This is a genomic window from Terriglobales bacterium, from assembly GCA_035567895.1.
GTDB lineage: Bacteria > Acidobacteriota > Terriglobia > Terriglobales > Acidobacteriaceae > Gp1-AA112.
Genome location: DATMPC010000013.1, coordinates 115,343 through 203,094 on the forward strand (window position 1 = coordinate 115,343; position 87,752 = coordinate 203,094).

At 55.8% G+C, this 87,752-nt stretch carries 82 protein-coding genes and 1 tRNA gene (1 of these 83 cut by a window edge); 49 read left to right on the plus strand and 34 right to left on the minus strand.

What is annotated here, in order from left to right; all coding sequences use genetic code 11:
- The 4 genes from VNX88_04355 to VNX88_04370 all read right to left on the minus strand — a co-directional run.
- Positions 1-210, minus strand: the 5' portion of a protein-coding gene (locus VNX88_04355; GenBank protein ID HWY67872.1) for an ATP-dependent DNA helicase RecG. It extends 2,310 nt beyond the left edge of the window; only the first 210 of its 2,520 coding nucleotides appear in the window; it begins with the start codon at positions 208-210; the stop codon falls past the left edge of the window.
- Between the two features lie 303 nt (positions 211-513).
- On the minus strand, positions 514-1,035 hold the full coding sequence (locus VNX88_04360) for a protein-disulfide reductase DsbD domain-containing protein (GenBank protein ID HWY67873.1): 522 nt from the start codon (positions 1,033-1,035) through the stop codon (positions 514-516).
- Between the two features lie 86 nt (positions 1,036-1,121).
- Positions 1,122-1,724 (minus strand): TlpA disulfide reductase family protein, encoded by a 603-nt coding sequence (locus VNX88_04365; GenBank protein HWY67874.1) that lies wholly within the window; start codon positions 1,722-1,724, stop codon positions 1,122-1,124.
- A 39-nt stretch (positions 1,725-1,763) separates the two neighbouring features.
- Entirely contained in the window at positions 1,764-2,489 is a 726-nt protein-coding gene (locus VNX88_04370; GenBank protein ID HWY67875.1) for a cytochrome c biogenesis protein CcdA, read from the minus strand.
- 176 nt (positions 2,490-2,665) lie between these two features.
- Here VNX88_04370 and VNX88_04375 point away from each other — a divergent pair, with 176 nt between their 5' ends.
- The gene (locus VNX88_04375) at positions 2,666-3,931 is read left to right on the plus strand and encodes an MFS transporter (protein HWY67876.1); all 1,266 of its coding nucleotides are present in this window, start codon (positions 2,666-2,668) and stop codon (positions 3,929-3,931) included.
- A gap of 109 nt (positions 3,932-4,040) precedes the next feature.
- Here the strand turns inward: VNX88_04375 and VNX88_04380 are convergent, their stop codons facing one another.
- On the minus strand, positions 4,041-4,532 hold the full coding sequence (locus tag VNX88_04380) for a hypothetical protein (GenBank protein ID HWY67877.1): 492 nt from the start codon (positions 4,530-4,532) through the stop codon (positions 4,041-4,043).
- A 269-nt stretch (positions 4,533-4,801) separates the two neighbouring features.
- Between VNX88_04380 and VNX88_04385 the strand changes: the two genes are divergently transcribed.
- On the plus strand, positions 4,802-5,947 hold the full coding sequence (locus VNX88_04385) for a glycosyltransferase (protein HWY67878.1): 1,146 nt from the start codon (positions 4,802-4,804) through the stop codon (positions 5,945-5,947).
- A 66-nt stretch (positions 5,948-6,013) separates the two neighbouring features.
- Here the strand turns inward: VNX88_04385 and VNX88_04390 are convergent, their stop codons facing one another.
- Positions 6,014-6,859: a fumarylacetoacetate hydrolase family protein gene (locus VNX88_04390; protein HWY67879.1), complete on the minus strand. Its 846-nt coding sequence runs from the start codon at positions 6,857-6,859 to the stop codon at positions 6,014-6,016.
- A 334-nt stretch (positions 6,860-7,193) separates the two neighbouring features.
- Positions 7,194-8,279: a fibronectin type III domain-containing protein gene (locus VNX88_04395; GenBank protein ID HWY67880.1), complete on the minus strand. Its 1,086-nt coding sequence runs from the start codon at positions 8,277-8,279 to the stop codon at positions 7,194-7,196.
- A gap of 140 nt (positions 8,280-8,419) precedes the next feature.
- On the opposite strand from VNX88_04395, the gene VNX88_04400 reads away from it, so the two are divergent.
- From VNX88_04400 to VNX88_04440, 9 genes are all read left to right on the plus strand, one after another.
- Positions 8,420-9,535: an aromatic ring-hydroxylating dioxygenase subunit alpha gene (locus tag VNX88_04400; GenBank protein HWY67881.1), complete on the plus strand. Its 1,116-nt coding sequence runs from the start codon at positions 8,420-8,422 to the stop codon at positions 9,533-9,535.
- 382 nt (positions 9,536-9,917) lie between these two features.
- Positions 9,918-11,990: a transketolase gene (gene tkt / locus VNX88_04405; GenBank protein ID HWY67882.1), complete on the plus strand. Its 2,073-nt coding sequence runs from the start codon at positions 9,918-9,920 to the stop codon at positions 11,988-11,990.
- 411 nt (positions 11,991-12,401) lie between these two features.
- The gene (locus VNX88_04410) at positions 12,402-15,284 is read left to right on the plus strand and encodes a bifunctional transaldolase/phosoglucose isomerase (GenBank protein HWY67883.1); all 2,883 of its coding nucleotides are present in this window, start codon (positions 12,402-12,404) and stop codon (positions 15,282-15,284) included.
- Positions 15,285-15,703: 419 nt separating this feature from the next.
- Entirely contained in the window at positions 15,704-16,738 is a 1,035-nt protein-coding gene (gnd, locus tag VNX88_04415) for a decarboxylating 6-phosphogluconate dehydrogenase (GenBank protein HWY67884.1), read from the plus strand.
- A 593-nt stretch (positions 16,739-17,331) separates the two neighbouring features.
- Positions 17,332-18,861, plus strand: a complete 1,530-nt coding sequence (zwf, locus tag VNX88_04420) for a glucose-6-phosphate dehydrogenase (protein HWY67885.1) — start codon at positions 17,332-17,334, stop codon at positions 18,859-18,861.
- A gap of 249 nt (positions 18,862-19,110) precedes the next feature.
- The gene (glk, locus tag VNX88_04425; protein ID HWY67886.1) at positions 19,111-20,133 is read left to right on the plus strand and encodes a glucokinase; all 1,023 of its coding nucleotides are present in this window, start codon (positions 19,111-19,113) and stop codon (positions 20,131-20,133) included.
- 262 nt (positions 20,134-20,395) lie between these two features.
- Positions 20,396-21,157: a 6-phosphogluconolactonase gene (gene pgl / locus VNX88_04430; protein ID HWY67887.1), complete on the plus strand. Its 762-nt coding sequence runs from the start codon at positions 20,396-20,398 to the stop codon at positions 21,155-21,157.
- Positions 21,158-21,500: 343 nt separating this feature from the next.
- Complete coding sequence (locus tag VNX88_04435) at positions 21,501-24,209, plus strand: hypothetical protein (protein HWY67888.1); 2,709 nt, start codon at positions 21,501-21,503, stop codon at positions 24,207-24,209.
- Positions 24,210-24,289: 80 nt separating this feature from the next.
- On the plus strand, positions 24,290-24,904 hold the full coding sequence (locus VNX88_04440) for a YceI family protein (GenBank protein ID HWY67889.1): 615 nt from the start codon (positions 24,290-24,292) through the stop codon (positions 24,902-24,904).
- A 126-nt stretch (positions 24,905-25,030) separates the two neighbouring features.
- Here VNX88_04440 and VNX88_04445 read toward each other — a convergent pair whose 3' ends face one another.
- The 4 genes from VNX88_04445 to VNX88_04460 all read right to left on the minus strand — a co-directional run bounded on the left by VNX88_04445 (position 25,031) and on the right by VNX88_04460 (position 28,901).
- Entirely contained in the window at positions 25,031-26,317 is a 1,287-nt protein-coding gene (locus VNX88_04445) for a Xaa-Pro peptidase family protein (protein HWY67890.1), read from the minus strand.
- 154 nt (positions 26,318-26,471) lie between these two features.
- Complete coding sequence (locus tag VNX88_04450) at positions 26,472-27,347, minus strand: glycine betaine ABC transporter substrate-binding protein (GenBank protein ID HWY67891.1); 876 nt, start codon at positions 27,345-27,347, stop codon at positions 26,472-26,474.
- A gap of 164 nt (positions 27,348-27,511) precedes the next feature.
- Positions 27,512-28,144, minus strand: a complete 633-nt coding sequence (locus VNX88_04455; GenBank protein ID HWY67892.1) for an ABC transporter permease — start codon at positions 28,142-28,144, stop codon at positions 27,512-27,514.
- Position 28,145: 1 nt separating this feature from the next.
- The gene (locus VNX88_04460; GenBank protein ID HWY67893.1) at positions 28,146-28,901 is read right to left on the minus strand and encodes an ATP-binding cassette domain-containing protein; all 756 of its coding nucleotides are present in this window, start codon (positions 28,899-28,901) and stop codon (positions 28,146-28,148) included.
- Between the two features lie 172 nt (positions 28,902-29,073).
- Between VNX88_04460 and VNX88_04465 the strand changes: the two genes are divergently transcribed.
- Both VNX88_04465 and VNX88_04470 read left to right on the plus strand, forming a co-directional pair.
- Positions 29,074-29,322 (plus strand): hypothetical protein, encoded by a 249-nt coding sequence (locus VNX88_04465; GenBank protein ID HWY67894.1) that lies wholly within the window; start codon positions 29,074-29,076, stop codon positions 29,320-29,322.
- 521 nt (positions 29,323-29,843) lie between these two features.
- On the plus strand, positions 29,844-31,169 hold the full coding sequence (locus tag VNX88_04470) for a hypothetical protein (GenBank protein ID HWY67895.1): 1,326 nt from the start codon (positions 29,844-29,846) through the stop codon (positions 31,167-31,169).
- A gap of 83 nt (positions 31,170-31,252) precedes the next feature.
- On the opposite strand, the gene VNX88_04475 is transcribed toward VNX88_04470, so the two are convergent.
- The 3 genes from VNX88_04475 to VNX88_04485 form a co-directional block, all read right to left on the minus strand.
- Complete coding sequence (locus VNX88_04475; GenBank protein ID HWY67896.1) at positions 31,253-31,429, minus strand: hypothetical protein; 177 nt, start codon at positions 31,427-31,429, stop codon at positions 31,253-31,255.
- A 2-nt stretch (positions 31,430-31,431) separates the two neighbouring features.
- Positions 31,432-31,848, minus strand: coding sequence for a DUF6677 family protein (locus VNX88_04480; GenBank protein ID HWY67897.1), 417 nt, complete (start codon positions 31,846-31,848; stop codon positions 31,432-31,434).
- A 274-nt stretch (positions 31,849-32,122) separates the two neighbouring features.
- Positions 32,123-32,869 (minus strand): NAD-dependent deacylase, encoded by a 747-nt coding sequence (locus VNX88_04485; protein HWY67898.1) that lies wholly within the window; start codon positions 32,867-32,869, stop codon positions 32,123-32,125.
- Positions 32,870-32,961: 92 nt separating this feature from the next.
- On the opposite strand from VNX88_04485, the gene VNX88_04490 reads away from it, so the two are divergent.
- From VNX88_04490 to VNX88_04500, 3 genes are all read left to right on the plus strand, one after another.
- Positions 32,962-34,446, plus strand: coding sequence for a sigma-54 dependent transcriptional regulator (locus VNX88_04490; GenBank protein HWY67899.1), 1,485 nt, complete (start codon positions 32,962-32,964; stop codon positions 34,444-34,446).
- A gap of 303 nt (positions 34,447-34,749) precedes the next feature.
- Positions 34,750-35,013, plus strand: a complete 264-nt coding sequence (locus VNX88_04495; GenBank protein ID HWY67900.1) for a hypothetical protein — start codon at positions 34,750-34,752, stop codon at positions 35,011-35,013.
- A 31-nt stretch (positions 35,014-35,044) separates the two neighbouring features.
- Positions 35,045-35,236: a hypothetical protein gene (locus VNX88_04500; GenBank protein ID HWY67901.1), complete on the plus strand. Its 192-nt coding sequence runs from the start codon at positions 35,045-35,047 to the stop codon at positions 35,234-35,236.
- A 171-nt stretch (positions 35,237-35,407) separates the two neighbouring features.
- Here VNX88_04500 and VNX88_04505 read toward each other — a convergent pair whose 3' ends face one another.
- Positions 35,408-35,794 carry a hypothetical protein gene (locus tag VNX88_04505; GenBank protein ID HWY67902.1) on the minus strand — a complete coding sequence of 129 codons (387 nt, stop codon included), beginning with the start codon at positions 35,792-35,794 and terminating at the stop codon, positions 35,408-35,410.
- Positions 35,795-35,979: 185 nt separating this feature from the next.
- Here VNX88_04505 and VNX88_04510 point away from each other — a divergent pair, with 185 nt between their 5' ends.
- Both VNX88_04510 and VNX88_04515 read left to right on the plus strand, forming a co-directional pair.
- Entirely contained in the window at positions 35,980-37,212 is a 1,233-nt protein-coding gene (locus VNX88_04510; GenBank protein HWY67903.1) for a DEAD/DEAH box helicase, read from the plus strand.
- Between the two features lie 87 nt (positions 37,213-37,299).
- Positions 37,300-37,491 (plus strand): hypothetical protein, encoded by a 192-nt coding sequence (locus VNX88_04515; protein ID HWY67904.1) that lies wholly within the window; start codon positions 37,300-37,302, stop codon positions 37,489-37,491.
- 155 nt (positions 37,492-37,646) lie between these two features.
- Here the strand turns inward: VNX88_04515 and bamA are convergent, their stop codons facing one another.
- Together bamA and VNX88_04525 are read right to left on the minus strand one after the other, a co-directional pair.
- On the minus strand, positions 37,647-40,406 hold the full coding sequence (gene bamA / locus VNX88_04520) for an outer membrane protein assembly factor BamA (GenBank protein HWY67905.1): 2,760 nt from the start codon (positions 40,404-40,406) through the stop codon (positions 37,647-37,649).
- A gap of 218 nt (positions 40,407-40,624) precedes the next feature.
- Positions 40,625-41,701: a hypothetical protein gene (locus tag VNX88_04525; GenBank protein HWY67906.1), complete on the minus strand. Its 1,077-nt coding sequence runs from the start codon at positions 41,699-41,701 to the stop codon at positions 40,625-40,627.
- 431 nt (positions 41,702-42,132) lie between these two features.
- Here VNX88_04525 and VNX88_04530 point away from each other — a divergent pair, with 431 nt between their 5' ends.
- The 8 genes from VNX88_04530 to iscX all read left to right on the plus strand — a co-directional run bounded on the left by VNX88_04530 (position 42,133) and on the right by iscX (position 48,752).
- Positions 42,133-42,600 carry an Rrf2 family transcriptional regulator gene (locus VNX88_04530; GenBank protein HWY67907.1) on the plus strand — a complete coding sequence of 156 codons (468 nt, stop codon included), beginning with the start codon at positions 42,133-42,135 and terminating at the stop codon, positions 42,598-42,600.
- A 33-nt stretch (positions 42,601-42,633) separates the two neighbouring features.
- Positions 42,634-43,905, plus strand: coding sequence for an IscS subfamily cysteine desulfurase (locus tag VNX88_04535; protein HWY67908.1), 1,272 nt, complete (start codon positions 42,634-42,636; stop codon positions 43,903-43,905).
- Positions 43,906-43,991: 86 nt separating this feature from the next.
- Positions 43,992-44,411 (plus strand): Fe-S cluster assembly scaffold IscU, encoded by a 420-nt coding sequence (iscU, locus tag VNX88_04540; GenBank protein ID HWY67909.1) that lies wholly within the window; start codon positions 43,992-43,994, stop codon positions 44,409-44,411.
- 123 nt (positions 44,412-44,534) lie between these two features.
- Positions 44,535-44,924: an iron-sulfur cluster assembly accessory protein gene (locus VNX88_04545; GenBank protein ID HWY67910.1), complete on the plus strand. Its 390-nt coding sequence runs from the start codon at positions 44,535-44,537 to the stop codon at positions 44,922-44,924.
- A gap of 166 nt (positions 44,925-45,090) precedes the next feature.
- Positions 45,091-45,834, plus strand: a complete 744-nt coding sequence (hscB, locus tag VNX88_04550; GenBank protein HWY67911.1) for a Fe-S protein assembly co-chaperone HscB — start codon at positions 45,091-45,093, stop codon at positions 45,832-45,834.
- A 201-nt stretch (positions 45,835-46,035) separates the two neighbouring features.
- A complete protein-coding gene (hscA, locus tag VNX88_04555) occupies positions 46,036-47,958 on the plus strand; it encodes a Fe-S protein assembly chaperone HscA (protein HWY67912.1) in 1,923 nt (640 codons plus the stop codon).
- A gap of 17 nt (positions 47,959-47,975) precedes the next feature.
- Entirely contained in the window at positions 47,976-48,407 is a 432-nt protein-coding gene (locus VNX88_04560) for a 2Fe-2S iron-sulfur cluster-binding protein (GenBank protein ID HWY67913.1), read from the plus strand.
- 129 nt (positions 48,408-48,536) lie between these two features.
- A complete protein-coding gene (iscX, locus tag VNX88_04565; GenBank protein HWY67914.1) occupies positions 48,537-48,752 on the plus strand; it encodes a Fe-S cluster assembly protein IscX in 216 nt (71 codons plus the stop codon).
- A 191-nt stretch (positions 48,753-48,943) separates the two neighbouring features.
- Here the strand turns inward: iscX and VNX88_04570 are convergent, their stop codons facing one another.
- Both VNX88_04570 and mltG read right to left on the minus strand, forming a co-directional pair.
- Positions 48,944-49,834, minus strand: a complete 891-nt coding sequence (locus VNX88_04570; GenBank protein HWY67915.1) for a DUF4292 domain-containing protein — start codon at positions 49,832-49,834, stop codon at positions 48,944-48,946.
- 315 nt (positions 49,835-50,149) lie between these two features.
- Entirely contained in the window at positions 50,150-51,130 is a 981-nt protein-coding gene (gene mltG / locus VNX88_04575) for an endolytic transglycosylase MltG (GenBank protein ID HWY67916.1), read from the minus strand.
- 244 nt (positions 51,131-51,374) lie between these two features.
- Here mltG and VNX88_04580 point away from each other — a divergent pair, with 244 nt between their 5' ends.
- Positions 51,375-53,828: a non-lysosomal glucosylceramidase gene (locus tag VNX88_04580; protein ID HWY67917.1), complete on the plus strand. Its 2,454-nt coding sequence runs from the start codon at positions 51,375-51,377 to the stop codon at positions 53,826-53,828.
- Positions 53,829-54,045: 217 nt separating this feature from the next.
- Entirely contained in the window at positions 54,046-55,398 is a 1,353-nt protein-coding gene (locus VNX88_04585; GenBank protein HWY67918.1) for a cation:proton antiporter, read from the plus strand.
- Positions 55,399-55,743: 345 nt separating this feature from the next.
- Here VNX88_04585 and VNX88_04590 read toward each other — a convergent pair whose 3' ends face one another.
- On the minus strand, positions 55,744-56,535 hold the full coding sequence (locus tag VNX88_04590) for an enoyl-CoA hydratase/isomerase family protein (protein HWY67919.1): 792 nt from the start codon (positions 56,533-56,535) through the stop codon (positions 55,744-55,746).
- A gap of 180 nt (positions 56,536-56,715) precedes the next feature.
- Here VNX88_04590 and VNX88_04595 point away from each other — a divergent pair, with 180 nt between their 5' ends.
- Positions 56,716-57,108, plus strand: a complete 393-nt coding sequence (locus tag VNX88_04595) for a response regulator (protein ID HWY67920.1) — start codon at positions 56,716-56,718, stop codon at positions 57,106-57,108.
- Between the two features lie 255 nt (positions 57,109-57,363).
- Here the strand turns inward: VNX88_04595 and VNX88_04600 are convergent, their stop codons facing one another.
- From VNX88_04600 to ribH, 6 genes are all read right to left on the minus strand, one after another.
- Entirely contained in the window at positions 57,364-57,681 is a 318-nt protein-coding gene (locus VNX88_04600) for an STAS domain-containing protein (protein ID HWY67921.1), read from the minus strand.
- A gap of 165 nt (positions 57,682-57,846) precedes the next feature.
- Positions 57,847-58,509, minus strand: coding sequence for a response regulator transcription factor (locus VNX88_04605; protein HWY67922.1), 663 nt, complete (start codon positions 58,507-58,509; stop codon positions 57,847-57,849).
- A gap of 86 nt (positions 58,510-58,595) precedes the next feature.
- Positions 58,596-58,910, minus strand: coding sequence for a PilZ domain-containing protein (locus VNX88_04610; protein ID HWY67923.1), 315 nt, complete (start codon positions 58,908-58,910; stop codon positions 58,596-58,598).
- 156 nt (positions 58,911-59,066) lie between these two features.
- Positions 59,067-61,556 (minus strand): glycoside hydrolase family 3 C-terminal domain-containing protein, encoded by a 2,490-nt coding sequence (locus VNX88_04615; GenBank protein ID HWY67924.1) that lies wholly within the window; start codon positions 61,554-61,556, stop codon positions 59,067-59,069.
- 429 nt (positions 61,557-61,985) lie between these two features.
- Positions 61,986-62,411, minus strand: coding sequence for a transcription antitermination factor NusB (nusB, locus tag VNX88_04620; GenBank protein HWY67925.1), 426 nt, complete (start codon positions 62,409-62,411; stop codon positions 61,986-61,988).
- Positions 62,401-63,249 (minus strand): 6,7-dimethyl-8-ribityllumazine synthase, encoded by an 849-nt coding sequence (gene ribH, locus VNX88_04625; GenBank protein HWY67926.1) that lies wholly within the window; start codon positions 63,247-63,249, stop codon positions 62,401-62,403. The genes nusB and ribH overlap by 11 nt, the downstream gene beginning before the upstream one ends.
- Before the next feature lie 202 nt (positions 63,250-63,451).
- Here ribH and VNX88_04630 point away from each other — a divergent pair, with 202 nt between their 5' ends.
- The 4 genes from VNX88_04630 (at position 63,452) to VNX88_04645 (ending at position 68,024) form a co-directional block, all read left to right on the plus strand.
- Entirely contained in the window at positions 63,452-63,682 is a 231-nt protein-coding gene (locus tag VNX88_04630; protein ID HWY67927.1) for a hypothetical protein, read from the plus strand.
- Positions 63,683-63,983: 301 nt separating this feature from the next.
- Complete coding sequence (locus VNX88_04635) at positions 63,984-65,471, plus strand: diguanylate cyclase (GenBank protein HWY67928.1); 1,488 nt, start codon at positions 63,984-63,986, stop codon at positions 65,469-65,471.
- Between the two features lie 371 nt (positions 65,472-65,842).
- On the plus strand, positions 65,843-66,745 hold the full coding sequence (locus VNX88_04640; GenBank protein HWY67929.1) for an ATP-binding cassette domain-containing protein: 903 nt from the start codon (positions 65,843-65,845) through the stop codon (positions 66,743-66,745).
- The gene (locus tag VNX88_04645; GenBank protein HWY67930.1) at positions 66,738-68,024 is read left to right on the plus strand and encodes an ABC transporter permease; all 1,287 of its coding nucleotides are present in this window, start codon (positions 66,738-66,740) and stop codon (positions 68,022-68,024) included. The genes VNX88_04640 and VNX88_04645 overlap by 8 nt, the downstream gene beginning before the upstream one ends.
- Positions 68,025-68,155: 131 nt before the next feature.
- Here the strand turns inward: VNX88_04645 and VNX88_04650 are convergent, their stop codons facing one another.
- Positions 68,156-68,437, minus strand: a complete 282-nt coding sequence (locus VNX88_04650) for a hypothetical protein (GenBank protein HWY67931.1) — start codon at positions 68,435-68,437, stop codon at positions 68,156-68,158.
- A gap of 522 nt (positions 68,438-68,959) precedes the next feature.
- Positions 68,960-69,235 (minus strand): cupin domain-containing protein, encoded by a 276-nt coding sequence (locus tag VNX88_04655; GenBank protein HWY67932.1) that lies wholly within the window; start codon positions 69,233-69,235, stop codon positions 68,960-68,962.
- 131 nt (positions 69,236-69,366) lie between these two features.
- Between VNX88_04655 and VNX88_04660 the strand changes: the two genes are divergently transcribed.
- From VNX88_04660 to VNX88_04700, 9 genes are all read left to right on the plus strand, one after another.
- On the plus strand, positions 69,367-71,211 hold the full coding sequence (locus VNX88_04660) for a DUF255 domain-containing protein (GenBank protein HWY67933.1): 1,845 nt from the start codon (positions 69,367-69,369) through the stop codon (positions 71,209-71,211).
- 101 nt (positions 71,212-71,312) lie between these two features.
- Positions 71,313-71,867, plus strand: a complete 555-nt coding sequence (locus VNX88_04665) for a cytochrome c (protein ID HWY67934.1) — start codon at positions 71,313-71,315, stop codon at positions 71,865-71,867.
- Positions 71,868-72,301: 434 nt separating this feature from the next.
- The gene (locus VNX88_04670; protein ID HWY67935.1) at positions 72,302-72,592 is read left to right on the plus strand and encodes a hypothetical protein; all 291 of its coding nucleotides are present in this window, start codon (positions 72,302-72,304) and stop codon (positions 72,590-72,592) included.
- Positions 72,593-72,664: 72 nt separating this feature from the next.
- Positions 72,665-73,522: a DUF692 domain-containing protein gene (locus tag VNX88_04675; protein HWY67936.1), complete on the plus strand. Its 858-nt coding sequence runs from the start codon at positions 72,665-72,667 to the stop codon at positions 73,520-73,522.
- Positions 73,519-74,415 (plus strand): DNA-binding domain-containing protein, encoded by an 897-nt coding sequence (locus VNX88_04680; GenBank protein HWY67937.1) that lies wholly within the window; start codon positions 73,519-73,521, stop codon positions 74,413-74,415. Before VNX88_04675 ends, VNX88_04680 begins: the two co-directional genes overlap by 4 nt.
- Positions 74,416-74,681: 266 nt before the next feature.
- Positions 74,682-75,194 (plus strand): DoxX family protein, encoded by a 513-nt coding sequence (locus VNX88_04685; protein ID HWY67938.1) that lies wholly within the window; start codon positions 74,682-74,684, stop codon positions 75,192-75,194.
- Between the two features lie 56 nt (positions 75,195-75,250).
- On the plus strand, positions 75,251-76,216 hold the full coding sequence (locus tag VNX88_04690; GenBank protein ID HWY67939.1) for a hypothetical protein: 966 nt from the start codon (positions 75,251-75,253) through the stop codon (positions 76,214-76,216).
- Between the two features lie 63 nt (positions 76,217-76,279).
- Positions 76,280-76,963, plus strand: coding sequence for a YdeI/OmpD-associated family protein (locus VNX88_04695; protein ID HWY67940.1), 684 nt, complete (start codon positions 76,280-76,282; stop codon positions 76,961-76,963).
- A 112-nt stretch (positions 76,964-77,075) separates the two neighbouring features.
- On the plus strand, positions 77,076-77,450 hold the full coding sequence (locus VNX88_04700; GenBank protein HWY67941.1) for a response regulator: 375 nt from the start codon (positions 77,076-77,078) through the stop codon (positions 77,448-77,450).
- Here VNX88_04700 and VNX88_04705 read toward each other — a convergent pair.
- The 4 genes from VNX88_04705 to VNX88_04720 form a co-directional block, all read right to left on the minus strand.
- Positions 77,451-77,540: transfer RNA gene (locus tag VNX88_04705), tRNA-Ser, on the minus strand.
- Between the two features lie 62 nt (positions 77,541-77,602).
- Positions 77,603-78,727: an aminotransferase class I/II-fold pyridoxal phosphate-dependent enzyme gene (locus VNX88_04710; GenBank protein HWY67942.1), complete on the minus strand. Its 1,125-nt coding sequence runs from the start codon at positions 78,725-78,727 to the stop codon at positions 77,603-77,605.
- 270 nt (positions 78,728-78,997) lie between these two features.
- Positions 78,998-80,029 carry a response regulator gene (locus VNX88_04715; GenBank protein HWY67943.1) on the minus strand — a complete coding sequence of 344 codons (1,032 nt, stop codon included), beginning with the start codon at positions 80,027-80,029 and terminating at the stop codon, positions 78,998-79,000.
- A 235-nt stretch (positions 80,030-80,264) separates the two neighbouring features.
- The gene (locus VNX88_04720) at positions 80,265-80,708 is read right to left on the minus strand and encodes a hypothetical protein (protein ID HWY67944.1); all 444 of its coding nucleotides are present in this window, start codon (positions 80,706-80,708) and stop codon (positions 80,265-80,267) included.
- A gap of 537 nt (positions 80,709-81,245) precedes the next feature.
- On the opposite strand from VNX88_04720, the gene VNX88_04725 reads away from it, so the two are divergent.
- Together VNX88_04725 and VNX88_04730 are read left to right on the plus strand one after the other, a co-directional pair.
- Positions 81,246-81,905: a hypothetical protein gene (locus VNX88_04725; protein HWY67945.1), complete on the plus strand. Its 660-nt coding sequence runs from the start codon at positions 81,246-81,248 to the stop codon at positions 81,903-81,905.
- 54 nt (positions 81,906-81,959) lie between these two features.
- Positions 81,960-82,988, plus strand: a complete 1,029-nt coding sequence (locus VNX88_04730) for an LLM class flavin-dependent oxidoreductase (GenBank protein ID HWY67946.1) — start codon at positions 81,960-81,962, stop codon at positions 82,986-82,988.
- A 177-nt stretch (positions 82,989-83,165) separates the two neighbouring features.
- Here VNX88_04730 and VNX88_04735 read toward each other — a convergent pair whose 3' ends face one another.
- Positions 83,166-83,867, minus strand: a complete 702-nt coding sequence (locus tag VNX88_04735) for a DUF4386 domain-containing protein (GenBank protein HWY67947.1) — start codon at positions 83,865-83,867, stop codon at positions 83,166-83,168.
- Positions 83,868-84,171: 304 nt separating this feature from the next.
- Here VNX88_04735 and VNX88_04740 point away from each other — a divergent pair, with 304 nt between their 5' ends.
- The 5 genes from VNX88_04740 (at position 84,172) to VNX88_04760 (ending at position 86,364) form a co-directional block, all read left to right on the plus strand.
- Positions 84,172-84,567, plus strand: coding sequence for a hypothetical protein (locus VNX88_04740; GenBank protein HWY67948.1), 396 nt, complete (start codon positions 84,172-84,174; stop codon positions 84,565-84,567).
- A gap of 3 nt (positions 84,568-84,570) precedes the next feature.
- Positions 84,571-84,978, plus strand: coding sequence for a hypothetical protein (locus VNX88_04745; GenBank protein ID HWY67949.1), 408 nt, complete (start codon positions 84,571-84,573; stop codon positions 84,976-84,978).
- A 160-nt stretch (positions 84,979-85,138) separates the two neighbouring features.
- Positions 85,139-85,465 carry a DUF6804 family protein gene (locus tag VNX88_04750; GenBank protein ID HWY67950.1) on the plus strand — a complete coding sequence of 109 codons (327 nt, stop codon included), beginning with the start codon at positions 85,139-85,141 and terminating at the stop codon, positions 85,463-85,465.
- Positions 85,466-85,500: 35 nt separating this feature from the next.
- Positions 85,501-86,001: a hypothetical protein gene (locus tag VNX88_04755; GenBank protein ID HWY67951.1), complete on the plus strand. Its 501-nt coding sequence runs from the start codon at positions 85,501-85,503 to the stop codon at positions 85,999-86,001.
- A 57-nt stretch (positions 86,002-86,058) separates the two neighbouring features.
- Positions 86,059-86,364, plus strand: a complete 306-nt coding sequence (locus VNX88_04760) for a hypothetical protein (protein HWY67952.1) — start codon at positions 86,059-86,061, stop codon at positions 86,362-86,364.
- A gap of 111 nt (positions 86,365-86,475) precedes the next feature.
- On the opposite strand, the gene VNX88_04765 is transcribed toward VNX88_04760, so the two are convergent.
- A complete protein-coding gene (locus VNX88_04765) occupies positions 86,476-87,435 on the minus strand; it encodes a zinc-binding alcohol dehydrogenase family protein (protein ID HWY67953.1) in 960 nt (319 codons plus the stop codon).
- Positions 87,436-87,752: the final 317 nt, after the last annotated feature.

Genomic DNA, 87,752 nt, shown 5'->3' on the forward strand with positions numbered 1-87,752 from the left:
GAGATGCGAATTGCGCACTTCCCCAATCAGCGTGGCAGACTCACCGACGCGCAGCTCTGAGATCGCACGCGGGTTGGCTCGGTCCTCATAGCGGAACGGCAAGTAGTAGAGCAGGTCCTCAGCAGTAGAGATCCCCTTTTCGCCAAGGATGGACGCGGCACGGGGACCAATGCCTTTCACGTTTTGGACGGGGGTGTGGAGTTCAAGCATGAAGGACAGAACATTTAATCATGGAGAGCCAGAAGGATCGGGTGATCGGGCCATCGGGTGATCGGGTGAAGTAAGAACGGCTGAGCATTGGCCCTCCACGTACTGTCATTCCGAAACGCCTGGTCTTGGCGCGAGGAATCTGCTGTTTGGCGTCATTGCAGAAGCAGATCCCTCACTTCCTTCGGGATGACAGTAAAGGGGGAACGTTTCGGGGAAGAATTGGCTCGAACAAACCGCATCGAGGACCAAGGAGCGTCAGGCGGGTTGTACTTCACCCGATGACCCGACCACCCGATGGACCGATTACCTTATGTGCGGACTTTGCGGCGTTGTGCCATGAGCTCGTTTGGTCTGGTTCACGACCTGCACGTCGAACTCCACGGGAATGCTCTTAGGAGGGAAGCAGGCGTTGTCGCTGCATGCCTGGTATCTCAACTGGCCGTGAACCGTAAAGTTGCCTGTGCTGGCGTTCTTGGTGGCGCTCATCTTTGCTTTTACGGCGAAATCGTCTGAGTAGACGTTCAACTTCTCACTAGGATCGAAAGGGAAGCTTAAGTCTTTTCCCGGAGGATAGGTGATACTTCCGGCCGCCAAGTCAGTAGGGGGCTCAAGCTTGAGTGTCGTAGGGATCAAGAGTTCCGATTTGGGTTGATTTGAATTGACGTGAAAGCCTTCCTTGACTTTGAAACGCAGCTCTACGTCAGCGGGCTTGCCCGGAGTAACCGTCACGGGCGATGCACCCTCGAAGGTGACATAGACGCGCGGCGCATCGGCAGCGAAGAGTGGCGCAGCAAGCAATGTAAGTACGAGGCAGACTCTCTTCACGCGATTGACTCCCTGATGCTGGATGCTCGGGTTACCGATGACAGCGCCTTAGACTATCCAACCCCGATTTGCGAGTCCAGGCGGCGCTACGATGTCGCCTTCCCGCGGCTACTCGCCGTTTCCGCTTCCGACTTCCCCTCAGCGAGTGATTTCTTGATGTTGTCTTCAATCTCGCTGCGGCTTACGAGTCCCAACGCTGAATCAATGATTTTGCCGCTGCGATCGATGTAGTACGTGGCGGGAAGGCCGACGGCGCCATAAGCATCACCAACGGCATCCTGTCCTTGCAGGATCGTGTAGTTCACGCCCATTTCCTTGGCGAACTTTTCGATCTTGTCTTTTCCGGAATCGTCGAGCGCAACTCCGACTATTTCGAATCCTTGTGGCCCGTATTGTTTTTGCAATTCCACCAGCCAAGGCATCTCTACCTTGCAGGGGCCACAGAATGTCGCCCAAAAGTTAAGGAGCACAGCCTTGCCACGGAAATCGGAGAGCTTTACCTGCTTGCCTTGAAGGTCCTGGAGAGTGAAATCGGGGGCTTGCTTGCCTTTGGCCTCGGCGGATGAGATCGGCTCAGGGTTACCGATCATTGGCGAGACCTTTGGTCTGCTTGAATTTCTTACCCCGGCAAAGATCATTACGGCGACCACAAGTGCGATAACCACGACGGCAGCAGCGTTACGTTTCACTACGAGATACCCCCAAACAAAATCATCTCAGTTTCATTTTCATAATGCAAAACGGTTTAGGAAGCCCAGGTAACCAGCAAGAGCCCCAAAGTGGCGAGTCACGAACAACGTTCCGACAACGATGAGAAGCACTCCACTGGCGACTTCCACGGCATGGAGATGCCGGCGAAAACGATTGTAAAAAGCCAGGAAGCGCTCGATTCCGAGCGACGTGAGCAGGAACGGAACAGCCAATCCCAGGGAGTAGATCGCCAGAAGCAGGATCCCTTTTGACACCGTTCTCTGTGATGCGGCGATAGTGAGGATGGCAGCCAGAATCGGTCCGATGCACGGAGTCCAGCCAAAGGCGAAGGCAAAGCCGACCAGGAATGATCCCCATGCGCTCTTGCCAGTACCTACACTGTGCATCCGCTTGTCTGCATAGAGTGCGCTGATCTTCAAAATGCCGGTCAGGTGCAGGCCGAAGATGATGATGATCGCGCCGGCGATCTGGCCCATTAACCCTTTGTATTCGCGCAGCACACGTCCGACGGAAGTGGCTGCAGCGCCGAGCATGACAAATACCAGCGTGAACCCCAAGACGAATGTCAGGGAGTTCATCATGACGGCGCGCATGCGGCCAGCGTTGTGCTCCGTCTGCAGCTGATCCACGGAAGCTCCGGAAATGAGCGAAATATACCCCGGGACGAGTGGGAGGACGCATGGAGAGAGAAACGAGGCAAGTCCCGCAACGAAAGCTGCTAATGCCAATGGGAGACTTTGCATAGACGCAATTCTACAAGACTGGAATCCGGGAATAGTTCATTCTTGGGCTGTGATTTGGATTCCACAAACCCAGAAAAGGCTACACGAGAATAACGCAGTCCTGCGAGGTTTGGACTGAAAAATTGCGGGTCGAATTGTACCCATTATGGGAAATTTCCGACTCCAGGAGGGCCAAAGTGTCTGCTACTGCCTCTAGTACCCTTGCACCCCTTTCGTTGCGTGACGTCCTTAAAATCTCCGGTTTCAAACGGTTGTGGCTGGGACAACTGGTGAGCATTCTCGGCGATTTTCTTGCCGTCTTCGGGGTGATTAACCTGATCACCTTCAAGTGGCATGGGACCCCACTTCAAGTGACCAATGTAATGATCGCCTTCATCATCCCCATGGCCACCGTGGGACCGCTGGCGGGCGTATTCGTCGATCGCTGGAACGTAAAGCGGACGATGATTATCAGCGACCTTATCCGCGCAGTGCTCATTCTGGGCCTGGTTTTCGTTACGCGCTTGGAGCAGATCTACGTGCTCTTCTTCCTGGTAAGCACGGTATCGAGCTTCTTTGCCCCATCGCAGTCGGTGACGCTGCGCACTCTGGTCCCGCTGAACGGGCTGATGTCGGCCAATGCGCTCATGTCGCAAGCCTTCTACACCATGCGTATCATTGCCCCTGCAGCGGCGGGTCTGCTGGTGTACTGGCTTGGTTACAACTCGTGCTTCTATCTGGACACGGCCAGTTTTGTCTTCTCCGCGGCAATGCTTTCTACGATCGCTATCGTGCGCATGGTCAACGCGCAAGCCACCGCGGAAAAGACTGTTGGCTCGCTGATAAAGGATTACACCGCGGGATCACGGTTCATCCTCACCCACCCGGCGATCTCGTTCGTGATGATCGCGATGATGACTGCGATGTTTGTGCTGAGCTGCTTCAGTCCGCTGATCTCAGTCTATGTCCGCGACCAGCTCCATGCCGGTACACGCTCATTCGGAATCATCAGCGCGATGATTGGAGTAGGGCTGATCGTCGGCACGCAGGTTGTGAGCGCGGTCGCTAAAGGGTTCTCGAAAAAGCATGTGGCCTTATGCGGACTGTTCGGGCTGTCGTTTGCTACTTTTGTGCTCGCCTTGTTTCAGACTGCGTGGCTCGCCGGAGTGAGCATGTTCGGGATCGGTTTCGCAATAGCGTTCATCATTGTTCCTGCACAGACACTCATGCAGCAGGAAACACCGCATGACATGCTGGGCCGTGTGAGCAGCAGCTTTATGGCTGTGTTCTCGCTCTCGCAGTTGCTGGGACTGCTGCTCTCGGGTGGGCTAGCCAACTCGATCGGAGTGCGCCATTTGTTCATGTCGAGCGCAGTGCTGCTGGTTGTGGTGTCGGGAATGGGATATTTGTGGCTGCGAGACGACAAACCAGGAGACCAGAAGGCAGTTGCTGCGGCGGGTTAGAAATGAGCTTTCGGCGATCGGCATTCGGCGTTCGGCCAAAAAATGCGTACGGTAGGCTTTTCCACCGTGGCGAATACGGCGAACTGGCCGAAAGCCGACAGCCGATCGCCTAGATTTGTTTCCGTGGAACTGCCTCTTGTCGCGAAGGTGGCGGTTGCCGTCGTTCTCCGGTGAACATGCGATCGATTCCGAGTCTCAGGGGAGTACCACTGTGCAGGCCGCTCCAGCGCTCCGAAACCACAATGGAATTTCCGGGGTTTTGCGGATCGTACTTTACTGATGTCGGAACTCCGATACGGCAGTTATGCAGATCGACGAACTGGCGTAGATGGGTTACATCCTGCGAGGCCTCGTACTGCACGCCCGCGACGTCGTAGTTGTAGATGAGAAGCTGAGACGCGTTCGGTTCATCGGCATTTAGCTCCGCCACGTCGATCACCGTGCCATCGACAAGCCGGCCTATGCGGTCGAGCAGCTCACGACGCTCGCGTTCGTGGTCCGCCGCAGACTTCTTGCGGCGGGTCGCGAAACGTAGCACCGCAAGCCCACCAAGAACGATGACGCCGCCGGCGATCGCGTAGAGACGGAGAGCGGTCAACATGACTTCCTTAAGACCGGAGAGGCCAGACCAAACGAAAACAGACCTAGCGTTCGCAGATGGCTAACCGGAGGATACTTAAGCTTACCGCGAACCAGCAACTTCTACCTATCGAGGGAAGCACCTATTACTATCGGGCGATCGGGCCATCGGGTGATCGGGTGAAGTGCAGCAAGAAACAATTGTGTGATTTGGCGATTTCGTGATTGTGCGATTTTCAAATCACGAAATTACAAAATCGCGAAATCACAAAATTTTCTTATCATGTACGCTTGCTCGTTCTCTCCATCCTTGTCCTGTCCATATGGCTCTATCTGCTGTTTTTTCATGCCCAATTCTGGCGGGTCGACCGGCTCCACTTGCCGGAATCTGCAACTCGCGATGCGAGACGAGTCGCAGTTGTGATTCCCGCGCGAGATGAAGCCGATGTTATTGGCAGGGCTGTGGGTTCGCTATTGCGTCAGGACTTCACGGGAGAGATTCGGCTGTTCGTTGTGGACGATAACAGCTCCGACGGCACTGCCAATGCCGCGCGAGCTGCTGCTGGTTCGCTCGGGCTTGCTGAAAAGCTGGTGGTGATAAGCGGTTCAGCATTGCCCGCCGGCTGGACCGGCAAAGTCTGGGCAATGCAGCAGGGCTGGCAGGCTGCGAGAACTTTCCAGCCGGATTTCGTGCTGCTAACCGATGCCGATGTCGAGCATGGGCCCGACAATCTCGCGCGACTCATCACACAATTGGAGCTGGGGTCATTCGATCTTGCCTCGGTAATGGTGAGACTACGCTGTCATACGGTCGCAGAGAAGTTTGCAATTCCCGCCTTTGTGTACTTCTTCTTTCTTCTCTATCCTCCGGGGCGAGTTGCGAATCCGCGCAGCCGAGCAGCAGGTGCTGCGGGTGGATGTGTGCTGATTTGCCCGGAGACTTTGGAAAAAGCCGGAGGATTCGAATCCATTCGCGGCGAGATTATTGATGACTGCAGTCTGGCTGCGCGTGTGAAGAAGGCTGGAGGGAGACTATGGTTGGGTGTGAGTCAAAACACGCGCAGCATTCGCGGCTACACAACTCTCTCAAGCCTTCGCGACATGATCTCGCGCACTGCGTTCAACCAGCTTCGGCATTCATGGCTGTTGCTGATTGCGTGCGTCGCCGGGATGTTGCTTACTTTCGTCGCTCCGCTCGCGATGGTGTGGGCAAAAAACAGGACGGCGGGTTGGATTGCTGCCACTGCATGCCTCGTGATGTTTGCGAGCTACGTGCCCGTGCTCAGGTTGTACAAAGTAAATCCTCTTTCGGCAGTCACGCTGCCGTTTGCCGCAATCTTTTACATGTCCGCAACCGTTCACTCAGCGGTGAACTATTGGCGAGGAAAAGGTGGTGGGTGGAAAGGAAGAGCGCAGGATCTGCCATCGTCTTCGTAGAGACGTCCACCTCGGCGGACTATTTCTTTGATATTTGCGGTATCAAGAAAGAATTTTATTGCCTTATTACCTCTTCGACTCGCTCAGAACGGCGAGCGTCTTCTTTATCTCAGCTGTCGTCCAGCGGCCCTCAGGAACAACAAAATTGGTGAGCGTTCCAAGGCCAGAGATGTTCACTTCCACGCGATTATCCGCCTTGAGCGGGCCAACTCCAGCAGGGGTTCCCGTGAGAATGAGATCGCCAGGAAGCAGCGTCATCACCCTGCTGATGTAGCGAATTACCGCCTGCAACGGGAATATGAAGTCTCGGGTATTGCCCTTCTGCCGTACCTGACCGTTCACGCGGGTCTCAAGATCCAGTGCCTCAGGACTCACTTCATCGCTCACGAACGGACCGACAGGACAAAAAGTATCGAAGCCCTTGCCACGCGTCCACTGGCCATCACTCTTCTGCAGATCACGCGCTGTGACGTCGTTGGCGCAGGTGTATCCACGAACAAATGAGAGTGCCTCCCTTTCTGTGGCGTTGCGGCACTTCTTTCCGATCACGACAGCGAGTTCTCCTTCGTAGTCCACACGCTCCGAGATCTGCGGCATCACGATCTGGCCTTCGGGCGCAAGCAAGGAAGACGGTGGCTTGAGGAATATGAGGATATCGGCCGGGACCTCATTGCCGAGCTCCTTAGCGTGCTCGCGATAATTGCGTCCGACGCAGACGATCTTTGACGGATTCACCGGCGGCAGCAAGCGTGCTTCGTTCAGGGGGATTGGCTGCATCTCCTCTTCGCGGAAGATGCAGGCATGATCTTCTTCAGGCGGAGGAATGCGGCGAACGATTACATCCTCGCCGCCCTGGGTTTGAACTTCGCCGTATTGCGGCCCGTCGGAGGTAGGGAACTTACAGTAGCGCATGGAATAGAGCTTAAAGTTTGAGCGTAAAAATAGAAACAGTATGTGGCACAGCCGCCCTCGGCTGTGGCTCTGCCCAAGGTCCGCACTGGCGAGAATGCTGTTGTCCGAAAAAAGAGTTTGTCCCGTTGTCCCGCGGCCCTGGGGTTCAGGACAGCGGGACAAACTAAAAGACCCCACCTAAGTCGCTTATTTTTATCGGCTTAGACGCGAAATGCATTTCGGGACAAAAGCGTCAGATTTGCCGCGCTGTCCCGGCGAGTTTTGGGGCTAACGACCTTGGGCGGAGCCACAGCCGAGGGCGGCTGTGCCACAAGACTCAAAGCTCAAGAGTGTCTCATTTCGGAACCTGTTCTGAGGCTTCTTCCGAGCGCTTACTCTCGTTGCCGCGTTCGTCGATTGCGGAAACCGAATAGAAATACGTGTTGCCGGGCTGTACCGTCTTGTCGCTGTAAGCGGGAGCTGTGAGAGGCTGCTGGTTCAGCTTGGTCACGGCCGAGTCGTTCTGGAGGCGTCGATAGACAAAGTAACCCGCAAGATCGCGATCCATGACGGGATTCCAGGTGAGATCGATTAAGGGCTGCTGTCCAGCTAGTTGGCCGGAGAAGACAGCCTGTACTTGCGTAGGAACAGCGGGCGGGAAGACATCATGAACAACCACTTCGACTGGTGCGGTGGCCGCACCATCGAAGACTACGGTGCTGCCGTTGAGGAGTTTTGCCGATCCCGCGATCACTACACGATAAGAGTAGGTTTTTTCCCACGCAAAGTTCTCGTCACGAAGCTCAACGTTCGCGGCTTCGCCGGGAGGTAATTCAATCATTCGCCGTGCGACCGTACTCTCCTGTGGCGCGTCCTTTTCGCTGCGGCGCAGCTCGAGAGTCTGTGTTAGTCCTTCATTCCGAGGAGTGACATTGGCGGTTACTACCACGGCGTCGGGTGTGAGCTGGCTAGTGGGACTCCCATTCAGCTTCGATACTGCCGCCGTTGGGACTTGCACTTGATTTGAAAGGCCGGCGTTGCGGCCACGGTCGTTATCAACCTCGACCGCGAAGGTGGCGTAATCCGCTGGCCCAGTAGTTTCGGTGGGTACCGGCGTGATCGCATTGGCAGTCTTTTGCTTTGCCGGAGTCGCGAGCGTTGCGATTACGTTGCATTGTGCGGCTTGCTCGATTCGTGGCTGATTGATCGCGCGACAGATCTTGGTTTGTCCGCGATGGCGGAAGGTTGCGCCGTCAGTGGTTTCTGTAGGGATTGTCCACGTAAGAGCGATCTGGTCGCCGGTACGTGTGGCTTTCAGATCAGAAACTGGCTTGGCCAGATTCAACGACGGCGGCTGAGGTGGGCCCGGAGTGCCACAACCAGATACAAAAGCAAGCACCAACGTCGGGAGACAAAGCCGTTTCGCCGAGGTCGCGCGCATGAATCAATCAGCGTAGCAGAACAGGCGATAGGCAATAAGCGATAGGCAATAGGCCAGGCTTTCTCCGTTAATCAGGGTCAGAGAGTCGCAAATGGATCACCTATTGCCTATTGCCTATCGCCTATTGCCTAATGAAAGCAGTGGAATCGCCCGTCCAAGTTCAGGAGCCGCAATCGTCTACTGCAGCCGACAACGCCTCTGCAGCAGGCAAGATGTTGTTCGACTTCTGGTATCCGGCGCTCCTGAGCCGGGCTTTGCGCGGCACAAAACTCGTCAAAGCGACGCTCCTGGGACAGCCATTGGTGCTCGGACGCGACGCCAATGGCCTTGCTTTCGCCATGAAGGACATCTGTCCGCACCGTGGAATTCCACTCTCGTGCGGCCGAATTGAGGGCCAAAACCTCGAGTGTTGCTATCACGGATGGAAGTTCAATGTGCACTCCGGCACCTGCACCGAGATCCCCTCGCTTACTTCAGACTCCAAGATAAAGCCGGAAAAGATCCACGCTACGCACTATCCATGCGAAGAACGCAATGGATACGTGTGGGTTTTCATGGCTGAATCGCGCAGTTCTGGCGCCAATCCTGCATCGGTTCCGGAGCTTCCGCTGCCACCTGGAAGGCATAAGATCACGCATTTATCTGCGGAATTGCCATGCAATGTGGACCATGGAGTCATCGGATTAATGGATCCAGCGCACGGTCCATTCGTTCATCAGTCGTGGTGGTGGCGCACCCGGCACAGTATCCACGAGAAAGAAAAGACCTTCGAGCCCATCGCAATGGGCTTTCGGATACGGACGCACACACCTAGCGCCAACAGTGGAGCGTACAAATTGCTGCGTTTTTATGGCGATTCGGTCACGACTTCGATCGAATTTACGCTGCCAAATATCCGGGTTGAGCAGATTCGGATCGGCGATAAATGGGTTATAAACCGCGCTGTAGTGACGCCAATCGACCAGAATCGCAGCCGAATAGACTTCGTGGCGGCCTGGAATATCTTCTTCTGGGTGCCGTTTGTGAAGCCTATCTTCAACGTTTTTGCGCGTAAATTCATTCGTCAGGACCAGTCCACGATGGAGTTACAGGCGCAAGGACTACGCTTTAATCCACCATTAATGCTCATTGACGACGCCGATAAGCTCGGCAAATGGTACTTCCAGCTCAAGAATGCGTACCTTCAGGCCAAGAAAAATGGCTCGGAAATGCAGCATCCGATGGCTGGTCCGGTCACGTTAAGGTGGCGTAGCTAGTGATTCAAGGTCGTTCTGCGTCAACTTTCCGGCGCTCTCTGCTCAACAAAATTGGCTTTCCGGTCTTCAAGATAAGCCTTCAGGTTTCTTAAACGCCCCTTTACGGCGTCACTATTCGAGCTTTCGCGCGCCGTTTCGCGTCACTTCCGCGACATTTTTGACTCGCAATAATCAAAATTTGGGGCGTTAAAAACACAATTTTGGGGCAGCTATTCCGGATATTTGATACAGTGGCGGGCCTGCGGCAAACAAATCTCGGGCCCTTGCTCACCCCCGAATAGGCTCGTTTGAGCGTTCCGTTCGCAAGATGACGGGAGCCCCACTTTCGCGTAGGATTTCCGCGCCGAAAGCCCGGACAATTTAGTCGCTCCTGGAGGACTCCGTGGACTCGAAACAACTCGACCAGCTTTGCGTCAACACCATCCGCACGCTCAGCATGGACGCCGTGCAGCAAGCCAACTCCGGGCATCCGGGCACACCGATGGCGATGGCGCCTGTGGTTTACACGTTATGGAACCGGGTGCTGCGCTTTGATCCCGACGATTGCATCTGGCCCAATCGCGATCGTTTCGTCCTCTCCATCGGACACGCGTCGATGCTGCTGTACTCCATCCTGCACCTGACAAACGTGAAAGCTGTTGATTCCAACTACGAACAAGTCGGAAAACCGACTGTCACGATTGATGACATCAAGCGCTTCCGCCAGCTCGACAGCAAGTGTCCCGGACATCCGGAATATCGCTGGACTTCCGGAGTAGAAACAACTACAGGCCCACTCGGACAGGGAGTGGCCACCAGTGTAGGCATGGCGATCGCCGGCAAGTGGCAGGCAACATACTTCAACCGGCCCGATTTTGAAATGTTCAACTATCGCGTCTACGCGCTCTGCGGCGACGGATGCATGATGGAAGGCATCTCCAGCGAGGCCGCGTCGCTTGCCGGTCATCTGAAGCTCTCGAACCTCTGCTGGGTATACGACAACAATCACATCAGTATCGAGGGCAACACTTCACTCGCTTTTAGCGACGACGTCGCGACTCGTTTCATGGCTTACGGCTGGAACGTCACTCGTGTGGGTGACGCCAACGACCTCGAAATGCTCGAGCGCGCCTTCGGTATCTTCCACAAGAGCACCGACCGTCCAACGTTAATCATCGTGGACAGCCACATCGGATATGGCGCTCCGAACAAGCAGGACACGAGCGGCGCTCACGGCGAGCCGCTCGGAGAAGCGGAAATAAAGCTCGCAAAGCGCAATTACGGTTGGCCCGAAGACGCGAAGTTCCTGGTGCCGGACGGGGTGATGGACCACTTCAAGTCCGGAATCGGGAAACGTGGGGGAGAGCAGCGCCTGGCGTGGAGTCAAAAATTCGAGCAGTACAAACAAAAATATCCACAGCTTGCCGATCATCTCGACAAGATGCAGCGCCGCAAGCTTCCCGATGGATGGGACAAGGACATCCCTGTATTCCCCGCCGATCCCAAGGGAGTCGCCGGCCGCGATTCATCAGCAAAGGTTTTGAACGCGATCGCGAAGAATATGCCCTGGCTCATCGGTGGATCGGCCGACCTGGCGCCGTCTACGAAGACACGCCTCACCTTCGACGGCGCCGGCGACTTCAGCGCCGACAACTATGGCGGACGCAATTTCCACTTCGGCATCCGCGAACACTCGATGCACTCGATTTTGAACGGACTATCAACTTCAAAACTTCGTCCGTTCGGCTCGCAGTTTCTCATTTTCAGCGACTACGCTCGCACCTCGATTCGCCTGAGTGCCATTATGGAGCTGCCCGTGATTGACATCTTCACCCACGACTCCATTGGAGTCGGCGAAGATGGACCGACTCACCAGCCCATCGAGCAACTCGCGTCGCTGCGTGCCATTCCGGGACTCATCACCTTCCGGCCGGCAGATGCCAACGAAGTGGCTGAAGCGTGGAAGGTGACGATGAAGCTCACCTCCGAGCCTGTGGCCATGATCCTCTCGCGCCAGACCTGCGCGACCTTCGATCGCAGCAAGTATGCCGCAGCCACAGGAGTCGCAAAGGGAGCTTATGTCCTCTGCGGCGATCCAAAGACTAGACCCGAACTGATACTCATCGGCACCGGCAGCGAAGTGCAGATGTGCGTCCAGGCTTACGAGAAATTGACGGCTGAAGGGGAGAATGTGCACGTCGTCAGTATGCCTTCGTGGGAACTCTTCGAACACCAGAGTGAGGAATATAAAGAGAGTGTGCTTCCTTCAGCCGTGCAGAATCGCATTTCCGTCGAGCAGGCTTCCACTTACGGATGGGCGCAGTATGTGCGCAATCCTGGAGCTCGCATTGGAATGAAAACCTTCGGCGCGTCGGCTCCGCTGAAAGAGTTGCAGAAAAAGTTTGGCTTTACTCCGGAGGCGATCATCAGTGTAGCCAGGGAGATGCTGGCGAAAAAGGTAGCGCTCGGAGCATGAGGATTACTGTCTCGGCTTTTGTGGCATCCGCCGCCTTCGGCTGTGGGCTCTGCCCAAGGTTAATACAGGGTAGAGTGCCCGTAGCGTAAGGTTGATTAGATTTGGTAGAGACGCAGCATGCTGCGTCTCGAGCGTGGGGTTGAACAATTTCAATTGGGGATTGGAACAATTTCAATAGTGTCATCCTGAGTCCGCCGCGGCGGATGCCACGAGCACTGACAAGCTGTTTCTTGGCGCTTGCAAAAAGCAAATCCCCCGCGCGAAAAGCGCGCGAGGGATGACAGTCCTAAAAGGGAATGGGCGCCACCGGAGAGAAGCGGTTACTGAAAAACTGATTACTAAATACTTCTAAACAAGAAAACAAGTCTTGAACCAAAGCAGTCCTGAACTAAGAAGCAAGGAGTACACATCATGAACGCGATTCGAGCCACTGCTGTTGCATCCACAAATCCTTTGAAAGCGCTGGAGAGCTACGGGCAATCCGTATGGCTCGACTACATTCGTCGCAGTCTTATCACCAGCGGTGAGCTGCAGCGTCACATCGACGAAGATGGCCTTACGGGCGTTACTTCGAATCCTGCAATCTTCGAGAAGGCCATTGCCGGCAGCAACGATTACGCGGACAAGCTCTCGCGCCTGAACTCCTCGAACCTCGATGCCAAGGGAGTCTACGAAGAGGTCGCTATCGGCGACATCCAGGATGCAGCCGACATCATGAGACAGGTGTACACCGCCACCAAGAAGCGTGACGGCTACGTGAGCCTCGAAGTTTCGCCAACTCTAGCGAACGATACGGCCGGAACTCTGGAAGAGGCCCGCCGTTTGTGGAAGCGTGTGGCACGCGAGAACGTGATGATCAAGGTGCCGGCAACTCCGGCTGGTGTTCCGGCGATTCAGCAGCTGATCAGTGAAGGTATCAACGTAAACGTCACGCTGTTGTTCGCGCAGCAGGCGTATGAAAACGTGGCCGAGGCGTACATCTCTGGACTGGAGAAGCTCGCAGCTTCCGGTGGCGATGTATCGCGCGTGGCCAGCGTGGCCAGCTTCTTCATCAGCCGCATCGATACGCTCATCGACAGCCTTCTCACAGAGAAACTGAAACAAGCGAGCTCCGACCAGGAGCATCAGTTCCTGGAATCGCTGCTCGGCAAAATCGCCATCGCAAATGCAAAGCTTACGTATGAAAAGTACAAGCAGATCTACAGCGGCCCAAGATGGAACGCGCTCAAGGCAAAGAACGCGCAGACGCAGCGCCTGCTCTGGGCGTCGACCAGCACCAAGAATCCGAGCTATCGCGACGTGATCTACGTCGAGGAGCTGATCGGACCAGACACCGTCGATACCATTCCTCCAGCGACGTTCGACGGATTCCGCGATCACGGCGTTCCGAAAGAGAGCCTGGAAGCAAATGTCGATGTGGCGCGGCAGAAGATGCAGAATCTTGCGCGAGCTGGTGTCTCCATGAAGGATGCCACCGACAAGCTGCTCGCCGATGGCGTAAAGATCTTCGAGGAAGCCTTCGCCAAACTACTCGAGGCCATCGAGAAGAACCGGAAGAAGAACCTGGCGCCCAAAATCGCTCAGATGACGTGGAAGCTGCCTGCCGATCTCGAAACCAAAGTGAAATCGACGATTCAGGATTGGGAGCAGGGAAAGAAGATGCGTCGCCTCTGGGGCCGCGACTCCTCGCTGTGGACCAACTCCGACGAATCGAATTGGCTCGGTTGGCTGGCCATGACCGAAGATCAGCTTGCGCACATCGCTCATCTCACAGCAGTCGCCGAAGAAGTGCAGAACTCCGGCTTCAGCCACGTGGCGTTGCTCGGCATGGGCGGCTCGAGCCTGGCTCCCGAAGTGATAAGCATGACCTTCGGACGCTCCAAGGGCTTCCCTGAATTCCACATGCTCGATTCCACCGATCCTGCTCAGATCAAGGCGTTTGAGGGCAAGCTCAACCTGAAGAACACGCTGTTCATCGTTTCCAGCAAGTCGGGAAGCACGCTCGAACCCAACATCTTCAAGCAGTATTTCTTCGAGCGCATGAAGCAGGCGGTTGGCGAAGCAAAGGTGGGCGAGCACTTCATCGCTATCACCGATCCCGGATCGGCGTTCGAGAAGGTCGCTACCCGCGATAAGTTCCGCCACATCTTCCACGGCCGTGCCGATATCGGCGGGCGCTATTCCGCGCTCTCAGACTTCGGGCTTGTGCCGGCGGCAGCTATGGGCGTCAACGTCAAGAAGTTCCTGAACTGCACCGAGGAGATGGTGCAGGCCTGCGCGGCGACGGTTCCGGTAGCCGATAATCCAGGTGCCGTTCTGGGAATCATCATGGGCGTGCATTGCAACGCCAGCAAAGACAAAGTCACACTCATCACATCATCTGGGATTTCCGACTTGGGCGCGTGGCTCGAACAGTTGCTTGCAGAGTCGACCGGCAAGGACGGCAAGGGCATCATCCCCGTGGATCGCGAAGAGGTAGGCGCCCCCGAGGTCTATGGCAAAGACCGGCTCTTCGTTTACATCCGCCTGGAAGGCGCAGCCGATAGCGCGCAGGACGCGAAGGTGGACGCGCTCGAGAAGGCTGGACTTTCGGTTGTCCGGATCAAGGTCCTCGACAAGTACGACATCGGCCAGGAGTTCTTCCGCTGGGAGATCGCGACAGCCGCTGCCGGATCGGTAATCGGGATCAACTGCTTCAATCAGCCCGATGTTGAAGCCAGCAAGATCGAAACGCGCGAGCTGACGCAGCAGTACGAAGAGACAGGATCGCTTCCGCCCGAGTCTCCGATCCTCGAAGACCAGGGAATCAAGCTCTTTGCAGACGAAAAGTACGCAGGCAAGCTCACGATCGCTGCAGGCAAGGAGAAGACGCTCGCGGCATATCTGCGCGCCCATCTGAATACGATCGGAGCCGGAGATTACGCAGCGCTGCTCGCCTACGTCCAGATGAACGAAGCGAACCAGAAGGCCTTGCAAGGCACGCGCCACGCGATTCGCGATCGCAAGAAGGCGGCCACGTGCTTAGGCTTTGGTCCACGCTTCCTGCACTCAACCGGACAGGCATACAAAGGCGGCCCCAATACGGGAGTCTTCCTGCAGATCACCTGCGACGACGCAGCCGATCTGCCTGTGCCGGGACAGAAGTTCACGTTCGGCGTAGTGAAGGCCGCGCAAGCGCGGGGAGACTTCCAGGTGTTGAGTAAGCGGAATCGGCGGGCTTTGAGAGTTCATTTGGGGAAAGATGTGGCGGCGGGACTCGCAACGCTGGATCGAGTTGTTCGCCAAGTGATTTGATTTGTCATTCCGAAGGCGCGAGTTCCTGGGTTTGGAACTCGCGACGAGGAATCCCTATGGTGACGTCGCTGTTGGGGCAACGAGATGCGGGATGCCGTCTTTCTCGAGGGCTTGTGAAATCTCAAGAACTGTCATCCTGAGTCCGCCGCGGCGGACTCAGGATCTCCCGCGATGTTTCATTTGAGAATGCTGCCGGTAGGGCTCTTTCACGAGGAACTTTGACTTCAGGGCCAAAGTGCCAGGACGCGGCAAGTAAGTCCGATGCATCTCGGGAGATCCTTCGTCCGCCGCGGCGGACTCAGGATGACAGTGTTGGGTTGAGAGCTTTGGTGTTGGCCGCGACGCGTCGCAGTACTAGCTCGCGCACGTAGCACAGCAGTCTGTAGGGATTCCTCACCGTCAAAACCGGGCGGTTCGGAATGACAATGGGAAAGGGACGACGAGAGGAAAAAACTATGCAGATGGGAATGATTGGTCTAGGAAGAATGGGCGGCAACATGGTGCGCCGCCTTATGCGCGGAGGCCATCAGATCGTTGTTTCTGACCTGAGCGCCGACACTGTCAACGCAATCGCGAAGGAAGGCGCCGTCCCAAGCAGCTCGCTCGACGACCTCGTCAAGAAGCTCAACAAACCGCGCGCGGTGTGGGTCATGGTTCCGGCGGGCGATCCGACGGAGAAGACCGTCATGACACTCGCCGAGAAGCTCGAAGCCGGCGACACCATCATCGACGGCGGCAACTCCATGTGGAAGGACGACATTCGCCGCGCAAAGGCCCTCAAGGCGAAGGGCATTCACTATGTCGACGTCGGTACCAGCGGAGGCATCTGGGGCATTGATCGTGGCTATTGCATGATGATCGGCGGCCCCGATGAGGCGGTGAAGCGCCTCGATCCTCTCTTCAAGACGCTTGCTCCGGGAATCGGCGACATTCCGCGCACACCAGGATGGGAGAAGAAGACTGGCAACACCGCCGAGCAAGGATACATTCACGCCGGCCCTTCGGGCGCCGGGCACTACGTGAAGATGGTGCACAACGGCATCGAGTACGGCTTGATGCAGGCGTACGCCGAAGGCTTCGACATCTTCCGCAATGCCAACTCCAAAGAGATTCCCGAAGACCAACGCTACAACCTGAACCTTCCCGAGATCGCCGAAGTATGGCGTCGCGGATCGGTGGTGGCTTCATGGCTGCTCGACCTGACCGCGATGGCCCTCATCGAAGATCCCGAACTCTCGCAGTACAGCGGCTTCGTGCAGGACTCCGGCGAAGGACGCTGGACGATCGAAGCGGCAGTCGCGACGGCGGTTCCTGCCGACGTGCTAACGGCGGCGCTGTATACACGCTTCCGCTCGCGCCAGGAACACACGTTCGCGGAGAAGACGCTGTCGGCAATGAGACAGAAGTTTGGCGGACACGTGGAGCCGAAGAAGGCCGCTGGAAAGATTGCATGAGATGGAAGCGGCCTCGAGGATCGGGTGATCGGGTGAAGTAAGACCAGCCACCTGACCTTTATCGTTACTTGTCGCTCTGCTTGACAGCGGAAGACTTTCGGAAGAATCGCGTGAAGTCGAGGCGGGAATCGAAATAAGCATGACGGAGCAGAGAGCTGAGTAGCCCTCAACAGGAGCTCAGGCAGCGCACGAAAACGTTCGCGCTGCGGATCTTGCGGTTGTTTCGGTCGTTGCCGAAGAGTACTGAAGCTCAAGTTTTAGGAAAGCAACTGCTGCGGTCTGGAACGTCCATTGGCGCAAACTATCGAAGCGCAGGGCGCGCTCGATCGAAAGCAGAATTTGTTTCAAAGATAGGCGTTGTACTCGAAGAATCTGACGAAACGGTGTTCTGGCTGGAACTCTTGTGCGAATCTGGAATCTTGAAGCCTGAGCTTTTACAAGAATTATTGCGGGAAGCAAACGAGCTAACCGCAATCTTCTCGGCCGCACAGCAGACCGCAAAGAGCCACATCAGACGGTGATGACACGGCTGTTACTTCACCCGATCACCCGATGGCCCGATCACCCGATTGTTTAAAGGACAGAGGACTTATATGGCAACAGCAACGTCTGTACAAACAAGCATTCCTCATACCAAGACAACTGGCCCCTGCGTCATGGTCATCTTCGGCGCGACCGGCGACTTAACCAAACGCAAACTGCTGCCATCGATCTACAACCTGCTCAGCACTGGACTCCTCTCGCGTGAGTTCGCGATCGTAGGCATGTCGAAGGACGACTGGACTACCGATCAGTTTCGCAAGCATGTCAGCGATTCGCTTAAGCAGTTCTCCGAGGGCGCCGATCCAGAGCTGGTCGATTGGCTCGCGGTGCACTCGTACTACGTGAGCGGAGAATTTGGTGACAGCGAAGCCTATAAGCGGCTGCGTGCACAGTTGACTGAAGTCGACAAAGTCCACGGAACTCACAGCAATTATTTCTTTTACTTCGCCATCTCGCCGCAATTCTTTGCCACCGCCGTGCAGAAACTCGGCGAATCAAATCTGTCGGAGGAAGAAAACGGTTCGTGGCGCCGGGTGATCATCGAGAAGCCGTTCGGTCACGATTTGGAGTCGGCCAAGGAACTGAACAAGCAGATCAAGGAAGTGCTCTACGAGAGCCAAATCTTCCGCATTGACCATTATCTCGGCAAAGAGACGGTGCAGAACATCTTGGTATTCCGTTTTGGGAATGGATTGTTCGAGCCGATCTGGAGTCGCAACTACATCGACCACGTGCAGATTACGGTCGCCGAGACCGTCGGCGTGGAAGGCCGTGGAGGCTACTACGACACCTCGGGCACGCTGCGCGATATGGTCCCAAACCACATCATGCAGCTCATAAGCCTGACCACGATGGAGCCGCCGATTTCCTTCGAGGCCGATGACGTGCGCGACGAGCAATCAAAAGTGCTGCATGCCATTCATGCTATGAGTGGGGAAGATGTGATTCATAATGCGGTGCGCGGACAGTATGGTTCTGGCACTACGCAGAAGGGCGAGCGCATGCCCGGCTATCGCCAGGAGCCGAGCGTAAACCCCAGTTCCCGAACCGAAACCTTCATCGCGCTGAAGCTCGGGATCGACAACTGGCGCTGGGCCGGCGTACCAATTTATCTGCGTACCGGCAAGCGCATGGCGCGCCGCCACACCGAGATCGCCATCGAGTTCAAGCGGGCGCCGTTTGTACTCTTCCGCGACACCGACATCGAACACCTGCCAAGCAATCAGCTTGTGATCAACGTGCAGCCCGAAGAAGGAATCGCGCTCAAGTTCGGCGCCAAGGTTCCAGGTCCCTTAGTCAAAGTTGGTCCGGTTCACATGAGCTTCAACTACCAGGATTATTTTGGAGGCACAGCTCAGACCGGGTACGAAGTACTGCTTTACGACTGCATGATCGGTGACGCCACGCTCTTTCAGCGAGCTGACATGGTCGAAGCCGGTTGGACGGTCGTCGATCCGGTGCTCGACGTGTGGAAGGCGCTGCCTCCACGTGACTTCCCGAATTACCAGGCGGGCACGTGGGGCCCGAAGGAAGCTGACGACTTGATGCTTAGGGATGGGAGACATTGGAGGAATGTGTAGGCTCATCCCTAGTATTGTCATTCCGAGTCGCCTGCAGTTGGCGGTGAGGAATCTCTACGGGCTTCGATAGTCGTTACAGGAGCGACAAACTACTCCGCAACATTGAAGATCGCGAGCATCGCGATAATACAGTGCAGAGCAGTCGATAGGGATTCCTCACCGCGAAAGAGCCGCGGTTCGGAATGACACGGCAGTCTTCCTCCCCGCCAACTGCAGGCGACTCGGAATGACAAAAAAAGAAAAAGAAGAATGACAAACGACATGATTCTGGCCGGTGACATCGGCGGCACCAGCGCGCGGCTGGCCTACTTCGAGCTGAAAGACGGGCGGCTGCGGTCCGTTGTGGAAGAAACCAAGCACAGCCGTGACTTTCCGAGTCTGCAGGCTGCTGTGCTCGCTTTCAAAGGCAAGAATCAGTATGACGTTGCCTGTGCCTGCTTTGGCGTGGCCGGGCCGGTAAACGAAGGGCGTGTTGAGGCTCCCAACCTGCCCTGGATCATCGATGCCAAGGTGCTCGAGAAGGAGCTGGGCGTCGGCAAGGTTTACCTGATCAACGATCTTGAAGCGAATGCGCACGGCCTGGCCGAGTTGCGAGGACAGGACTTCGAGGTCCTCGCGCAGGGAGCGCCGGGAGCAAAGGGCAACGCTGCTGTGATCTCAGCCGGCACTGGACTCGGTGAAGCAGGACTATATTGGGACGGCGCCACGTACCATCCTTTCGCAGCGGAGGGAGGGCACTCCGACTTTGCCCCGGCGAACGATCTTCAAGCCGAACTCTGGCATTACCTCCGCCAGAAGTTCGGCGGACATGTGAGTTGGGAACGCGTGCTTTCTGGTCCCGGACAATACAATCTCTACGAGTTCCTTCGGGATACTGGGAAGGGTAACGAAGAAGCGTGGCTTGCCGAGGAACTTAAAGCTGGCGATCCCTCGGCGGTAGTTTCAAAGTACGGTCTTTCGGGCAAGAGTCCTTTATGCGTGCAAGCGGTAGAACTGTTTGTCGAAATCTACGGCGCGGCTGCGGGAAATCTGGCGCTCAAGTATTTGGCGACCGGCGGAGTCTATATCGGCGGTGGCATCGCCCCGAAGATCCTGCCCAAACTGAAAGAGCCGCGCTTCTTCCAGGCCTTCCGCGATAAGGGACGTTTACGCACATTGTTGGAGAAGATTCCCGTGCGCGTGGTGCTGAACGACAAGACGGCGTTGCTGGGGGCTGGACACGTGGCGATGATGCATGCGGGAACAGGAGTCGGACAGGTCGCGATTGGGTAGAGAGACGCAGCATGCTGCGTCTCCGTCATGCAGCGTCGTCCGCAGATACCTTTAAGGAACTGTCATTCCTCGCGCCCGATGTTGGCGCGGGGAACCTGCTGTTGTCGGTGTACATAGAAACAGCAGATCCCCCTCCCTTCGGTCGAGGGATGACAGTGTGTTTACAGTATGTTTGTGGACGATGACGGTCTCGTTCGTGCCAGCGATCTCGTGGAGACGCAGCATGCTGCGTCTCTGCCGTGGCGCCTGATCTAATAGACCTATGTCGAAGCCAACCATCCGAACTCTCGACGATCTCCAGCAAGTAGCCAGCGCCGCTGCGGACGAATTTGTTGCGCGCGCGAAGCGCGCCATTCAGCATCATGGGCGATTCACAGTGGCGCTCTCCGGCGGCTCCACTCCGAAGACGATGCACACCATCCTCGCCGAACGCTCGTCGAAGAATCCGAAGCTGGTGGACTGGTCGCGAGTACAAATTCTGTTTGGGGATGAGCGCCACGTGCCTCCTGATCACCCGGAGAGCAATTACCGCATGGCGAACGAGACCTTGCTTTCGAAGGTTCCAATTCCCGCCGCAAATATTCACCGCGTTCGTTGCGAGAACCCCGACGCTGCAAAAGCAGCCGATGAATACGATCGCGAATTAGTGAAGGTCTTCCAACTCAAGGGCGAAGATCAGATGCCGCGCTTTGATCTCATCTTTCTCGGCATGGGGCCGGACGGTCATACCGCTTCGCTATTCCCAGGCACAACCGCTGTTCATGAGCTCAAGAAGCGAGTAGTCGCAAATTGGGTTCCGAAGTTCAACACATGGAGGGTTACGTTTACTCGTCCTGTGATCAACCAGGCAGAGTGCGTGTTGCTGATGGTGTGCGGCAAAGACAAAGCAGAACCTTTCGGCGAAGTTATGGGACAAGGAAGTCCGGATGTGTATCCGGTGAAGTACGTGCAGCCTACGCACGGTGAATTAATTTGGCTCGTTGATAAAGCGGCTGCGGGAGCGGGGCTCGCGCACGCGGGGTAGATGCCTGGTATTTCTGACTATGTCATCCTGAGCCCCTTTGTTGGGCGAAGGATCTCCCGGGATGCGTCGGACTAATTTGCACTTTCCTGGCACTTTCACCGTGCACTCGAATTTTCTGGCCAAAGAGCCAGGAAGATGCATTCAAGACCTGTACATGGCGGGAGGTCCTTCGCCCAAAAGAGGGGCTCAGGATGACAGTTCTATCTATAGCTCGCTCCGACGAACGTTTGTCCGTTGACCTCTCGCGAAGCGACTTCTTTTGTAACAAATTTAATCATTAACCATCTGATAAGAAGAGACTGCTTTAAGCTAATCGCTTATTGCTGCCGTTCCGCCGTCTTTCATGCGCAAAGAACACGAACGCCTCATCGAAGACAAAAATCGCGAAGTCTACTGGAAGCGCTGGGGACCTTACCTCAGCGAACGCGCGTGGGGCACCGTTCGTGAAGACTACAGCGCGAATGGCGATGCCTGGGGTTACTTCACGCACGATCAAGCTCGGTCGCGAGTGTATCGCTGGAATGAGGACGGTATCGCTGGATTCTGCGATCGGCATCAGCTCATCTGCTTTGCCGTTGCTATGTGGAATGGGCGCGATCCATTTCTAAAAGAGCGGCTCTTCGGATTGAGCGGCCCCGAAGGCAATCACGGTGAGGACGTAAAGGAATGCTACTTCTATCTCGACAACACGCCGACGCATTCCTACATGAAGGCGCTGTACAAGTATCCGCAGCAGGAATTTCCTTACCAGCGGCTGACTGAGGAAAATCGTCAGCGCACGCGACTCGATCCAGAGTTCGAGCTGATGGATACCGGCATCTTCGACGGCAGCCGCTACTTCGACGTTTTTGTCGAGTACGCGAAGGCAACCAGCGAAGACATACTGATTCGCATTACCGCATGGAATCGCGGTCCCGAAACGGCACGCCTGCATCTGCTGCCGACGATTTGGTTTCGCAACATCTGGTCCTGGAAAGACGATCCTGAGCAGATTAAGCCGAAGCTGGAGCGCATGGCCGACGTGCATGGCATGCCTCTGACTCGCGTCTACCACCCGCAATACGGCGAGCGCTGGCTCTTCGCCGAAGGATCGCCGCAGCTATTGTTCACGGAGAACGAGAGCAACCTGCGCCGTTTGTTTAACTCTCCGAACCGCGGCTTCTATCAGAAGGACGGTATTAACGATTACGTGGTGAAGGCGCAGCGCCACCGTGTGAACGCCGAGGAAACGGGCACTAAGGCGGCCGCATATTACGACCTGGAGATCGCGCCGGGTCAGAGCGCCGTCATCAAGTTGAAATTTACGGAAAAGATCAACAGTACTCAGGATCATTTTGGGAAGGCATTTGAAGATGTATTTCGCGAGCGCATCTTTGACGCCGACGAGTTCTACCGCGACGTAATTCCGCAGTCGATGTCGGCCGATGGGCGCAACATCATGCGGCAAGGGTTCGCCGGCATGTTGTGGTCGAAGCAGTTCTACAACTACGACGTGCGAACGTGGCTGAACGGCGATCCGGCGCAGCCCGCGCCGCCGAAGGAGCGGCTTAGCGGCAGGAATCACCAGTGGAAGCACTTCTACGCCGACGACATCATCTCCATGCCGGACAAGTGGGAGTATCCGTGGTTTGCTGCTTGGGACATGGCCTTTCACTGCATCACTCTGGCGCTGCTCGATTGGAACTTTGCCAAAGACCAGCTCACGCTGCTATGCCGCGAGTGGTACATGCATCCGAATGGACAGTTGCCGGCTTACGAATGGAACTTTTCCGATGTGAATCCGCCGGTGCATGCAGCGGCGGCGCACCGCGTATACCAAATCGAGCGGCGCATGACCGGCAAGGGCGACTTCGCCTATCTCGAACGCATCTTCCACAAGCTGCTGATCAACTTCACCTGGTGGGTCAACCAGAAGGACATGGAAGGCAACAACATTTTCGAAGGTGGATTTCTGGGGCTGGACAACATCGGAGCCTTTGATCGTAGCGAGAAGCTGCCTGGCGGCGCCTTCATGGAACAATCTGACGGCACCAGCTGGATGGCCGCCTACAGCCTGAGCATGCTGATGATCGCGCTCGATCTGGCTATGCAGGACCCGGTGTATGAGGATACGGCAATCAAGTTCTGGGAGCACTTCCTGTACATCGTGAAGGCCATGAATCGCACCATCGACGGCGAAGGCATCTGGGACGAGGAAGAGGGCTTCTACTACGACGTGCTGCACGTCTCCGACGGCGAGCACATCCCTATGCGTATCCGTTCCGTTGTGGGACTCGTTCCGCTGTTCGCGGTGCAGACGCTCGAGCCGGGATTGATGGAGCGGCTGCCGAACTTTGCTCGCCGCATCCAGTGGTACCTCGACAATCGTCCCGACCTTACGGCAAACATCGCGTGTTTTGAGGCGCAAGGAATTAAGGAGCGTCAACTGCTGGCGATTGTGGATGAGAAACGGCTGAGGCGAATCCTGAAGATGATGCTCGACGAGAAGGAGTTCCTCTCGCCGTACGGCATTCGCAGCGTCTCGCAATACCATCGCGATCATCCATTCATACTTGAAATCGCAGGGCGCCAGCACATCGTCGACTACGAGCCGGGAGAATCGTCCACAAGCCTGTTCGGCGGCAACTCCAACTGGCGCGGCCCAATTTGGTTCCCAATCAACTTCATGATCATCGAGGCCCTGCAACGCTATCACCACTACTATGGAGACAAGCTGAAGGTGGAGTGCCCGACGGGTTCAGGCAATCTCATGAGTCTCGGCCAAGTCGCCAGTGAACTCTCGGATCGCCTCGGGCGCTTGTTTACCCGGAATGCAGAGGGGAGGCGTCCGGCACACGGGCGCAATCCGCTGTTCCAGACCGATCCTTACTGGAAGGATCTCGTGCTCTTCTACGAGTACTTTCACGGCGACGACGGCGCAGGCCTCGGCGCGTCGCATCAGACCGGATGGACAGGGCTGATCGCGAAGCTCATGCAGCAGAATGGCGAGCCGCAGACGCGCCGCGCAGAAGCATCGACAAACGGCAGGAAGCGGGCGAAGTCGGCGAAATAGCAAGCGGACTCGGATACGCCGTACAATGTCCAGCACCGTAGTTGGAACTAATCAGTACAACTCTCTCCACAGGAGACCTCATGAAACGACGCGTATTCAGTCTGCTTGCTGTTGCTGTGTTCACCGTAGCCGCCTGGGCTCAGGGCTCAGAATGGCAAATCGATCCCGCGCACACTACCACTGGTTTTACGGTGCGCCACATGGGCATCAGCAATGTGCATGGGCGGTTTGTGAAGACGAGTGGCACGGCGACGATCGATGACGGCGACATCACGAAGTCGAGCGTAAACGCGACTATGGACGTGAACTCGATCGACACTGGCAACGAGAATCGCGACGGCGACCTTAAGAGTCCGAATTACTTCGACGCTGCTCAGTTTCCCACGATCACGTTCAAGTCGAAGAGCGTGAGCAAGAACGGCGAGGGCAAGCTGAAAGTTGTTGGCGACCTCACCATTCATGGCGTGACTAAGGAAGTGACACTCGACGTCGACGGACCGTCTGCTCCGCTTGAGCAGCGCGGAAATAAGCGCCGCGGTCTCTCAGCTACCACCAGCGTCAATCGCAAAGACTTCGGCGTTGGAGCGAAGGCGCCTGCGGTGATGATCGGCGAAGAGATCAAGATCGACATCGACGCGGAGCTGACACAGAAAGGTGCGGCGCCGGCTGCTCCAGCAGGTCTAACCGTTAAGTAATTTAATTTCTTTCTGTTTTCTCGTTCCGAACGCAGTGGGGAATCCCTATAGCCACGAGAGCGCTTGGGTTTGGCAGGGATTCCTCACCACAAAACCAGCGGTTCGGAATGACAAGATGCGTCAAGACTAGCTCTTCCCAAAAGGGTCCTCCAGCGACGGGCTCTGAGGAGTGAACAACTCGGCGCCGTTTTCCGTGATGTACATATCATCTTCGAGACGCACGCCGAATTCTCCTCGAATGTAAATCCCGGGCTCATCGCTGAAGGCCATGCCCGGACGCAGCGCGAGGCTGTTGCCCCGCACAAGATATGGCCACTCGTGGCCATCCATGCCAATGCCATGTCCGACGCGGTGCAAGAAATATTTGTAGTCCGGTCCATAACCGGAATCGGCGATCACTTTTCGCGCGGCGCCGTCCACTGATTGGGCCTCCACACCTGGCCGCGCTTGCTTGAGGGCTGCGCTCTGTGCTCGGTGGACGATATCAAAGACTTTGCGCATCTTGTCCGTAGGCTTTCCCAGGATGAAGGTTCGGCTGATGTCTGATTGGTAGCCTTCAACCGAGCAGCCGTCGTCAATGAGAACGATCGTGCCTTCGCGGATAATCTGAGGCTTTGCTGATCCGTGAGGGAGGGCAGAGGCCTCGCCTACGTTTACACTGGCTTCGCCGCGGAATCCCAATTTGGAATAAGCCGCCTCGATGAGTTTGGCAAAATCGTACTGCGACATGCCAGCGTACAGGGACCTGTACACGGCCTCGTAGGCTTCGAGCGTGACCTGATTGGCCAATCGCATCAGGTCGAGCTCATGTTGCGTCTTTATCATCCGGCAGCCAGCAGTGACAGGCGTTGCACTCGCGATATTTACCTGTTGCGCAGCCTTTGCGATGCCGTCGCTGAAGACGAAGGTAGTGCGCTCCTCAATTCCAATCCGTCCGCTGCTGATGCCGCGATCCTTGAGTCCTGCGGCAACTAGTCGGTACGGATCCTGGTCTTCCTGCCAAGTGCGAACGTCGGCACTATTACCGCCTGGGCCGTTGGCGATCTGCTCGCGCGCCCGATCCTCCTCGAATGCTGGGCAAACGTAAAACGGATCGCCTGTCGCGGGAAGAACTGCGGCGAACAGACGCTCACTGTTCCACCAGCGAACATTCGTGAAATACACCAACGACGTGCCGCCGATCATCAGGACGGCGTCGAGATTGTTCTCGCGCATCAGTTGACGCGCCCGCTCCTGCCTCTGCTTGCGCTCCTCGACAGTGATGGGTTTGGCCTCGCCTTTGCGAGACTTGAGCTGCACGATTGGGGCAGGAAGGTTCGTTGCGCTGAGTTCCTGTGCTATCGAAGTGAGTGGGACAAGCGTGGTTGCAGCGCTGAAGCCAGCAAGTTTGGTGAAATCGCGGCGAGTGATCATGGAGAGAGGGAATTATAGAGGACGCTACGGGGGGAATCGGGTGATCGGGCCATCGGGTGATCGGGTGAAGTAACTGCCGAACGAACGGGGCACTTCCTCGTTCCTTACTCGTCTGTCTTTACTTCACCCGATCACCCGACTCTTCCCTGATTCTTTACAGTCCTTTTTTCTCTCGAAACTCTTTCACCACGTCCACCACATCGCGGTGCTCGCCATCGACTGCGTAATTCAGCCGCCGCATCTCGTCGTCCGAGATGGTGTTGGCGAGTTCCTTCAGCGTGGATGCTAGCTGTGGGAAGCGGCGGAGCGCCTCGTCGTTTACAACAGGCATCGCTTCGTAGGGCGGGAAGTAATGCAGGTCGTCTTCGAGCACCGTCATGTCGAGGGCGGCGATTACACCATCGGTGCCATTGCCGGCGGCCAGGTCAAGCTGATGGTCCTTGAGCGCGCGATACAGCAGGCCCAGGTCCATCACACGCGGTTTGCCGGCGAAGGTAAGTCCATAGCGTCGCACGAATCCCTCGTACCCATCCGGACGCTCGAGAAACTCGTAGCCACATCCAAATGTCCACTGCGATGAGTAGGCTTTGGCCTGCGACAGCTTGGATACGCCAAGCCTGCGCGCATCGCCCCCACGCATAACCATCGCGAATGAGTTGTTGAATCCGAATGGCGAAATGACCGTGAGGTGAAACTGCTTCTTGTACTGCTCACGTACCTCGTTGAAAACGAGGTTTGGGTCCCAATTTGGCGGTCGCTTGAGTATCGCAGTGAGTGCCGTACCCGTGTATTCGGGATAAACGTCGATGCGGTCCGCCAACACGGCTTGATGAGCGATGTAGCTGCCTGCCAGATAGAATCGCCGCTCGACTGGAACATGCAGTCGGGCTTCGATGTGCTGTGCCATTAATTCCGCGAGGACTACCTGCTCGCTGAAGTTCTTTGAGCCGACGACGATGCGCCCCGAATGTGATGGGCGGCAGCCTGTTGTGGAGACTAGCAGCGCTGTGACTAAGGCTGCTAGCGCCACATTTCTTGCCCAAGAGCCGTACGGGCGCCGCAGGAGTCTGACGCATTTCGGGAGATCCTTCGGCCGACATCGGGCCTCAGGATGACAGCGTTGTTGGTGCAAGCGGTTCCGTAGGGACGCAGCATGCCGCGTCTCTACCACGCAGCGTGAGCTGCGATGACTTCTCATTTTCGGGGCACGCGCAAGCGATTTTCAACCGCTCCGAGTACAACATCGGCTACGATCGCCAGCAACGCTGCCGGAATGGCTCCCGCAAGAATCAGTTGATTGTTGACCATGGCCACGCCGCGAAATATCAGTTCGCCTAACCCTCCCGCTCCGACGGCAGCCGCAATGGTCGCCACGCCTACTGCGGTTACGGTCGCGATGCGGATTCCAGCGAGCATGAACGGCGCGCTGAGCGGGAGCTCCACGCGCGTCAGGAGTTCGTTATCAGTCATGCCCATTCCAACGGCCGCTTCTTTTACTGCTGGATCGATGGCCATGATCCCCGTGTAGGTGTTGCGGACAATTGGCAGCAACGCGTAGAGAACAAGGGCGGCAATGGCCAATCGGTCGGCGCGGGCTCCAAGCCACGGCGCCGGCAGCAGAAAACCAAAGAGTGCCAAACTGGGAATCGTCTGCAGGACACTCGTGCCGCCGAGGACCGGCTTTCTCAGCCACGCGCTTCGGCTCACGAGAATTCCAAGAGGGACACCAATCGCCACCGCGATAACCATCGCAATCCCCACGAGCCAAAGGTGTTCGAGCGTCAATGAGGCGATCTGACCGCGATTCTTGAGAAGGAAGTCGAGCATGTCAGATCGGCAACGCCGCCTCGCGGAACGGATTCACATACTCTCGCACGCGCTCGTCCTGGGAATTTGCGAATTCGCGACTTGTGAAGGTACCGACAAGCTTGCCGGAATCGAATAACGCGATGCGCGTACCGAGCAGCAGCGCTTCACGAAGATCATGTGTGACCATCACGACCGTTTTGCGAAGACGGCGTTGCAAGTCGAGGAACTCCTTCTGTAACTCTGCGCGCGTGAGCGGGTCGAGCGCTCCGAAGGGCTCATCCATAAGCAGAATGCTGGGATCGGCGGCCAATGCACGAGCGACTCCGACGCGCTGCCGCTGTCCACCGGAGAGTTGGTGTGGATAGCGCTCTCGCAGATTCGGTTCGAGCCCAACTAGTTGCATGAGCTCGGAGACCCGCGCATGTATGCGATTGTCGGGCCATTGCTCGAGCTTTGGTACGACCGCGATATTGCCTGCTACTGAATAGTGTGGGAACAGGCCCGACTCTTGAATGACCCACCCAATCGAGCGGCGCAGCGAAATCGGATCCCAGGATGTCGTACTTCGGCCTCTGACCTTGATTACGCCATACGTTGGCGTCAGCAGCCGATTGATGAGTTTCAAAGCCGTGGTCTTTCCGGCCCCGCTTCGTCCGAGCAGAATCAGTGTTTCTCCTTCGGAAACAGAGAAGCTGATGTCCTGAAGCAAACTCTGGTCTCCGAGGCTGTAGCCAACTTCGCGGAACTCAATGATGGGCGAGGATTTGGAGCTCACGTCCGCAGTACTCATTCGCTGGAATGGTATCGCACGCGAACGTTCCACAGAACGAACCTCGACCATTCTGTGCCGCGACGTGTGCAAGCATCCGGTTTTGACTACAATACTTGCTCAGAGATTGCGTCACTCGGTTTTATCTCTAATAAACCCCCAAGAGGAGAGGAACAAAGTGAAAAAACTATTGACAATGGTATTTGCGCTGGCGCTGACAGCTTCGCTGAGCTTTGCTCAGGACACCAGTTCGTCAGGACAGAGCGGAACAAGCGGAAGCACTGCGTCTTCGGGACAAACAACCTCCGGTGACCAAAGCAGCACCACCAAAACCACAAGCGGCAAGAAGCATCACAAGAAGCATAAGAAGAGCACCACTGATACGGGCTCGAGCACCGGCGACGCTGGCAGCTCAAACCCCAAATAAAAACTCAGCAAATTAAAAGACAAAGCCTCCCGATTCGGGAGGCTTTTGTTTTGCAGGCTGAGGTGGCCGCTCGGCGAAGAATCGGGTGATCGGGTGATCGGGTGAAGTAACAGCCGAAGGCGCAGGAATCACAAGCCTACGGCGGCAAGAAACTATGATCTCTCGCGCCCTTCTTCTCGCTGTCATCCTGAGCCCTGCTTTTGGGCGAAGGACCTCCCGCAATATCTCAAACGTAGTTGCAGCCGGTATGGCTTCTTCACGAGAACACCGGCATTGTTGGCCAAAATGCCACGTCACCGCAATCAAGTTCGATGCATTTCGGGAGATCCTTCGCCCAAAAGAAGGGCTCAGGATGACATTGTTGGAGACGTGCTGGCTGTTACCTCACCCGATCACCCGATTCTTCCTTGGTGTTATGCTTTGCGATTCTTATGTCCCAAACAATCTCCTGCCTTTGTCTCTTGATTGTTTTTTCCACACTAGCCCTTGCTCAGTTTCCAGAGCAGCGAGCTTCTAACTACTTGGAATCGATTCGTAAGAGTCCTCCTCTGCTCGAAGCCTTTCTGCGAGAGATGCCCAAAGGGGGAGACCTTCACAATCACCTGATCGGCGCGATTTATGCCGAGAGTTATCTGCAGTACGCGATCGCAGACAAGCTGTGCATCGATCAAAAGCAACTCACGTTTGCCCAGCCGCCGTGCGATGAGGGTCGGAATACCGTGCCGGCGGAACGAGTAACGACCGATGCGACGCTCTATCGCCTGATGATCGACGCGCTCTCCATGCGCGACTTCGTTCCCTATTCCATGCCTGGGCTCTCGGAGTCGGCCGAGGATCACTTTTTTCAAACCTTTGGAAAATTCGTTGCAGTAGCGAATGCTCACACTGGCGAAACTCTTGCTGAAGTGGCATCGCGGGCGGGACACCAGAACGAGTCTTATCTGGAGATGACGGTCGGATTCGACCGGAACTCGGGCGCCATCGGTTCCAAAACGGGCTGGTCAGATAATTTCGACGAGCAGCGCGACAAGCTCAACGCCGCCGGCATCCAGAGCGCAGTGGCAGGTGTCTTGAAGATCCTCAACGACGCTGAAGCTGAAAAAGATCGCCTACTTGCGTGTCACAATGCCGCTCATGTCGATCCCGGCTGCAAGGTTACGATCCGCTACATCTACGAGGTGTATCGTGGCACGCCGCGGGAGCAGGTCTTTGCCGAGATCATGACAGGCTTCGCCGTGGTGAAAGCCGATCCACGATTTGTTGCCGTGAATCCCGTGATGCCCGAAGACGGCTATACGTCGATGCATGACTACAGCCTGCACATGAAGATCTTCGATTACTTTCACAAGCTCTATCCTGATGTGCACCTTACCGAGCATGCAGGGGAAATTGGGCCTGGACAAGTACCGCCAAGTGGATTGCGTTCACATATTCGCGAAGCGATCGAGATTGGTCACGCGCAGCGCATTGGTCACGGCGTTGACGTAATGCAGGAGGACCGCCCACTCGAGCTGCTTCGCGAAATGGCGCAGAAACGAATCGCGGTGGAGATCTGTCTCACCAGCAACGACTTGATTCTGGGAGTTAGAGGCAACCGCCACCCCTTCCCTGTGTACCGCAAGTACGGCGCACCGGTTGTGATCGCCACTGACGACGAGGGCGTCTCGCGCTCCGATATGACGCATGAATATCTGCGAGCCGTGGAAGGTTATGGATTGACGTATGCAGAGCTAAAGAAAATCGTGCGCGACTCGATTACCTACAGTTTTGCGGAGGCACCGTTGAAGTCGAAGTTATTGGCTGATCTTGACGCCGGGTTCGGGGAGTTTGAAAAACGGAGTTGGTAGGAAGGACTTCATTCTGTCATCCTTCGCCAAAGGAGGGCTCAGGATGACAATGGTGGGGAAAGTTTCGCCGTAGTTCCCAGCGCTCAGTGCTTGATTACCCACATTGCCCAACTGGCGAGGAGGGTTCCTGCTGCGAAGAACGCGAAGCATTTGGCGCCGTAGAGGACCATGTCGCGAGGAGCGGTGCGCTGGGTGATGCCGAAGACGATGGAAGCGAAGAAGGCAAAGATAATCGCGGCGCTGAAGTGTGAGACCTGCATGGTTATTCCTTCTTCCCGATCGCGATGTCGTAGGCGTCCACCGCGCTCATCACGTTCAGCAACCCGGAGACGATGATGAACTTAGTTCCGTAATCGGCAGAAGCGAGTTGGATGGCTCCCCTGCCCCAGTCCATCATGCGGGTCACGAAATAAAGGCTGCCGGAGCCAAGGTCACCGACGAAGCCGAGCATGTCAAGAAGGTCGCCGCCGTTCAGACCGTAGACTTTCCCCTCCATCAGCACGCCGAGTACAAACATGGCGAAAACCGAGACGAAGAGCAGCAGGCCACGAATCCACCGCCGCTGGATCAGATGGCCGGCTCCGGGAATGAGCCATCCTGCAATTGGTGCAATGATGGCCATGGAATTAAGTTCGCGTTCGGCAAGAATGGCGTCAGCTTTGGATCTGGGTTGAGGCATCAGGAGCGTATACGTATTGGGCTTGATAGAAGTTTATCAGGAAGAAGCTGCTGGCTTCTCAGGCCCGAAGCTGCTAGCTATGACGCCTTTTGTAGAAACGTAAGGACTGTCATCCTGAGCCCCTCTTTTGGGCGAAGGATCTCCCGCGATGCTTCAGACGCAATTGCAGTCAGTGCGGCTCTTTCACGAGAACGTGGAGACTCTGGGCCAAAATGCCGTGCGATAGCAAGTTTGCTCGAGGCATTCCGGGAGATCCTTCGCCCAAAAGAGGGGCTCAGGATGACAGTCTCAACATCTCCGGCAAGACTTCCGCCGCGCGTTTGCGGTACACGACATCAGCACTAGCCGAGAGCTCAGTTTCCTCAGGATTGATTTCGACCAGAATGCCGCCGGAACGTTTGGCGCCCAGAGCCCAATCGATTATGTAATGAAAGGTAGCGGTTGTTCCCACTACCAGCACCAAGCCACATTCGACGCGGCGAACGAAATCGTCGATCCGACTGAGGACTTTCCGGTCGAGCATTTCACCGAACCAAACCACACCTGGTCGCAGGGGAGACTCTTGGCAGTGCGGGCATCGTGGCGGCAGTTCTGCGGTAGAAATGTGTTCGCGGTCAATATAGCTACAGCTCGTGCAGCGATTGAAGAACAAGTCACCGTGCACGTGAACCAATCGCTCGGAGGGCGTTCCCGCGCGTTCATGCAGGTCATCGACATTTTGAGTCACAATCAGGCAGTCGTGATTGCGAGTGGCGAGCTCGGCTAGAGCCAAATGGCCCGCATTGGGCGCCGCCTTAGTCGCCTCATCTCTGCGCCATTGATACCACTCCCAGACCAGCTTGGGATCTCTTGCAAAGGCTTCTGGGGTGGCAAGCGAGATCGGATTGTAATTTCTCCATAAACCCCCAGTACCGCGGAAGGTATGCAGCCCGCTATCGGCAGAGAGCCCGGCTCCTGTGATAACAAGAACCGGACCGCCTAGAGCGTGCCGCCATTCTTCGCGGCTGGGTTTGAGGGTCATTGGTCCTTCGCTATCTCATAAATCCACTTTGGAACAAAGGTAACTTGGAAGCGCTGGAAAGTGTCCCAATTTGGTAAATTTATGACTATGTTATGAGTCGACACCGCTCAAGAGCCGACTATAATGATTCCGGCGTCTTATCTGCCCAAGAGACGTTGCAACCACCTGATTCAGAGTGGCGTCCCCAGGGGGAGTTCCTGAAAACCGCAGCTGAAGCCCGCAAGCCGCTTATCGTGGTGGTCGACGATGAGCAGGGAACCCTTGATCTGCTAACGGATGCCTTGAGCGACATGGGTGTGCGTGTGTTGACCGCCACGGATCCCGAAGCTGGTCTTAGCCTGATCAAACAGAACCGTCCCCAGATCGTTTTCCTCGATCTCAATATGCCTAAGCTGAGTGGCATGCAGCTCCTGGAGATGGTGGTCAACTTTGATCCCGCTATAGAGGTATTTCTGCTTACCGGCGACTACTCTACAACTTCAGCAGTAGAAGCAATCCAAAAGGGAGCCGCCGACTATCTTACGAAGCCCATTTCAATAGCAAATCTCCGAGCTCGCGTCAGCAAATGGATCGAGGAAATGCAGCTCAAGCGCGAGACCTTCCAGTTGGATGGAGAACTCGTCTCATCCTTCAAGTTCCAGGGAATGGTCGCACGCAGTCCGCGCATGCTTGAGGTTTTTTCCACGCTGCGACGCATCGCCCCGCACTTCCGCACCGTTCTCGTGAGTGGACCGTCTGGAACCGGAAAGGAATTGGTGGCTCGTGCCCTGCACCAGATGTCGCCGGTTGCGAATGGCCCCTTTGTGGTTTGCAATTGCGCCGGCGTTCCTGAGAGTCTCGCCGAGAGCGAATGGTTTGGATACGTAAAAGGAGCCTTTACCGGAGCCAACCAGGACAAGCTCGGCCTATTCGAGCACGCCAATGGAGGCACCATCTTTCTGGATGAGATCGGCGAGACACCGCAGAACCTCCAGGCCAAACTGCTTCGCGTTCTGCAGTCGCACGAAATTCAGCGAGTCGGTTCGCCGCTGGCCCGAAAACTCGATGTACGAATCGTGACAGCAACGAATAGAGATCTGAAACACGAAGTTCGGGAGAAGCGCTTTCGCGAAGATCTCTATTACCGGCTCTCGGTTGTCGATATCAAACTACCTGCGCTTGCAGAACGCAGGGAGGATCTACCGCTATTGCAACGGCACTTTGTCGAGAAGTTTGCAAAGGAGTACGGCAAGAACATAGGTGGCATCAGCCGCCGGGCGCAGAATGTTCTGTCGCGATATTACTGGCCGGGAAATATTCGCGAGCTGGAAAATGTCATAGGGAATGCTTGCATGATGTCCGATGGACCGATGATTGATACTTGCCATCTGCCCTCCGAGTTACTGCGCCAGGACGGGCCCGACTTGGATTCGTCGATGATGTCGCTGGAGGAGGTCGAGCGCAGCCACGTACGACGTGTGCTGGAGATGGTTGGAGGAAACAAGCTGCGTGCGGCGGAGATTCTCGGAATCAGCCGTTCGACCCTCTATAACCTTCTGGGTGAGGTTGCGGACGGCAGGGTGGTCAAGAGCAGCTAGAACGCTGACTTCTTAACGCGCGGCAAATCAGTCCGACCTAGAAGACAAACACCTACAACTGCTACACGGAACGCCGGGCGCCCGGACGCTCCGTTTTTCTTGCCCCCCTTTGTCCAAAAGCTGGAATAGTGTCCAAAAACAGGACACTTCCAATCAATACATAAGCCCGGTATCTGGTAGAACCTAAAGGCTTTCGCTGCGGCTTAGCCCCTGGCCGCATTCGTGCTCTTCTCCCCCGTAGGCCTCGCATTACCCGGTCTATTCGATTGCAAGCGTTGGAGAGGCATAGGCAGGAGGACAGCAATGACGGCTGTGGACGCAATGCGGATTCTGCAACACGCCTCGTTCTACATCTTTTCAACTCGAGTGGTTGGAGGACCTGGCAAGACCATGCGCGGCTCCGTGGACGTATGGCAGGCTATGGCAACCCTCGATCACTGCCGAAGCGAACTACTCAACACACAAATTGCAGACGTAAGCACGCCGCCAAGGGAAGCCAAGAGCTCGCTCTTCAGCCGGGTGGGGTTTAGGCAGAACGCTATCGCGGGCCTGATGCTCTGCCCCTAGGTATCACCGATTTCGTAAGGAGAGAACCGCCATGTTTCACGTCGTTACTTTGGATGCCGATGTTTTAGCTTTCTACAAGACCCGCGCCAAGCGCTCGGAAGTGCTTCTATATAAGCGCAACGAAGGGTTTTTGAGTAAGCTCGTGCTTCCCGAGAAGGGTGCTGCACTCGAGCGCCGGCTTGCACGATCGTTCCAGAACATTCTGGCGCGTTCGATTCAATAGGGAGATTTTGTGAAGCTCCGTTGTGGTGGCTCGCCGTATACGTTTCTGAGACAGGAATTACCTTCAGACCGTCGCATCCGACTGTGCTATACTGTGGTCACGTTCAATTCGACACGGACGTTGAGCAAGGTCCCGCCTGAAACGCAGTTCCTGCCAGTTGTAACATCCGCCTCAATTCAACGTAAAAATTAACAACAACGAAAGAAGTGTATCTACAATATGGAACAAGGAACAGTGAAGTGGTTTAACGATGCCAAAGGTTTTGGTTTCATCCAGCGCGAGAGCGGTGAGGACGTTTTCGTCCATCACTCCGCCATCCAGGCCAACGGCTTCCGCAGTCTGGCCGAAGGACAGCGTGTGGAGTTCAAGGTGACCAAGGGTCAGAAGGGTCTGCAGGCAGAAGAAGTTCGCGCCCTCTAATTCAGCATCCCACCACATTTTCAGGCCGGAGGGAGCAATTCCTCCGGCTGCACGTTGTGCCGCCAAGGAGCCGCCATGCGTTCCGAGCTTGTGTTTCGCGCCAACGACAAGGTTGCAAACCGTTTTGAGCTTTGTCATCTCGCCTCATCTTCAGCCCGAACCATGGTCCGAAATTCCCAGGGCATGCATCTAACTATTAACCAGGCTCTTGAAGCCATCAGCACACAATCTGCCCCGATTTCTCCGGCAGAAGTGATCCATGTCGAGGACGCTGGAGCCTCTGTGCCCGCCCTTGACCCTGTACTCTGAAGAAAGAAGACCTATTGATTCAACAATTTTCTGAGCTCCCTATCACGCAGTATCTGCAGGAGCAACTCTCAACCAACAACTTTCACACTCCGACCCCCGTACAAGGCAGCGCGATTCCGGCCGCATTGAGCGGCAAAGACCTTCTCGCCACAGCGCAGACTGGAACCGGAAAGACGCTCGCATTCCTGATTCCTGTAGCGCAACGGTTGCTCCAAATTAGGGATGCCGGCATTCAAGCGCTGGTATTAGTCCCGACTCGGGAACTGGCCGCTCAAGTGGAACAGCAATTTGATCAGTTGCGCGGCAAAAAGCTGCGCAAGGCTGCTCTTGTGGTCGGCGGCGCTTCCGAGCGTCAACAGATTGCGGCTCTCAAAACCGCACAGCTTGTGATTGCCACACCCGGCAGGCTGGAGGATTTCCTCCGCCGCAACTTGGCGAAGCTGGACAAGACCCAGGTGCTGGTGCTGGACGAAGCTGATCGCATGCTCGACATGGGCTTTTTGCCGGCGATTCGACGCATTACCGATACCCTTCCCAAGACTCGCCAGACCCTTTGCTTCTCGGCGACGCTCGATCCGGCGGTTGCACACATCGTCAGCGATTTCGTGCACAATCCTCAGCGCATAGCCTTCGGTTCGACCTCTAAGCCAGTGGATAGCGTTAGGTTGCAGGCATTTGAGGTGGCTTCCAACCAGCGCCTTGCCCTGTTGCAGCGATTGTTGAACGACGAGGATGGCCGTTGTCTCGTGTTCGTTCGCACCAAGCGCGGTGCTGACCGGCTTACGCGTCAACTCCGAAAAGCGGGTTTTGACGCGGGTATGCTGCACGGCGATCGCTCCCAGTCGCAACGGAATGCAGCGCTGGCTGATTTCCAAAATGGGACCGTTCCTATTCTGGTCGCCACTGATGTAGCGTCTCGCGGCATTCACGTGGACGCAGTCGCACATGTCATCAACTACGAGCTGCCCCAGCTCGCCGAAGACTTGATCCACCGGGTTGGCCGTACGGGTCGCATTGGCGCCACGGGAACTGCATCCGTTTTCGTGAGTCACCAGGATCGTACCGAATTCCGTGCCATCGAACGCACACTTGGACTGAAGATAGAGCGAATGCGCGTCGACGAAGAACTAGCCCTCGAGGAGCGTTCAGGGCCTGTGCTGGTGGAGGGAATGCCCGTACCAGTGAGGCCTGGGTCTAAAATGGTGAGGTTACCTGGAGAGGTGCTGCAACGCTATGCAGCCATCTAAGCCCTCTTCCAGGTAAATGATTGTTTCGCGGCGCGGGAGTTTTTTGGGGTTGTGCCGCATTTTCATTGAATTGGAGGGACTATTTTCATGGCCGTAAGCCAGACATTCAAAAAGCGTGAAAGAGAACGTGCCCGGCGAGAACGCCAGGCAGAGAAGGCAAAGAAAAAGGCCGAACGTAAGCTGGAACCCAAGGCCGCCGCCGATGTGGACGCTCAGAACCCCGCCGACTTGTTTGACGAAAATGGCGAGCCGCGAGAACTGGACTTTCACGACTTCTGATTGAAGTCGAGCAAGATATTTTCAAGCCGGGAGTCTTAGACTCCCGGCTTTAGTTTTTTGCGGCGCACGAGGGCCCAGGGGTGATCAGGTGGGCAAAGACGAGGATCCGATTCGGGATAGTTGCTGCTGCAACCGACTATTCAGAAACTGACTCTTCAGAACGTCGTGCTGACCGTGAACCGGAAAGTCTTTCTCGGCTCTCGCAGCACATAGGTACTTCCGTAAATAATGAGCGATTGTTGGTAGGTGAAATCGCCTGCTGCACCCGCCGGGAACATGTCGCGCGTGATAGGAGATTTCGTGGGTATATGGGAGTCAAGGATCAGCGGGTTATACGCGTAATAAATGCGGAACGGCGCATTTACGATCGGCAGCAACACCTGCAGCTCCATGCCCGTAGACATCCGCGGAGTGTAGTTAGTTCCCGGGATCGGAGTCAGTGTCGGCGAGAAGTTAACCGTTTTTGTGCCCTGGCAGGTGAAGCTGGCATCGAGGCTCGGGCATCCGAACGGCGTTCCGTTCAGGTTTGCCAGATTCTCTGGAGTGAGCTTCAACTGGTTCGGCAGCGCGATGAAGTTCATGCCGAAGTCGTTGAAAGCTGCCAGCGTGACGTGGGGCACAATCGGAACGCGGTACTCGACGTTGGAATTTAGGCTCGTGTCGCCGCCCGCATAAATAATCGTCGATGCCGGGATTGGAATTTGAACAACACCTCGGCGTGGGTTCGTCGGATCCACAGGCACGAAGCTGCCATCTGGATTTTGCAGCGGGACGTTCACGCGATTCGCGATAAATACGTACGGGGTGACGGTCCGGATATCAAAGCCGCGAAGATCGTTCTCGCCTCCCATGTAGAAACGCTCGTACGGGGGGGCCGACTTCCCTGCATATCCGGTGATGAACGAGCCGGTTACGCGGAACCCCAATGAATTACGGCCTTTATTCATCGGAATCCAGTGCTTGTATTCGGCGATTGGACGAATTGTATTGACGTTGCCGCCTACGCCCGCGAACTCGCCCCCAAGAAAGAGGCTCGTTCCACGATGTGGCTGATAAGGGCTGTCGATCGTGTTGAAAGTAAAGCTCGGAGTGAGCTTGCTGGTGATGATGCCCTTGAGTGAATTCGGGCCACTCACGCCATCGAAGTTGATGGCTTCGAAGTACTGCTGCGAAGCCGTGCTGAAAGTCGTCACGCTGGAACGCTGATACGAGTAAGAGAGTCCGACTCGCTTAAACGAGCGCCTGATCGGGTAGCTGGAAGAAACGGTGAAGCCAGTCTGCGACTGGCTGAAGTTCTGCAGCGTGTTCAAAACGTCGGTTGGAAGGTTCAGATTGGTGCCGGTGAGAACTGAGTAGTTCTTGGCGGCGTTGTAGTCGTAGCGGCTGGTATAAACCGTAAAACCAAGCTGCAGAGGACGATCGAATGCGTAGGGTTCAGTAAATCCAAAGAGAATACTTTTTTGTAAGTTGCCAACGTTGGCCGATACGGTGAGCGTCTCGCCTAGTCCAAGGAAGTTGTTGGTCTCGTAGTTGATTCCGATGAATGACCCTGCGAGTCCGCTCACTCCACCCTGAAGGCCAATGCTGTTCTTGCCCTTCTCCTTCACTTTCAGCGTCAGATCGACCGTTCCATCCTGGACGTTCTGCTTCGCTATTGAATCCTGCTCCACCTTCAGCGGCTCGAAATAGTTGAGCTGGTTCAAGCGCAGTAGACTGAGTTCCCAGTACCGGCTGTTGTAGACGTTCCCTTCTTCCAGAGCCAGTTCACGGCGTATCACCTTATCGCGAGTGGTGGTGTTGCCCTCGAACTCGATGCGACGCACGAAGAATTGCTTGCCTTCGTCGAGATCCACGTCGAGCGAAACCATCTTCTTGTCCTCGTCGATGGTGGTTTCTGGAACCGCGCTGAAGTTGATGTATCCGAGTTCGCCATAAGCCTTGCGAAGGTTTTCGAGACCTTTGGCGATCAATTCGCGGTTGAAGATATCGCCATCCTTGATTGGAAACTGGGGGCGCAGCGCCTTGTAGTTTGTAATGGCCTTGCCGCCCTTGAAGGTGATCGTGCCTAGACGGTATCTATCGCCTTCCTGGATGGGCACGAGTATGTCGACAACCTTTCCCCCTTTGCGGAAGAGGTAAGGGAATCCTGGGTTCGTGTCGCGAATCTTAGTCTTCGGGTCATCTACCAGAACCTTGAAATATCCCTTCGTCTGATAGAAGAAGCGGACGCGTTCTGCGTCTTCGTCGAGCTTGCTGGCGTCGTATGTCCGGGCGAACAGATTTTCCAGAATGATGGAGTGCGGAATGCCGATGGGCTTACTGTTCTTCATCGACGCTCTTAACTCGCGGCTCGGGACCTTGTGATTACCGTCGAATTTTATGTTGCCGACCTTAACCTTCGGTCCTTCTTTGATCACAAAGTCGACACTGATCGCTGCCGGGGGAATCTTGTGTACTTCGGTGCGGATGGTAGCGAACTGGCGCCCGTGCTCCCCCAAGAGGTTCTTCAGCACAACCTCAGCTTTTTTCACCTTGGTTGGATCGTATTGGCTTTCCTGAGAAAGCCCGACTTTTTCCTTTTTAAAGCGGTCGAGTACGTCGCTTTGCGAAACGGAGCTCAAGCCCGTGTACTTGATCTCACGGATTGTCGGCTTCTCCGTGACGTAGATGTGAATGATGACGCCCTTAGGAGTGTCTTGCCGTTCAAAGCGAAGGTCGTCGTAGTAGCCGGTATTCCAGAGCGAGTTGAAGTCTCTCTCAAGAGCCTGCGGATCGTAGACATCGCCAGCGCGGGTGAATATGCGTGCCCTTACGGTCTCCGCAGGAATGCGGCGGTTCCCGTGGATCAGCACCTCCTCGACGAGCGTCTGCTGCGCAAACAGGTTGAGGGATGGAATGATGAGAGCAACTGGCAAAAGAACCAGACGAAGCGTGCGAAACAGGTTGAATCGGCGACAGCCGACGGACCTGTCCGCTGTTTGCTGGCAAATAAAAATAAGAAGCCCCTCTACTACCGGTATGAAATCGTGGAGGAATTCACAATTATATGAGACTACGTAGGTAGCCTCAAAGCATTCTGATCTGTGCCGACGTAAAAAGTTGTGAGAATGAGGCTTGGGAGGCGGGATTAAAACTACGGTAGTTGTGGGATTGGATAGATTCCGGCGCGCCGAGCGTCGCTGATGCCGATCTGCGTGATCTGCGTTTCAGGGAACCGGGCCAGGCCGCGCTCAGCGCTGCGTACGGCGTCGTCGAAGGGGAAGCGCCCTGTAAGGGCAACGTCTATGTACAGATGCTTATCGGCATTCTCGGCGGACTTTACGCCAACATAGGCGTGTCCGGGGACAAGGACGATGACCGGTTCCATGCCAAGGTTCTCAAACGCTGAGGCAAAAAGCACAGCAGCATCGATACAGTTCGCCGAACTGGCAGCGATACTCTCGCGGGGGGTGCGGATCCGCTCGCTTACCGCTGTATTTGCGCCGAAGGTCAGGGAACTCTTCACGTAAGACAACCTCTGCTTTTGCAGGGCAGTGTAGATGGCGCGTGCCTGGAGTCGTGTCTCGCGCTCCTGACCGGCAGTATCTTTCCACTCTTCATAGCCCGGAAGACGGCGTCCAGGCATAAGCTCCTTGGCTCGGCTCAGGACTTGTTCCACTCGCGCATCGTGCGGCGTTACCCATGAGGCGATGAACTGCGCATACTTGAATCCCTTGCCCCAAAACATGTCTTCCACGGCGCGCATGCGGACTGGAACAGTAGTGCTGTAAATCGGATCGCCAGCTACGTCCGTGACCTTTACCTGCGCGGTCGCGGCAGTGATTTCGCGGTTCTGATAAAGACGGGGGAGGAATGTTGGAGCGAATGTGAAGTTGCGCGCTGCTCCAGCGGGAACGCCGACAATCTGGATTTCCTCGTCGCTCCAACCGGGTACACGGACAGCGATGCGATAGCGCTGCTCGGTGTCAGCTGCGTTGGAAACTTTGATCGAAACGACTCCCCACTTTCGCTGATCGGGACGCTGAAGAGACGCATAGTTCGCAAAAGCGGGGAAGACATCCCCGTCGATGCCCGACTCGATTTTAAATGTCGGCTCGGGAGCCCGAGGTGTGCGCACGGTGCGCGTGACTTCAGGACGATCGAAGTCTCCGCCAGCAAATGCCGGCAGCGAGAGCGCCAACGCAATCGCGGCACATCCGGTGGCGGACATTCTGGCGGAAAACTTCATCGTTTTTCGAGGTTACGCTGCTGAGCAGAAACCACAATCCAAGGGAATGCTTAATCGCTTCAGCGCGGATTAAGGTTTACCGAGTAGAGGTGAATGTACAAGGTCACGAAAGACAAATGAGGAGTCACTTGCCGAGACGGCTTCGGGAAGAATCGGGTGATCGGGTGAAGTAAGAATTTCGCGATTCGTTATTTAGTGCTATACGACTCTCCGTTTGGCTTCGATCCCTACTAATGACCTGATTTTGGGTTTACTTCACCCGATCACCCGATTCCTCGGCAAACAGCTCAATACTCTGGAGTTCCGTTTAGTGTCCTCGCGACCCCATTGGCTGTACCCGGTTGATTTATAAGGCCCGGAAGGCTAGACTTGATATACGACTGAAAAGGTCGTACATCGCAGGGTGCCCCCTGATGCTAAAGCTCACGAAAAAAGCCGATTACGGATTGATTGCCGTGAAGCACTTGGCAGAGCTAGGTCCGAACGGCTCGTGCAGCGCAAAGGACATTGCTGAGGCTTATCGGCTTCCTGCTGAGGCACTGGCGAAGATTCTGCAGAAGCTGGCAAAGTCGAAGCTGCTGGTGTCCCATCACGGAACCAACGGCGGCTACGCGCTGGCTCGTGATGCGCGACAGATTTCCGCGCTGGAAGTGATTCGCGCTATCGACGGCCCGCTGTTCATTACTTCGTGTCTGCCTTACGACACGGGCGGATGTGAGCAGAGCGGATGCTGCACTGTGCGCGAACCGCTGCGGCAGGTAAACGAAAGTATCCGAGCACTGCTCGACGACATCAAGATTTCAGACATGCGCGACTCTCGACGGCGGCACACGGCAGAGGCGCCCGGCACGCAATTAGAGGAATTAGTTACTTTGCGCTGACGCTCCGCGCAGCGACTTGGAGAAATGACGAGTATGAGTACAACGGCAGTTGCGAGCACCACTAACGGGAATGCGCATGCTTCGGTGAAGTTGCCCATCTATATGGACAATCACGCCACCACGGCGGTTGATCCGCGCGTAGTGCAGGCGATGCTTCCCTACTACACCGAGCATTTCGGCAACGCGGCAAGCCGCAATCATCAATTCGGATGGGAGGCGGAGCAGGCGGTCGAGACAGCGCGCGAGCAGATCGCAAAGCTGGTGGGCGCCACCGCGAAGGAGATCATCTTTACCTCTGGCGCGACCGAGAGCGACAACCTTGCGATCAAGGGCGTAGCGGAGATGTATCGCGAAAAGGGAAACCACATCATCACCGCCGCCACTGAACACAAAGCCGTGCTCGATACCTGTAAGCGCCTGGAGAAGAACGGATATCGCGTGACCTATCTTCCGGTAGGCGCCGATGGACTGATCAACCTCGAAGACCTGAAGCGTGCGATCGACGACAAGACGATTCTCGTGACCATCATGTACGCCAATAACGAAATCGGCGTACTTCAACCGATCGCGGAGATCGGGAAGCTCTGCCACGAGAAGGGCGTGCTGTTCCATACCGACGCTGTACAGGCCATCGGTAAAGTTCCGGTGAACGTGGTTAAGGACAACATCGACTTGATGTCGATTACTGCACACAAGCTCTATGGCCCGAAGGGAGTTGGCGCACTGTATGTCCGGCGCAAGAATCCGCGCGTACAGATTACCGCCCAGATCGATGGCGGCGGACACGAGCGCGGGATGCGTTCGGGAACATTGAACGTGCCGAACATCGTTGGCTTGGGCAAGGCCTGCGAACTGGCGATGAACGAGATGGCTGAAGAGTCGAAGCGTCTCGCGTACCTGCGCGACCGACTGAAGAAGAAACTCGAAGACAATCTCGACGAGATTCACATCAACGGTTCCATGGAGCATCGTCTGCCGGGCAACCTGAACATGAGCTTCGTATATGTGGAAGGCGAGTCGCTGCTGATGGGCATTAACGACATCGCGGTCTCCAGCGGATCTGCCTGTACCTCGGCGACCCTGGAACCATCTTATGTATTGAAGGCGTTAGGGCTGGGTGACGACGTCGCCCATAGCTCGATCCGCTTCGGCATCGGCCGCTTCAACACCGAAGCTGAGGTCGATTACGTAGCGGAGAAGCTGATCGACACGGTCAAAAAGCTGCGCGAACTTTCACCGTTGTACGAGATGGTGAAAGAAGGCATCGATTTGAAGAAGATCCAGTGGGCTACGGAAGGACACTAAGAAGAATTGAGTGATTTTGCGATTTTCAATCGCCAAATCACGAAATCGCAAAATGTAGTAGCTAGAGTTTTTTGGAGAAATAACAAATGGCATACAGCGACAAGGTAATCGACCACTACAACAACCCCCGCAACGTCGGCACGCTCGATAAGAGCAGCAACGATGTTGGCACCGGTCTCGTGGGAGCTCCGGAATGCGGCGACGTGATGCGCCTGCAGATCAAGGTCAATCCTGACACGCAGGTCATCGAAGAGGCCAAGTTCAAGACCTTCGGCTGCGGCTCGGCCATTGCTTCTTCATCGCTCGCGACCGAGTGGATCAAGGGCAAGAAAGTCGAAGACGCTCTCGCGATCAAGAACACCGACATCGTGAAGGAGCTCGCTCTGCCCCCGGTAAAGATTCACTGTTCCGTGCTGGCAGAAGACGCGATCCGCGCCGCGATCGGCGACTGGAAGAAGAAGCATGCGTCCGCGGCCGAGGCAGTTGCGGTGGAAGCGAAAGCGTAAAAGCGGAATTGCGTTTCAAGTTCGAGTTTCAAGTTTCGGCAAAAGCCAGTCCCTAGCGATACGGCTGCGGAATGGGCTTCGCCGAAACCCGAAACTTGAAACTCGAAACGCTTTTAGGAACTAATGGCTACGACGATAGACAGTCCGGTACTCACGTCTGACAATGCTGCCGCCGGCAGCAAGGGCGTGCAGATCACGCAGCGCGCGCTCGCTAAGATCCGCGCGGCGATGACCAAGGAGAACGTGTCGCCGACAGAGGGTGGACTGCGTCTGGGAGTTTCGGGCGGCGGGTGCTCTGGCCTGAGCTATCAGATTCGTTTTGATAGCAAGCCGCGCGAGCGCGACCGCGTGTACGAGTTTGAGGGTGTCCGGGTCTTTGTCGATCCCAAGTCGTTTATCTATCTTGCGGGGATGGTCCTGGATTGGGAAGAGTCGCTGATGAAGCAGGGCTTCAACTTCATCAATCCCAATTCGTCAAAGTCGTGCGGCTGCGGTTCATCGTTCTCTGCGTGACCTCTTTTTCACCACGGAGGCACGGAGACACGGAGGAGAGCTAAGAGCGTTGCAATTGCTCTTTTGGCTATCCTGCAGAAGAGGTACTGATCAGTTCACGATCTACCCTCTCATCCTTGGCTGTTCTCCGTGACTCTGAGTCTCCGTGGTGAATCGGTTTTTAGCTATGCACCCAGTTGTTCCTAGTCCGGAGACGCTCTCAGCACAGACCTGTTGGTCGTGTGTGCGTGAGATTGAGAAGGCGGCGCACTTCTGTCCGCATTGCAGCAAGCTGCAGCCGCCAGCCGATTCCGACTACTTCAGCTTCTTCGGCTTGCAACGTCGTTTGAACATCGACCTGAGCGCGCTGGAGAAGGAGTTTTACAAGCTGAGTCGCCGTATGCATCCAGATGTGTACGCGCGTTCCACGTCGGCAGAGCAGCAGTGGAGTACGCAGAAGAGTTCGCTGCTGAACGATGCGTATCGCACCTTGCGCGATCCGATTGCGCGCACCGAGTATCTGTTGGAACTCGAAGGTGTGAAGCTGGAAGAGCAGTCGCGAGCCGCAACCGATGAGGCTCGCAAGCAGGGCAAAGAGAAGCAGCAGGTAGTGCCGCCCGATCTGCTGGAAGAAGTCTTCGAGCTAAACATGCAGCTCGAAGAGATGCGCATGGGGAAGAAGACGGGCGAGCGCGATGAGCAGGTCGCGAAAGATTTGGAGGCAGCAAAGGTGCGCTTTGAAGGCATGTTGTCTTCCTCGAACGACGATTTGCGGAAGCTATGGAACGAGTGGGATCAGGTGATCGCCAGCGGAGCCGATGCGGAAGATCCGAATCGGGTAGCGGTTCGCGACAAGATGGTTGCGTTACTGAATCGGCGGTCGTATGTGAGGAATTTGGTACGGGATGTGAACGAGGCGCTGGGGGATTGAGCTAGCCGGAGCTGCGAGGTGGTAGCGAGTTCCCTAGATTTCACTGTCATCCCTCGCGCCGTTTGTGCGCGGGGGATCTGCTTTCGCCGATGAACCAAGAAACAGCAGATCCCCGACTCCGCTCAGAAGTCACGTGCCACAAGATGCGACGCTGCGAAGCAGGGATGACAGTTCAAGTTTGTTGATGGCTATTGATACAAAATGCCAGAAGAACGCATTGTCGGAATTGATTTAGGTACCACCAACTCCCTGGTCGCATACATGGAAGGCGAGAGTCCCGTCATCATTCCCGGAGAAGACGGGTCGAACCTCGTGCCGTCTGTTGTTGCACTGACGCAGGACGCGCGCGGCGATCATATCGTTGTAGGCAATCGCGCGCGCACACATCTGATCGAAACGCCCGACCGCGCCATCTACTCGGTGAAGCGACTAATGGGACGGGGCGCCGAGGACGTGCAGCAAGAACTGAAGCTATTTCCTTTCCGCCTGGACCACACCCAGTCCGGCGAGGCTCTCCGGATTAGGCTGGGCGATCGCACATTTACCGCGCCCGAAATCTCCGCGTACATCCTGCTGCAACTCAAGGCCAACGCCGAACGCTATTTTGGCGCACCGGTGACGAAGGCGGTCATCACTGTTCCGGCATATTTCAACGATGCGCAGCGGCAAGCCACAAAAGACGCTGGACGTATCGCCGGACTCGAGGTCCTACGTCTGGTAAACGAGCCTACCGCTGCGGCGCTGGCCTATGGCCTCGACAAAGGCAAAGATGGCATCATTGCCGTCTACGATCTCGGCGGCGGTACCTTCGATATTTCCATACTGAAACTGCACGAAGGCATCTTCGAGGTAATCGCCACGAACGGCGACACGCACCTCGGTGGCGATGACATCGACAATTTGCTCATCACAATTGCCCTCGACGATATCGCTGGAGACCTGAAGCTCGATTTGCGACGCAACGGCGAAGCCGTGCAGGCGATACGCAAGTCAGTGATTGATGCCAAGATTGCTCTTTCCTCGCAAGGGAGCGCGAAGCTCGATGTCGATCTGCCTGGAGGCAAACGCTATCAGCGCGAGATCACCCGCGAACAATTCGAGCAACTGATTGAGCCGGTCATCCAGAAGACGGTTGCTCCGACTAAGCAGGCGCTCGCAGATGCGAAGATCAAGCCAGAGCAGATCGACGAGGTTGTTCTCGTTGGTGGCTCAACGCGCATTCCTCGCGTGCGCGCCTTGGTTAAGGAACTGTTTCGCCGCGAGCCTCACGTTGAGCTGAATCCCGACGAAGTAGTCGCGCTGGGTGCCGCTGTCCAAGCTCACATACTCGCGGGTGGCTCGAAAGCAACTGAAGACATGCTGCTGCTCGACGTCACACCGCTCTCGCTTGGCATCGAAGCCATGGGCGGAGTTGTGGCAAAGATCATCCATCGCAATTCAACTATCCCGGCGTCTGCGACCGAGCATTTCACGACGGCTGTTGAAGGACAGACCAACGTCGCCATTCACGTTCTGCAAGGGGAGCGAGAACTAGCGAGTGATTGCCGCTCGTTGGCGCGTTTCGACCTCAAAGGCATCCCACCAATGCCAGCGGGACTGCCGCGCATTGAAGTGAAGTTTCTGATCGACGCCAATGGGATTCTGCACGTGAGCGCGCGCGAGCAGCGTAGCGGCAAGGAAGCTCAGATCGAGGTAAAGCCGACCTATGGCCTGACCGACAGCCAGGTTGAAGACATGATCATTGCCTCCTTCGACCACGCTCAGGAGGACTTCCGCAAACGTCAAGTCATAGAAGCACGCGTAGAAGCGGACAACATTCTGCTTGCGCTCGAGAAAGGTCGCCGCGATCCCGCTTGGCAGCAACTCACTGGCGACGATAAGCGCAGAGTCGATGCACTCGAGCGCGAGTTGAAGGAAGCCAAGGCTGGCGAGGATTACAAGACGATCCGTGCTGCCATTGACGCACTGAATGAGGGCACGATGGATCTTGCCGAACTCATGATGGACTCGGCCGTATCCGAAGCGATCAAGGGCAAAACGATGAGCAGCGCAGATTCGGATCTAGGCGCCGGTCCGACTGCGCCGCATCCGATCGCGCCGGCTGAGTTCGAGCACAAGAGATAAGAGGGAAAACGAGATTTATGTCCGACGAAAAGAACAAAACTAGCGGCCAGGGAGTCGCCACGATGGAAGAACCCGGTCCCAACACGGTTCGCGTGACCTTCATGCCGGCGAATAAGACCTTCGAGTTCGAGAAGGGGCAATTGCCCTATGCCGACCACGGCAAGCCCGAGTCGCTCCTGGACGTGGCCATGAACAACAACTTCTTCCTCGATCATGCCTGCGGAGGAAACTGTGCCTGCACTACGTGCCACGTGGTCGTGCAAAAGGGCGAAGAGTTGCTCTCCGAAATGGATGACGATGAAGCCGACCGGCTCGACATGGCCGCGGGACTCACGCTGCATTCGCGCCTCGGCTGTCAAGCAGTAATCGACAAGCCAGGGGAGATCGTCGTCGAAATCCCGGAATGGAACAGGAACTACGTGTCAGAAGGGCACGCGCCGAAAGACTAAAAACGGAAAGGCGTTTCAAGTTTCAGGTTTCGGCAAAGCCCCGTTCAAACCGAATGGCTGATGAGAGACTGGTACGGTCGCGCTTGGCCGAAACTCGAAACTTGAAACTCGAAAACGCTCTGAGGTTTTATGCCTGCTGATCTCGGTTGGGAAGATGCTGAAGATATCGGCATTCTGCTTGCAGAAAAGTTTCCGGATACTGATCCGCTGACGGTGCGCTTTACCGATCTGCACCGCTTTGTCACTGGACTGCCTACGTTCAACGACGATCCGTCTGCGTCCAACGAAGGCAAACTCGAGGCTATTCAAATGGCTTGGTACGAGGAATGGAAGGACGCGCAGTAGTTTTGAGCCGTTGTCATTCCGAGTCCGACAGGACGAGGAATCCCTACAGAACCCAAGAATTCGAGTGAGACGAGACACGTAGTCTCAGACTACGAGAGTCTCTGTTCGCAAATTTACCATTTCGTATCGGTAGAGATTCCTCGCCGCAACCCCAGCGGCTTCGGAATGACAAACCAAGAAGCAAGAAAAACTTACTTCAGCACCTTCACCTGCGCCCCGGGCGGCTGCGCAAGCACGAACTGATCATCGGTGAGCGGCTTGTTCACCTCGATCTTCTCGATCGTGATGTGGATCGAGTATTCCTCTTTCGGACGATTGATCGTGATCTGTGAGGGGAAGTTCACTCCCTGGAAGTCAGCAAAGTTATCATAGACGGCTTCAGTAGCCACCGCACCGGTCCGGTCATAAATCATCTGCCGGTGAGGCTTTAGGTCGATCCGCGAGAAGGTGATCTTTCGCTCCAAACGCCAAGTATCTCCTTCGTGCACGATCACGTTCACGATGTAGTCTGGCAGTTCCCAGCTCTTCTTCTTATTGCTCGAATCTTGCACTACATCCGTGCCCTGCTCCAACACTGCAATCTCGTTGGGACCGATCTCGTGCAGCAGGAGGGAATCGAAGAAAACGTGAGGCCGCAGATTCTCAAGGGTATTAGTGGAGGGTTGGGGCGAGTCTTCAGCTGGGCCTTCGATGAACTTATTTAGCGGTGGGATCGAGAGCTTAAAGGTTTTGCCGTCGCTCACCATGTCAAAGGCACGGCTGCGCACGATAGGCAGCAAACCGATTACGTGCAGCATGTCTGGATCTTTTTCCAGAATGTAGCCCTTGATCTGCTGAATGTCGGTAACTTTACCCTTCTTCGAGCCGCCGAGAGAAGTTGCGATCTCGACGGTAGCGCTAATGGAGTGGATCTTTCGCGCTTCAGAGTTGATGCGCTCGATCAATTGCGGCAGGTCGGCAACCAGCAGATTGGAGGTATTGACTTGCCGCTTATCGAGAGTTCGGGTGCGGACCAGGCAACCGGAGATCGAGAGTACCAGTACTGCGATTCCCAGGGAGCGTGCCGCGAATCGTATCTGCATGAAAGAACAGAAATGTTATTTAATCCCCAGTATATAAGACGTGTTGAACGCACGTGGGATTCTGGCGCGTGGTCGAGAGGAATAAAAAAACAAACCCAAAAGCTCACGCGGATTCACGCGGATTTCTTGAGGGATGTCTGGAGTGACGTGTGCAGCAGGAAGCGTTACTGGTGCGCACATCCTCAATCGCGCCGACTTCTCGACGAATTGAATCCTGGAGGAACAAAGTAGTCAACCCTCATTCCCAAAAAATCTGCGTTCATCCGCAAAATCCGCGTGAGTTTTTGGTTTTGGTTTTGCTCTTACTGCTGAGCTCTAGCCGCCTTCGCCCACGGCGTGCCGGTAAGCGGCGACGTTCTTGTTATGCTCCTCGAGCGTCTTGGCGAAGCGGTGGTGGCCCTGATTGTCGCTTACAAAGTACAGGTAATCAGTCTTGGCAGGATGCATCGCGGCGATCAGGGACTCCTTCCCCGGGTTGGAGATGGGTCCCGGAGGAAGTCCAGGATTGCGATAGGTGTTGTATGGCGACGTATAGTGCAGGTCAGAGGCGTAGATGGTTCCGCGGTAACGGTTCGCGAGAAGTGCAGCGTAGATGACAGTGGGGTCGGTATCCAGCGCTACATGCTGTTCCAGCCGATTGTAAAAAACTCCTGCCACTAGCGGGCGCTCGTCAGGCACGGCAGTTTCCTTCTCCACGATCGAGGCCATGGTCACGATCCGATGGACGTCACCAGTCAGTCCAATCGCGTTGGCTTCCTGACGGAAGCGCTTAACCATCGCTGCGACCACGTCGGGTGCCTTCTGCTTGCGGGAGAACCGGTATGTGTCCGGGTAGAGATAGCCTTCGAGCGTCGGCACTTGGGTATCGATATCGCGCACCAGAGCGAGTTGTGATCGGACTTGCTCCAGGAAGTGTTGTTGTGAGTCAATTCCGAGTTTCTCCACCGCCGTCGCGATGTCGAAGATGTTGTAGCCTTCGGGAACCACCAGCACGCGGGCGTAAGTGTCTCCACGCGCTATGTGACGATAGACCTCCGTGAGCCTCTCGGGATGGTCGAACTCATACTCACCCGCCTTCAGCGATCCATGCCGAAACAAGTGCAGTAACAGAAAGGCCGAACGGCTGCGGATGATTCCTGCATGCTTTAGCTCAGACGCGATGTGGCGCGCCGAGGAGCCCGCCTTGAACTCGACGAATGTCTGCTGCGTTGGTCCAGCGGGAACCACCAGGCAGAAGCCGATCCAGCCTGCAAAAGCAAGCAACAGCAAAAGGCCGATCGCGAACAACTTGCGCATTCCGAAATTTTAGATTCATTTCGCCTCAAATAGGTCAGCAGCTCGAAAACGAAAGATACAGAGCTGATGAGGAACTTCTGGGTGTGGGTACCCTTCGGGCGCGAGGGATGACAGTTCTTTACAAGTTGGTGTTCCTAATGGTTCCCTCTCGACAGCGACGCAATCCGATCTTCATTCCCGAACAACTCCGTTTACACGCCCTCCAATCAGCAGTACACTCTCAACGCCTCTACTAAATCGATTTATGAAGAAACATCAAATTGCCGTAGGCGTTCTTCTAATCGTGTCATCAGTCATTCTCCGCGCGGACGATAACATCCCCCACGCTGCCTGGCGCATTCCTATCGGGCAGCCTCCGGCGAATCCCGGCGGACACAAGCCCGAAGTCAGCAACATCGACGACGGCTACTGGCAGGGCGCTCCCGTCGGGGGATTCGGAGCGGGAACATTTTCGCGCTCCTATCGCGGGCACTACGAGCGGTGGCACGTGAAAGCCGGTGTGCACAAGTATGAGGATGTACCGGCGAATCAGTTTGCCGTGTTTGCACAGCCTGAAGGCGGAGAGGCCGTCGCTCAGGTGCTCGCCACAGGGAAGCCACAGAATGGACAACTCTCGACTTGGAACTGGAGCTATCCCGTAGGGTCGGGGGAGTACGCCGCGCTCTATCCGAAGTCCTGGTTCGCCTATCAGTCGCCGCAACTGCCGATCAAGCTGACGGTTGAGCAGTTCTCGCCGGTGCTTCCCGACAACTACAAGGAAACCAGCTATCCGGTAGCAATCTATAACTGGTATGCGCAGAATCCAACCAGCAAGCCGGTTACGGTATCGATCCTCTTTTCCTGGGCGAATATGGTGGGCTGGTTTCGCGATTCCACGCGCGGCTTCGCCGGCGGCTTGAATAACCAGAACACGAATACTTACCGGGCCGAGCAGATCCAAAATGGGAACATGCAGGGGATTGTCTTCGATCGTCTGCGCAGCGGAGCGGTGCAGGAAGAATGGGATGGGCAGTTCGCGATCGCAGCTCTCGCGAGCCCCGGTGTCGAAGTCACTTATATGACCAATTGGATGTCCTATGGATCCGGTCAGGACGTGTGGAAGCCGTTCTCGATCGACGGACGTCTCCCAAATTCGGCTCCAAAGCTTGCCAGTGCAGGAGAGCCTATGGCAGCCGCCATTGCTGTGCGCTTCACGCTGCGACCAAACGAGAAGAAGCTTGTACCAATGGCGCTCTCGTGGGACCTGCCTATTGCGGAGTTCGGCGGCGGACGCAAATGGCTGCGCCACTACACAAGGTTCTTTGGTGCGTCGGGAACCAACGCCTGGAAGATTGCACGCGCAGCGCTGGAGAACGCTCAGGATTGGAGCCGGCAGATCGACGCCTGGCAAAAGCCTGTCATCGATGACGACTCTAAGCCGCTCTGGTACCGGGGCGAATTGTTTAACGAACTCTACATCCTCGCCGACGGTGGCACACTATGGGGACATGAACTCGAAGGTGTCGGTAATCCTAAGCATCGCTCGGCGCAGATGGCCGACAGTTTCAGTTACCTCGAATGCTTCGATTACCAGTACTACGGCACATCAGACGTGCGCTTCTATGGCTCTTTCCCGCTGGTGAAATTCTGGCCCGAGATTGAGAAGCAGGAGATACGCCAGTACACAGACACGATCGCGGAGAGCAATCCGCAGGAGTACATCTGGGCATGGAAGCGCGATCACCAGCACATACTCGAACTTATGCAGCGTAAGACCGCCGGCTCTGCGCCGCATGATCTTGGTTCGCCTACGGAAGATCCATTCGTCAACGTCAATCAATACAACTACCAGGACGTCTCGAACTGGCGCGATCTGAACAGCAAGTACGTCCTGATGGTGTGGCGTGACTACGTATTCAGTGGCTCTAAGGACACTGATTTTGTGCGCTATACGTGGAACGCCGTGAAAATGGCGATGGAGCACCTGCGCCAGTACGACAAGGACGGCGATGGGCTCATCGAGAACGGCGGTTTCCCGGATCAGACTTACGACAACTGGGTTGCGCGCGGCGAGAGCTCATACAGCGGCAGCTTGTACCTGGCTGCATTGCGGGCCACGGCAGAGATTGCGCGCAAACTCGGCGACAGCGCGGCCGCCAAGAAGTATGACGATCTGTTCAAGCGTGCCCAGTCTGCGTTCGTTAAGAACCTCTGGAACGGCACCTATTTCAACTACGACGTAGGCAGCGATTACAAGACGGACATCATGGCCGAGCAGCTCGCGGGCCAGTGGTATGCAAACCTAACCGGCCTGGGAGAAATTGTGCCGGCAGAGATGCGCCGCTCCGCGCTGCAACATGTCTTTGATTTCAATGTGATGAAGTTCCAAAATGGAACCATGGGAGCAGTAAACGGCATTGCCGCCAATGGCGACATCCTGCATGAGAACGAGCAGGTGGAAGAGGTCTGGACCGGCACGACCTTCGGCGTTGCGTCGCACATGCTGTCCGAGGGAATGCGTGATCAGGCCTTTAAGACTGCGGAAGGTGTGTACAACGTCGTCTGGAAAGATCGTGGATACTTCTTCCGTACGCCAGAGGCCTACGACTCCCGTGGTCTCTACCGCGCCAGTATGTACATGCGGCCAGGCTCAATCTGGTCGATGGAGATGACGGGGAACGAGCACTCGGCAGTCAGCGCTCGGCTTTCACCCAAGTAGAACCCTATTCACCACGGAGACACGGAGACACGGAGGAAGGCGGAACTAACCACAAAGGGCACGAAGTATCACAAAGGAGAGGAGGGAAGAAAGGCTCTTACTTTGTGATCCTTTGTGTCCTTTGTGGTTTCATCCCGGCCGTTCTCCGTGCCTCCGTGTCTCCGTGGTGAATAGGCCTCCCCCAGGCAGCACGGCAGCTGTGGTGAACATCTCATGAATGCGCAGGAACTCTGCTCGCGCTGAGTTTATTCTTCCAGGGCCTCAGGTAATGCCGGAATCAGCAGTTGGTCAGTTAATTCTCTTCATCCTCGTCATTCTTGCCTCTGCGCACCTCTTTGGCAGCCTGTTTACGAGGTTGCGACAGCCGCGAGTGATCGGAGAGATCCTCGGCGGCCTGCTTGCCGGACCATCCCTGCTCAACATCTCTGCTGGTTCGGAAGCTGCGCTCACCAAGCCTGCGCTCGATGTCCTCTATTGGATCGGCCTGCTGATGCTGATGTTTCTCTCCGGCGCGGAGACGCAGGGACTGTTTCGCCGCGAGGAGCGCAAGCCGATTGCCTGGATTGGCATCGTCGGGACTGCTCTCCCATTCCTGATTGCTCTTCTGTTGAGCACACGTCTGGACCTTAGTGCCTTAATGGGAACAGCGCAGAATCGAATTGCCCTGGTACTAGTGATTGGTATTGGCACGGCGGTCACTTCTATTCCGGTGATCTCGCGGATCTTTCATGACCTGCACATCCTGCACACGCGTTTCGCCAAGCTGATTCTTGGCGTCGCGGTCATGGAAGATGTAGTGCTGTGGGCCGTACTGGCCGTAGCCACAGCTCTGGCGGAGTCGAAGGCGCTGCCGACAAGCGTGATCGCGCAGCGAGTCTCTCTCACGCTCATCTACTTTGTCGCAGGTCTGGCGCTGTTTCCGCGATTAGCACGACGCTTGCACGAAGCGCGGTGGAATGTCTTCATTCGCCACTCGACCACGGCCTATCTGATTCTGCTGTTGTTTGCGTATGTTGCGCTGGCCGCAGCAATGAACGTAAGCCTTGTGCTGGCGGCGTTTCTCGCAGGATTTGCCATTCCGCGGGAGTCGCTGCGCATGACCCAGTCGCTGAATGAAGTGAAAGGTGTGGCTTTTGGATGCTTTGTTCCGCTGTATTTCGCTCTGGTCGGATACAAACTCGATCTGGGGAAGAGCTTCAACCTGACGATGGTGGCTGCATTCCTTGGCGTCGCCTGCCTCATCAAGCTGGTTTCAGTACTCGCAGGAGCCAAGCTCGCAGGATTCTCGATTCCAAGCTGTGTGAACCTTGCGGTTGCAACGAATGCCCGCGGTGGTCCGGGGATCGTGCTGGCCAGCGTCGCCTACGCGGCGGGAATCATCAATGCTCAGTTTTATACAACTCTGATCCTGCTGGCGGTGATCACCTCACAAGCCGCGGGTGCGTGGCTTGAGCATGTACTGCGTAAAGGGAAACCGCTGTTGACAGAGGAACCCGAGGATCGAGCCAGAGAAAAATCGGGTGATCGGGTGATCGGGTCATCGGGTGAAGTGGAAACCCTGGCTGCTTAAGGGTTCCTTTCTTGCACTGTCATTCTGAGGCCCGCTGTTGGCCGAAGAATCCCCCCGCTTTCTCGGACTAGATTGCGGCCGGTGCGGCTTTCTCACGAAGAACACGGTTTTCGCCGAAGAGCCCGGGAAGCAGCAACAAAGCCCGACCTATTCCGGGAGATCCTTCGGCCAACAGCGGGCCTCAGGATGACAGTTTCTTAGATTTGTCGCGGTAATGAGCGACTAACACTCTGCTGAAATGAAAACGCCGGGAGGATCCCGGCGCGCCGTTTATTTGTCTCGAAGCCAAGGTTGATCCGGTGTTACTTCACCCGATCACCCGATGGCCCGATCACCCGATTCTTCTCACTTGTTCTTCCAAACCGGCTTTCTCTTCTCCAGCACGGCGCGCAGTCCTTCCTGGACGTCTTGCAGGTTCATCAGCTCATTCAGGTAGATGTTCTGCGACTTCTTCATGGCTTCGTCGAGAGGCAGGCCAATCGAGCTTCCGATTACCTTCTTTGTGACTTCGAGTACAGGCGCGCTGAACTCACTGATCTTGGCAAGCACTTCATCCACGGTCTTTTCCAAGTCCTTTTCGGGAACGACCTTGTTCACGAAGCCCAGCCTTAATGCATCTTCGGCTCCCAAAGCCTCGCCCGTAAGAATCAGTTCGTAGGTCTTCTTAGGCCCAATCAACTGTGGCAGCATGACGGCTGCGAACGGCGGGAAGACTCCAAGCTTCACTTCAGGCTGCGCGAACTTCGCTTGCGGAGTGGCGATCACCATGTCGCCGAAGGCCACCAGCTCCGATCCTGCCCCAATGGCCGGGCCGTTCACGACCATAATCAGTGGCTTCGAGATCTCGCGGATCGCCGCAAAGACGCGATTGAAGGCCTCCAGGGTCTGAAAGACGCGGTCCGGACGCGAATCCTCCAGCGAAATGCCGGCCGAAAAGGTCTTCTGCGCCGAACTCACCAGGATCGCCTTAATGTCTCCGCGCCCATTCAGGCCCTCGATGCTCTGCGCCAGCTCCGTCATCATCGGAACGGTGAGGACGTTGTAGGGAGCGTGGTTCAGGGTGATGCGGGCAATGTTATTTGCGATTTCGAACTGGACATACTTGAGCTGCTCGGTCAGGACGGTGGGGGTAGCCATGGGAACCTCGGGGTCAAAAGGCGATTATGGCATAGGGTAACAACCAAGGAGAGTACCAATGGGGTGTGTCCCAAGGCTCCTGCCTCGAATTGACACATTCCAAAGGGTGACTGAGAATAGCTGCACAGGCGCTACCCGGCGCTAGTTCCGCTCGCCGATACGCTGTCAAGGATCCCCCTTATGGCAAATATCCTCTGCGTGGATGACGAGCCCCACGTTGTAACCCTCAAACGCGCCATTTTGGAATCCGCCGGCCATTCTGTAACCGCGTGCACTTCAGCGCGCGACGCCATAGAAAAACTGCGGCACAATTCCTATGACGCGGTTGTGACCGACTGGCGCCTTGGCGATGCCAACGGCCGCGCCGTCGTGCAGGCCGCGAAAGACCACTCCAGCATGCCTGTAGTCGTGGTGTCGGGCTACGTAGCCGAGGCCTTTCAGGCCGCCGAGCCACTCGCTGATCTGTATCTGGAAAAGCCGGTAAATCCGGAGGAACTCGTCACCATCGTGAACGAGCTGCTTAAGAGCCAGGAACGTGACGAGGAGAACCAAAAGCGGCGTAGGCCTTCGTAAAAAGTCCGACGGAAACGCTTTGGGATACCGAGAAACTCAGCGCATTAGGGAAGTGCATCGGCTTTAGCCGCTGAGGTAAAACTCGCTTACAACGGCTGGAAGTTAGGCTAACTAGAAATTCTTCAGTACCCCGACCAAACCGCAGCGGCTAAAGCCAGAATGATGTCGTCACTGATTGACGGCACGGCTGAAGCCGATGCCCTTCCCTATACCATTCCTGGATTACTCATTACGCAGCGCCGGTTCTGCGTCGTCCTATGCGCCCACAGCCAGCACTTTGTCCACTCGCGTAACCGCGAGCACCGTTTTCACTCGCTCTGAAACACCAACGAGTTGAATGCCGCCGCCGATTTTCTGGCGCGAGACGTGCATGTTGACTAGCGATCCGATGCCTGAGGAGTCCACGTAAGGAACGTGGGTGAGATCGACAACGATGTTGGGCGCCGTCTGCGCGCGCCACAGTCTCTGAAAGTCAAAAAGGTTATCCAGCACCAGCGGACCAGCCAGCCGCAGAACGATCTCACCAACGCGAGCGCCGTCGACCACTTCGATGGTAAGTGGACCACTATGCATAATAAGTCCTCCGGGGATTGCGCGATTATACAGAAGGCATCTGTCCCAAGCCGCAAGGTAGAGACGCAGCATGCTGCGTCTCTACGACGCTACGTCTGCATCAAAAGAAAACGCCGGACTTTGAGTCCGGCGTTCAAGTCAATCGCTATCGCTTATTGCCGCTTCTCAATTGCTCAGCTGATTGCTGGCAGTTCCCGCCAATGCAGCAGCGGCTTCATTCAGAATCCGGTGATGGATAGTGAACAGCGCGAGCTCGAGGCGGTCGGAGACGCCGATCTTGTCGTAAACGTTCCGCAGATAATTCTTGATCACTTGTTCGGTGGTTCCGAGCTGGACGGCGATTTCCTTGTTCTTGAAGCCCTGAACGATCAGAGCGACGATCCGCAGCTCTTTTGGTGTGAGGCGGTCGCGCACGCGGGCTCCGACGATGTCGTTCTCGGTGGCCTCGGCAGCAGCGCCTGTGTCTTGCACCCAGGTTTCGTTGCGCGACACTTTGCGGACGCATTCGACCAGCGAAGTTCCGCTTACGTTGCGGAAGACCACGCCGGCGATGCCGAGCTGCAAGTACTGCGCACTGTTATCGTTGCTCTCAATCACGATGACTAGACGAGTCTTGGTCTTCTTCGATAATTCGACGAGAGCGCGAATGTCCACGTGCATCGCGGTCGAGAAAATGAGAACGTTGGCGCGGAAGCTTTCAACCGCCGCCAGCATGCGCTCGGTGTTTTCGCACTGCGCGACGATACGAAAGTCGTCCTCCACTGCCAGCACTTTTGCTGCGCCCGCGCGGAAGATCGCTTGGTTGTCTGCGAGGATGATCTTAAGCATTTGATATGCAGCGGATGGCCGCCGTCCTTCTTATGTGCATCGCCGCCAGAATCAACGACAATGCCCCGGAAATCTTCGGCGACAGACTACGCGCCGCGAACAAATTTATAGTTGTCGATCACGCAAGCCACGCCACCGCTGGAACTTTTGTCGCTTTCCCGGCGAATCACGCGGCCCTGACACTTCACCCGTACATCATGATTGCCGCCGATAACGTCCGATGGCAGCGTAATTTCAAATTCGATTTGCGATCCGACCTCTAGCTCCGCATCGGCGCGAATATATACGCCCGCGGCGCTAACGTTTTGTGTAGTTCCTGAAGTCTGGTCGGCCGACTCCCCCTCCCGGATAGTTATCGGCAGATTGAGAGGAAACCTTCTGCCTGTTCTCGCGTCAGACAAACTCATCTCCTTTTGCAGGTCCGCTGTTAGAGGGAATTTTGTACCAGCGCACCGTGTGGGGCAACTCGGTTTATACCATGAAGAGCGCGCTTTCCAGCACAAATAGGGGATATTTGCCTTGGTTCTCGGCGTTACTCTTTATGTTTTCCCTAGTTACTAAAGTACTGGTCGATAGTTGAATTTGCCTTCGAGCTGGATGTCGGCCGCCGAACTGGCCACGTAAATATTGAAGATGCCAGGCTCGGCCTTCCAGGCATGCGACTTCACGTCGTAGTAGGAGAACGAGCGACCGTCGAGCGGGAGGGAAACACGCTTGGTCTCTCCCGGCTGCAAGACGATTTTGGAGAACCCTTTTAGCTCCTTCGGCGGACGTGGAACCGAACTGTGGGGATCTCCAACATAAAGTTGGGTAACCTCTGCGGCAGGGCGGGTTCCCGTATTGGCAACGTCGAAGCTGACCGTCACCGTGCCGTTAGTGGCGGGTGAGACGGTCAAATTCTTATAGGCAAACGTGCTATAGGAAAGTCCGAAACCAAAGGGAAACAGGGGCTTGATCTTGTTCTGATCGAAGTGGCGGTACCCAACAAACACGCCTTCGTTGTACTTGATGCGCTTGGGGCCGTCGTTCGGATAGTAGTTCTTAGAAGTGGCATTGTCCTCCCAGCGCCGCTCGAGTGAAATCGGCAATCGCCCGGAGGGGCTGTAATCGCCGAACACCAGTTGCGCCAGCGCGGTGCCACCCTGCTCGCCCGAATACCATCCGTGCAGGAGGGCCGGGACCTGATCGATCCAGGCCGTCATCTCAGCGTTCCCACCGGCAGTGAGCACTACGACCGTCTTCTTGTTGGCCGCCGCGATCTCCTTCACCAGTTCATCTTGTCCGGGAGGTAAACGGAAGGTGCGATCGCCGGCTTCGCTCTCGATGGTATCGCCGAATCCAGGGAAAAGCAGCACTACATCTGCTTGGGCGGCGATAGCCTTTGCCTCGGGGATGACGGCCTCCGATGCCGGTAGCACACCGAACGAAACCCGTTTCGGTCCCCAACCGCTGCGTCGATAGTATTCCAGCTCTACTTTGTGCTTGCTGCCCGGCTCGATCTGCAAAGTCGCGAAATTGAGAATTGCAGTGGCCCTCTCCCAGTTATCGACGACGAGCTTGTCATCGACGAACAGCCGATAGCCGCCGTTCTCGCCGGGACCAAGCACGAAAAAGTCATGGGGGCCGCCGGCGTGTGCCGTGTAATAGCCAGACCAGCGAATCGAGGCTCGGCCCAACGGAGTGTCATAGTTGTCCGTTCCGAAGTTCACATGCCGATCAACATGAGTGCGCGCCGGCGATCCGCTTAGGTCAATGTTTTCAAACTCCTCGGCGCGCAGGCCTGCTTCGCCGTCGCTCTCAGCCGTCGTGAACTCGGTGTCCTGCGCGATGTCGCGATACGGTTTCAGGGCAGGATGGAAGAGCACTTTTGCTGGTTGACCAGAATTGGTGACGTACTTGCTGAATCCCTCGAGATAGCTGACTGCGTGGAACGGTTGCACGTGCGCGCTGCCGCCTCCAACTGGCTGTGCCGGATACGCATTCGGCCCGATTATTGCGATCGTCTTTATCTCCTGCTTGTTTAGCGGAAGGATCTTGCCGTCATTTTTCAGCAGCACAAAGCTTTCGCGTGCAGCTTCGAGGGCCGTCCGCTGCCCTTCAGGGTTCAAAAACGGAATCGACGTTTCAGTCTGATCGCGATCCAGAAATCCAAAACGGATAGCTTCGCGAAGGATGCGGCGGACATGCTCATCAATCGTCGCTTGCGAAACCTTGCCGGCCTTTACCGCAGGTAACAGCGTCTCGCGGTTCATGAACTTACCCGAAGGCATCTCCAGGTCCAGTCCGCTATTCACGGCTGCGACGCCGTCGTAAGTTGAAGTCCAATCGGACATGATGATGCCGTCGAAGCCCCAATCTTTCTTGGCTATCTGATTGTTCAGAAATGCGTTCTGCGTGGAGTGTTCACCGTTGACCAAATTGTACGAATCCATAATGGCACCCACGTGAGCTTCTTTTACCGCAGCCTCGAAGGCCGGCAGATAGATCTCGCGCATGGTGCGCTCATCGATCTCGGAGTCGGTATTGTGACGGTCGTACTCCGAGTTATTGCCCATGTAGTGCTTGATGGTCGCGATCACGCCTTGGCTCTGCACTCCACGGACATAAGCCACGGCCGTCCGCGAGGCAAGGAACGGATCTTCACCGAAGTACTCGAAGTTGCGACCGTTCATCGGTGCTCGATGAATGTTCACTCCCGGACCGAGGAGGAAATGCACTCCTCGCGCCCGCGCGTCTTGGCCGTAGACCTTCGCCATGCGCTCGACCAACTCCGGATTCCACGAAGCCGCCAGACCGATGCCGCCCATTGTGGTTGCTGGGCCGTAGTTGCGCACGCCCACCGGCCCGTCAGACATCTTTTGTTCCGGCAATCCGAGTTCTTTGTATCCCCGAATATAGAAGCTCTTGATGCCGCCAAGCAGATCGATCTTTTGCTCGAGGGTCATCTTGCCGAGGATGGAATCGACTCGCTTTTCAATCGCGAGATCGCTGGAAGCAGTGGAAGGATTCTGTGAATTCGACTGAGCGAACAAAACAGTGGCGGCCAATACACCGATCCAAGACGATCGAGCGATCCTTGAAAACAAGAGAAAACCTCCTATTAAATCGATTTGGCATTGTAACGCTTTGGTCAAGGACAGTACTGTCGGGTTTTGCGGTTCGTGCCGCGTTTCGCGGCACGACGTCAAATGAGCCCGGCATCCAATGCCGGGTATGCGTCCTAAATCCCGAGCCCTGCTATGTCGCGTTGCGGCGGACACTCTTAAACAATGTCATCCTGAGGCCGCGGCGGACGAAGGATCTCCCGCGATGTGGCGGACTTGTTTGCTCTTTCCCGGCTCTTTCACGAGAAAGACATTTGCCGAAGAGCCAGGATGGGGCAATCCAGTCTGACACATCGCGGGAGATCCTTCGCCAAAAGAGGGCTCAGGATGACAGGACTTGGGGATTGGAGTCGGCGTCAGACGGCGGACCGCCTACTTTCTTTCCAGCTCTTTGCCCACCGAATCCAGCACGCCATTAATAAACTGGACCGATTCGGGACTCGAATAGCGATGGGCAATATCAAGCGCTTCGTTGATCACGATGGCGCGTGGCGTCTTGGGAAAACCGAGGAATTCGGCGACGCCGAGTCGCAGCAGATTGCGGTCGACGGCGGGCATGCGGTCCATGCGCCAATGTTCGGTGTGCTTTTGAATCAGGCCGTCAATTTCCGCACTGCGATCCTGGGCTACATGAAACAGGTCGTCGGCAAATTCACGGGTGTCCGCGTCGACGGTGGAGCGCTCCGCCCAGAAGGTCTTGCGGACATGATCTTCGTTCTGCTTGCCCATGTCCGATTGAAATAGCATCTGCAGCGCCATCTCGCGCGATTTGCGCCGCTTGCCCGATTTAGCGGCCATCGGAGGCTCCACGCTTGAGTTTGCCTTTGAGAGAGACCATCTCGATCGCCGTGATTGCAGCTTCCCAGCCCTTATTTCCACTCTTGAGGCCAGCGCGATCGATTGCCTGTTCGAGGTTCTCGCAAGTGAGCACTCCATAGCTGTGCGGAACGCCTGTGTCCTGCGCTGACTGCCCTATACCCCGCGTGACTTCAGTGGCGATGTGCTCGTAGTGCGTCGTTTCCCCACGGATCAAGCAGCCAAGGGTGATCACCCCATCCACTGTTCCTGACTCAGCCAGCAGACGCGCGGCCGACGGAATCTCGAACGAACCGGGTACCCGCACAATCTGAATGTCCGCAGAGGTGGCGCCGTTGCGGCGCAAACAATCCACCGCTCCCTGAAGCAGGCGCTCAGTAATGAAGGAGTTCCAGCGGCTTACGACGATACCGAAGCGCATGCCGCTGGCATTCAGCCCGCCTTCCACGGCCTTATGAGCAGATTTCTCCGGATCGGTGAATGCCCAGAAACCGATGCGCGAGTTCGCATCAAGTCGAAGAGAAAAGATCCGCGACTTCCACGGTGTGTCTTCTATTTCACTAACGTCGTCATGAAATTGTTTCCGCGCGAGCTGGTGCGCCGTGTCCAAATCCCTGACCTCGATGAGCACGTCAGGTTCAGAAGGCACCCGTCCGTTCACCAATTCCAGGCTTCCGACAGGAGCAAGGAATGGAGCGCCCTTGCTGTGCTCGTCACTCCAACCGTGGCCATCCTCGAATCCCAATGAGCGCAGCAGCGCCGAAAGCTGCTCGAATCTTTCCGGCGATGTGTGACGCACAAATGTGAGACTGCGGATCATTAACTCCAGTGTGACACAACGACTTCGAACCGGCGAAACCGTATCGTCAGCCCATGCAGGAATATAATTCCGTGAACCTGCACGTCAGGTGCACCGACTGGAGCAGCTTCTCCGGGCGGCATTCCGTGAACTCCTGATTCATGTCTTTAACGTCAATTCTTTGGAAACCTGTGCGTGCGGTTCAGGTGTCTAAGTGAGGAGAGTGAGTCTCTCTAGAAACTTCGCGATCTCTCTCGCGGCAGTGGTGCTGGGTAACACCATCTACTTCCTGCTCATGCCACACCTGCCGCCGGCTGCGCGACACCGCAGCTTTACTCTGTGGCCCGACCTTGGTCTGTTGATCGACTTCTGGATCTGTCTGGTCATGTATGGAGTGATTGCCCTTCTTTTCCGACCTCACACCGAGCGCCCACCCAGCGAACAAAGAAGGTGAGTGCCCACTCAGCCGAACGGCAACGATTGAAGTAGTAACGCGAGATAAACTCGGTGTCACCCGTTGGTCCCCGGATCGGAGCTTGACCCAAAAATGACCCGATTGGTGCCCTAAAACCGCCTCAAAATGCGCCTTTTGGCACGGGTAGACCGCCTGAAAATCCTTGTCAATTTCCCATGAATCGGGCTTAATGAAAGCATTATCGTGCAGTCGCAATCCCTCTGGTTGACGTTCCGTCTATGCCTCCCCCTGGCAGCAGACTTGCCGGAACGGCTTTGGATTGTTCGACTTATCGCGCCAAATGCAAAAGATTGCCCTACTCTATGACGCCAGCCAGGCGGTCCTGTCCACCTTCAATCTGGACGAAGTACTGGAGCAAATCCTCTCTATCGTGCGCGATTACTTCCACGTAACCAACTCCGCCCTTTTCCTGCTGGACCCAGATACTCACGAATTCTTCGTTCGCTCCTCGATAGGGCGCGCCGGAGAGAAGACCGGTGTTCGGATTGCCCCCGGAACCGGCCTCATTGGCACGGCTGCGCAGCAGAAAAGGCCGGTGTATGCACCGGATGTAACCCAGGATCCGCGCTTTATCGGACACCCTTCCGCGACCAAATCAGAAGTAGCGATCCCGCTGATGGTGCGCGACGAAGTTGTGGGAGTCCTCGACATCCAAAGCGAGCAGCTCGATGCCTTCGATTCTGAGACCCTGGACCTCCTCACGTTGTTCTCCACCCAGGCCTCAATTGCCCTGGAGAATGCCCGTCTGTACTCGCTAGAACAGCGCCGCTCACGGCAGCTCGAAGCCATCAATGCCATCGCCCGGCAGACCACGGCGGTGCTGAATCTGGACGAGCTCCTCGGGAAGGTCTGCGACCTGGTGCTGCAAACCTTCCCCGTAGATCACGTAGTGGTGCAGCTTCTCGACGATGATGAACGTCTTTCCGTGCGCGCCCACAAAGGGAAACTTACGCCGATCCTGACTCAGGGAGCGGCGCTTCCAGCCGGTACCGGTATGGGAATGCGGGCGCTGGAACTCGGAAAAACGGTCGTGGAAAACGAAGTAGCCTTTGTACCGCACTACATGGCCAGCTTTGTAGAGACGCGTTCCGAGACGTGTGTGCCCCTGATCTTCTTTGGCGAGAAGCTGGGCGTGCTCATGCTGGAGAGCGCGAAGCCGCACAACTTCACCCAAGAGGACGTTACTCCGCTTGAGTCAGTGGCGGATATTTGCGCCGGCGCCATCCAGAACGCGCACTATTTCGAGAAGGCGCAACAACTCGCCTACATCGACGGCCTCACGGGGATCTACAACCGCCGCTTTTTCGAGATGCAGATCGGCTCGGAAATCGAGCGCGCCTCCCGTTACGATGGCCGGCTGGCGATCATCATGATCGACATCGACAACTTCAAGCGCCTCAACGACGAGTTCGGCCACCTGCTTGGTGACGAGGTCCTGCGGCAGGTGTCCGGAGTCTTCGGCCAACAGCTTCGTAAAGTTGATGTTGTCTGCCGTTACGGTGGAGAGGAATTCGTCATTCTTGTACCGCAAACTTCTGGCGGAAACGCAATGGAGGTAGCAGAAAAGCTACGCAGAATGGTGGCAGCGTATCGCTTTCCCGGCGTGCCAGTGAAGGTAACGATCAGTGCTGGTGTAGCCGAATTCCCCGCGCACGGCAAAACTCGGGATGAGTTGGTCGCTGCCGCCGATGCTGCGTTGTATGTTTCGAAAGAGTCGGGTCGTAATCGCGTTTCCGCCGCTGCCGCGGCGCGCAAAACGACGGCATAAACGATTCTCAGTCACAACGCGAGCCTCCTAATACTTGTCATCCTGAGCCCCTCTTTTGGGCGAAGGATCTCCCGCAAGTGCTTAGGTTACGCACGCTCTTACATGGCTTTTTTGGCCAGCGCTTTCTTATTAATTTCCGATGACGCTCGAACAAGAAGAAACTTCATGGCCAGTAAGCCGCACCAGCCGCGTTCAAGTTCGACACATCGCGGGAGGTCTTTCGCCCAAAAGAGGGGCTCAGGATGACAGTCTAAAGAAAAGGCTCAGATCACATGCACTAGAGAGTGAACTTCTCCCCCAAAGCATTTATCCTCGCTAAGCAAACCAACATTTCCTTGAACCAAATCCGAATTCCGGCGTAACTAACACTTATGCACACCGTCGAACTGCAGCAAGTTCGCAAGAGCTACGACAAGTTTGTTGCCGTCAAAGACCTCTCTCTCAGCATCGAGCAAGGGAGCATCTTTGGCCTGCTCGGTCCCAACGGCGCAGGCAAAACCAGCACCATTCGCATGATGATCGGGATCACTGTTCCTGATTCGGGCCAGGTGCGCATGTTCGGAGAGCCTTTCACGCGCAACCATCTCAAGCGCGTGGGCTATTTACCTGAAACCAGCGGTCTGTACAAGAAGATGAAGGTCAGCGAGCAGTTGGTGCTGTTCGGCCAACTGCGCGGTCTCTCCGCTGCCGATGCCGCTGGACGCGCGAAGAAGTGGTGCGAGCGCATGGAGATCGCCGGGTGGATGGACAAGAAGACCGAAGAGCTCTCCAAAGGAATGCAGCAGAAGATGCAATTCATTGCGACCCTTCTGCATGAACCCGAATTCCTGATCATGGACGAACCCTTCTCCGGGCTCGATCCGCTAAACGCGACGCTTCTCAAAGACGTACTGCTCGACTTGAACAAACAGGGCCGCACGATCCTGTTTTCGACTCATCGCATGGATCAAGTCGAGAAACTTTGCAGCTCAATCTGTCTCATCAATCGCGGTGAAGCGATTCTCCAGGGCACGTTGAAGGAGATCAAGGGTCGCTACGGTCGCAGCAATGTACAGATTGAATACGAAGGTGCCGATGATTTTCTGCACGAGAACGTCCTGATTCAGTCCTTCAACAATTACGGAAATTATGTGGAGGTCCGCATGGCCCCCGGGGCGGACTCGCAGAAGTTGCTGCACATGGTCGTCCAGCGCTCGCGCGTAAACAAGTTTGAGTTGGTTGAGCCGTCGCTGGAAGACATCTTCATCGACGTTGTGGGAAAGGCCGATGCATAACACTTTTCTGTTTGCCCGACGCGAATATCTGGAGACCGTGCGCAAGAAGTCATTTATCGTGATGACCATTTTGCTGCCGGCCATGATGTTCGGTTTCACCGTTCTGCCCAGCATGGTGGCTTCCAAGAAGTCGAACGAGACACAGCGAATTGTCATCGCCACCTCCGACGAGCAGTTCGGCAATGATGTGCGCGATAAGTTCACGAAGCCGTCAGACAACGATCAACTTCCGGCAAAGCGCCGCGGTTCCGAAGCTTCAAACCGTAGCTTCGAGGTGCAGGTCGATACGAACGTTTCTCCTGAAGAAGAGGCGGCTCTCACCGCGAAGGTGAATGGTCACGAGATTGACGGATATTTGTGGGCTCCGGCGACCGCGCTTGCGGAGCGGAAAATCAGTTATCGCTCGCGCGCTTCCAGTGATTTTGAGACGCAAGGTGCGCTAAGCGGCGGCGTACGCGAGGCTCTGCTGCGCCAGTCGTTCCGCAAACACGGAGTCCCTGCGGAAGAAATTGTCGACGTTCTTAAACCAATAAACGTCGATAGCAAGAAGATTGAAAACGGGAAGGTAACCGACTCGAGCGGCATCGCACTGTTCTTTACGGCGCTCCTGCTGATGATCCTGCTCTACGTCACGATTCTGATGTACAGCATGAGCGTAATGCGCTCCGTGCTCGAGGAGAAGAACTCGCGCATCTTCGAGGTCTTGCTATCGGCAGCTACAGCAAAAGAACTTATGGCAGGCAAGATCCTCGGCGCGGCGGGGGTTGGGCTCACCCAAATCGGCATCTGGACGTTAGTGACTGCGCCACTTGCCGCGCAGTCGATCAGCATGTTTGGCGAGAGCATTCATTTAGGCCTCTCATTCATGAACATGACCTTCTTTGGAGCTTTCTTCGTGCTCGGATTCCTGCTCTACTCCGCGCTTGGCGCAGCGCTCGGATCGGCCGTGAATTCGGAGCAAGAAGCGCAGCAGTTTCAGTTCGTGATCATGATGCCGCTGATCGTCTCAGCCATCTTCCTGACACCTGTGATCCAGCAACCGCACTCGACCTTGGCGGTGGTCTTGTCGCTGATTCCCTTCTGCACACCGCTGATCATGTTTACTCGCATCCTGGTGGAAACTCCTCCAGCATGGCAAATCGCGCTGAGCGTCGTGCTTCTGGTAGGAACTATCTACGCGATGCTGTCCATCTGCTCGCGCATCTATCGCGTCGGGATTCTAATGTACGGGAAACGACCTACCTTGCCCGAGATCGTGAAGTGGATGAAGTACGCATAAGAACGGCAGCATGCCACCACCGCCAATCGTGTCGCTGAGTTCCACGTGCGGCAGGATCGCGAAGGCTGGAGGATTTCTCCTAATGCTTGCGTCGCTGTTAAACAGTACTGGGAGGAATTGAGTCGGGGAACTTACTCGGCGGTGGCTGTGGCTAGTCGATTGGAGACAAAACACGTAGCGCTCAACACTTGAGTGGACGTGGACACCAAGGTCGCTCCATCAGGAAACTCGCCTCCAGCAAGCAGCGCGCGTTCCACGCAAGCCACGTCCCCGGCATGACGCTCGCAAACAAATACCTGCAGGCGGGAATGATCGGAGAACTGAAACTCGATTCGGTGACTGCGGCGGCTGGAACAGGGTTGCGGTGGACTTACCAGATTCATCTGACAAATGCTGGAGAAAATGTTTGCCAAGTTCGGCCCTCTCTGCAACCTGCTTCGTTAATAAATCGATTTAATAGCGCAAAAGGTAACTGAATCTTAATCGAAGTGTCAAGGCCCGGGCCTTAAGGAAAACTCGGAAAACGAGGATGCCAGAAAGCCTCCTGAGACTCGACGGCACATCATTACACGTGTCAGCCCGCAGCGAATCGTAGTTTCGGAGAATGAAAAAGCCAGAGGCCTTGAACTTCCGTGCGCTGTTGTTCGCTGGGCTGAACCAGCCTCAGAGAACCCTTCCAGTTTATTGGTCTTCGTGGTACCACGGATATGAGGAATCGCAATGAGCAGGGTCGAATGGCCGTGTGTTTTCGTGGCTTGGGACTCAGGTGACGTCGTGCAGGATTCGGCGAGGTTAACGAAGCGAGTTCCCTGCTATTTCCTTACTGATTCCCTGGTAAGTTTCGAATCGCCTGTATCCATGCGGCTTCCGCAAGAAAAGATTTTTTCGCGGGAAGAAATTGCCTGCTATGTTCCCTGAGCAGGGAAATCCACAAGTCACCGCTCGCCGATCAGATACTTGCAACCCTTCGGGCCCATGCGGGCGCAATGCTCGGCTCCGGCAGGAACGTCACAGCGCTCGCCTGCCTTGTAGCTCCGCATGGCGCCGTCCATGATGAGCGTCAACTCGCCATCGAGAATAACGTGCGCTGTTTCAGTCGCGTGGGTGTGCGCTTCGTAATAGGCGTTGGGCCCGTCCTGCCAGACGTAAATCCGCCGAAACCCTTCTGAACGAAGACCTTCACGTAAATTCTCTTCATTCACAGCGACCATGCGGAAATCCTCACCTGGCCCGAGTTACGTAATTGGAAGTTGTGGACTATGATTCTACGCGCTCAAACCGTTCAACCTTCCCGACTTCACTAGCCGGATATTGTTTGGCCATCACATCGAGTGAGGTTCCTATGCTTCGTCGTGCCTTCAAAACTCTTGTGACTCTCACGCTGGCTCTCCTTGTTGGCAGTTCTCTCGGACTATCACAAGCAACAGCCAAGAAGGTAAGCGCGAAAGCGCCTGACAAACTGCAATGGGTGTCGTGGTCAGATGACGTGTTCAAACAGGCGAAGGCCGAGGACCGTTTTGTGCTGCTTGATCTAGAGGCAGTGTGGTGCCACTGGTGCCACGTGATGGACGAGAACACGTACAAGGATCCGGACGTCATTCGACTCTTACGCTCGCGCTACATCACCGTGAAGGTCGATCAAGATTCGCGTCCCGATCTTTCCAATCGCTATGAGGATTACGGTTGGCCGGCAACCGTCGTATTCAACGGGAATGGACAGGAGATCGTTAAGCGTCAGGGCTATCTTGCTCCTGACGAGATGGCTGGTTTGTTGCAGGCGATCATCGACGATCCCACACCTGGGCCTTCAGTGAAGGCTGAGCCGAAGATCAATTTCGCGGAGAACCCGCTGCTCACAGGTCCTGCTCGCGAGGCGATCAAACGCGACTATAACGTGCAGTACGACACCAAGCAAGGTGGCTGGGGGTTCAACGACAAGTTTCTCGATGCCGACTCCGCGGAGTACGCTCTGCTACTTGCTCGCGCAGGCGACAAAGATGCGGAGCAAAAAGTAAAGGCGACACTGAGTCTCCAGCAAAAGCACCTCATCGATCCAATCTGGGGCGGCGTTTATCAATACTCCGCTGAACAGGATTGGGTACATCCTCATTTCGAGAAGATTGCGTTGATCCAGGCAAATGATCTGCGGATCTACGGGCTCGCATACGCGCAATATCGCGATCCTCAATACTTGCAAGCGGCCAAGGACATACACCGATATCTCACCGGCTTCATGATGAGTCCCGAAGGCGCGTTCTACGTAAGTCAGGACGCAGATCTGATTGAAGGCCACCACAGCGCGGACTATTTCTCTCTCAACGACGCGGCTAGGCGAAAACAAGGGATTCCGCGGATCGACAAACATCTATATGCGCGCGAGAACGGTTGGATCATCGCTGCGCTTACGGCCCTCTACGGCGCTACCAGCGACAAAACGTATCTGGACGAAGCTACGCGTGCTGCGAATTGGGTCATCGCAAATCGATCTGTGCCCGACGGCGGGTTTTCGCACGATGCAAAAGATATTAACGGACCATTCCTGGGCGACAGCCTTGCGATGGCGCGGGCTTTCGAAAGCCTCTACACCGTCACGGCCGACCGGCAGTGGCTGAATCGCACTCAGGAGACGATGGACTTTATCTCTAAGAATTTCACCTCGACAGAAGTTCCCGGGTATGTGACGTCAAGAGTGGGGACAGACTCGGCTTATAAACCGCATCCGCAGCGTGATGAAAACATCCTGATGGTGCGGACCGCTAATCTTCTAAATCACTACACCGGCGATTCTGAGTACACGAAAATGGCGACCCAGGCGATGCGCTACATTGGCACGCCGGAAATCGCTCGCACATTTCCAGCCGCAAGTGCTTTATTGGCCGACTACGAGTTCACGCATCCGCCACTTCATCTTGCGGTTGTGGGACACAAAGATGACCCCACGGCGGAGGCTCTCTTCCTGGCTACACTTCGGATGCCCTCTGGATACAAACGTATTGAATGGTGGGATCAGCGTGAAGGTCCGTTGCCGCATGCTGAAGTCGAGTATCCTCCGCTCGACAAATCTGCGGCATTTGTTTGTTCGGAACGCAGCTGCTCGAAGCCAATCTTTGCCGCCGCCGAGATCAAATCGAAGGCAGAGGAGTTGCTTGCGAAGAACGTAGAGCCTCCAGTCGACGATAAAAAGTAAGCACTGTACTCTTGCTTGTCTCTTGTCGGCGAAGGTTTCCGGAGGATCTACCCTGCTGACGATAGCCGCATCCTAGGTCGGTGTTCCCAAGGAGAACTTCATTGACTAAGCGATCGCTTCTCACGTTAACTGCCTTCGCAACGTTGGCGCTCAACGCCTGCAAAGTCTCACAGCCGGGCTCTGTTGAGTCGGGGGTAATGAAAGAAGTGAAGAAGAACATCACTATCGGCGGCAAGGACGATCAGAATCCAGCACCGGACAATCAAGCAGCCGTCGATGAAGGCAAGGGGCACTTTGGGCATCACTGCCAGATCTGCCACGGCCTGGATGGGCAGAGTACCGGAGTCCCCTTCGCTAACCAGATGTCACCTCCAGTTGCAGATCTGAAATCGCCAGACATCCAGGCCTATACCGACGGCCAGTTGCACTGGATTTTGGTCAACGGCATAAATCCGTCTGGGATGCCCGCGTGGAAAGGGATTCTGGAAGACGACGAGATGTGGAAGATCGTCCGATACATACGTCATTTACCTGAAAAGGGGAGTCTGGGTGTTCCGGCTGTCTTCAAGGAAGAGGAAGAAGAGCACAAAGAGATGGAGTCCGGGGACAAGCCCCATCATCATCCCGCATCCACCAAGCCGGAGAGTAAGCACTGACCGCCGACCCAAGGATTAATTCCGGGGACGAATTGGTGAGGCGTCATCCGACCTGTTCACCGCAATCTGTCTGCGTAGCCATCGCGTACATTCATCAGCCTTGACGTTGACGCGTCTTGGTACAGGGTCAATTAAGTATTGCCCGGCGTTGTTCTGCCGGGTAAAATTGCCCCCCATCGCGGAAGTAGAACAGCTTTCGTGTGTGTTTTCTTGCTTCCTGCAAAATCGGGCGGCGGAGAACACCTCCCTGTTCTGGCTCCGCAGTGCAGTTTTTGATCTCTAGCCATAATCGTTGTTGTCACATCGCTTGTGGCAGGGAATCACAGTGGGTAATGCATGATGGCGCACGTTCGAGAGTCTAACCTCGAAAGAGCGCGAGGCTGGTCCCTGGCGGTAACAACCCGAATTCGGAAACGACAACATAGGAGACACAAATGACGAAGTCAGTGAAGTTGGCAATCGCGAGTGCGGCTCTGGCGGGTTTGGTAACGGGCACAAGCGCTAGTCTGTTTGCTCAGGATGCGGGGGCCGCCGGCGCCTCCACCGACAAATCAACCAAGAAAGCCAGCAAGCACACCAAAGACAAACATGCTTGTAAAGGCCAAAACTCCTGCAAAGGCAAGGGTGGCTGCAAGAGTAGCGACAATGGCTGCAAGGCCAAGAACTCCTGCAAGGGCAAGGGCGGCTGCCGCACTGATGGCAAGCCGATGGAACCTGCATCGTAGTTCTGTATGCTGTTGGGGCTGGGTCTCAATACGACTCAGCCCTTTCTTAGTTATGAGGTTCAGACTTTCCTAATGCCGGCCAATCGCTTTAACGGATTCAAGAATCTCGGAGTGGGAATTGGCCTTCGCGTTCCTCACTACAATCACATTCTCGAGAAAAAGCCGGTCGTCGGCTGGTTCGAAATCATCTCCGAAAATTACATGATCGACGGCGGGCGTCCGCTGCACATCCTCGATCAAATTCTCGATCAATATCAGGTGATTCAGCATGGGGTTTCGATGTATTTCGGTTCGGCTGAACCGCTGAATCGTGAGCATCTGAAAAAATTGAAGGCGCTGGTGCGACGCACCAAGACGCCATGGCTCTCCGATCATCTGTGCTGGGGCAGCGTGGATGGAACTTATAGCCACGACCTTCTGCCAATGCCCTACACCTTCGAAGCGGCGCGTGTGACCGCGGAGAAAATCAAAGAGGCGCGCGACTTCCTCGAGGTTCCCATAGCCGTAGAAAACGTGAGTAGCTACGCGGAGTTTCACGTCTCGGAGATGACGGAGTGGGAATTTTTGAATGAAGTTGTGGAGAAAGCAGACTGTGGAATCCTGCTCGATGTGAACAACATTTACGTCTCGTCGCAGAACCACAATTTTGATCCATTCACATATCTCGAAAGTGTGCCTATCGAGCGCGTGGCCCAGATCCACATCGCTGGGCATTCAAAATATGAGAAGTACATTCTGGATACCCACGACCATCCTGTAATCGATCCAGTGTGGAAGCTATATGCTCGCGCGATCGAACTCGCCGGTCCGACGCCGACTCTGCTCGAGTGGGACGATCACATTCCGTCGTTCGACGAGGTCCACGCCGAAGCATTGAAAGCTAACGGCTTCGTGCCTTCCAACGTTCCGGAAATGGCGGTGGCGAAATGAATTTGCTCGAACTACAACGCAAATTCAACGAGGCTCTGACTACGCCGCTGAATTCCGAAGAGGGAATCCGCGACCGCACGTCTGGTGGCGAGTCTATGCAGGCGGTCGTGGAAGGAATCGTTAAGCCGAACGACCGGTTGAGTTCGGTGGAACGACTCGAAATTTACAGCCGATCCTATTGGTTCCGCATTCTTTCGAGCTTGAACGAAGACTTCGTTGGACTGCGGGCCGTTGTCGGCGATCGCAAATTCGATGCTCTCGCCGAAGCTTATCTCGCGGAAAGGCCCTCGCGCTCATTTACTCTCCGCAATCTGGGATCGCGACTGGAGAGCTGGCTGCGCGCAAATCCGGAGTACACAAGTCCACATGAGCAGTTGGCGCTCGACATGGTGCGGCTGGAATGGGCAGACATTGAATGCTTTGACGCGCCGGAAGAGCCGCCCTTGAAGCTCACCGAGATTCAGGGCTTGGGCGAAGATCCCGCGCTGCGTTTGCAGCCGCACATTCAGTTGCTCGATCTGAATTTCCCGATAGACAATCTGCTGCTCCAGATCCGCGAGGAAAATGACGAGGAGTCAGACGAAGCAAGCAATACTTTTTCCGAACGGCGCAATCGTTCACGCCTCAAAAGCGTGCGCAAATCGAAGCCGAAGCCTACGTTCGTTGTCGTGCATCGCACCGATTACCTCGTCTACTTCAAGCGTGTGACACCAGAGGCGTTCCTACTGTTGAGCGCGCTCCGAAACGGGAAGACACTTTCCGAGGCAATTGATTTTGCATTTAATCCATCCACGCTGCCTGAATCCAAGATCACGGAGCTCGTGCAAGGCTGGTTCGCCGACTGGGCCGAGTGGGGCTGGTTCTCGGGGAAGAAGGCAGCTCTCAACAAATGAATAATCCCGGGGAACACTGTCATCCCTCGCACGCGTTTTTCGCGCGGGGGAGCTGCTGTTCTTCAGGATCAGCGACTGCCCGCAGATACAACAGATCCCCCGCTCCGCAGTGAAGTTTTTCTTGACCTAATCAGGATGGCGGCGGAGCGAGGGATGACAGTAACTTAAGTGACGGTGCTACGAATTCTCGGCCGCAAGGTTCACCCGCTTTAAGTGGGCCTGTCGTTTGCAACATTCTGTCGGGTTGCGACTCTTATTGAGCAACTATGAGCATCGTTAATACGGGCGTCGCCCTTTACCGCCGACTTCTCAAGACCCTCAACTTTCTGCAGTCTCCTCTCCTCTTATTCGTACGCCTCTATTGGGGATGGCAATTTTGGCAGTCTGGTTGGGGAAAGCTGCAAGATATCTCCAAGCCCATCGGATTCTTTACCGAGTTGGGTATTCCTTTCCCGGTATTCAACGCCTGGTTCATTTCCTTGCTGGAATGCTTCGGAGGAATACTGCTCATTCTTGGGCTCGCTTCACGATTGATCTCGATTCCACTAGTCATCGACATGGTCGTTGCCTACATCGCCGCCGATCGCGAGGCGCTGAAGTCCATCTTTTCCGAGCCGGACAAGTTTTATGCGGCCGCGCCCTACACATTGCTGTTCGCTTCCTTGATAGTGCTGCTCTTCGGTCCGGGAGCGATCTCACTCGATTATTTAATTGCGCGTTACGTCAGTAAGCGCCAAGCAGTTGAGCCTGAGCCAACGATAATCTCGCAGAAAGTCTGATAACCTTTTTCTGCGGGGCTCATCGAACTCCGTATGGTGTTGATGTGAGTTCCGCGATGCTCGTTCGTTCACTCTGTACGCTTCTCATCGTGCTTAGCGCTGCCTTCACTCCTCATCGTGATCCTTCCTTCGAGGTTGGAGGTGGCACGATCGACGTGAACCTTGATTCCGACCTCTCGCAAACTGCACAAGACAACCTGATGAACTGGGTTCACACAGCGGCCAATTCCGTCGTCTCCTACTATGGGCGCTTTCCGCTGCAACACACTTATCTCAATGTGCGGAGCTTCGATGGTCGCGGCGTGCACAACGGCCACACATTTGGCCTGCACAATGGCGGGTTGATTCGCATCTCAGTCGGCACCCAGACCACTCCTGAAGAATTCAAGAAAGACTGGATGATGACCCACGAGATGGTGCATCTCACCTTTCCCTCGGTACCAGAAGAGCACCACTGGATCGAAGAAGGAATTGCTGTTTACGTGGAACCGCTCGCGCGATTTCGTGCGGGAAACATGAGCAAGGCGGAAGTGTGGGGTGAGATGGCGCGCGACATGCATCAAGGTCTTCCAGAAGAAGGCGATGAGGGCCTCGACAACACTCACACATGGGGGCGTACCTACTGGGGCGGCGCTTTGTTTTGCCTGATCGCCGACATAGAAATCCGGCAGCGCACGCACAATCAAAAGGGACTGGAAGATGCGCTGCGCGGCGTGATGAATAACGGTGGCGTGATCACCGAAGACTGGGAGTTGTCGCACGTCCTCGAAGTCGCCGACAAAGCCGTAGATGTTCCCGTTTTGGAAGAGCTTTACGCCAAGATGAAGGACAAGCCGGTTTCAGTGGACCTCGACAAATTATTTGCACAGCTTGGGGTCGTCCGAAATGGCGATGTCGCAAAGTTCGACGATCATGCTGCCCTGGCCTCGATTCGCGAAGCAATTTCAACCGGCAAACCCGGTAAGCCAATCACGACAAAAGTGGCACTCGACAGTCTGATGTCAAGTGGGGCAGCTCGCTAGTCAGAGCTTCCTCCATCCCATAAAATTCTGCGCCGGCCCGTTTTCGCGTGCACAGCTCCATTTATGGCCAGCCCGAAATCAAAGACATTCCGTGCCACTCTCGAAAGGTTAAGGTCCGATCTGGGTTGGGTGATCGTTCGCCTGCCGTTTGATGTTAAGAAAACCTGGGGCGGCAGCCGCGTGAAGGTGTTGGGGGAGGTGAACGGAATCCGTTTCCGCACGTCAGTATTCCCACAGAAAGACGGCCGGCACTTCATCTTGATAAACAACAAAATTCAGAAAGCAGCGCGGGTATTCCTGGGCAACACGGCCGAGTTTCATCTTGAACTCGATACTCAACCGCGCGTAGTTGTGGTGCTATCTGAGTTCGAATCAATACTCAAGCAGAGCAAGAAACTGCGAGCATTCTTCGACTCGCTCACTTTTTCCTATCGCAACGCGATCAGCATCTGGATCTCTGAGCCCAAGAGCACAGCGACCAGGCGTCGCCGCGCGGAGCAAATTGCCGAGCGTCTGCTGGAGACCATGGAGGCGGAGCAGGAACTGCCTCCCTTGATCCAGACAGCATTTGACCGCAACGCCATAGCCCGCGAAGGATGGGTCCGGATGACACCCAGGCAACGTCGCGGAGAATTGATGGCTATTTTCCACTATCGCAATCCCGAAAGCCGCGCACGACGCCTGCAGAAAACGTTGGACTTGGCAAAGCAGGTAGCGGAGAAATCCGTCCACCGAACACAAGAATGAAGTTCCCCGCTGATGAATGGGCGGAGCGTTTGGTTGCCTCCCCGCCGGTACACCAAAGACCATTGCATCTCTGTAATACGGCGATTCCCATACTGGGAGGCTCTTATGTTGTATGCCAAAAACGCTGCTCTATGTTGATGATGACGCTCGCCGCCGCGAGGTGGTGGAAGAGCGGCTACGTCAAGTTGGCTATCGAGTTGTTACTGCCGCCAACGGCGATGACGCGCTGGTCAAGTTCAATGCAGAAGTTATTGACCTGGCGATCGTCGACTACTACATGCCGGGAATGTGCGGCGATCTGGTCGCCATGGAGATGAAGAGTAAGAAGCCAGAGGTACCGGTCATTATCTTTTCCGGGACTTTTACGCTGTCGGAGATGGTAGTTGCCTTTGTGGACGGCTTCATCTCAACTTCCGATGAGCCCGGCGCGCTGCTCGAAAAGGTCGCCGAGGTCCTCGCTCCGCGCCGGAATTCACGCGCAAGTTAATGGCGGAGGGAGAGGGATTCGAACCCCCGATACCCTTTCGGGTATAGCGGTTTTCAAGACCGCCTGTTTCAACCGCTCACACATCCCTCCGCGTGAGTAGTATCAACAGTTTACTGGAACCGATTCTTGATTTCATTCTTCCAGTCCCTCCCTCATGCTGTGACCATCTTTGCCGACCAGCTTTTTACGAATGCTCCGAAGCGGTCGAGCGCGTTGGAGAAATTGTGTCCGGCGGCGGCAAAGCCCAGGCGGAAATGCGAGGGCATATCGAAGCAATCGCCCGGAGCCAGCAGGATTCCACGCTCGGCGGCGGCCTGGCAGAAGGGGCGGTCGTTCTCTCCGCTCACTAGCCAAGGGAAGGCGGTCATGCCGCCCTGCGGCGGAATCCAGCCGAGTACGTCGCGATGGTCCGCCATGAACAGCTCGAGGAGCTTGAGGTTTCGGGTGGCGGCTGCTTGAGTTTTGCCAAGCACGACGTCGCGTTTGCGGATTGCGATTTCCGAAAGAATTTCTCCGGTGGTGGAGTTCGAGACCGTGAAGTAGGTGCGCGCGGTCCAGTATTGCTGACGACGCTGGGCGTCGTGCTCGATCATCCATCCGGTGCGCACGCCGGGAATCGAAAATGCCTTCGACAGGTCGGAGACCACGGTGGCGTGCGGCAGGCGCGCCGCCGATTTCGTTTGTCTTCCGTGGTAGATGGGATGGTAGACCTCGTCACTCACCAGCTGGATTCCGCGCTCGGCGGCGAAGTCATGCAGATCTTCCATTTCGTCGTCGCTGATGGTCGCGCCTGTGGGGTGGTGCGGGCTGTTGACCAGGATGAGCTTGGTCTTCGCGTCGGCGAGCCGCTTGACCTCGTCGGGGTCGATGCGGAACCCGTTCTCGCGGCGCACGCGATAGAAGCGGGTCTCCAGACCAAGAGATTGCGGCAGCGCCGAGAACGTGGCGAATCCAGGGAGTGGGATGATTACGTTCGCGCCGGGCTCGGCGGCCAGCCACATCAGGACCACGAGTGCCTCGGAGGCGCCGGTCACGATTTGCACGGCCTCCACCGGGACACGCTGCATTTCCGCGATCGCCTCACGCAGACTGTCGGCCCCGGCGGGATGGCCGTAAACCAGCTTGTGGTTCAGGAAGCGGTGGCGTCTTTCGTCGTCGGAGAGGGCGAGGATGTCGTTTACGGTCCAGGTCGGTCCGTTGCTCGCAGCGAGGTTGAATTCTATGTCGTGTTCGTACTGGTCGAGCCAAACGTCCAGCAGAAAGGGCTTGAGTTGCATGCGAGCACCTCGAAGAAGAAGTTGGTTCCTGTTGTTGATTCTGCCAGTCGGCGCATGGATGATCTTTTAGTTTACGAGCGATGAGAATCCAGGGCCTAAACAGCTTGCTGCAAACCCACGTTGCGCTGCCGATGCCCCTATTGCCTATTGCGCATTGCTTATAGCTTTCTTCGCTTTGTGTCGTAATGGGAAGTTCTGCCGGGCTCAAAAAGCGCACATTAGGCAGGGAACGTTTTGGTCCTCTGGTTTCGAGTTCCGGGATAAGTCTCTTCAGCGGGAGTGAACGGCTGAATGCTCTGCACAGACTCGTTGGAGGAAGTGGCTGTCCGTTCCGCCCTGGTGGCCCACGGAATATCCGCAAAGAATGTCTACGTCGTAAGTTCTGGCTAGTTGGTTGCCGAGTTTTTCCATCTGAATCGCTGCCTCGGCGTTACCTTGCGCCCACAGGAGTTGCACACATTCTCCGAAAATTGCAACGCGGCCCTGTCCTTCCTTTGCCGCCTGCGCCGCGGTTACAAGAAGATTGCCCAACTGCGTCATGAATCGAACTGAATCCGGCATGTCATCGATCATGAAAGTCGAGAGCGCGTCAGCAGCATCCACCGCGATATATCTACTTTGCTCAATCGCGGCGCCGATATTCAAGCCCTCTGTGTGTAATCTCGCAAGAAGCTCATCCCGGTGTAACTCGGTCGCGACGACGACGGCCGCCCTCCCGGCCCTGAGGGCTGCCCCGATGAACTGGGTACCGTCATCAAGAAAATACCTATCCTCGGTATATAGCCCCACTTCATGGCGCCGGGCGGTCGCCCTCTTCTGCTGCTGGGGTTGTGTGAAGACACCGTCACTTCCGCTAGCTTCTGAAACTTGCGCGCCCGAAAGACTCGAGAAACCATTTCCTACAAACCGCTTCCCGATGAATTGCTCACCCCGCAGAACGGCATTCACAGCGGCTAGTAGATCGCGTCCCGCGTCCGCCTTCACGACGTAACCACATGCCCCTGTGCTTAGCGCTCCCCGCACCATGTCTGGCGATGAATGTTCGCTGATAAACAGGATCTTCGACTGTGGTGCTACGCGACGGATTCGTGGCGCGGCTTCGATTCCGCTCAGGTTCGGAAGTCCGATGTCCAGTAGAATCAGGTCGGGTTGCAGTTCTTCCGCCCGCTGAACCGCCTCCAATCCATCCGACACCTCGCCTATGAGTTGTAGGTCCGGATGCCCTTGCAATGTCGAATAGACGAATCGTCGAAACGGTTCGAAATCGTCGACCAGCAGAACCCGAATGGAAGATGTAGCCAATTGGTCCTTCTACGACTGTAGATTTGAACCCGAACAGCCACTGAGAGTCGTGTGGGGACAGCGTCTGCACCATCCGGACGCGGCGGAAAAGAAGGTGAAGTATGGCTCAAGATACACCCCAAAGGCTTTCTACGAAAGAGTGAACCTAATTTTAAGTAGCGCGAACCTGCGCCACGCGTGGACGGCTGACAACCCTGGCTATGCCGAGTGCTTCGGGCTTAGCGGACTTTGCCTTCTAGTTGCACTTACCCGAATCCTTCGGTGCCGGCATCCACAGCCAATTGGCAGCGCCGCTGTCGTCGCGCGGTTCGAGGGTCCATTCTGCGCGATTAAGCTTGCGGACTACCACTTCGTTGCTGCCTTCTTTGTCCACCTTCCAGCCCGTGATCTCCAGCTTGTCGCCTTTGGTGAACGTCCAGGTCAGGGCGTCGACGAACCATTTTGGTCCGACTCGAAGCTCGTAGGTTTGTTCGTTGGCTTTGACGGTGACAAACACTCCCGGAGCCTTGCAGGTTCCGCCGAGGCTCCGCTGCTGGATGTCGTCCACCACGCCGGTAATCTTGATGCGCGATGCCTCATCGTATTTGGCCTTGGTAGGAGCATGCGCAGGAGGGCTCTGCGCGAAGGACAAAACGGTCACCCAGAGAACACAAGCTGCAAGGACACAGTTGCGTTTCATCTCGTACCTCCTCTGTGAGAGGCGGACTACTGGTTCAGAATTTGAGCAAAGTGTACTCCCAAAACGCTCTCGCCGGGGTGACCTCCGTCACGAAAAAGAGAACGGAAGGCCCTCCGTTCCAGGCGTGTCCGGCAACCTAAATTCCAGGAATTCTGAAAAAACAAGGAAAACAACAGAGTGTTATTCGAATTCGCTCTGGAAATCATCGAATTCTGCCCAAAATCTGCAAATTCCGCTCAAAACCAGGGAATTAACAGGGAATTCTGTGGATTTCCCCCTAAGCCACTTTCAGCAAAGCACTTGTTCTGTTTTGGGACAAGATTCAAAAAAATAACAGCGAGCGAGCAGGGAATTCCTCCCGTCATAGGGCGTTTTCCCGCCGCCTCGACCGAGATCCGCGGCGTGGGTTGAAGGCGGCCATTCCCTGTCCCCTCATCACCCCGTGTCCTCCGTGGCTCTGTGATGAACCGCGTCTTTGATGCCGTCTGAATCCGTAGCATCCATGCGATGCCTGTCATGTTTGTATAATCGCCCGGCGTGGATCAGAAGCAGTGGCTTCGAGTAGGCGGCATCGCCGCGCTCGTCCTGGGTACCGCGTACATCGTCATTATTCCCTTGTACGCCCACGTGGGAGCTCCGCCCAGTGGTGGCGAGGCCTGGTTCAAGTACCTTCCAGGAAAGACGACGATCTGGTGGGCGATTCTTGGTCTATCCGTCTTCACGGATTTCCTCTTCGTGCCAGTTGCATTTGCCCTTTACCTGGCGTTGAAACAGGTGAACAGAAACGCGATGCGGCTGGCGACGGCCTTCGTGGGGCTGTTTGTCGTCCTGGATTTGGCAGTAACCTGGACGCATTACGCCTCAATCCTCATTCTCTACAGCAACTACGCTCGAAGCGCCGACGACGTCCAGCGGGCGAGTTACGTCGCGGCCGCCAACTATGCGTCTGCAGTACTGGCCTCCCCACTGGAAATCGTGTACGCAATCGTGACCCTCTCGTTCGGAATCCTCGTGATCGGTTTCGTAATGCTAAAAGGGGTCTTCAACAAGATCACGGCCTGGTTAGGCCTGGTCACCGGCATCCTTGGGATGGTTTCGCTTGCGGGCTTCAATCTGACCGTAATCCTGAATGCGCTCTTCGCCACGGCCTGGATCTTGTTTGTCGGCTACAGACTCTGTCGGCTCGCTCAGGAGTGATCCAAGGCACCCGGTGACGCGCATCATTTTTCCGCCGGGCTCATCCAATCGATTATGGGTAACGAACTAGCAGTTTCGGTGCTGGATCTGGTAGGCATGCGAGCAGGAGAGTCAGCGGGCAGCGCGATTGACCGGTCGGCGGATCTGGCCCGGCATGTGGAGAAGCTGGGATACAAGCGTTACTGGCTGGCAGAACACCATTCCATTTCGGGACTTGCCTGTTCGGCCACGCCAGTGCTGATTGGGCATGTGGCAGGAGCGACGAAGACAATTCGCGTGGGCAGCGGCGGCGTGATGCTTCCGAACCATGCCCCGCTCGTAGTGGCAGAACAGTTTGGCACGCTGGAGGCGCTTTACCCCGGACGAATTGACCTGGGATTGGGGCGCGCCCCGGGTGGTGACTCTGCGACGATGCGCGCATTGCGAAGAGATCTGGGTCAAGGCGGAGAGGACTTTCCGCAACTGCTCGAAGAACTGCAGGCATATCTCGGACCTGAGAGGCCGGGGCAGGTGGTGAAAGCGATTCCCGGGCAGGGAAGTAATGTCCCGATTACGTTGTTAGGGTCAAGCGACTTCAGCGCGTCACTGGCTGCTCAACGCGGATTGCCATTTGCCTTTGCCGCTCACTTCGCTCCCGATTACCTGTACGCTGCGGCGCAGTTGTACCGCGACCGTTTCCAGCCCAGTGAGGCATTGCGAAAGCCGTACTTTATGGTGGGAGTGCAGGTGATTGCAGCCGAGACGGACGCGAAAGCCCAGCGGCTATTCACAACACCGCTGCAGCGCTTTCTGCGTCTGATCCGGAACCAGCCGGTGGAGTTGTTGCCGCCGGTGGATTCCATGGAGCCCCTATGGCACGACCATGAGCGAGCAGCCGTGGAGAGTAGATTGGGCGCGGCGATTGTGGGATCGGATGCGACCGTAAAGGCGAAACTGCAGAAGTTGGTGGATGATACAGGAGCCGACGAGGTGATCGTCGTGACTGATACCTATGAGCATGCCGACAGGCTGGAGTCATATCGGCGAATGAGCAAGATTGCGCCGACGATTGAACTGAAGTCTAACGTGCTGTTAGGAGCTTGAGCGGGCTGGCGGCCTTCCCGAAGCAGCACCGGGATCGCCCTTGACTCCGTGTCCTCTGTGTCTCTGTGGTGAACTGTGGTTTTGATCCTTGGTGTCCGTGTGCGTTGACCGGAGACAAGCGCCAGGCGAGAGTCTGTGTTGCTTGGAGCGACAGAATCCATACTGAAACAGGCGTCTTCAGGATTTTGCCGCCGCCAGGCGCTGCTCCTTGGCGCCCATGATCAAGAGCCAGAGCATGGTCGCCACCTCTCCCAGCGTAAGAGGTTGGCTAATGCTGAAGACCTTGTCTTCGTGCCCTGGGAACAGAAAGCCGGTAAAGCTGAACGCCAACCAGGCGAAGCAAGCCAGTATCAGCCAGACGCCGAGAACGCGGGGCAGGAAGCGCGATCTGTACACCAGCAGGCCGAATGGAAGGAGCCACAGGCCCCAAAAGATCGCGTTGGCCAGGTCAAGGTGGTGATGCAGGTTAAGGAACAGCATGACGAAGGCCTCGCGCTGCGGCTTGTCCACGACTGACAGGAATTCAGAGCCGCGAACGAACAGCAGGACAGCTACGTCAGTCACTGAGTTGACGAAGAATATAGGCACTTGCATCAGGCTGCCCAGGATCACCATCAAGACAGCGAGCCCGTGGTCGACTCCCTTAAACAGTCGATAAAGAGCCAACGGGACGAGCATCCAAAGAACACTGCCCAGCAGGGAACTGACAATGCCCACGCGGAAGAGCGACTCGTGCGCAGCGATATTGTTGACCGTCGCTGCCGCGTTCCCATGCACGACTAAGGTGTTGGGAATGTAGATGAGGCGCACGATGCCAACCACTGAAGCCAAAATGTATAGGAGCCCTGCGACTCTGGCGTTCCTGCTGAGCGAGGTCATGCGTCCTCCCATGTGAGGAGTTCAGCCTGAGGTACGTTGAAAGCGGCCAAAAGTTCAACTTGTAGAAGGAAAAGTGGCGATACCGCCCTCCGAAAATCGCGGAGGTAGGGCATCTCTTTCTGGGTTCATCAGCGAGAAGCAAAACGCAAAGACGGGCACCCGGATCGGTTTGACAATGATGTATGCGAAGCATAGGGTCGAAAGTGAGCAAAATCGTTTCGCTCTTTCAGGTCTCCTGAGCTAAGTCAGCCCATCTGAAGTTCTCTCCTCTTAGATCTCACAATTTATCCGAGGCTCCTTCGTGATGAGGCCGCGCACTATTTTGCTGGTCGACAGCGATCAGTCCACGCGTCGCCAGCGCGTGATCATGCTGCTTACTCACGGCTTCCTGGTGCGCGCTGCGGGGAGAATCGAGGATTTGGAACTCCCGTTCGCCATCCCTGCGCCGGACCTGGTCCTGTTGCGCGCGGAAGAGCCTCCAGATCGGTCTGACAGCGCGTACATGTTGATTCGCAATGCCGCGCCGCGCCAACGAATTGGATTCCTTGTGGACGACAGTCACTATCTTTGTGAGTTGCATGTTGACGGCGTCCTGGTCCGTCCTCGCGAAGAGCTCGCCGGAGATCTAATTCAATCCGTAGAAGCGATGTTCGAAGCTGAGTTTGAAAACTCCGCGAAAAGTGCCTTGGTTGGGAGCTGAAGTATGCGTTTGTTTTTGTTTCGAATGAAAGATGGGAATTGCGTCGTCGTTTATTCCAAAGATGAGACCTCTGCGGTAGCCATTCTGAACGAGATGGGGGTGCAGAGCTCGCCCGCCAGCGTGCGGCCGATAAAAAGGTTCGTAGCTAACTTTGCGCTCACCGACGCAGGTGATCTGCGAACTACGTTGCTTGAACCGGGCACTCTCAAAGAACTTGCGCCGGATTACCCTTTGCTCCAAGCTGCCCGAACGCACTCCTACGCTGACTTTGGGAGCTCTAATACCGATAGTCGATCCCAACCGGTTCTATTTGACGATTCCACGCGTGAGCACTTGAAAGACTGGAACCATCGCGATGAAGATTTGATCGGTTACGCTGTTCAGCAGGAACGCGAACGATTCTCGAATTGAAACGTCTGGCGCAGACGAGCCTTGGTTTGACAAAGCCACATGCGGGGTATACGGTTCAGAGTGAGTGAGTTTCCTTCTCCTCTTTCAGATCCTCTGAACTAAGTCAGCCCATCTGAAGTCCTCCTTCCTTAGTCATTCGTCGGCAGAATTGAGCTGAAAAATGCTCTCAAATTTCCTAAAGCGGGCTTCGATTGCGGCCCTGCTAATTGCCGTCTTTGTTTCCACCTCGCCAAAGTTCGGACTCGCGCTGACATTAGTCGCATGCATTGGAGCGTGTGTGGCGTGTGGCGAGGCCTTGCGGGCCAAAGAGTATGGTTGGGCAGGTTTGTTTCTAGCGGTAATACTGATTTTTAATCCGGTGTTCCCGCTGCCGCTGCCCTACACCTACGCTCTCGTCGTGAACTTTCTCTGCCTTGGCTTGTTTGCAAGCTCTCTGGTCCATTCAAGGGAGCTTTTGCCTTTGCCGGTAGCTCCGATCAAACGATAAGAGGGTTACTGCCAAGGACGCGGAAGGAGTCTGATATGCGCAACGAAGAGTTTTCAAGAGAAATAAATGCCATCGAGCGCATTTTAGAGTCTGCCATTACTCTGAGCTGGCAAGATCTCACGACGAACTTCGTACCTATCGCCATGCAAGTTGAGTATCAAAGGCGACCGGATCAAGCGCTGGAGCACTTAAAGCTTTGGTCATCCGCCTCGCGCGGCCACTGGAACCTGGTTTGCGAATACTGGATGCACTCGACTGCAACCCACTCACAGGGGATCACGTTCACCGAGACGTACTCTTCCGCTGGTTTGACGCGCATGCTAGACGCAATCATGCAGAATCAGCGATCGTTTGCTGTTCCTCACAGTGACTTCGCCAACGGGCTCGTTCAGATTGCGCCCCCTGACAAAACCCAATCGATTGCCGCCAAACACCTGATGGTTGAGATGCTGCAACGGATCACATCGCGAACTTCGGCGGGAGCAGCTACAGCGGCATTAAGGTACGCCACAGATCATCCGATGGTCTCGAATTGAAGTTACAAAAACCGCACTTTTTCCGAGTAACCGCCGGATCACTTAAGGAGAACCATAATGAAACTGTATGTAGGCAACCTGGGTTTTATGACGACTGACGTTCAACTGCAGGCGCTCTTTGCGGAGCACGGAGTGGTGAACAGCGCGAAAGTGATTCGCGATCAGGATAGCGGACAGGGAAGAGGATTTGGCTTTGTAGAAATGGCGGATGCCGAGGCGCAACGGGCCATCGAGTCGCTGAATGGAAAAACCATAGAAGGCCGGGCACTCACCGTAAATGAAGCTCGTCCTGCGAAACAAAGCGACGGAAGAGGTCGCGGAAGCTCTGAAAAGCGGGGCTTCGGTCAGTACGGCAGACGCTAGATCTTTTCCACTCGGAGTGGCAAGACCCGCGCCGAAGTTCCGAAACTCGGATAGTGAAGATTCCTTCCGGTTTGGCGAGAACCAGACGCGATGGCCAGATCAGGCTGGCTGTTAGGTTGTGATCACCAATCGGCAGCCCGGCTGGTCGCGCTGCCAGGCATTCTCAATATCCGCGAGCGGAACCCTTTCCGTGTCTAAATGAAGGTCCCCTTTTGCGGCATATGCCATCACTTGCTGAAAGGCTTGGACCAAAACGTCGCGAGATGGAATCCCCGCAGTGCCCAGAAGTGTTAGTGCCGTACTGCGCAGCACGGCGGCTGGAAGCGTGATGGTCGGCGCAGCGCTCTCCCCGGCCTGAACGAAGCGGGTCTCGGATTGGATAACGGCGAATTCTCTTCGTGTTATGGCAGCCAGAAGCACCTCCGCAGGGAGTCCCCAAACGTAATCGAGCACCACTTGGAACCCGGACTGACCAGCTTCCCGCAGAAATGCGTCGCTGAGTTCATTCGCAGGCAAAGCGAGAGAAATTGTCGCGTCGGCGCCCAGACTGGTGAGCGTCTTTAGCAGGTCTTGATTGCGTCCGGCGGCAACGACCCGAGCAGCCCCAAGAAGCTTCGCAATCTTTACCGCTAGTTTGCCAGTCACGCCCGTCGCCCCGAGGATTAGGACGTTTTCACCTCGCACCAACTTTGCTCGGTAGGCCAGCGAAAGCCAGGCTGAGACACCAGGGTTGGGCAGAGCCGCGGCGGTCTCGTCGTCCACATTTTCCGGAACTGGGAACGTAAAGGCGCAGGGCACAATCGTACGCTGTGCCATCGCACCGAAGGGTGCTCGGGGTGCTCCGAAGAAGACCCGCGTACCGTCGTCAAGGCACCCAACTCCATCCATGCCGCACACGGCGGGTAGTTTGCGGTACCCTGCGTAGTGCGAGCCGCTGGCCATTTGCTTATCGATGGGTTTGAGCGCGGCGGCCCGAACGTGAACGATCACCTCGTTTTCTGCCGCAACAGGTTCAGGAAACTGCTCGAAGCGAGGTGGTTGATTGATGGTGTGTAGCACGGCAGCGTTCATGCTCGCGTCCTTTCACAATGACTGAATTTATTTCGATCAGTACATTCTTCGAACCATGTCATTGATTCCCTTTGTTGCCTTTCGCTCATCTGCCCCGTACTCTAGCTACATTCGTCTTGGCCTGCTAACGAGAAAGTGGCGATTTTTATCGGGAAAGGGTCGATCTCGCAAATTTCATGTTCTCAGTCCCCAAGAATGTGGAGGAACTGCGCCGCCTCGCCGAGAGCGACGTACCAGTACTCGCATTTGCCTTCAAGAGGCGTGCGGCTGAGGATTGGGCACCCGAGCACAGTCACGCACGTGGGCAGTTCTTCGCA

What these genes read in the sequence shown, in the direction of transcription:
- VNX88_04370 (HWY67875.1), bottom strand. Translation starts at nt 2,489, where the DNA reads ATGCAAAGTCTCCCATTGGCATTAGCAGCTTTCGTTGCGGGACTTGCC.
- VNX88_04380 (HWY67877.1), bottom strand. Translation starts at nt 4,532, where the DNA reads ATGTTGACCGCTCTCCGTCTCTACGCGATCGCCGGCGGCGTCATCGTT.
- VNX88_04390 (HWY67879.1), bottom strand. Translation starts at nt 6,859, where the DNA reads ATGCGCTACTGTAAGTTCCCTACCTCCGACGGGCCGCAATACGGCGAA.
- VNX88_04395 (HWY67880.1), bottom strand. Translation starts at nt 8,279, where the DNA reads ATGCGCGCGACCTCGGCGAAACGGCTTTGTCTCCCGACGTTGGTGCTT.
- VNX88_04410 (HWY67883.1), top strand. Translation starts at nt 12,402, where the DNA reads ATGAACGCGATTCGAGCCACTGCTGTTGCATCCACAAATCCTTTGAAA.
- gnd (HWY67884.1), top strand. Translation starts at nt 15,704, where the DNA reads ATGACAATGGGAAAGGGACGACGAGAGGAAAAAACTATGCAGATGGGA.
- zwf (HWY67885.1), top strand. Translation starts at nt 17,332, where the DNA reads ATGGCAACAGCAACGTCTGTACAAACAAGCATTCCTCATACCAAGACA.
- glk (HWY67886.1), top strand. Translation starts at nt 19,111, where the DNA reads ATGACAAACGACATGATTCTGGCCGGTGACATCGGCGGCACCAGCGCG.
- pgl (HWY67887.1), top strand. Translation starts at nt 20,396, where the DNA reads ATGTCGAAGCCAACCATCCGAACTCTCGACGATCTCCAGCAAGTAGCC.
- VNX88_04435 (HWY67888.1), top strand. Translation starts at nt 21,501, where the DNA reads ATGCGCAAAGAACACGAACGCCTCATCGAAGACAAAAATCGCGAAGTC.
- VNX88_04440 (HWY67889.1), top strand. Translation starts at nt 24,290, where the DNA reads ATGAAACGACGCGTATTCAGTCTGCTTGCTGTTGCTGTGTTCACCGTA.
- VNX88_04445 (HWY67890.1), bottom strand. Translation starts at nt 26,317, where the DNA reads ATGATCACTCGCCGCGATTTCACCAAACTTGCTGGCTTCAGCGCTGCA.
- VNX88_04455 (HWY67892.1), bottom strand. Translation starts at nt 28,144, where the DNA reads ATGCTCGACTTCCTTCTCAAGAATCGCGGTCAGATCGCCTCATTGACG.
- VNX88_04475 (HWY67896.1), bottom strand. Translation starts at nt 31,429, where the DNA reads ATGCAGGTCTCACACTTCAGCGCCGCGATTATCTTTGCCTTCTTCGCT.
- VNX88_04480 (HWY67897.1), bottom strand. Translation starts at nt 31,848, where the DNA reads ATGCCTCAACCCAGATCCAAAGCTGACGCCATTCTTGCCGAACGCGAA.
- VNX88_04485 (HWY67898.1), bottom strand. Translation starts at nt 32,869, where the DNA reads ATGACCCTCAAACCCAGCCGCGAAGAATGGCGGCACGCTCTAGGCGGT.
- VNX88_04490 (HWY67899.1), top strand. Translation starts at nt 32,962, where the DNA reads ATGAGTCGACACCGCTCAAGAGCCGACTATAATGATTCCGGCGTCTTA.
- VNX88_04495 (HWY67900.1), top strand. Translation starts at nt 34,750, where the DNA reads ATGACGGCTGTGGACGCAATGCGGATTCTGCAACACGCCTCGTTCTAC.
- VNX88_04500 (HWY67901.1), top strand. Translation starts at nt 35,045, where the DNA reads ATGTTTCACGTCGTTACTTTGGATGCCGATGTTTTAGCTTTCTACAAG.
- VNX88_04505 (HWY67902.1), bottom strand. Translation starts at nt 35,794, where the DNA reads ATGACAAAGCTCAAAACGGTTTGCAACCTTGTCGTTGGCGCGAAACAC.
- VNX88_04515 (HWY67904.1), top strand. Translation starts at nt 37,300, where the DNA reads ATGGCCGTAAGCCAGACATTCAAAAAGCGTGAAAGAGAACGTGCCCGG.
- VNX88_04525 (HWY67906.1), bottom strand. Translation starts at nt 41,701, where the DNA reads ATGTCCGCCACCGGATGTGCCGCGATTGCGTTGGCGCTCTCGCTGCCG.
- VNX88_04530 (HWY67907.1), top strand. Translation starts at nt 42,133, where the DNA reads ATGCTAAAGCTCACGAAAAAAGCCGATTACGGATTGATTGCCGTGAAG.
- VNX88_04535 (HWY67908.1), top strand. Translation starts at nt 42,634, where the DNA reads ATGAGTACAACGGCAGTTGCGAGCACCACTAACGGGAATGCGCATGCT.
- iscU (HWY67909.1), top strand. Translation starts at nt 43,992, where the DNA reads ATGGCATACAGCGACAAGGTAATCGACCACTACAACAACCCCCGCAAC.
- VNX88_04545 (HWY67910.1), top strand. Translation starts at nt 44,535, where the DNA reads ATGGCTACGACGATAGACAGTCCGGTACTCACGTCTGACAATGCTGCC.
- hscB (HWY67911.1), top strand. Translation starts at nt 45,091, where the DNA reads ATGCACCCAGTTGTTCCTAGTCCGGAGACGCTCTCAGCACAGACCTGT.
- hscA (HWY67912.1), top strand. Translation starts at nt 46,036, where the DNA reads ATGCCAGAAGAACGCATTGTCGGAATTGATTTAGGTACCACCAACTCC.
- VNX88_04560 (HWY67913.1), top strand. Translation starts at nt 47,976, where the DNA reads ATGTCCGACGAAAAGAACAAAACTAGCGGCCAGGGAGTCGCCACGATG.
- iscX (HWY67914.1), top strand. Translation starts at nt 48,537, where the DNA reads ATGCCTGCTGATCTCGGTTGGGAAGATGCTGAAGATATCGGCATTCTG.
- VNX88_04570 (HWY67915.1), bottom strand. Translation starts at nt 49,834, where the DNA reads ATGCAGATACGATTCGCGGCACGCTCCCTGGGAATCGCAGTACTGGTA.
- mltG (HWY67916.1), bottom strand. Translation starts at nt 51,130, where the DNA reads ATGCGCAAGTTGTTCGCGATCGGCCTTTTGCTGTTGCTTGCTTTTGCA.
- VNX88_04580 (HWY67917.1), top strand. Translation starts at nt 51,375, where the DNA reads ATGAAGAAACATCAAATTGCCGTAGGCGTTCTTCTAATCGTGTCATCA.
- VNX88_04585 (HWY67918.1), top strand. Translation starts at nt 54,046, where the DNA reads ATGCGCAGGAACTCTGCTCGCGCTGAGTTTATTCTTCCAGGGCCTCAG.
- VNX88_04590 (HWY67919.1), bottom strand. Translation starts at nt 56,535, where the DNA reads ATGGCTACCCCCACCGTCCTGACCGAGCAGCTCAAGTATGTCCAGTTC.
- VNX88_04595 (HWY67920.1), top strand. Translation starts at nt 56,716, where the DNA reads ATGGCAAATATCCTCTGCGTGGATGACGAGCCCCACGTTGTAACCCTC.
- VNX88_04600 (HWY67921.1), bottom strand. Translation starts at nt 57,681, where the DNA reads ATGCATAGTGGTCCACTTACCATCGAAGTGGTCGACGGCGCTCGCGTT.
- VNX88_04605 (HWY67922.1), bottom strand. Translation starts at nt 58,509, where the DNA reads ATGCTTAAGATCATCCTCGCAGACAACCAAGCGATCTTCCGCGCGGGC.
- nusB (HWY67925.1), bottom strand. Translation starts at nt 62,411, where the DNA reads ATGGCCGCTAAATCGGGCAAGCGGCGCAAATCGCGCGAGATGGCGCTG.
- ribH (HWY67926.1), bottom strand. Translation starts at nt 63,249, where the DNA reads ATGATCCGCAGTCTCACATTTGTGCGTCACACATCGCCGGAAAGATTC.
- VNX88_04635 (HWY67928.1), top strand. Translation starts at nt 63,984, where the DNA reads ATGCAAAAGATTGCCCTACTCTATGACGCCAGCCAGGCGGTCCTGTCC.
- VNX88_04640 (HWY67929.1), top strand. Translation starts at nt 65,843, where the DNA reads ATGCACACCGTCGAACTGCAGCAAGTTCGCAAGAGCTACGACAAGTTT.
- VNX88_04645 (HWY67930.1), top strand. Translation starts at nt 66,738, where the DNA reads ATGCATAACACTTTTCTGTTTGCCCGACGCGAATATCTGGAGACCGTG.
- VNX88_04655 (HWY67932.1), bottom strand. Translation starts at nt 69,235, where the DNA reads ATGGTCGCTGTGAATGAAGAGAATTTACGTGAAGGTCTTCGTTCAGAA.
- VNX88_04660 (HWY67933.1), top strand. Translation starts at nt 69,367, where the DNA reads ATGCTTCGTCGTGCCTTCAAAACTCTTGTGACTCTCACGCTGGCTCTC.
- VNX88_04670 (HWY67935.1), top strand. Translation starts at nt 72,302, where the DNA reads ATGACGAAGTCAGTGAAGTTGGCAATCGCGAGTGCGGCTCTGGCGGGT.
- VNX88_04675 (HWY67936.1), top strand. Translation starts at nt 72,665, where the DNA reads ATGCCGGCCAATCGCTTTAACGGATTCAAGAATCTCGGAGTGGGAATT.
- VNX88_04680 (HWY67937.1), top strand. Translation starts at nt 73,519, where the DNA reads ATGAATTTGCTCGAACTACAACGCAAATTCAACGAGGCTCTGACTACG.
- VNX88_04685 (HWY67938.1), top strand. Translation starts at nt 74,682, where the DNA reads ATGAGCATCGTTAATACGGGCGTCGCCCTTTACCGCCGACTTCTCAAG.
- VNX88_04690 (HWY67939.1), top strand. Translation starts at nt 75,251, where the DNA reads ATGCTCGTTCGTTCACTCTGTACGCTTCTCATCGTGCTTAGCGCTGCC.
- VNX88_04695 (HWY67940.1), top strand. Translation starts at nt 76,280, where the DNA reads ATGGCCAGCCCGAAATCAAAGACATTCCGTGCCACTCTCGAAAGGTTA.
- VNX88_04700 (HWY67941.1), top strand. Translation starts at nt 77,076, where the DNA reads ATGCCAAAAACGCTGCTCTATGTTGATGATGACGCTCGCCGCCGCGAG.
- VNX88_04710 (HWY67942.1), bottom strand. Translation starts at nt 78,727, where the DNA reads ATGCAACTCAAGCCCTTTCTGCTGGACGTTTGGCTCGACCAGTACGAA.
- VNX88_04720 (HWY67944.1), bottom strand. Translation starts at nt 80,708, where the DNA reads ATGAAACGCAACTGTGTCCTTGCAGCTTGTGTTCTCTGGGTGACCGTT.
- VNX88_04730 (HWY67946.1), top strand. Translation starts at nt 81,960, where the DNA reads ATGGGTAACGAACTAGCAGTTTCGGTGCTGGATCTGGTAGGCATGCGA.
- VNX88_04735 (HWY67947.1), bottom strand. Translation starts at nt 83,867, where the DNA reads ATGACCTCGCTCAGCAGGAACGCCAGAGTCGCAGGGCTCCTATACATT.
- VNX88_04740 (HWY67948.1), top strand. Translation starts at nt 84,172, where the DNA reads ATGAGGCCGCGCACTATTTTGCTGGTCGACAGCGATCAGTCCACGCGT.
- VNX88_04745 (HWY67949.1), top strand. Translation starts at nt 84,571, where the DNA reads ATGCGTTTGTTTTTGTTTCGAATGAAAGATGGGAATTGCGTCGTCGTT.
- VNX88_04750 (HWY67950.1), top strand. Translation starts at nt 85,139, where the DNA reads ATGCTCTCAAATTTCCTAAAGCGGGCTTCGATTGCGGCCCTGCTAATT.
- VNX88_04755 (HWY67951.1), top strand. Translation starts at nt 85,501, where the DNA reads ATGCGCAACGAAGAGTTTTCAAGAGAAATAAATGCCATCGAGCGCATT.
- VNX88_04760 (HWY67952.1), top strand. Translation starts at nt 86,059, where the DNA reads ATGAAACTGTATGTAGGCAACCTGGGTTTTATGACGACTGACGTTCAA.
- VNX88_04765 (HWY67953.1), bottom strand. Translation starts at nt 87,435, where the DNA reads ATGAACGCTGCCGTGCTACACACCATCAATCAACCACCTCGCTTCGAG.